Source organism: Enterobacter sp. BRE11, from assembly GCF_031844285.1.
Lineage (GTDB): Bacteria > Pseudomonadota > Gammaproteobacteria > Enterobacterales > Enterobacteriaceae > Pantoea.
The window spans coordinates 1-96,501 of the sequence record NZ_JAUZUX010000019.1; the positions used below are offsets into that span (position 1 = coordinate 1).

Annotated in this window: 83 protein-coding genes, 1 other RNA gene and 2 pseudogenes; 37 read left to right on the top strand and 49 right to left on the bottom strand. The window is 59.4% G+C overall.

What is annotated here, in order from left to right; translation table 11 throughout:
• Positions 1 to 210: 210 nt before the first annotated feature.
• The 3 genes from Q9R34_RS18235 to Q9R34_RS18245 form a co-directional block, all read right to left on the bottom strand.
• Positions 211 to 1,224, bottom strand: coding sequence for a TIGR04086 family membrane protein (locus Q9R34_RS18235; protein ID WP_434125602.1), 1,014 nt, complete (start codon positions 1,222 to 1,224; stop codon positions 211 to 213).
• A gap of 211 nt (positions 1,225 to 1,435) precedes the next feature.
• Positions 1,436 to 2,419: a nickel/cobalt transporter gene (locus tag Q9R34_RS18240; protein WP_485895548.1), complete on the bottom strand. Its 984-nt coding sequence runs from the start codon at positions 2,417 to 2,419 to the stop codon at positions 1,436 to 1,438.
• On the bottom strand, positions 2,410 to 3,009 hold the full coding sequence (locus tag Q9R34_RS18245) for a DUF1007 family protein (protein ID WP_485895645.1): 600 nt from the start codon (positions 3,007 to 3,009) through the stop codon (positions 2,410 to 2,412). Before Q9R34_RS18245 ends, Q9R34_RS18240 begins: the two co-directional genes overlap by 10 nt.
• A gap of 184 nt (positions 3,010 to 3,193) precedes the next feature.
• Between Q9R34_RS18245 and csiE the strand changes: the two genes are divergently transcribed.
• On the top strand, positions 3,194 to 4,462 hold the full coding sequence (gene csiE, locus Q9R34_RS18250) for a stationary phase inducible protein CsiE (protein ID WP_485895550.1): 1,269 nt from the start codon (positions 3,194 to 3,196) through the stop codon (positions 4,460 to 4,462).
• Here the strand turns inward: csiE and Q9R34_RS18255 are convergent.
• Positions 4,459 to 5,598, bottom strand: coding sequence for a 3-phenylpropionate MFS transporter (locus tag Q9R34_RS18255; protein ID WP_485895552.1), 1,140 nt, complete (start codon positions 5,596 to 5,598; stop codon positions 4,459 to 4,461). The genes csiE and Q9R34_RS18255 overlap by 4 nt on opposite strands.
• Before the next feature lie 116 nt (positions 5,599 to 5,714).
• Positions 5,715 to 6,968 (bottom strand): serine hydroxymethyltransferase, encoded by a 1,254-nt coding sequence (gene glyA, locus Q9R34_RS18260; RefSeq protein WP_485895554.1) that lies wholly within the window; start codon positions 6,966 to 6,968, stop codon positions 5,715 to 5,717.
• Positions 6,969 to 7,300: 332 nt separating this feature from the next.
• Here glyA and hmpA point away from each other — a divergent pair, with 332 nt between their 5' ends.
• The gene (hmpA, locus tag Q9R34_RS18265; RefSeq protein ID WP_485895556.1) at positions 7,301 to 8,485 is read left to right on the top strand and encodes an NO-inducible flavohemoprotein; all 1,185 of its coding nucleotides are present in this window, start codon (positions 7,301 to 7,303) and stop codon (positions 8,483 to 8,485) included.
• Between the two features lie 271 nt (positions 8,486 to 8,756).
• On the opposite strand, the gene glnB is transcribed toward hmpA, so the two are convergent.
• From glnB to purL, 5 genes are all read right to left on the bottom strand, one after another.
• A complete protein-coding gene (gene glnB, locus Q9R34_RS18270; protein ID WP_033753971.1) occupies positions 8,757 to 9,095 on the bottom strand; it encodes a nitrogen regulatory protein P-II in 339 nt (112 codons plus the stop codon).
• 148 nt (positions 9,096 to 9,243) lie between these two features.
• Positions 9,244 to 10,578 (bottom strand): two-component system response regulator GlrR, encoded by a 1,335-nt coding sequence (glrR, locus tag Q9R34_RS18275; RefSeq protein WP_434125593.1) that lies wholly within the window; start codon positions 10,576 to 10,578, stop codon positions 9,244 to 9,246.
• Positions 10,578 to 11,246: a two-component system QseEF-associated lipoprotein QseG gene (gene qseG, locus Q9R34_RS18280; RefSeq protein WP_485895559.1), complete on the bottom strand. Its 669-nt coding sequence runs from the start codon at positions 11,244 to 11,246 to the stop codon at positions 10,578 to 10,580. Before qseG ends, glrR begins: the two co-directional genes overlap by 1 nt.
• Before the next feature lie 3 nt (positions 11,247 to 11,249).
• The gene (locus Q9R34_RS18285; RefSeq protein ID WP_434125590.1) at positions 11,250 to 12,677 is read right to left on the bottom strand and encodes a sensor histidine kinase; all 1,428 of its coding nucleotides are present in this window, start codon (positions 12,675 to 12,677) and stop codon (positions 11,250 to 11,252) included.
• Between the two features lie 552 nt (positions 12,678 to 13,229).
• Positions 13,230 to 17,120 carry a phosphoribosylformylglycinamidine synthase gene (gene purL, locus Q9R34_RS18290; protein ID WP_485895561.1) on the bottom strand — a complete coding sequence of 1,297 codons (3,891 nt, stop codon included), beginning with the start codon at positions 17,118 to 17,120 and terminating at the stop codon, positions 13,230 to 13,232.
• A 265-nt stretch (positions 17,121 to 17,385) separates the two neighbouring features.
• On the opposite strand from purL, the gene mltF reads away from it, so the two are divergent.
• A complete protein-coding gene (mltF, locus tag Q9R34_RS18295) occupies positions 17,386 to 18,843 on the top strand; it encodes a membrane-bound lytic murein transglycosylase MltF (RefSeq protein ID WP_485895563.1) in 1,458 nt (485 codons plus the stop codon).
• Positions 18,844 to 18,874: 31 nt separating this feature from the next.
• On the opposite strand, the gene tadA is transcribed toward mltF, so the two are convergent.
• Both tadA and yfhb read right to left on the bottom strand, forming a co-directional pair.
• Positions 18,875 to 19,372 carry a tRNA adenosine(34) deaminase TadA gene (tadA, locus tag Q9R34_RS18300; protein WP_485895565.1) on the bottom strand — a complete coding sequence of 166 codons (498 nt, stop codon included), beginning with the start codon at positions 19,370 to 19,372 and terminating at the stop codon, positions 18,875 to 18,877.
• Positions 19,373 to 19,443: 71 nt separating this feature from the next.
• Positions 19,444 to 20,082, bottom strand: coding sequence for a phosphatidylglycerophosphatase C (gene yfhb / locus Q9R34_RS18305; protein ID WP_434125583.1), 639 nt, complete (start codon positions 20,080 to 20,082; stop codon positions 19,444 to 19,446).
• A 170-nt stretch (positions 20,083 to 20,252) separates the two neighbouring features.
• On the opposite strand from yfhb, the gene Q9R34_RS18310 reads away from it, so the two are divergent.
• Together Q9R34_RS18310 and Q9R34_RS18315 are read left to right on the top strand one after the other, a co-directional pair.
• The gene (locus Q9R34_RS18310; RefSeq protein ID WP_434125581.1) at positions 20,253 to 21,092 is read left to right on the top strand and encodes a MurR/RpiR family transcriptional regulator; all 840 of its coding nucleotides are present in this window, start codon (positions 20,253 to 20,255) and stop codon (positions 21,090 to 21,092) included.
• Between the two features lie 50 nt (positions 21,093 to 21,142).
• Positions 21,143 to 21,391, top strand: a complete 249-nt coding sequence (locus Q9R34_RS18315; protein WP_033791866.1) for a YfhL family 4Fe-4S dicluster ferredoxin — start codon at positions 21,143 to 21,145, stop codon at positions 21,389 to 21,391.
• On the opposite strand, the gene acpS is transcribed toward Q9R34_RS18315, so the two are convergent.
• The 11 genes from acpS to rpoE form a co-directional block, all read right to left on the bottom strand.
• A complete protein-coding gene (gene acpS / locus Q9R34_RS18320) occupies positions 21,388 to 21,768 on the bottom strand; it encodes a holo-ACP synthase (RefSeq protein WP_434125580.1) in 381 nt (126 codons plus the stop codon). The genes Q9R34_RS18315 and acpS overlap by 4 nt on opposite strands.
• The gene (pdxJ, locus tag Q9R34_RS18325) at positions 21,768 to 22,499 is read right to left on the bottom strand and encodes a pyridoxine 5'-phosphate synthase (protein WP_033754003.1); all 732 of its coding nucleotides are present in this window, start codon (positions 22,497 to 22,499) and stop codon (positions 21,768 to 21,770) included. Before pdxJ ends, acpS begins: the two co-directional genes overlap by 1 nt.
• A 66-nt stretch (positions 22,500 to 22,565) precedes the next feature.
• Positions 22,566 to 23,294, bottom strand: coding sequence for a DNA repair protein RecO (gene recO, locus Q9R34_RS18330; protein ID WP_485895569.1), 729 nt, complete (start codon positions 23,292 to 23,294; stop codon positions 22,566 to 22,568).
• Positions 23,295 to 23,298: 4 nt separating this feature from the next.
• On the bottom strand, positions 23,299 to 24,204 hold the full coding sequence (era, locus tag Q9R34_RS18335) for a GTPase Era (RefSeq protein WP_103794383.1): 906 nt from the start codon (positions 24,202 to 24,204) through the stop codon (positions 23,299 to 23,301).
• Between the two features lie 45 nt (positions 24,205 to 24,249).
• The gene (rnc, locus tag Q9R34_RS18340) at positions 24,250 to 24,930 is read right to left on the bottom strand and encodes a ribonuclease III (RefSeq protein WP_033754012.1); all 681 of its coding nucleotides are present in this window, start codon (positions 24,928 to 24,930) and stop codon (positions 24,250 to 24,252) included.
• A gap of 133 nt (positions 24,931 to 25,063) precedes the next feature.
• A complete protein-coding gene (gene lepB / locus Q9R34_RS18345) occupies positions 25,064 to 26,038 on the bottom strand; it encodes a signal peptidase I (RefSeq protein WP_485895572.1) in 975 nt (324 codons plus the stop codon).
• Positions 26,039 to 26,047: 9 nt separating this feature from the next.
• Entirely contained in the window at positions 26,048 to 27,847 is a 1,800-nt protein-coding gene (gene lepA / locus Q9R34_RS18350) for a translation elongation factor 4 (protein WP_434125574.1), read from the bottom strand.
• Positions 27,848 to 28,064: 217 nt separating this feature from the next.
• Positions 28,065 to 28,529 carry a SoxR-reducing system protein RseC gene (gene rseC / locus Q9R34_RS18355; protein WP_485895574.1) on the bottom strand — a complete coding sequence of 155 codons (465 nt, stop codon included), beginning with the start codon at positions 28,527 to 28,529 and terminating at the stop codon, positions 28,065 to 28,067.
• On the bottom strand, positions 28,526 to 29,482 hold the full coding sequence (gene rseB, locus Q9R34_RS18360) for a sigma-E factor regulatory protein RseB (RefSeq protein WP_485895576.1): 957 nt from the start codon (positions 29,480 to 29,482) through the stop codon (positions 28,526 to 28,528). The genes rseC and rseB overlap by 4 nt, the downstream gene beginning before the upstream one ends.
• The gene (gene rseA, locus Q9R34_RS18365) at positions 29,482 to 30,135 is read right to left on the bottom strand and encodes an anti-sigma-E factor RseA (protein ID WP_485895578.1); all 654 of its coding nucleotides are present in this window, start codon (positions 30,133 to 30,135) and stop codon (positions 29,482 to 29,484) included. The genes rseB and rseA overlap by 1 nt, the downstream gene beginning before the upstream one ends.
• 27 nt (positions 30,136 to 30,162) lie before the next feature.
• Positions 30,163 to 30,741: an RNA polymerase sigma factor RpoE gene (gene rpoE / locus Q9R34_RS18370; RefSeq protein WP_485895580.1), complete on the bottom strand. Its 579-nt coding sequence runs from the start codon at positions 30,739 to 30,741 to the stop codon at positions 30,163 to 30,165.
• Positions 30,742 to 31,171: 430 nt separating this feature from the next.
• On the opposite strand from rpoE, the gene nadB reads away from it, so the two are divergent.
• Positions 31,172 to 32,794, top strand: coding sequence for an L-aspartate oxidase (nadB, locus tag Q9R34_RS18375; protein ID WP_485895582.1), 1,623 nt, complete (start codon positions 31,172 to 31,174; stop codon positions 32,792 to 32,794).
• On the opposite strand, the gene trmN is transcribed toward nadB, so the two are convergent.
• On the bottom strand, positions 32,779 to 33,528 hold the full coding sequence (gene trmN, locus Q9R34_RS18380) for a tRNA(1)(Val) (adenine(37)-N(6))-methyltransferase TrmN (protein WP_485895584.1): 750 nt from the start codon (positions 33,526 to 33,528) through the stop codon (positions 32,779 to 32,781). The two genes, nadB and trmN, sit on opposite strands and share 16 nt — an antisense overlap.
• A gap of 155 nt (positions 33,529 to 33,683) precedes the next feature.
• On the opposite strand from trmN, the gene srmB reads away from it, so the two are divergent.
• Complete coding sequence (gene srmB, locus Q9R34_RS18385; RefSeq protein ID WP_485895586.1) at positions 33,684 to 35,012, top strand: ATP-dependent RNA helicase SrmB; 1,329 nt, start codon at positions 33,684 to 33,686, stop codon at positions 35,010 to 35,012.
• A 217-nt stretch (positions 35,013 to 35,229) separates the two neighbouring features.
• Here srmB and grcA read toward each other — a convergent pair whose 3' ends face one another.
• A complete protein-coding gene (gene grcA / locus Q9R34_RS18390) occupies positions 35,230 to 35,613 on the bottom strand; it encodes an autonomous glycyl radical cofactor GrcA (RefSeq protein ID WP_434125564.1) in 384 nt (127 codons plus the stop codon).
• 260 nt (positions 35,614 to 35,873) lie between these two features.
• On the opposite strand from grcA, the gene ung reads away from it, so the two are divergent.
• Positions 35,874 to 36,557, top strand: coding sequence for a uracil-DNA glycosylase (gene ung, locus Q9R34_RS18395; protein ID WP_485895588.1), 684 nt, complete (start codon positions 35,874 to 35,876; stop codon positions 36,555 to 36,557).
• Between the two features lie 55 nt (positions 36,558 to 36,612).
• Here the strand turns inward: ung and grpE are convergent, their stop codons facing one another.
• Positions 36,613 to 37,194 (bottom strand): nucleotide exchange factor GrpE, encoded by a 582-nt coding sequence (gene grpE, locus Q9R34_RS18400; protein ID WP_033754166.1) that lies wholly within the window; start codon positions 37,192 to 37,194, stop codon positions 36,613 to 36,615.
• A gap of 123 nt (positions 37,195 to 37,317) precedes the next feature.
• Here grpE and nadK point away from each other — a divergent pair, with 123 nt between their 5' ends.
• The 3 genes from nadK to bamE all read left to right on the top strand — a co-directional run bounded on the left by nadK (position 37,318) and on the right by bamE (position 40,485).
• Positions 37,318 to 38,196, top strand: a complete 879-nt coding sequence (nadK, locus tag Q9R34_RS18405) for an NAD(+) kinase (RefSeq protein WP_434125562.1) — start codon at positions 37,318 to 37,320, stop codon at positions 38,194 to 38,196.
• Between the two features lie 83 nt (positions 38,197 to 38,279).
• Positions 38,280 to 39,941 carry a DNA repair protein RecN gene (gene recN / locus Q9R34_RS18410; RefSeq protein WP_485895591.1) on the top strand — a complete coding sequence of 554 codons (1,662 nt, stop codon included), beginning with the start codon at positions 38,280 to 38,282 and terminating at the stop codon, positions 39,939 to 39,941.
• Between the two features lie 196 nt (positions 39,942 to 40,137).
• Positions 40,138 to 40,485: an outer membrane protein assembly factor BamE gene (gene bamE, locus Q9R34_RS18415; RefSeq protein WP_048786769.1), complete on the top strand. Its 348-nt coding sequence runs from the start codon at positions 40,138 to 40,140 to the stop codon at positions 40,483 to 40,485.
• Positions 40,486 to 40,552: 67 nt separating this feature from the next.
• On the opposite strand, the gene Q9R34_RS18420 is transcribed toward bamE, so the two are convergent.
• Together Q9R34_RS18420 and Q9R34_RS18425 are read right to left on the bottom strand one after the other, a co-directional pair.
• Positions 40,553 to 40,846 (bottom strand): RnfH family protein, encoded by a 294-nt coding sequence (locus tag Q9R34_RS18420; protein WP_033754051.1) that lies wholly within the window; start codon positions 40,844 to 40,846, stop codon positions 40,553 to 40,555.
• Positions 40,839 to 41,273, bottom strand: coding sequence for a type II toxin-antitoxin system RatA family toxin (locus Q9R34_RS18425; RefSeq protein ID WP_033754055.1), 435 nt, complete (start codon positions 41,271 to 41,273; stop codon positions 40,839 to 40,841). Before Q9R34_RS18425 ends, Q9R34_RS18420 begins: the two co-directional genes overlap by 8 nt.
• Before the next feature lie 159 nt (positions 41,274 to 41,432).
• Between Q9R34_RS18425 and smpB the strand changes: the two genes are divergently transcribed.
• From smpB to Q9R34_RS18440, 3 genes are all read left to right on the top strand, one after another.
• The gene (gene smpB, locus Q9R34_RS18430; protein ID WP_033754058.1) at positions 41,433 to 41,915 is read left to right on the top strand and encodes an SsrA-binding protein SmpB; all 483 of its coding nucleotides are present in this window, start codon (positions 41,433 to 41,435) and stop codon (positions 41,913 to 41,915) included.
• Positions 41,916 to 41,959: 44 nt separating this feature from the next.
• Positions 41,960 to 42,323: a transfer-messenger RNA gene (gene ssrA / locus Q9R34_RS18435) on the top strand.
• Between the two features lie 330 nt (positions 42,324 to 42,653).
• A complete protein-coding gene (locus Q9R34_RS18440; protein WP_485895594.1) occupies positions 42,654 to 43,256 on the top strand; it encodes a serine acetyltransferase in 603 nt (200 codons plus the stop codon).
• Between the two features lie 453 nt (positions 43,257 to 43,709).
• Here Q9R34_RS18440 and Q9R34_RS18445 read toward each other — a convergent pair whose 3' ends face one another.
• The gene (locus tag Q9R34_RS18445) at positions 43,710 to 43,988 is read right to left on the bottom strand and encodes a YrhB domain-containing protein (RefSeq protein WP_485895596.1); all 279 of its coding nucleotides are present in this window, start codon (positions 43,986 to 43,988) and stop codon (positions 43,710 to 43,712) included.
• A 460-nt stretch (positions 43,989 to 44,448) separates the two neighbouring features.
• On the opposite strand from Q9R34_RS18445, the gene Q9R34_RS18450 reads away from it, so the two are divergent.
• Entirely contained in the window at positions 44,449 to 44,667 is a 219-nt protein-coding gene (locus tag Q9R34_RS18450; RefSeq protein WP_434125540.1) for a SymE family type I addiction module toxin, read from the top strand.
• A gap of 62 nt (positions 44,668 to 44,729) precedes the next feature.
• On the opposite strand, the gene Q9R34_RS18455 is transcribed toward Q9R34_RS18450, so the two are convergent.
• The 14 genes and pseudogenes from Q9R34_RS18455 to mgtA all read right to left on the bottom strand — a co-directional run bounded on the left by Q9R34_RS18455 (position 44,730) and on the right by mgtA (position 65,260).
• Entirely contained in the window at positions 44,730 to 45,107 is a 378-nt protein-coding gene (locus tag Q9R34_RS18455; protein ID WP_485895598.1) for a CDI toxin immunity protein, read from the bottom strand.
• Between the two features lie 5 nt (positions 45,108 to 45,112).
• Positions 45,113 to 46,321: pseudogene (locus Q9R34_RS18460) on the bottom strand (VENN motif pre-toxin domain-containing protein); the annotation flags it as partial.
• Between the two features lie 196 nt (positions 46,322 to 46,517).
• Positions 46,518 to 46,934, bottom strand: a complete 417-nt coding sequence (locus tag Q9R34_RS18465) for an Imm63 family immunity protein (RefSeq protein ID WP_485895600.1) — start codon at positions 46,932 to 46,934, stop codon at positions 46,518 to 46,520.
• A 13-nt stretch (positions 46,935 to 46,947) separates the two neighbouring features.
• A complete protein-coding gene (locus Q9R34_RS18470; RefSeq protein ID WP_485895602.1) occupies positions 46,948 to 47,061 on the bottom strand; it encodes a hypothetical protein in 114 nt (37 codons plus the stop codon).
• Entirely contained in the window at positions 47,051 to 47,197 is a 147-nt protein-coding gene (locus Q9R34_RS18475) for a hypothetical protein (RefSeq protein ID WP_485895604.1), read from the bottom strand. Before Q9R34_RS18475 ends, Q9R34_RS18470 begins: the two co-directional genes overlap by 11 nt.
• 315 nt (positions 47,198 to 47,512) lie before the next feature.
• Complete coding sequence (locus Q9R34_RS18480) at positions 47,513 to 47,899, bottom strand: barstar family protein (protein WP_485895606.1); 387 nt, start codon at positions 47,897 to 47,899, stop codon at positions 47,513 to 47,515.
• 10 nt (positions 47,900 to 47,909) lie between these two features.
• Positions 47,910 to 48,716 carry a guanyl-specific ribonuclease gene (locus Q9R34_RS18485; protein WP_485895647.1) on the bottom strand — a complete coding sequence of 269 codons (807 nt, stop codon included), beginning with the start codon at positions 48,714 to 48,716 and terminating at the stop codon, positions 47,910 to 47,912.
• Positions 48,717 to 49,718 (bottom strand): annotated as a pseudogene (locus Q9R34_RS18490) (VENN motif pre-toxin domain-containing protein); the annotation flags it as partial. It lies immediately after the preceding gene.
• Positions 49,719 to 50,365: 647 nt separating this feature from the next.
• Entirely contained in the window at positions 50,366 to 56,326 is a 5,961-nt protein-coding gene (locus Q9R34_RS18495; protein WP_485895608.1) for a hemagglutinin repeat-containing protein, read from the bottom strand.
• Positions 56,305 to 59,958 (bottom strand): two-partner secretion domain-containing protein, encoded by a 3,654-nt coding sequence (locus Q9R34_RS18500; RefSeq protein ID WP_485895610.1) that lies wholly within the window; start codon positions 59,956 to 59,958, stop codon positions 56,305 to 56,307. The genes Q9R34_RS18495 and Q9R34_RS18500 overlap by 22 nt, the downstream gene beginning before the upstream one ends.
• 12 nt (positions 59,959 to 59,970) lie before the next feature.
• Positions 59,971 to 60,498: a toxin-activating lysine-acyltransferase gene (locus tag Q9R34_RS18505; RefSeq protein WP_434126981.1), complete on the bottom strand. Its 528-nt coding sequence runs from the start codon at positions 60,496 to 60,498 to the stop codon at positions 59,971 to 59,973.
• Positions 60,499 to 60,500: 2 nt separating this feature from the next.
• Positions 60,501 to 62,195, bottom strand: a complete 1,695-nt coding sequence (locus Q9R34_RS18510) for a ShlB/FhaC/HecB family hemolysin secretion/activation protein (protein WP_485895612.1) — start codon at positions 62,193 to 62,195, stop codon at positions 60,501 to 60,503.
• A 271-nt stretch (positions 62,196 to 62,466) separates the two neighbouring features.
• A complete protein-coding gene (gene mgtU / locus Q9R34_RS18515; RefSeq protein WP_434127009.1) occupies positions 62,467 to 62,553 on the bottom strand; it encodes a magnesium transporter protection protein MgtU in 87 nt (28 codons plus the stop codon).
• 10 nt (positions 62,554 to 62,563) lie between these two features.
• Positions 62,564 to 65,260: a magnesium-translocating P-type ATPase gene (gene mgtA, locus Q9R34_RS18520; RefSeq protein ID WP_485895613.1), complete on the bottom strand. Its 2,697-nt coding sequence runs from the start codon at positions 65,258 to 65,260 to the stop codon at positions 62,564 to 62,566.
• Positions 65,261 to 65,866: 606 nt separating this feature from the next.
• Here mgtA and Q9R34_RS18525 point away from each other — a divergent pair.
• The 6 genes from Q9R34_RS18525 (at position 65,867) to speG (ending at position 71,447) form a co-directional block, all read left to right on the top strand.
• A complete protein-coding gene (locus Q9R34_RS18525) occupies positions 65,867 to 67,435 on the top strand; it encodes an ABC transporter substrate-binding protein (RefSeq protein ID WP_485895615.1) in 1,569 nt (522 codons plus the stop codon).
• Complete coding sequence (locus tag Q9R34_RS18530) at positions 67,435 to 68,487, top strand: ABC transporter permease (protein WP_434126985.1); 1,053 nt, start codon at positions 67,435 to 67,437, stop codon at positions 68,485 to 68,487. The genes Q9R34_RS18525 and Q9R34_RS18530 overlap by 1 nt, the downstream gene beginning before the upstream one ends.
• Positions 68,484 to 69,341, top strand: coding sequence for an ABC transporter permease (locus Q9R34_RS18535; protein WP_434126986.1), 858 nt, complete (start codon positions 68,484 to 68,486; stop codon positions 69,339 to 69,341). Before Q9R34_RS18530 ends, Q9R34_RS18535 begins: the two co-directional genes overlap by 4 nt.
• Positions 69,331 to 70,164: an ABC transporter ATP-binding protein gene (locus tag Q9R34_RS18540; protein WP_434126987.1), complete on the top strand. Its 834-nt coding sequence runs from the start codon at positions 69,331 to 69,333 to the stop codon at positions 70,162 to 70,164. Before Q9R34_RS18535 ends, Q9R34_RS18540 begins: the two co-directional genes overlap by 11 nt.
• A complete protein-coding gene (locus Q9R34_RS18545) occupies positions 70,157 to 70,834 on the top strand; it encodes an ABC transporter ATP-binding protein (protein ID WP_434126988.1) in 678 nt (225 codons plus the stop codon). The genes Q9R34_RS18540 and Q9R34_RS18545 overlap by 8 nt, the downstream gene beginning before the upstream one ends.
• Positions 70,835 to 70,901: 67 nt before the next feature.
• Positions 70,902 to 71,447: a spermidine N1-acetyltransferase gene (speG, locus tag Q9R34_RS18550; RefSeq protein ID WP_033791956.1), complete on the top strand. Its 546-nt coding sequence runs from the start codon at positions 70,902 to 70,904 to the stop codon at positions 71,445 to 71,447.
• 9 nt (positions 71,448 to 71,456) lie between these two features.
• Here speG and Q9R34_RS18555 read toward each other — a convergent pair whose 3' ends face one another.
• The 4 genes from Q9R34_RS18555 to Q9R34_RS18570 all read right to left on the bottom strand — a co-directional run bounded on the left by Q9R34_RS18555 (position 71,457) and on the right by Q9R34_RS18570 (position 74,762).
• Positions 71,457 to 71,876: a hypothetical protein gene (locus Q9R34_RS18555; protein ID WP_033754089.1), complete on the bottom strand. Its 420-nt coding sequence runs from the start codon at positions 71,874 to 71,876 to the stop codon at positions 71,457 to 71,459.
• Positions 71,877 to 71,961: 85 nt separating this feature from the next.
• Complete coding sequence (gene mmuM / locus Q9R34_RS18560; RefSeq protein WP_434126989.1) at positions 71,962 to 72,897, bottom strand: homocysteine S-methyltransferase; 936 nt, start codon at positions 72,895 to 72,897, stop codon at positions 71,962 to 71,964.
• The gene (mmuP, locus tag Q9R34_RS18565) at positions 72,887 to 74,293 is read right to left on the bottom strand and encodes an S-methylmethionine permease (protein WP_485895619.1); all 1,407 of its coding nucleotides are present in this window, start codon (positions 74,291 to 74,293) and stop codon (positions 72,887 to 72,889) included. Before mmuP ends, mmuM begins: the two co-directional genes overlap by 11 nt.
• Before the next feature lie 133 nt (positions 74,294 to 74,426).
• Positions 74,427 to 74,762: a DUF2002 family protein gene (locus tag Q9R34_RS18570; protein WP_033754097.1), complete on the bottom strand. Its 336-nt coding sequence runs from the start codon at positions 74,760 to 74,762 to the stop codon at positions 74,427 to 74,429.
• Between the two features lie 152 nt (positions 74,763 to 74,914).
• Between Q9R34_RS18570 and Q9R34_RS18575 the strand changes: the two genes are divergently transcribed.
• From Q9R34_RS18575 to emrB, 12 genes are all read left to right on the top strand, one after another.
• Positions 74,915 to 75,232, top strand: a complete 318-nt coding sequence (locus Q9R34_RS18575; protein WP_434126991.1) for a DUF883 family protein — start codon at positions 74,915 to 74,917, stop codon at positions 75,230 to 75,232.
• A 296-nt stretch (positions 75,233 to 75,528) separates the two neighbouring features.
• Positions 75,529 to 75,771, top strand: coding sequence for a glutaredoxin-like protein NrdH (gene nrdH / locus Q9R34_RS18580; protein WP_434126992.1), 243 nt, complete (start codon positions 75,529 to 75,531; stop codon positions 75,769 to 75,771).
• 4 nt (positions 75,772 to 75,775) lie between these two features.
• Complete coding sequence (nrdI, locus tag Q9R34_RS18585; protein ID WP_434126993.1) at positions 75,776 to 76,189, top strand: class Ib ribonucleoside-diphosphate reductase assembly flavoprotein NrdI; 414 nt, start codon at positions 75,776 to 75,778, stop codon at positions 76,187 to 76,189.
• Positions 76,159 to 78,297 carry a class 1b ribonucleoside-diphosphate reductase subunit alpha gene (gene nrdE, locus Q9R34_RS18590; protein ID WP_485895622.1) on the top strand — a complete coding sequence of 713 codons (2,139 nt, stop codon included), beginning with the start codon at positions 76,159 to 76,161 and terminating at the stop codon, positions 78,295 to 78,297. The genes nrdI and nrdE overlap by 31 nt, the downstream gene beginning before the upstream one ends.
• 8 nt (positions 78,298 to 78,305) lie before the next feature.
• Positions 78,306 to 79,265: a class 1b ribonucleoside-diphosphate reductase subunit beta gene (nrdF, locus tag Q9R34_RS18595; protein WP_485895624.1), complete on the top strand. Its 960-nt coding sequence runs from the start codon at positions 78,306 to 78,308 to the stop codon at positions 79,263 to 79,265.
• A gap of 385 nt (positions 79,266 to 79,650) precedes the next feature.
• Positions 79,651 to 80,847 (top strand): glycine betaine/L-proline ABC transporter ATP-binding protein ProV, encoded by a 1,197-nt coding sequence (gene proV, locus Q9R34_RS18600; RefSeq protein ID WP_485895626.1) that lies wholly within the window; start codon positions 79,651 to 79,653, stop codon positions 80,845 to 80,847.
• On the top strand, positions 80,844 to 81,998 hold the full coding sequence (proW, locus tag Q9R34_RS18605) for a glycine betaine/L-proline ABC transporter permease ProW (RefSeq protein WP_485895628.1): 1,155 nt from the start codon (positions 80,844 to 80,846) through the stop codon (positions 81,996 to 81,998). Before proV ends, proW begins: the two co-directional genes overlap by 4 nt.
• 57 nt (positions 81,999 to 82,055) lie before the next feature.
• Entirely contained in the window at positions 82,056 to 83,054 is a 999-nt protein-coding gene (gene proX, locus Q9R34_RS18610) for a glycine betaine/L-proline ABC transporter substrate-binding protein ProX (protein ID WP_485895630.1), read from the top strand.
• Between the two features lie 158 nt (positions 83,055 to 83,212).
• Positions 83,213 to 84,400 (top strand): MFS transporter, encoded by a 1,188-nt coding sequence (locus Q9R34_RS18615; protein ID WP_485895632.1) that lies wholly within the window; start codon positions 83,213 to 83,215, stop codon positions 84,398 to 84,400.
• Between the two features lie 315 nt (positions 84,401 to 84,715).
• Positions 84,716 to 85,246 carry a transcriptional repressor MprA gene (gene mprA, locus Q9R34_RS18620; protein WP_434127000.1) on the top strand — a complete coding sequence of 177 codons (531 nt, stop codon included), beginning with the start codon at positions 84,716 to 84,718 and terminating at the stop codon, positions 85,244 to 85,246.
• A 147-nt stretch (positions 85,247 to 85,393) separates the two neighbouring features.
• Entirely contained in the window at positions 85,394 to 86,566 is a 1,173-nt protein-coding gene (emrA, locus tag Q9R34_RS18625) for a multidrug efflux MFS transporter periplasmic adaptor subunit EmrA (RefSeq protein WP_485895634.1), read from the top strand.
• Between the two features lie 16 nt (positions 86,567 to 86,582).
• Positions 86,583 to 88,118: a multidrug efflux MFS transporter permease subunit EmrB gene (emrB, locus tag Q9R34_RS18630; protein ID WP_434127002.1), complete on the top strand. Its 1,536-nt coding sequence runs from the start codon at positions 86,583 to 86,585 to the stop codon at positions 88,116 to 88,118.
• Between the two features lie 79 nt (positions 88,119 to 88,197).
• Here emrB and Q9R34_RS18635 read toward each other — a convergent pair whose 3' ends face one another.
• Complete coding sequence (locus tag Q9R34_RS18635) at positions 88,198 to 89,295, bottom strand: tRNA/rRNA methyltransferase (protein WP_485895636.1); 1,098 nt, start codon at positions 89,293 to 89,295, stop codon at positions 88,198 to 88,200.
• Between the two features lie 160 nt (positions 89,296 to 89,455).
• Between Q9R34_RS18635 and trxC the strand changes: the two genes are divergently transcribed.
• The 4 genes from trxC to pssA all read left to right on the top strand — a co-directional run bounded on the left by trxC (position 89,456) and on the right by pssA (position 94,924).
• Positions 89,456 to 89,875, top strand: a complete 420-nt coding sequence (trxC, locus tag Q9R34_RS18640) for a thioredoxin TrxC (RefSeq protein WP_434127004.1) — start codon at positions 89,456 to 89,458, stop codon at positions 89,873 to 89,875.
• Between the two features lie 110 nt (positions 89,876 to 89,985).
• Positions 89,986 to 90,684 carry a tRNA-uridine aminocarboxypropyltransferase gene (locus tag Q9R34_RS18645; RefSeq protein WP_485895639.1) on the top strand — a complete coding sequence of 233 codons (699 nt, stop codon included), beginning with the start codon at positions 89,986 to 89,988 and terminating at the stop codon, positions 90,682 to 90,684.
• Between the two features lie 109 nt (positions 90,685 to 90,793).
• Entirely contained in the window at positions 90,794 to 93,451 is a 2,658-nt protein-coding gene (locus Q9R34_RS18650) for a bifunctional acetate--CoA ligase family protein/GNAT family N-acetyltransferase (protein ID WP_485895641.1), read from the top strand.
• A 117-nt stretch (positions 93,452 to 93,568) separates the two neighbouring features.
• Positions 93,569 to 94,924, top strand: a complete 1,356-nt coding sequence (pssA, locus tag Q9R34_RS18655; RefSeq protein WP_434127007.1) for a CDP-diacylglycerol--serine O-phosphatidyltransferase — start codon at positions 93,569 to 93,571, stop codon at positions 94,922 to 94,924.
• 65 nt (positions 94,925 to 94,989) lie between these two features.
• Here the strand turns inward: pssA and Q9R34_RS18660 are convergent, their stop codons facing one another.
• The gene (locus tag Q9R34_RS18660; protein WP_485895643.1) at positions 94,990 to 96,297 is read right to left on the bottom strand and encodes an MFS family transporter; all 1,308 of its coding nucleotides are present in this window, start codon (positions 96,295 to 96,297) and stop codon (positions 94,990 to 94,992) included.
• Between the last annotated feature and the right edge of the window lie 204 nt (positions 96,298 to 96,501).

Sequence of the window (96,501 nt, forward strand, 5' to 3'; positions counted from 1 at the left end):
GGCTCTAAGCCGCCTTGAACTCGCGCTGGAAAGGTAAAAACGCGGATGGTATGAAGCGAAGAGCAGAGCGTCCCGCGCCAGGGATGGCGCGGGCCGAGCGATCAGGGATGACTTGAGCGACTTTGCGATCGATTCATACCATTCGCGTCTGCACCAGACAAAATTAAAGGCGGCTTTTCAGCCGCCTTTTTTATTAGCCAAATCTCAATCTTAACGACGTTCGTGGCTCAGCACCTGACGCGGCTGAGTGCGACGACCGATGCGTCCCATCACGCCAGCCAGCACCGCTTCAATCAGCAGCATAAAGAAGGCGTACCAGCTCGCTTTCGCGGTTGCCGCAGCAGCCTGCTCAGCCGCCTCACGCGCTTTTTGTTCTGCCTGCTGCTTCAGCTGTTGATACTGCTGCATCGCTTTCTGATAGCTCTGTTCAGCCTGGTTTACGATCTGCTCAACTTCCTGATCGCTCTTGCCAGTGCGTGCCTTAATGATATTTTTCAGTGCGTCGCGGTCAGCCGCCTGCAGAGTATCGGCATGGCGATTCATCACGCCGCGAATCCAGTTAGTAATATCAGTATCGGCATTCTGTGGATTCTGCGCGGTATTTTTCGCCTGATTTTCGGCGTTATTCGCTTCGCTATTTGCATCCTGCTGTAAATTTTCCGGCTGCAGTTCCGGTTTGCCAGTCTGGCGCAGCGTAGTGGTCAATTCATTTTGCAAATCATCGAGGTTAATATTATTTTCCTGCAGCTTCTGCTTAGCAAAATCGGTCACTGCCGGTGCCGCTGCGGAAATACCGTTTCCTGCCGCCTGAAAGCCTGCGCCAATAATATTGAACGCGCCGCCGATCAGGCTGCTGGCGAGAGAAACGGCCAGCCAGATAGTAAATAATGTGCTCAGACCAAACATCAGCAGTCCATGCAGCGCACCTTCGCGCTGCGCCAGACGGCCCGCCAGATAGCTACCAACCGCCATGGCGATCAGCATGCTCAGACCGGTCCAGATCAGGGCGCCGGTGCCAAGATGCTGCAGTGGGTTTTGCTCCTGCTGAGGATCGACGGTAGTGGCGCCAATCGCGGTTCCGAGCAGCGTCAGTAAAATATGCACAATCAGCGCGCCAATTACGCCGGCAAATACGGCGCTCCATGAAATACGCTTTAACGGTAATCCCGCGTGCGTTTCAGTAATGGTTTCTGTTGTGCCATTATTAATCCGGGTTTCGTGCATGGTGGTTCTCCTCGCAACAGACAACGTTAAATAATCAATATTAAAAAGGACAATACATGTGGTTGTTGTTATTTAGCGTAGACGAGAAAACACTTTTCACCACAGTTAGCGTCAACATATTGCAATTAGCGAAGCGTGAATGTTTTAGATAAGCAAAGCGGAATAAAGCAAGGGCGCAAGATACTATTTTTTGCGCCCTCTGTAGCAATTATTAACCGAACGGACGAAGGCCACCGCCCATGCCCAACGTAGCACTCTGCCACAGTGCCAGCCCTGTCGCGATCAGCTGCGCGCTGCCGATCAGTGCCAAAAGAGGCATCGCCAGCGCCGCCATCGAGGTCGTGCGGCTTTCACCGCTCAGCCGCTGCGCCAGCGTCCGGGCGCGCTGCACTAGCAGACCGATGACGGAAATGGTTAACGCGGTGCCCAGCGCCATGACTATGGCTGACACGACGCCCCAGAGATAAACGCCGATAACGCGCGAAAAGAGCAGCATCATAATCGCCCCTGAACAGGGACGCAGCCCCATCGACGCCACCAGCAGCAGTTGGGTTTTCACGCTGACAGCCTCAGCGACCTGCTGCGCATCCGGCAGATGCGCGTGGCCGCAGCCGCAGCCTGCATGATGATGATGATCGGCATGCAAGGCGCGGATTTTCATCGGCGCGCGCGGCCGCAGCTGACGTCGCAGCGTCTTGAGGGCGCGCACGCCGATCCCTGTCCCTAACCCGATCACCAGCAGATAGCTGCCCTTCTCCAGCCAGTAGCTGCTGAGATGCAGCTGGCGCGATGAGGTCTGCAGCACCACCAGCATCAGCGTCACCAGAAGAATGGCGACGCTGCCCTGCAGCAGCGACGCCAGCAGCGTCAGCCTGAGGGTGATAGCAAGGCGCGCCGGATGGGTCGCGAGGAAGGTGGTGATGACCACTTTGCCATGGCCGGGCCCCAGCGCATGCAGCACACCATAGGCCAGACTGAACAGCACCAGCAGGCCGCCAGCCTGCCCGGGCGCGCTTTTAACCTGCTGCAGCAGCTGGGCCATCTGCTGATGAAGCCCTCTCTGCCAGATGGCGCTTTGCAGCAGGATCTGCGGCCAGTATTGCCACAGCGCCAGCGCCCCTGCTGCCAGCGCCAGAGCCAGCAGCCATAGCGGCCAGATGCGACGCGCGCGGCGTTGAGAAAGTATCAATGACATGTCAGCGTTACCTTTTGCGCAAACTGACGCCCCAGATCCATCTGCTCAGGCGGCGCGTCGGCTTTATCGAGCGACAGCGCATACTGCTTCAGCGAGCTGTCAGGTTTCGGCGTCTGCAGCGCCACCTCACATCGGCCCTGCAGCGCGGTCGGCAGGGTGAGCGCACGGGCGTCTCTATAGGTCATATCGACGAAATAGGTGGGATCGAACGTCAGGATTTCGAAACGCTGTCCGGCCAGCTGCGGCGGCTCTGCCAGCGGCAGCACAAACTCCAGCACCGCTTTGTTGCCGCTGCGCGATAGCACGTAGGACGCTGGCAGGTTGAGGAATTTTACGCGCTGGCCGTTGTGCCAGACCTCGGAAAAATAGTGCTGACCCAGCACGTTCGCCATCACCTCCGCCGCCAGCTTTTTCCAGCGATCGCTACCAGGCTTCGCATCGCCCGCATCGTAAAGCAGATCGGCCGAGGTGATCTCGTCCATGGTCCAGCGCATTTTCAGCCCGGTCAGCATATCGCCGTTGGCAACCACTTCGGTTTGCATGTCGATAAAGCTGTGCGGATGCGCATGGCTGGCAGCGCTCAGCGTCATCAGTAAAGTAAAAAGCGCGCTTCTTTTGAGGTTAAAAAGAGACATACCAGGTTAAACGCTCCTGTGAATGACAAAAAAATTGTGACCCGCCCTGAAGCATTGCACAAAAAACCGGCCGAAAGCCGCGGCCCTGTTCACCATTGGCTATTCTTAGCGCAATACCGGACCGCTGGAATCCAGACTAATGAGTTCTGCTCCCTCCTTGGCACCACTCTTCACCCGTTCACAGCGTCGTTGTCATCTGCTGCTGCTACTGTATCTGCCTACTCCCGCGCTTACGCTCGAAAAACTCTGTCAGTTAAACGGGGTTGAGGCCGCTGTCGCCCGACAGGATATCGAAGATGTCAGGGATGAGATACAGCGTTATCACCAGCTGGAACTGCATCATATGGTGGACGGCAGCTTTCGCATTCACGGCACCGAGCTGGATCGGCGACTTTGCCTGCTGCACTGGCTGCGGCGCGGGCTGCGTTTGTCGGAAAATTTCGTGCGCGACCACTTCGCCGCGCCGCTGCGCCAGCGGCTGAGAGCGATGAAAATCGAAAAAGCGCTCTATGACGAAACCAATTTGCAGGCGCTGATTCAGCACTGCAGCCTGAAGCTCCGTCGCGACTTCAGCACGCGCGACCGCCTGTTCCTGCAAATTTTTATGAAATATGGCCTGATGCAGCGCCAGCCTGCGCTGTTTAACGAGCGTCAGCTTGCCTGGCTGCAGCAAAAGGTTGAGCGCGAGGCGGCGATGGACGTCATTCTGCACTGGCAAAAACGCTGCCACCTGGCGCCGCATATCAGCGAGGCGGAATTCTGGACGCTGCTGTTTAGCCTGATCCACGCGCCCACGCCTGACGCGCTCGACCATCCCTGCAGCCAGCGGCTGATGCTGGCCACCAGACAGCTGGTCGCCGCCTTCGAGCAGCTGGCTGCCCTGCGCTTCAACGAGCCCGAGGAACTGACGGAGCAGCTTTATACCCATCTGGCGCAGGCGCTGGATCGCGCCCATTTTGGCATCGGTATTGATAACAGCGTCGCGCTGGACGTCACCAAACTCTATCCACGGCTGCTGCGCACCACGCAACAGGCGCTGAGCGGTTTTGAAACAACATATGATGTGGACTTTAGTCAGGAGGAGGTGAGCCTGATTGCGGTGATCTTCGGCGCCTGGCTAATGCAGGAGAATGCGCTGCAGGAAAAGCAGGTGCTGCTGCTGACGGGCGATAATGCCCGGCTTGAGCAGCAGATTGAGCAGCAGCTTCGCGAAATCACCCTGCTCCCGATAAATATCAAATATCAGGAGATGAGCGATTTTCAGCGCGAGGGCGCGCCGCGCGAAATCGCGCTGGTGATCTCGCCTTACGCCACTTCGCTGCCGCTCTATTCGCCGCCGCTGATCCACGCCGAGCTGCCGCTGAGCGAACACCAGCAGCAGCGTATCCGGGCGCTGCTGGAGGCTTAAACCGCGCGCGGCCGCAAGAAGAGCGCCGGTAGCGCCACCAGCGCCATTACCCAGAAGAGATGGCCCTGAAGATGCGCGAACAGCACGCCGCAAACCATGGTCATCACCGCGATGCCGCCGCCCATCGCCAGCGCTGAATAGATCGATTGCAGCCGAATCACGTCCGGGCCACGGCGCGCGGCGATAAAACGCATTGCCGCCAGATGACAGACGGTAAAGCTGCCGCAGTGCAGGATCTGCCCCACAATAAGCCACGGCAGCTCAACGGTCGCGCCCAGCAGCGTCCAGCGCGCCAGCGCGCAGAGGCCGGAGAGCAGCAGCAGATCGCGCGCGCGCCAGCGGCGAAACAGGCGATTGCTCAGGGCGAAAACCACAATCTCCGCCACCACGCCGAGCGACCACAGATAGCCGACCACCGAAGCGGAATAGCCGCTCTGCTGCCACCAGATGGCGCTAAAGCCGTAGTAGGCGGCGTGCGCGCCCTGCATCAGCGTGACGCACAGCATAAAGCGCCACACGCTGTTCTCGCGCAGCAGATCGCGCCACGCCTGCCAGCCGCCGCCTGTCGCGCTGTGCCGCTCCTCGCCCTGGGGTCGGGTATGCGGCGGCAACAGCATACCGCCCAGCATCGCCAGCACGCCAACGGAGAGCAGAGCCAGAATCGCCTGCGATGACCAGTGGTTTACCAGCAGCCCGGTCAGCGCGGAGCTGATCACGAACGCCAGCGATCCCCACAGCCGCACCGGCCCGTATTTGAGTCCGATCTGCTGCGTCCAGGTGGCGGCCAGCGCATCGCTGAGCGGTACCAGCGGCGAGAAAAAAAGGTTAAAGCCCACCATCACAAAGAGCAGCCACAGCCACTGCTGCCCTATCCAGTAGCCAGCGGCGAACAGGCAGGTCACCAGCGCCAGCAGGCGCAGCGCGGTAATCAGCTGCGCCGGATGCTTGACCTGTGAAGCGATGAGCAGGCTGCCCATGAAGCGCGCCACCATGCCGCAGCCCAGCAGCAGGCCGATTTTTTCCGCGTCAAGGCCGGTCTCTTTGAGCCAGACGCCCCAGAAAGGCAGATAAGTGCCGTAGCAAAAAAAGTAAGTGAAATAGCCAAGACCGAGCCATTTCGCCGAGCCGATAGTCATTCTGCCTCCCGCAGCAAAGCGTCCATAGTAAGTAAGTGCGCGCGATTTTAGCCTAAAAAAGGCAATAAAAAAGGATGGCCGAAGCCATCCTCAGTCACGATCGCGCTGGCGTACGCTTAGGCGTAAACCGGCAGACGCGAGCAGATATCCAGCACTTTCTGTTTGGTGCGTTCGATAGTCGCTTCGTCGTTGACGTTGTCCAGCACGTCAGCGATCCAGCCAGCCAGCTCGCGAACTTCCACTTCTTTAAAGCCGCGACGAGTGACCGCAGGCGTACCGATACGCACGCCGGAGGTGACAAACGGGCTTTTCGGATCGTTCGGCACGCTGTTTTTATTAACGGTAATGTTGGCGCGGCCCAGGGCGGCGTCCGCCTCTTTGCCGGTCATGTTCTTGCTCACCAGGTCGATCAGGAACAGGTGGTTATGGGTGCCGCCGGAGACGATGTCGTAGCCGCGCGCAATCAGCACTTCTACCATCGCTTTGGCGTTTTTCGCTACCTGCTGCTGGTACGCTTTGAACGCCGGCTCCATCGCCTCTTTGAACGCCACCGCTTTACCGGCGATAACGTGCATCAGCGGACCGCCCTGCCCACCCGGGAAGACGGCAGAGTTAAGTTTCTTGTAGAGATCTTCGTCGCCGCCTTTCGCCAGGATCAGGCCGCCACGCGGACCCGCCAGGGTTTTATGGGTGGTCGAGGTGACGATGTGCGCATGCGGCACCGGGCTCGGATAGACGTCAGCGGCGATCAGGCCAGCCACGTGCGCCATATCGACAAACAGGTAAGCGCCGACGCTGTCAGCAATTTCACGCATCTTCGCCCAGTCGCAGACGCCGGAATAGGCGGAGAAGCCGCCAACGATCATCTTCGGCTGATGCGTTTTCGCCAGTTCCGCCAGCTCGTTGTAGTCAATTTTGCCGCTCTCATCGATGCCGTAAGGCACGACGTTGTAGAGTTTGCCGGAAAGGTTGACCGGCGAACCGTGAGTCAGATGACCGCCATGCGCCAGATTCATGCCCAGAATGGTGTCGCCCGGCTGCAGCAGCGCGGTATAGACGGCGAAGTTAGCCTGAGAGCCGGAATGCGGCTGCACGTTGGCGAAGTCGGCGCCAAACAGCGCTTTCGCGCGATCGATCGCCAGCTGCTCAACGATATCGACATATTCACAACCGCCGTAGTAGCGTTTTCCCGGATACCCTTCCGCGTATTTATTGGTGAGCTGCGAACCTTGCGCCTGCATTACACGTGGGCTGGTGTAGTTTTCAGAAGCAATCAGTTCAATGTGCTCTTCCTGACGCACTTTCTCTTGCTCCATCGCCTGCCACAACTCGGCATCATAATCGGCAATGTTCATTTCACGCTTTAACATCCGCATCTCCTGACTCAGCTAACTTTTTAACGGCGGTTTAGGCTCCCTTACGGAGCAAAGGCCAACAGTGTAAACCGTTTTGCCAGGTGACGGTAGCGCCAATTCCGCTTTACACGCAAACGATTGGCTTCGCGCTGGCAAAGGTTTTTTACGCTTTTGTATACGGCATACACATCACGATTTTTCGTCAGGTTGTGGGGCAAATTTTTTTCAATTTGTACCAAAACCTTGCCAGCGCCCCGGCCCGATTTCGCAGCGGGTTATTTACAACCTCGAGGGTACAACTATAACATACATTTAAAATACAACTTTACGCAGCCGGAGGTATTCCCATGCTTGACGCACAAACCATCGCCACCGTGAAATCCACGCTTCCCGCCGTTGCCGCCGTAGGACCGAAGCTTACCGCTCACTTCTACGATCGCATGCTGTCGCAGCACCCCGAACTCAAAAACGTCTTCAATATGAATAACCAGCGCAATGGCAACCAGCGCGAGGCGCTGTTTAACGCCATCTGCGCCTATGGTGCGAATCTCGATAACCTGGCGGCGCTGCTGCCCGCCGTCGAAAAGATCGCTCAGAAGCATGCCAGCCTGGCGATCAAGCCGGAACAGTACGCGATTGTCGGCGAGAACCTGCTGGCCACGATTAAGGAGCTGCTAAATCCAGGCGATGAGGTGCTGGCGGCGTGGGGCCGCGCTTACGGCGTGCTGGCCGATGTCTTTATCCAGCGCGAAGAGGCGATTTATCAGGAAACCGAGCAGCAGGTAGGCGGCTGGCGCGGCACGCGCCCCTTCCGCATCGCCGCTATCGACACGCAAAGTTCCGTTATCAAGAGCTTTACCCTGACCCCGGTCGACGGCGGCGCGGTTGCGGCGTTTAAACCAGGCCAGTATCTCACCGTGCATCTGCATCCCGCCGAATTTGAGTTTCAGCAGAATCGCCAGTATTCGCTGACCCACACCAGCAACGGCAAAAGCTACCGCATCGCCGTGAAGCGCGATGCGCAAGGCACCGTCTCCGGCTGGCTGCATGAAAAAGCGCAGGTCGGCGATGTGCTGGATCTGACCGCGCCGCACGGCGACGTATTTATGGAAGCAGGTACGGAGACGCCGGTAGCGCTGATCTCTGCAGGCGTCGGCGTAACGCCGACGCTGGCAATGCTGCATGCGCTGGCTGAACAGCAGCATGCCGCACCGGTGACCTGGCTGCATGCGGCGGAAAACGGTGCGCAGCACGCTTTTGCGGAAGAAGTGGCTGAGACGGGCGCGCGCCTGCGCGACTTTGAGAAACGCGTCTGGTACCGCGTGCCGGAGGCGGCCGACGCTGGCCGTTTCGATGCCGAGGGCATGATGGATTTGGCTGCCGAATCCGCACGATTGCAGGATGCGCGCACGCAGTTCTGGCTGTGCGGTCCGATCGGCTTTATGCAGTTTATCGCCGGTCAGCTGCAAGACGCGGGCGTCGACGCTTCACGCATTCACTATGAAGTGTTTGGCCCGCATAAAGGGCTTTGATGCTGCTTCAGGAACCGACTACAGGCGGCACATAATGCCCGGTAGCAGGTAGTACAGACCGGAGAGCAAAGCGTCCCGCGCCAGGGACAAAAACGCCGGAAGGGTTTTTGAAAAACGTAACGCATTAGCCCGTTTACGGACGCACCTCAGGGATGAGGTGCGTAATCGCGCGGGCCGGGCTGGCAAAGATGCCGTATTTTGCGTCTTTACGATCGGGCTATATCACCTGCGCTGGCACTCAGCTACAGACCAGGCCCGCAGGTTTACGGCGTTAAATCGCCTCTTCGTCCTCTTCGCCGGTACGAATACGTACCACGCGCGACACGTCGAAAACAAAGATCTTACCGTCGCCGATTTTACCGGTCTGCGCGGTTTTCATAATGGTTTCCACGCAGGTGTCGACGATGTCGTCGCCCACGACCATTTCGATTTTCACCTTCGGCAGAAAATCGACCATATATTCCGCGCCGCGATAGAGTTCGGTGTGACCTTTCTGACGACCGAAACCTTTTACTTCAGAGACCGTCATCCCGGTGATGCCGACTTCAGCTAAGGCTTCGCGCACATCGTCGAGTTTGAATGGTTTGATAATCGCATCAATCTTTTTCATGTCAGACCCTTTTCTCACTCCCTCCGTGGCCGGATGGGGTGCTGTAAGTATAGACCCGCAGCCGCTGGCTACAGGCGCGTTGCCCGCAACGCATCCCGGCCGCCGGGGCATTCGTCGACGCTCTCAGGCGCTTCATCGCGCCAGAAAGCTACTCTTTAAAATCGCTGGCGTCCAGTTCATGTCGGGACAGCAGCTTATAAAACTCGGTGCGATTGCGCCCGGCCAGCCGGGCGGCATGGGTGACATTGCCTTTGGTCATCTGCAACAGCTTACGCAGGTAGTTCAGCTCAAACTGGTTGCGCGCTTCGACAAAAGTTGGCAATACGCTGTTCTCGCCGCTCAGCGCCTGCTCGACCAGCGCATCGCTGATCACCGGCGACGAGGTCAGCGCGACGCATTGCTCGATGACATTGACCAGCTGGCGAACGTTGCCCGGCCAGCTCGCCGTCATCAGCCGCTTCATCGCATCTACGGAGAAGCTGCGCACAAAGGGTTTATGCCGATCCGCCGCCTGACGCAGCAGATGGCCAGCGAGCAGCGGAATATCTTCCGTGCGCTCATGCAGCGCCGGCAGCTTAAGATTGACCACGTTGAGGCGGTAAAAGAGATCTTCACGGAACTCTTTCTTCTCCATCGCCTTCGGCAGGTCGCGATGCGTGGCGGAGATAATGCGCACGTTAATGTCGATATCGTGATTGCTGCCGAGCGGACGAATTTTACGCTCCTGCAGCACGCGCAGCAGCTTTACCTGCAGCGACGGCGGCATATCGCCGATTTCGTCCAGAAACAGCGTGCCGCCTTCCGCCGCCTGAAACAGCCCCTCCCGCGCGCTGACCGCGCCGGTAAAGGCGCCGCGAGCGTGACCAAATAGCTCTGATTCCAGCAGCTGCTCCGGCAGCGCGCCGCAGTTAATGGCGACAAAAGGTTTGCCCGCGCGCGGGCTGGCGGCGTGGATCGCCTGCGCCAGCACCTCTTTGCCGCTGCCGCTCTGGCCGTTAATTAAGACGCTAACGTCGGACTGCGCCACCATGTGCGCCTGCTCCAGCAGCCGCAGCATAATCGGGCTGCGGGTGACAATCGCTTCGCGCCAGCGGTCGTCACTGGCTGGCGCGCGCTGCGCCAGCGCGTCGTCGATCGCTTTATAAAGCGCGTCGCGGTCTACCGGCTTGGTCAGGAAGCTGAATACCCCCTGCTGCGTGGCGGAGACGGCGTCGGGAATCGAGCCGTGCGCGGTGAGAATAATCACCGGCAGGCTGGGGTTACGCTTCTGGATCTCGCCGAACAGCGCCAGCCCGTCCATCTCATCCATACGCAAATCGCTGATGACGAGATCGATCTGCTCTTTCTGCAGCAGGCGCAGCGCTTCCGGCCCGCTGGCGGCGGTAGTGACCTGGTAACCTTCGCTGCTGAGGCGCATCCCCAGCAGCTTCAGCAGGCTGGGATCGTCATCCACCAGCAGCAGACGTGCGGATTGTCTGGCCATTAAGGCTCCTCACGTGGCAAGGTTTCCGGCGCATGGCCGCTTTCGGTGACGTCCGGCGTTTTACGCGAAGAGAGCTGACGTTCGATATCCGTCAGGCGCTCCAGCTTATGCTGCGTGTCGTTAAGGGTCTGGCGCAGCTGCGTCTGCTGCTGACGCAGCGTGTCGAGCTGTGCATCGCTGCTTTGCTGCAAATGCGCAAAGCGCGTGCGCGTTTCGCTGAGATCGAGCTGCGCGACCTGGTTGCTGCGCCACAGCTGAATCAGCGGGCGCACCGCGCCGGGAAAGCGGGCACTGTACGCATCCAGCACGTCGACGTAACCGCGGCGTTCCAGCGGCATAACGTTGCCGTTAGCCATCAGGATGCCGTTTTTAAAGGCGCGCGCCCAGCCTTCTACCGGCCAGCGATGCGCTTCCGCACGCGCCTCTGCGGGCGACAGGCGCTCAGCGCAGTCGATGGCGCGCAGCCAGTAGAGCGGATTCCCCGTTGCCGTCGCGCTTTCGTTGCGCCAGACGCTGGCGCAGTCGGTCGCCAGATAATCGGGAAGCCTGACCTCCGGCTCGGCGACGACGGCGTCGCGATGCGCGGACGAGGCGGCCGGGGAGGCGCTGCAGCCGCTGAGCGAAAGGCTCAGCAGCGCAGTAAAAAGTGAGGCGAAGACGATATTCATCTGTCAGTGATTCCCGGCTGTGTGATTCAGTACAATGCGAAAACAAACGTCGGCATCTTTGCTGTCGATCAGCAGCAGATCCCCCTGCATGCGGCGCAGACAGTCTTTGGCGATGCTCAGTCCCAGCCCGCTGCCCTTGACCGGCCCTTTGCGCTGCAGGCTCCCCTGAAAAAAGGGTTCGAATATCATTTCCCGTTCTTTAGCGGGAATCGGCGTGCCGCTGTTGGCGACCTCTATCCACACCTTGTCGCCGTGCAGCTGGCTGCGCAGCCAAATGCTACCGGATTCACCGCCATAGTTCACGGCGTTAGAGTATAAGTTGTCAATAACGCGCATCAGCAGCATTGGCTCCGCCAGACAGCTTTTCACCTGAAGGTCGCAATGTACATGCATCAGCTTAGCGCGCGCCGGTAGCGCATGGGCACCGACCACCATATCCACCAGCTCGTCGATATCCACCCTCTCCAGCGTCGTCGGCCCCTCTGCCAGCTTGCGGTTGTAGTCGAGCAGCTGCTCAATCAGGCGCTGCAGATGACGGCTGCTGGTATCCAGGATCGCCACGACCTCTTTCTGGTCGCCGTTCAGCGCGCCCACCACCTCGTCCGCCAGCAGCTCCGTGCCCTCGCGCAGGCTGGCGAGCGGCGTCTTCAGCTCGTGGGAGAGGTGGCGCAGGAACGCATGGCGCTGCGTCTCGAGCCACGCCAGCCGCTCGCTGAGCCAGACGATGCGCTGTCCCAGCGAGCGCAGCTCACGCGGGCCGCGAAACGCCACGGTCGCGCCCAGCTCGCGCCCTTCGCCGAGCCGGTTAATCATGCGTTCGACGCTTTTTACCGGTCCGATAATCATGCGGGTGAACAGCAGCACCAGCGCCAGGCTGACGATAAACAGGATAAGCGCCTGCCAGCCGAAAAACTGGCCGCGATCGGCGATTTCGCGCTGCAGCTGCAGCCCGCGCGCGAACACCACTTCGCGCGTTTCCTGCACCAGCTGCGCATTCACGGCGGAAAAGCGCTCCAGCGCCTGCGAGGCCGCGTTGACCGGGTTGCCGTTATCGCACTTGAGTTCGGCGAGCTGCGGCAGCGTCGCGCGCAGGGTCTGAAACGCCGCCAGCTCAGGCAGGCTGGAGGCGTGAGCCTCGAGGATCTGGCTATAGCGCACGCGCTGAGTCTCATAGAGGCGCGCCAGGGTGGCATCGCCCAGCACGCAATATTGCCGGTAGCTGCGCTCCAGCTCCAGCGCGGTGCGCGCCATCGCTTCGCTGCGGCGCACGTCGGTGAAGGTGTTGCGGTTGGTATCGACGGCCTGATCGCTTAACGCCGACAAACTTTCCCAGGCCTGCCAGGCAAGCACCAGCAGCGGCAGCAGCACCAGCAAAAACGCCATCAGCACCAGCTGGCGCAACGATCGGGGAAATAAACGCCATCTTCTCACGCGGTCGCTTCCTGTAATAAAGGCTGTGAGAATGCTAGCGAAGTCCGTCGGTGGAAGATAGAGCGGAAATGAAAACGGCAGGCCTTTTGGCCTGCCGTGAGAGCGGCGCCGCAGCATCGCCCGAAAAGAAGGTGGAGCCTAACTCAACGTTGCGCCCGATGCTTGATAACGTTGCAGAGCAAACGATTATCGGTTGGTGGACGGCAGGCTCCGTTTGGTGCGTCATTCAGTTTTTATGAGCTCTGCCGCCGAAGCGGGGCAATCATAAACAGGAGAATGAGCCACGCGTTAATATTAGCAAAGTTCGTGCCAAAAAATAAATAACTTTCTTTTTCATGAGGTTGCCAGCCTGCTTTGCTCTGTCTGTTGCCTGATGCACCTCTTCTGCTGTCGCTAAAACCCAACACATCGATACCCTGAGTGTTAATCGCTGATTTATCATCAGGATAAATGTCTCCTTTTGGAGACAGCGAAAGGAGGCAGCTGTCGCCATTTGCCAACAGAGATAAAAAAAGGAGACATCGCTGTCTCCTTGTGTCGTGCCGGGCGGGATTAGCCCAGCTGTTTACGCGCGTTGCGGAAGATGCGCATCCATGGGCTGTCTTCGCCCCACTCCGCTGGATGCCAGGAGTTGCTTACCGTACGGAAAACGCGCTCCGGGTGCGGCATCATGATGGTCACGCGGCCGCTTTCGTTGGTCACCGCCGTGATGCCGTTAGGCGAGCCGTTCGGGTTAGCCGGGTAAGTTTCGGTCACCTTACCGTAGTTATCGACAAAGCGCAGCGCAACCAGTCCTTTGGACTCCAGCGCCGCCAGATGCGCGCCGTCGCGGACTTCCACAAAGCCTTCGCCGTGCGAGACCGCAATCGGCATATGCGAGCCAGCCATGCCGTCCAGCAGCAGCGACGGGCTGGCGGCCACTTCCACCAGGCTGAAGCGCGCTTCAAAACGCTCTGACTGGTTGCGCACAAAGCGCGGCCAGAGTTCGCTGCCCGGGATCAGCTCGCGCAGGTTGGACATCATCTGACAGCCGTTGCAGACGCCCAGCGCCAGCGTCTGCGGACGATGGAAGAAGCTCTCAAACGTGTCGCGCACGCGGTTGTTGAACAGAATGGATTTCGCCCAGCCTTCACCAGCGCCCAGCACGTCGCCGTAGGAGAAGCCGCCGCACGCCACCAGCGCCTGGAATTCGTCCAGGCCGCGGCGTCCCGCCAGCAGATCGCTCATATGCACGTCGACCGCCGTAAAGCCTGCGCGATGGAACGCCGCCGCCATTTCGACGTGGGAGTTGACGCCCTGCTCACGCAGCACCGCAACGCGCGGACGCGCACCGGTGGCGATCATCGGCGCGGCGACATCCTCTTCCGGATTAAAGGTCAGATGGACGTTGAGGCCAGGATCCTTGTCATCTTTACGCGCTTCATGCTCCTGATCGGCGCAGAGCGGGTTATCACGCAGGCGCTGCATCTGCCAGCTGGTTTCGCCCCACCAGGTACGCAGCGTGGTGCGACTTTCGCTATAGACCGCGCTGTCGCCGGAGCGAATCACAAAGCGGTCACCGCGCTGCGCGCTGCCGATAACGTGGCTGCACGCTGCCAGTCCCTGCTCCGCCAGCACCTTTTCCACGGCCGCGCGATCTTCAGCTCTAATCTGAATCACTGCGCCCAGCTCTTCGGTAAAGAGCGCGGCCAGCGCGTCGCTGCCCAGCGCAGCAATATCGACCTCGACGCCGCAGTGGCCGGTAAAGGCCATTTCCGCCAGCGTCACCAGCAGGCCGCCGTCTGAACGGTCGTGGTAAGCCAGCAGCTTCTGCTGTGCCACCAGCGCCTGAATGGCGTTAAAGAAGCCCGCCAGCTGCTGCGCGTCGCGCACGTCGGCGGGCTTGTCGCCAAGCTGACGGTAGACCTGCGAGAGCGCGGTGGCGCCCAGCGTATTGGCGCCGTTGCCCAGATCGATCAGCAGCAGCAGGTTTTCGCCGTCCGCCTGCAGCTCTGGCGTGACGGTGCGGCGCACATCTTCCACGCGGGCGAAGGCGGTAATAACCAGCGACAGCGGCGAAGTCATTTCGCGCTGCTCGATGCCCTCCTGCCAGCGGGTTTTCATCGACATAGAGTCTTTGCCCACCGGAATCGTGATGCCAAGCGCAGGACAGAGCGCTTCGCCTACCGCCTTAACCGCCTCATAGAGGCCAGCATCTTCGCCAGGGTGGCCTGCCGCCGCCATCCAGTTAGCGGAAAGCTTCACGCGCTTGAGATCGCCAATCTGCGTCGCCGCCAGGTTGGTAAGCGCTTCGCCCACGGCCAGACGGCCGGAGGCGGCGAAATCGAGCAGCGCAACCGGCGCGCGCTCGCCCAGCGCGAAGGCTTCGCCGTGATAGCTGTCGAGGCTGGCGGTGGTGACCGCGCAGTTTGCCACCGGAATCTGCCACGGGCCGACCATCTGGTCGCGCGCCACCATGCCGGTAACGGTGCGGTCGCCGATGGTGACGAGGAAAGTTTTCTCCGCCACGGTCGGCAGGTGCAGCACGCGGTTTACCGCGTCGCTCAGGGTAATGCCGTCGCGCAGCAGCGGCTCACCTTTGGCCTGCTGCGTGACCACGTCGCGCGTCATCTTCGGCGTTTTGCCCAGCAGCACATCCAGCGGCATATCAATAGGCGTGTTGTCAAAGTGGCTGTCGCTCAGGCTCAGGTGCTGCTCTTCGGTCGCTTCACCAATCACCGCGTAGGGTGCGCGCTCGCGCTGACAGAGCGCGTCGAACTGCGCCAGCTTCTCAGGCGCTACCGCCAGCACATAACGCTCCTGCGACTCGTTGCACCACACTTCGAGCGGGCTCATGCCTGGCTCATCGTTCAAGATGTCGCGCAGGTTAAAGCGGCCGCCGCGGCCGCCGTCGCTCACCAGCTCCGGCATGGCGTTGGAGAGGCCGCCCGCGCCCACGTCGTGAATAAACAGAATCGGGTTCTCTTCGCCCATCTGCCAGCAGCGGTCGATCACCTCCTGACAGCGGCGCTCCATTTCCGGGTTGTCGCGCTGCACCGAAGCGAAATCGAGATCGGCGTCGGACTGGCCTGACGCCATGGACGAGGCCGCGCCGCCGCCCAGGCCGATATTCATCGCCGGACCGCCCAGCACGATCAGCTTCGCGCCCAGGGTAATCTCCCCTTTCTGCACGTGATCGGCGCGGATGTTGCCGATGCCGCCCGCCAGCATGATCGGCTTGTGGTAGCCGCGCAGCTCGACGCCGTTATGGCTGTTGACCCGCTCCTCATAGGTGCGGAAATAGCCGTTCAGCGCCGGACGCCCAAATTCGTTATTGAACGCCGCGCCGCCCAGCGGGCCTTCGGTCATGATATCCAGCGCGCTGACGATGCGCTCCGGCTTGCCGAAGTCCTCTTCCCAGGGCTGCTCAAAGCCGGGAATACGCAGGTTCGACACAGAGAAGCCGACCAGACCCGCTTTCGGCTTCGCACCGCGTCCGGTAGCGCCTTCATCACGGATCTCGCCGCCGGAGCCGGTCGCGGCGCCGGGCCACGGTGAGATCGCCGTAGGATGGTTATGGGTTTCTACCTTCATCAGGATATGCGCAGCCTCCTGATGATACTCATACTCGCCCTTTTGCGCGTCGGCGTAAAAGCGTCCCACTTCCGAGCCTTCCATGACCGCCGCGTTGTCTTTATAGGCTGACAGCACGTGGTCCGGGGTGCTCTCGAAGGTGTTTTTAATCATTTTAAACAGCGATTTCGGCTGTTTTTCGCCGTCAATAATCCAGTCGGCGTTGAAGATTTTATGACGGCAGTGCTCGGAGTTAGCCTGCGCGAACATATAGAGTTCGATGTCGTTCGGGTTGCGGCCCAGTTGCTGGAAAGCTGCCAGCAGGTAGTCGATTTCATCGTCCGCCAGCGCCAGCCCCAGCGTGCGGTTCGCCTCTTCCAGCGCCTGACGGCCGTTATTCAGCACATCAACGCTTTTCAGCGGCTGCGGCTCGTGATGCGCGAACAGCGCTTCCGCCTGCGACAGATCGCTGAAAACCGTCTCCATCATGCGATCGTGCAGCAGCGCCTGAAGCGTCTGCCACTGCGCCTCGGTCAGCTGCGGCGCCTGCACATAGAAGGCCAGACCGCGCTCCAGGCGGCGCACCTGCGGCAGATCGCAGTTGTGCGCGATGTCGGTCGCTTTGGATGACCAGGGCGAAATGGTGCCGGGACGCGGCGTCACCAGCAGCAGGCGGCCTTGCGGCGCGTGTTCGGCGAGAGAAGGACCGTATTTCAGCAGGCGCTGCAGGCGCGCTTTTTCATCAGCGTTCAGCGGTGCGCTGACATCGGCAAAATGGACGTACTCGGCGTAAATGTCACTCACCGGCAGATGAGCGTCCTGAAAGCGGGTCAGCAGTTTGTTTACACGAAATGCCGACAGGGCGGGCGAACCACGCAGAATTTCCATCATTTAATCTCTCGTCAGAGCGCCGTGCGACGCTTCAAGGGGCACAACAGCAGAAAACGGGCGGTATTATAGAGAAACACCCCGCTCGACGAAACCGTTTGCGCATAATTTCTCTGCCTGCGGAATTGCCTGAATTTTGCGCAAAACCTGCTTTATAAGTTGCTCTACGCTGCCGAGTTGCGCAAAATGCCCCTCGCTCTGGGAGTTCAAAAAAGATCAATACTGCCTTTAAAAGACAGAGGCCTTGGAGCCAGCGAGAGACAACTATTTGAAACGCCTAAAATTAAACTATCTGCTGATCGGTCTCGTTACCCTGCTGCTGGCGATGGCGTTATGGCCATCGATCCCGTGGTACGGCAACGGACAGGATGCGATTTCGCAGATAAAATCGTGGGGAGTGCTGCGTATCAGTACCATCAATTCCCCGCTGACTTACTACACCATCAATAAAGCCCCGGCCGGTATGGATTACGAGCTGGCGAAGCGCTTTGCCGACTATCTGGGCGTTAAGCTCAAGGTCACGGTGCGCCCAAACCTCAGCGATCTGTTTGACGATCTCGACGACGGCAAGGCGGACCTGCTGGCAGCGGGCCTGATTTACAACGATGAAAGGCTGGCGCGCTATAAAACCGGGCCGAGCTACTACTCCGTGTCCCAGCAGATGGTCTATCGCGTCGATAAGCCGCGCCCGAAAAACCTCGGCGATCTCAAAGGTGAGCTCAGGGTTGCTTCCGGCTCCGCCTACCTGTCGTCGCTGAAAACGGCGCGCGATAAACAGTTTCCCGATCTCAACTGGGTGATCTCCACCGATCAGTCGCCGAAAGCGCTACTGGAGGCGGTTGCCGACGGCAAGCTCGACTACACCATCGGCGATTCCGTCACCATCGCCCTGCTGCAGCGCATCCACCCGCAGCTGGCGGTGGCGTTTGACGTCACGGATGAAGAGCCGGTGACCTGGTATGTGCCGCACAGCGACGACAGCAGCCTGAACGCCGCGATGCTCGACTTCTTTAACTCGATGGGTGAAGAAGGCGTGATGGCGCGCCTGGAGGAGAAGTATCTCGGCCACGTCGGCACCTTCGACTATGTCGATACCCGCACTTTCCTGCGCGCCATCGACGTGACGCTGCCGGAGATCAAACCGCTGTTTGAGAAGTATGCGGCCAGTATCGACTGGCGGCTGCTGGCGGCGATCTCCTATCAGGAGTCGCACTGGAATCCGCTGGCGACCTCGCCCACCGGCGTGCGTGGCATGATGATGCTGACGCGCAACACCGCCGACAGCCTGAACGTTGAGGATCGTACCGACACTGAGCAGAGCATTCGCGGCGGCAGCCTCTATCTACAGCGCATGATGGAAAAGGTGCCCGCGACCATTCCCGAAGATGAGCGCATCTGGTTCGCGCTGGCGGCCTACAATATGGGCTACGCCCATATGCTGGATGCGCGCAAGCTCACGGCGAAACAGGGCGGCAATCCTGACAGCTGGGCCGACGTCAAGCTGCGGCTACCGATGCTGAGCCAGAAACGCTACTACGCGCAGACCACCTACGGCTACGCGCGCGGCCACGAAGCCTATAACTACGTCGAGAATATCCGTAAGTATCAGCTGAGCCTGGTAGGCTATTTGCAGGAGCAGGAGAAACGCCTGGCCCAGCAGGCGGCGCAAGAGGCGGAGCTGGGCAGCGGCTATCCGGCGGTGGCGCCGGAAATCGCCATGAATTAGGCAAGGCGTAAAGCGCGGCGTTGAGGCCGCGTTAGTTCGTTCCGCGCTGCGCCTGACGCAGCGCTTTTTTTTGCTCGCGCCGCATGCGGAAAAAGTCGCTCAGCATCGCCGCGCACGCCTCCGCCAGCACGCCGCTCTGCAGCACGACCTGATGATTCATGCCGGGATGGCCGAGCACATCTATCAGTGAACCCGCCGCGCCGGTTTTCTCATCGCTGGCGCCGTAGACCAGCCGCGTGATGCGGCTGTGCACCATCGCGCCGGCGCACATCACGCAGGGCTCCAGCGTCACGTAGAGCGTGGTATCCAGCAGGCGATAGTTCTCCAGCACCTTGCCGCCCTGACGCAGCGCCATCATTTCGGCGTGGGCGGTCGGATCGTGCTGGCCGATGGGCCGGTTCCACCCTTCGCCGATAACGCGATCGCCCTGCACCAGCACCGCGCCGACCGGCACTTCGCCCTGTTCCCAGGCGATGCGCGCCAGCCGCAGCGCATGGCGCATCCAGTATTCGTCTTGAGATTGATTCACGCAGGCTCACTCCCGGCAGCAGCAAAGCGGCGCATTATAGCGATCCCGCGCGCAGAATCGAAGATGCAACCCTACTCCAGCTGCTGAAGTTCGCCGCGCGGCGTGACGCGCCAGCGGTGCTGGCAGAAAAAGAGCAGCGGATTATCCTGCTTACTGTCGCTGTAGCCGCTATAGAGCTGCAGCGGCGTGCCGATCTGCTCTTCGAGCTGAACCACTTTCTCATGGCCGAGGCAGCGCATCGCCAGCACGCGACCGCCGAAGCCGCGCCGCATCTGGCTGGCAATCAGTTTGACGCGCGGCAGAAACGCCGAGTCGAAGTAGACCTGCTCTACCAGCGGCTGCGGCGAGCCGGTAATCAGCCAGACGTCGGCATCGTCGCTGCTCAGATAGTCGGTCAGGCGCTGCTGCACCACCGGAAATGCGGTCACACGCTGGCGAAACCACTGCGCAAAGGCTGCTTCGCGGCGCAGCAGCGTGCGCTCCGAGCGGCCAAAGGTGATCGACCAGAGCAGCAGGCTCATCGGCCAGCGCGCCGCGCGCCCTTTAATCAGCAGTCCCAGCCCGACCACCGGCAGCAGCGGCACCACCAGCAGCAAGTTGAGCGGCTGACGCCAGAGCAAATAGCGCATAAAGGTGCCGAACATATCCTGCTGGTGCAGTGTGCCGTCCAGATCGAAAAACACCACGCGACGTTGTGTACCCTTGGTCAAAAAACGCTCCTTTCTGTTTTGTTCGCCCTATGGTTTTTTATTGTAGCCATCAACCGCGGCAGCGGCGAAGACAGCTATTTTTAATTCCAGTGGCTACAATGCCAGGTGAATAGTTTATTCTTCAGCAGAGACAAACATCTTACGGCAGGCTACCTAAACGAGGACCAGGCATGAGCTCATTGCTGCGCATTCGTCAGCTCTATCCGCGTCTGGCGCTAAACGAGCGTCGGCTGGCGGACTTTCTGTTGTCACAGCCGGATCGGGCGCGCCATCTCAGCTCGCAGAAGCTGGCTGAAGAGTCGGGCGTAAGCCAGTCGAGCGTGGTGAAATTCGCGCAGAAGCTGGGATACAAGGGCTTTCCGGCGCTTAAGCTGGCCCTGAGCGAGTCGCTGGCGGCTCGCGACGCTATTACCGTGCATAATCATATTCTCAGCGACGACTCGTTAAAAACCGTGGGTGAGAAGCTGCTTACCGAGAAGCTCTCGGCCATTCGCGCTACGCTCGATATCAACAGCGAAGAGAAGCTGAACCAGACGCTGCACTTGCTGAAAAATGCCCAGCGTATCGTATTGGTAGGCATTGGCGCGTCGGGGCTGGTAGCGAAAGACTTTTCCTGGAAGCTGATGAAGATTGGCATCAATGCGGTGGCGGAGCAGGATATGCACGCGCTGCTGGCCAGCGTGCAGGCGATGCGTCCCGGCGACGTGCTGCTGGCGATCTCTTATACCGGCGAGCGTAAAGAGATCAACCTGGCGGCGCAGGAAGCCGCGCAGATCGGCGCCTACGTGCTGGCGTTTACCGGCTTTACGCCCAACAGCCTGCAGCAGACCGCAACCCACTGTCTCTATACCGTCGCGGAAGAACAGAGCACGCGCAGCGCCGCCATCTCGTCGACCACGGCGCAGCTGGCATTGACCGACCTGCTGTTTATGGCGCTGGTGCAGAACGATCCAGAGCGCGCCGCCAGCCATATCCGCCACAGCGAAGCGCTGGTGAAAAAGCTGAACTAGGCGGCGAACGCGAGTATAATGGCGCCGTTTTTAGCTAATCAGGTGAAATCATGGCGCTGCTGATTACCGCCAAATGCATTAATTGCGATATGTGCGAACCCGAATGTCCTAACCAGGCGATTACACTCGGCGCGGAGATCTACGAGATCGACGCCAGCCGCTGCACCGAGTGCGTCGGGCATTACGATGCGCCAACCTGCCAGAGCGTCTGCCCTATCGATAACACCATTGTTATCGATCCACAGCACATCGAATCGCGCGATGCGCTGTGGGAGAAGTTCGTGGTGCTGCACCACTAGTTTTCGATAATCACCGTTGCGCAGGCGTAATGACGCTCATCCGCCAGCGTGACGTGAACCTGCCTGACGCCCAGCTTTTCCGCTACGTCGCTGGCGTGGTGGAAAAAGCGCAACCCCGGCTTGCCCAGCTCATCGTTGTACACTTCAAACTGATTGAACGCCAGTCCACCGCGAATGCCGGTGCCGAAGGCTTTGGCCGCCGCTTCCTTGACGGCGAAGCGCTTGGCCAGGAAGCGCACCGGCTGCTGATGACGCTGATATTGCTGCCACTCGGCTTCGCTCAGCACGCGCCGCGCCAGGCGGTCGCCAGAGCGCTCAATCACGCCGGCGATACGCTCGATTTCGACGATGTCGGTGCCCAGTCCGAGAATAGCCATTAGCGACGCGCTTCCCGCATCAGCAGCTTCATCTCTTTTACCGCGTCGGCCAGACCGCTGAAGAGCGCGCGGCCGATAATGGCGTGGCCGATATTCAGCTCGTGCATCTCCGGCAGGGCGGCAATCGGCTGGACGTTGTGGTAGGTCAGGCCGTGGCCGGCGTTGACCTTGAGGCCCAGGCTGGCGGCAAAGGTGGCGGCGTGGCGGATGCGCGCCAGCTCAGCCTCGCGCGGCAATCCTTCCGGCGCCTCGGCGTAGGCGCCAGTATGAATTTCGATATAGGGTGCGCCGCTGGCGACCGCCGCCTCAATCTGGCGATGATCGGGATCGATAAAGAGCGAAACCTGGATGCCCGCGTCGCTCAGCTGCTTCACCGCCGCGTTGATTTTTTCCTGCTGGCCCGCCACGTCGAGGCCGCCTTCGGTGGTCACCTCTTCGCGCTTCTCCGGCACCAGACAGACGAAGTGCGGCTGGATATCGCAGGCGATGCCTACCATCTCGTCGGTAACCGCCATCTCCAGGTTCATGCGCGTCTGGATGGTGTCGCGCAGAATCCGCACGTCGCGATCGGTGATATGGCGGCGATCTTCGCGCAGGTGCACGGTAATGCCTTCCGCGCCCGCCTGCTCGGCGACGAAAGCCGCCTGAACCGGATCGGGATAGTGGGTGCCGCGTGCGTTACGTACCGTGGCGATATGATCGATGTTGACCCCTAACAGCAACTCAGCCATGACAATCCTCAGCTTAACTATGTCGAAAAATCAGAGTGTACCGCGGCGCGCGGCGCAGGCACAGCGCTACGGGCTGGCGGCATCAGGCCGCTTTTTCGGCACGAACTGGCGAAACAGCTCGGTGCTCTTCAAGGGTTTGCCGCCCAGGTAGGGTTTCAGCGCGATGCGGGTAAAGCGCTTGGCGGCGCGCAGCGTGTCGGCATCGGGAAAGTCACGTTCCCACAGCGCGCGCAGCTGGCGGCCGGTGAAGCTGCGCTGACCGGCGACCAGACTGGCGATAAAGCCCTTCTCTTCGCGGTAGCTGTAGGTCATGTTGTCGGTGACCGGTTCGCCGCTGCCGGCGCAGTGCAGAAAGTCGACGCCGTAGCCGAGATGACCCAGCAGCGCCAGCTCGAAACGACGCAGCGCCGGTTCAGGCGAGCTGTTGGCCGCCGCCAGCGTTTGCAGGCAGTTCAGGTAGTCGAAAAAGAGTTCTGTGAAGGGAAATTCCTGCTCCAGCACGCGCGACACCAGCTCGTTAACGTAGAGGCCGCAGTAGAGCGTAATGCCGCTGAGCGGCAGCGACAGCGAAACCGCTTCGGCTTTGGTGAGGGTTTTGACCTCGCCGCGCCCGGTCCAGCGCACCAGCAGCGGCGTGAAGGGCTGCAGCGTGCCTTTCAGCTGCGAGCGGCGCGCGCGCGCGCCTTTCGCCAGCACCCTGACCCGCCCGTGACTTTCGCTGAAGAGGTCGAGCAGCAGGCTGGTTTCGCTATAGGGGCGACTATGCAGCACAAAGGCGCGTTGCCAGCCTTCCATAGGATCAGAGGTCGTCTACGTAGCCCAGGCTGCGCAGCGCACGTTCGTCGTCGGCCCAGCCCGATTTCACTTTGACCCAGAGCTCGAGATGCACTTTGGCCTCGAACATCTCTTCCATATCTTTGCGCGCTTCAATGCCGATGGTTTTGATTTTGGCGCCTTTGTTGCCGATCACCATCTTCTTCTGCCCTTCGCGCTCGACGAGGATCAGGCCATTGATATCGTAGCCGCCGCGATCGTTACTGACGAACTGCTCGATCTCCACCGTCACCGAGTACGGCAGCTCAGCGCCGAGGAAGCGCATTAGCTTCTCGCGGATGATCTCCGACGCCATAAAGCGCTGCGAGCGGTCGGTGATGTAATCTTCCGGGAAGTGGTGGTCCGCCTGCGGCAGACGCTTGCGCACGATCGCCGCAATCGTATCGACGTTCTTTCCGCTTTCGGCGGAGATGGGCACGATGTCAAGGAAGTTCATCTGCTGGCTAAGGAACTGCAGGTGCGGCAGCAGAATGCTTTTATCCTGAATGTTGTCCACTTTGTTGATGGCCAGCACCACCGGCACTTTGTTGTCGCGCAGCTTGTTGAGCACCATCTCATCGTCCGGCGTCCAGCGCGTGCCTTCGACCACGAAAATGACCAGCTCGACGTCACCGATAGAGCTGCTGGCCGCGCGGTTCATCAGACGGTTGATGGCGCGCTTCTCTTCCATGTGCAGCCCGGGCGTATCCACATAGATGGCCTGATACTCGCCTTCGGTGTGAATGCCCATAATGCGGTGACGCGTGGTTTGCGGCTTACGCGAGGTGATCGACACCTTCTGCCCCAGCAGCTGGTTCAGTAAGGTGGATTTGCCGACGTTGGGTCGGCCGACAATCGCGACAAAGCCGCAATAGGTATTCTGTTCGCTCATTCGAGTCCTGACTTTTTCAGCGCCTGTTCAGGCGCCGGGATGTTGCTATTCGAGACCAAGCTTAATTAGCGCCTGTTCGGCGGCAGCCTGTTCTGCTTTACGGCGGCTGGAGCCTACGCCCACCACCGGTTCAGCCATGCCACTCACCTGACAGTGAATGGTGAATTCCTGATCGTGGGCTTCGCCACGCACCTGCACCACCAGATAGGACGGCAGCGGCAGATGACGCCCCTGCAGATACTCCTGCAGGCGGGTTTTCGGATCTTTTTGTTTGTCGCCCGGGCTAATCTGCTCAAGGCGCGACTGATACCAGTCAAGGATCAGCTTTTCCACCGTCTGGATATTGCTGTCGAGGAAGATGCCGCCGATCAGCGCTTCTACCGTATCCGCCAGGATGGATTCGCGGCGAAATCCGCCGCTTTTCAGTTCACCCGGTCCCAGGCGCAAACATTCGCCGAGGTCAAACTCCCGCGCCATCTCCGCCAGCGTGTTGCCACGCACCAGCGTCGCGCGCATGCGGCTCATATCGCCCTCGTCGACGCGAGGGAAGCGATGATAGAGCGCGTTGGCGATCACATAGCTGAGAATGGAATCGCCGAGAAATTCGAGACGCTCGTTGTGCTTACTGCTGGCGCTACGGTGCGTTAGCGCCTGTTGCAAGAGTTCCGGATGAGTAAAAGTGTAGCCCAGTTTGCGCTGAAGCTTATTAATGAGGATGGGGTTCATGCGATTCCAGTTCTTTTGTGCGTCTGTGACTCTGCATACGAAACAGGGCTGGCTTTCCAACACATTCTGTTTCGTGTGCAGTGGCCCCCCGCAGGAGGCCAACCGTTTTGCCCGTTTATCCGGGCCAGATGACTCAGTGAATGCCGCCGATACGGCTCAGGCGTACGCCCGTCGGCCACTGACCTTCCTGCTTGTCAAAGCTCATCCAGATGGCAACCGCTTTGCCGACCAGATTGCGTTCCGGGACAAAGCCCCAGTAGCGACTGTCGGCGCTGTTGTCGCGGTTATCGCCCATCATGAAATATTGCCCCTGTGGCACGACCCAGGTCGCCTGCGGCTGGCCCGGCTGCTGATAATACATGCTCGCCTGACTCTGCGCTTCGTTTACCAGCAAAATATCGTGCGTGACGTTGCCCAGCGTCTCTTTACGGGTACCGAGACGCAGTCCGCCGCGCATGGTTTCGCCCTGCAGCACCTGATAGAAACCGTTGCCCGCCTCGTTGCCGTCAAAACCGCTGAAGGTCTGGATGAAGTTGCTCGGCTCGATATTGGTGTAGGTGATCGGCAGCGCGCTGGCACAGCGCTGGCCAGCGGCGCAGTTCGGGCTGACGGTCAGGGTTTTGCTGTAGGGATCGAACACCACTTTGTCGCCCGGCAGGCCGATGACGCGCTTGATGTAATCCAGGCTGGGATCTTTCGGGTATTTAAATACCGCAATATCGCCACGCTGCGGATGCCCGGTCGGGATCAGCGTCGTCTGGGTGATCGGATCTTTGATGCCGTAGGCAAACTTCTCCACCAGGATAAAATCGCCGATCAGCAGCGTCGGCATCATGGAGCCGGACGGGATCTGGAATGGCTCATAGATAAACGAGCGCACCACGAACACCACCAGCAGCACCGGGAAGACCGACGCGGCAGTCTCTACCCAGCCAGGCTGGCCGTTGACTTTCGCCAGCGTTTTTTCGTCGAGGGTATGGCCAGCCGCAGCCTGCGCTTCCGCTCGTTTAGCCCGGCGCGCCGGCGCCCACTTAACGCGATCGATACACCAGATAATGCCGGTAATCAGCGTCGCGAGCGCCAGAACCAGGGCGAACATATTAGCCATTAGGTATCCTTATTTGCTGTCCTTGCCGACATGCAGAATAGCGAGGAAGGCTTCCTGCGGCAGCTCGACGTTGCCGACCTGCTTCATGCGCTTCTTGCCATCTTTCTGCTTCTGCAACAGTTTCTTCTTACGGCTGACGTCACCGCCGTAGCACTTGGCGAGCACGTTTTTACGCAGCTGCTTCACGGTCGAGCGCGCGATGATATGAGTGCCGATCGCCGCCTGGATCGCAATGTCGAACTGCTGGCGAGGGATAAGATCTTTCATTTTCTCAACCAGCTCGCGGCCGCGATACTGCGAATTGTCGCGGTGAGTAATCAGCGCCAGCGCATCGACGCGCTCGGCGTTGATCAGCACGTCGACGCGCACCATGTCGGAAGCCTGGAAACGTTTAAAGTTGTAATCCAGCGAGGCGTAACCGCGCGAGGTCGACTTCAGACGGTCGAAGAAGTCGAGCACCACTTCCGCCATTGGAATGTCGTAGGTCAGCGCGACCTGGTTGCCGTGGTAGACCATGTTGGTCTGCACGCCGCGCTTCTCGATGCAGAGCGTAATGACGTTGCCCAGATACTCCTGCGGCAGCAGCATATGACACTCGGCGATCGGCTCGCGCAGCTCTTCAATATTGTTCAGCGGCGGCAGCTTAGAGGGGCTGTCGACGTAAATGATTTCGCCGCTCGTGGTCTCCACTTCATACACTACGGTCGGCGCGGTGGTGATCAGATCGAGATCGTATTCACGCTCCAGGCGCTCCTGGATGATCTCCATATGCAGCAGGCCCAGGAAGCCGCAGCGGAAGCCGAAGCCGAGCGCGGTAGAGCTTTCTGGCTCATAGAACAGCGAGGCGTCATTCAGGCTCAGCTTGCCGAGCGCGTCGCGGAAGGCTTCGTAGTCGTCAGAGCTGACCGGGAACAGGCCAGCATAGACCTGCGGCTTCACTTTTTTGAAGCCTGGGAGCGCTTTATCCGCCGGGTTGCGCGCCAGCGTCAGGGTATCGCCCACTGGTGCGCCAAGGATATCTTTGATGGCGCAGACCAGCCAGCCCACTTCGCCGCAGTTCAGCTGCGTGCGGTCAACCTGCTTCGGGGTGAAGATGCCGAGGCGATCGGCATTGTACACCTGGCCGGTGCTCATGACTTTGACCTTGTCGCCTTTGCGCAGCGTGCCGTTTTTCACGCGGATTAGCGAGACCACGCCAAGGTAGTTATCGAACCAGGAGTCGATAATCAGCGCCTGCAGCGGGCCTTCCGGATCGCCTTCCGGCGGCGGAATATCACGCACCAGGCGCTCCAGCACTTCCGGCACGCCGACGCCGGTTTTCGCCGAGCAGCGCACCGCATCGGTGGCGTCGATGCCGACGATATCTTCAATCTCCTGCGCCGCGCGTTCCGGATCGGCAGCAGGCAGATCGATTTTATTCAGTACCGGCACAACTTCCAGATCCATCTCAATCGCGGTATAGCAGTTCGCCAGGGTCTGCGCTTCGACGCCCTGTCCTGCGTCCACCACCAGCAGCGCGCCTTCGCAGGCCGCCAGCGAGCGCGACACTTCATAGGAGAAGTCGACGTGCCCTGGGGTATCGATGAAATTGAGCTGGTAAGTTTCGCCGTTGAGCGCTTTGTAATCGAGCGTCACGCTCTGCGCTTTGATAGTAATGCCGCGCTCGCGCTCCAGGTCCATTGAGTCGAGAACCTGCGCCGCCATCTCGCGATCGGTCAGGCCGCCACAGATTTGAATCAGGCGGTCAGAGAGCGTCGATTTACCATGGTCAATGTGCGCGATGATGGAGAAGTTTCTTATGTGCTTCATTTATATGAATATCTTCACGTAGAAAAACAGTTGAGAACCTGAGCACAGACACATTCAGGAAGATCGCTCTTTACCTACAATCCTGTCAGCCTCATTAATGACGACGCATATTACACTGTTAAGGCCGCGCATAAAAGAATGGAACGTTGCGGAATCACAACACTTTTTGACGAGAAACAGGCGCTAAAAGGCCGCGATATACGCGGCCTGCAGAGGATTAGGCTTCGCTTTCCACCCGCAGGTCGTCAGGCGGCAGCGCCACGCTCAGAATGACGGGCTGAAAAGCGGCGCGATCGCCGACTTTCAGGGAGACGCCTTTGGCGACGATAAAGCCGCCGATGCCGCCGAGCAGCGCGCCGCAGGCCGCCGCCAGATCGCTGTGAAACAGCGCCTGAAACAGGCCCGCCAGCAGGAAGAGCCCAAACAGCGGCGTCATATAGACCAGCAGCGCCGAACCGAGCAGGCTGCTCTCTCTGATGCCGAGTTCGATACGCTGACCGGGCTGAAGCGGCGTCGCGCTGGCGATTTCCATCACGTGAGCATCTTTCGGCCCCAGCTTGTTCAACATATGGCTGCCGCAGCCTTTGCGTGCCGAGCAGCTGTTGCAGGAGGTTTTCGCCTCTGTATGCAGCGTAGCGATGCCGTCACGCCATGCCACGACCGTGGCCCACTCTCTCATCATCGTTGCGACCCCAAATCAATACTGTCCGCTATGCGTTTTGCCGTTGCGGGCGGCAGTTCGCCCACCACGGTAATCTCGCTATTATTGCGCACTTCGGTCTGCACCGTACGACGTCCTGTGCGCAATGTCTGCGTGACGCTGCTTTTGTCGGCTGGCGTAATATTGATGGCAAAGCTGAACAGGCCGTCGCTGTACAGACGCGATTCAACGGTTTTATTCATCGCCGGAATATCGCGTCGGCTCTGGGACACCAGCTTCATGCCCGCCGGCACCCAGGCTGGCTGCCAGCTGAGGTTTACCTTCTCCCCTTCAGGCACCGAAAGCGACGGCGGCAGATTCGCCTTTTGCAGACCCTGCATCAGATTGCGCACGCCTTCGTCGACCGCGAAGCTAATCACGCGGAACTGCTCCAGCGTTTCGCCGTCGCGATCCAGCAGATCGATACGCAGCGGCAGTTTGGTGTCCACATCGAGCCAGACGACATAGCTATAGCGCGTGCCGTCGCGCGAAACGATGCGAATCACCTCGCACAGCTGATCGGCGATGCGCGAACGCCCTACCGGAATAAAATCCCACGCGCTGGCAAGCTGAGCGAAATCAGCAAAGATGGGCGACGGCAAGGCGTCGATAATGTTTTGACCGGGCAGAGAGAAAGGATCGAGGCCGGGTTCGAAATAGCTGATATCGCCGCCGCGCTGGATCACCTCGCGGCGCGGGCCGTCCATCTGCAGCAGCTGCGCATAGACGCGATTATCGATCACCGCGTGACGATAACGCAGCGACTCGATGCCGATGCGCGAGACGTTGATATAAGCGAATTCGTAGTTAAGGTTCTGGCTTGCCTGCTCCATCTGCTGTAACAACGCCCCGGACGCAGATATCTGCGCCGGGGCGGTAGATGACCAAAGCAGGCTGCCTGCCAGCAGGCTAAAGGCGCACCAAAGCTGCTTCATTACTGCTGTTGCGTACCTAAGGACTGGTTGCCGGGAACGTTCGCCTGTGCCTGCTGCGGCGAGTTAGTTTCGAACTGCAGACGATCGGAGTGCAGACGGCGCTGCAGCTCGTAATCCTGCAGCATCGCGTTAACGCGACGGCGCTGCTCCTGAACCTGCTGGCTGGAGCCGCTGGTGTCAAAGGCGTCAGACGGCACGCCCAGGCTGACCGGCGATGCCTTGCCCATCATCGGCAGCGTGTTGAACACCGGCGAATCAGACGGTTCCGCACTGGTGCCGCTCGGCTGGTTGTAGTGCTGTACGCCCACAATAACCGCCAGCGATACGCACGCCGCAACACCAACCTGAGTCAGCTGCGCTGCCCAGGGGCGCATTTTGCGCCAGAAAGGCATCTTCGCAACGCTGGCCGGTTCGGGCTGAGATTCAACGATCAGCGGCGTCACCTTGCGGGCCGGCTCTTGTTCAAGGGCCGCCGCAACGCGCGCGGAGATATCGAAGTGCAGCACATCGCCTACATCACCGCGCATGGTGTCGCGGATAAGATGATAGCTAGTCCAGCGCTGTTGCAGCTCTGCATCCTGAGATAGTGCTGACAGCAGCGCGTTATCGAGCGCCTCGCCATCCATCAAAGCGGAAAGTTGTTCTTTCTGCATGCCTAAGTACCCTTCCAGTAGCCGTTATCACTGACGTTGGATAAGCGGTTGAACTTTATTATCAATGGCCTCTCGCGCACGGAAGATACGTGAACGCACCGTACCGACCGGGCAATCCATGATGGCGGCGATCTCTTCGTAGCTCAGCCCGTCCAACTCCCTGAGCGTGATTGCCATACGCAAATCTTCAGGGAGAGTCTCAATGGTGCGAAAGACGATTTGTTTCAATTCGTCTGACAACATTAAGTTCTCAGGGTTCGAAATTTCTTTTAACGCGCCAGCACTTTCGAAATTTTCCGCATCGATAGCATCCACATCGCTGGATGGCGGACGACGCCCCTGAGCAACCAGGTAATTTTTTGCGGTATTGACCGCGATACGATAAAGCCAGGTGTAGAACGCGCTGTCGCCGCGAAAGGATTCCAGCGCGCGATACGCTTTAATAAAGGACTCCTGCACGACATCAGGCACGTCTCCCGACGGGACGTAGCGGGAAACCAGGCTCGCCACTTTATGCTGGTAGCGAATAACCAGGAGGTTAAATGACTTTTGATCTCCTTTCTGCACCCGCTCTACGAGTACCTGATCCGTTAACTGCTCGCTCATCCGAGGTAATGTCTCCCCAAATACTTTTAAATGCGTAAAGGAACTGCCAGCACATCTTCATGGTTCTGAGCAAGCATGCGCTTAGAGTCGTGGTGCGGCAAAAAGTTCACTTAACGCGCTGATGATGACTCTTCCAGAGGCGCTGTCATTTGTTTTTCATTCTCAAGACAGTGTAATCCAGACTGCGGTTATCAACGCAGAATTCCAGGCAGAGTACCTTATGACAGAGGCTTTTTCATCTTTAAATCCTGTCTATGCGCCAGGTTTTATATAAAAAACGGGTTTTCGCTACGCCTTTGACTAATTTGCTCCTTTTACTGCTCGCTGCCGGTTTATTGATCGCAACAGGTCGCCTTCACGTTTAAAATACTTCACAACAGTGTGTAAAAAGCCTATTCTCGAGCCACCCCTGTTTAGTAAATTAAACACTATGGCACACTCATTCTCTCCCGATTACCAGTGCGATGTTTTGATTATCGGCAGCGGCGCGGCGGGCTTATCGCTGGCGCTGCGGCTGGCGGCGCATTACAAGGTGCTGGTACTGAGCAAAGCGCAGGTCAGCGAAGGCTCTACCTTTTATGCCCAGGGTGGCATCGCCGCAGTGTTTGATGAGACCGACAGCATTGAGTCGCATGTGGAAGATACGCTCATCGCCGGCGCTGGCCTGTGCGAGCGTGAAGCGGTCTCGTTTGTCGCCAGCAATGCGCGCCACTGCGTGCAGTGGCTGATCGACAACGGCGTTGCCTTCGATCGCGATCCGCAGGCGGCAGGCGATATGCCCTACCATCTGACGCGCGAAGGCGGCCACAGCCATCGGCGTATCCTTCACAGCGCCGACGCCACCGGGCGCGCCGTCGAAACCACGCTGGTGAGCCAGGCGCTGAGTCATCCCCGCATTCATATTCTTGAGCGTAGTAACGCAGTCGATCTCATCCTGTCAGACAAGCTGGGCCTGCCTGGCCCACGCCGCGCTGTCGGTGCCTGGATCTGGAACCGCAACCTTGAGCGGGTGGAAACCTGTAGCGCTCGCGCGGTGGTGCTGGCGACCGGCGGCGCGGCGAAAGTCTATCAGTACACCACTAATCCCGACGTCGCATCCGGCGACGGCATCGCCATGGCATGGCGCGCTGGCTGCCGCGTCGCCAATCTTGAGTTTAATCAGTTCCATCCTACGTCGCTGTTTCATCCTGACGCGCGCAGCTTTCTGCTGACCGAGGCGCTGCGCGGCGAAGGCGCCTGGCTGCTGCGGCCCGACGGCAGCCGTTTTATGCCCGACTTTGACGCGCGCGCCGAACTGGCGCCGCGCGATATCGTGGCGCGCGCCATCGATCATGAGATGAAGCGGCTCGGCGTCGACTGCGTTTACCTGGATATCAGCCACCAGCCGGCGGCGTTTATCCGTGCCCATTTTCCGACGATTTATGAAAAGCTGCTGACCTTCGGCCTCGACCTGACCCAGGATCGCATTCCCATCGTGCCAGCCGCGCACTACACCTGCGGCGGCGTGATGGTCGACGCGCGCGGACGCACGGACGTCGACGGGCTCTACGCTATCGGCGAAGTGAGCTATACCGGGCTACATGGCGCAAACCGCATGGCCTCTAACTCTCTGCTGGAGTGCCTGGTCTACGGCTGGTCGGCTGCTGAGGATTTGATTGAGACGCTGCCGCAAAAAGTTGCTCCCGACAGCCTGCCGCCCTGGGATGAAAGCCGCGTAGACGATGCGGACGAGCGTGTGGTAATTCAGCATAACTGGCACGAGCTGCGGCTATTTATGTGGGATTACATGGGGATTGTTCGCACCACGCGCAGGCTGGAGCGCGCGCTGCGCCGCATTAACCTGCTGCAGCAGGAGATCAGCGAATACTACGCGCATTTCCGGCTCTCCAGCGATCTGCTGGAGCTGCGCAACCTGACGCAGGTGGCCGAACTCATGGTGCGCTGCGCGCTGGCGCGCAAGGAGAGCCGCGGGCTCCATTTTACCCGCGACTATCCCGATATGCTGCCCGAAGCGAAGCCAACTATCCTTATGCCCTCTTACATAAAGAGGTAAAAGTCGCGGGTCAGGCTGCGCCAGGCTTCTGAATAGTGCGTATCCTGGTTGCGGATCGCCATGCGTTCCAGCAGCGTTTCGCCCGCGCTGGGTGAGAAACCGAGCAGCACGCGATGCGGCGGCCGGTGCGCATATTCCGCCACGTCGATGCGAAAACGCAGATGCCAGCCCGATGCCTGCGCCAGCGTAATCATATTCTGCCCCACCGTTTCGGGCAGCACGACGCAGAAGAAGCCCTCTTCGTCGATCAAACGCGCCGCATAACTTAGCAGGCTGGCGTGATCCAGCGTCGCCGTCGAGCGGGCCGCATCGCGTTCCGGCGTGGCGCAGGCAACATCGGGTGGATAATAAGGCGGATTGCTGACAATCAGCGAATAGCGCTCGCCGCAGTTCTCCGTAAAAGCGGCGATATCCTGCTGATGGACGCGAATGCGTGCTGCCCACGGCGACTGCGCCACATTCTCCTGCGCCTGCTGCGCGGCGGCAACATCCAGCTCAACCGCGTCGATAAGCACCGCGTCGGAGGTACGCTGCGCCAGCATCAGGGCGATAAGCCCGCTGCCGCTGCCGATATCGAGCACGCGGCGCACGTTGGCGACCGGTGCCCATGCGCCCAGCAGAATGGCGTCGGTACCGACTTTCATGGCGCAGCGGTCGTGCGCCACGAAAAATTGTTTGAAGGTGAAACCGTTTCTTTTTAATACCGGCCGCACATGCGGCTTGTCCTGCGTCATACTCTGCAACCATTACCCTTTTTCCTGCCGTGCGGCAGCGCGTCAGTGTAACGTGACGGCGTGAGGAATACACGTAATGGGCTGGACGGCGCGGATTAACAGATGAAGATTGCGTGCGATCTGTCTATAATCAGCGCCCCAAACTGAGGTAGACCATGACAGTAACCACATTCTCCGAACTCGAACTCGACGAAAGCCTGCTGGAAGCCCTGCAGGATAAAGGCTTCACGCGCCCTACCGCCATTCAGGCCGAGGCGATCCCGGCCGCGCTGGAGGGCCGCGACGTTCTGGGTTCGGCGCCTACCGGCACCGGGAAAACCGCCGCGTACCTGTTGCCGGTACTGCAGCATCTGCTCGATTTTCCGCGCAAGAAATCGGGGCCGCCGCGCATCCTGATCCTGACGCCAACGCGGGAACTGGCGATGCAGGTTGCCGATCACGCGCGCGAGCTGGCGAAGCATACCCATCTCGATATCGCGACCATCACCGGCGGCGTGGCCTATATGAACCACGCGGAAGTGTTCAGCGAGAACCAGGATGTGGTCGTGGCGACCACCGGACGTCTGCTTCAGTATATTAAAGAAGAGAACTTCGACTGCCGCGCCGTCGAGACGCTGATCCTTGACGAGGCGGACCGCATGCTGGATCTCGGCTTCGCGCAGGATATCGAAACCATTGCGGGCGAAACCCGCTGGCGTAAGCAGACCATGCTCTTCTCCGCGACGCTGGAAGGCGACGCGATTAAAGATTTTGCCGAGCGTCTGCTGAACGATCCGGTCGAAGTCGAAGCCGATCCCAGCCGTCGCGAGCGTAAAAAGATCCAGCAGTGGTACTACCGCGCCGACGATCTGGAGCATAAAACCAAACTGCTGATCCACCTGCTGAAGCAGCCGGACGCCACGCGTTCAATTGTGTTCGTGCGCAAGCGCGAGCGTCTGCACGAGCTGGTGCAGTGGCTGCACGATGCGGGCATCCGCTGCTGCTATCTGGAAGGGGAAATGGTGCAGGCTAAACGCACCGAGGCGATCAAACGCATTACCGACGGTCGCGTCAACGTGCTGGTGGCAACCGACGTCGCCGCGCGCGGCATCGATATCGAAGATGTCAGCCACGTCATCAACTACGATATGCCGCGCACCGCCGATACCTATCTGCACCGTATCGGCCGTACCGCGCGCGCCGGACGTAAGGGCACCGCGCTGTCGCTGGTGGAAGCACACGATCATCTACTGCTGGGCAAGATCAGCCGCTATCTGAATGAGCCGCTGAAACCGCGCGTAATCGACGAGCTGCGTCCGGTAACGCGCGCGCCAGCCGCCAAAACCACTGGAAAGCCGTCGAAAAAGGCGCTGGCGAAGCGTAAAGAGCGAAAAGAGAAAGAGGCGGAAAAACCGCGCGTGAAAAAGCGCCATCGCGACGCCAAAAACGTGGGCAAACGCCGCAAGCCAAGCGCTGCCGCGCCAGCCAGCGGCGATGCGGAATAAATCAGCATCGCTATAAAAAAATCGCCTCGATTGAGGCGATTTTTTTTAGTTAAGCAGGTAAAACGGCAATGACTCGCTTCGGATAAAGGCTAATAGCCAAAGCGCCCGATTATTACTGCACCGCCAGGGTTGAAAAGGTTAAATATCCATTCCTCTCAATAACCTGCCATTAACAATCCAGTGGGCGCTTTTTCTTCACGCGTTCAAAGTTGCCAGGTTACAGGCTTTCGGTAAAGGTGCGCGTAATTACGTCACGCTGCTGCTCCGGCGTCAGTGCGTTAAAGCGCACCGCGTAGCCTGAGACGCGAATTGTCAGCTGCGGATACTTCTCCGGATGCTTTACCGCATCTTCCAGCGTTTCACGGCGCAGGACGTTAACGTTCAGGTGCTGACCGCCCTCGATACGTACCTGAGGTTTCATCTCCATTGGCACTTCGCGCCAGGCAAATTCGCCCAGCTCTCTCACGGCGACAACCTGATCTTCTTCGTAACCTGCCTTCGCGCACAGGCAGCGTGCTTCCGCTTTTTCATCGTCGATCAGCCAGAAAGAGTGCAGTAAATCAGGGTTATTGGTTTGAGTAATTTGAATGCCAGTGATCATAATTAGTTCTCCAGAACATGGCGCTATCCTGCTCAGCGCGGTGAGTAAATCAAATTATCGCCCTGATATAACACTCGCTTCTCGCGATGGTTTTGACCTCGGTCAATTTTCACAGCCACGTTTTTCACTGCTAATTTCAATTAATTGATTCAGATAAATTTTTGGCTAAAAAATATTTTGTAAATTTCAAATATTTTTTACCTTCAACCTGGTGCGGCGAACCGTTAAGCTAACGGCATCGTTCTATAAGGGAGCAGACCATGACGGATAAACTGACCTGGCACGACGTGCTGGCCGAAGAGAAAGAGAAGCCTTATTTCACCGAAACCCTGAAGCTGGTGGCGAATGAACGGGCGGCTGGCGTGACGGTTTATCCGCCGCAGAAAGATGTTTTCAATGCCTTTCGCCTCACCGAGCTGGGCGACGTCAAGGTAGTCATTCTGGGCCAGGATCCCTACCACGGCCCAAATCAGGCGCACGGTCTCGCCTTCTCGGTACTGCCCGGCGTCCCGGTGCCGCCCTCTTTACAGAATATGTATAAAGAGCTGGAGCAGGAGTTTCCCGACTTTAAGCGTCCGCAGCACGGTTTTCTCGAAAGCTGGGCGAAACAGGGCGTGATGCTGCTAAATACGGTATTAACCGTGGAGGCGGGCAAGGCGCATTCCCATGCACGCTTCGGCTGGGAGACCTTTACCGATAACGTCATTGCCGCGATTAATGAACATCGCGAAGGCGTGGTATTTTTGCTCTGGGGATCGCACGCGCAGAAGAAAGGCAGCATTATCGACCGCCAGCGTCATCACGTTTTACAGGGGCCGCATCCTTCTCCGCTTTCCGCTCATCGCGGCTTCTTTGGCTGCGGCCATTTTGCGCAGGCCAATGAGCTGCTGAAGCAGGCGGGCGAGCAGCCCATCGACTGGATGCCGCAGCTGCCCGCCAGCTGAGCCGCAAATAAAAACGGCCGCCTCACTGGGCGGCCGTCTGACGTGCGTTGTCTGCTTAGCTTTTCGCTTTAGCAACAGCCACCATCGCCGGACGCAGCAGGCGACCGTTCAGGGTATAGCCGCGCTGCATCACCATCATCACATGGTTAGGCGCCACGTCATCTGACTCCATCATTGACATCGCCTGATGGATTTCCGGGTTGAACGGCACGTTGGTATCGCCAACCACTTCAACGCCAAATTTGCGCACGGCGCCCAGCAGCGATTTCAGGGTCAGTTCGATCCCTTCAATCATCGACGCCAGCTCCGGATTCTCTTTGTCTGCGACTTCCAGCGCGCGCTCAAGGCTGTCGATAACCGGCAGCAGCTCGTTCGCAAATTTTTCCAGCGCGAATTTGTGCGCTTTCTCTACGTCAATTTCGGTGCGACGACGGATATTTTCCACTTCCGCCTGCGCGCGCAGCTGCGCGTCACGTACGCCGGTCTGCAACTGTGCCAGTTCGGCTTCCAGCTGCGCAATACGCTCATCACGCGGATCCACCTCTACTGCCGTCTCCGCTTCCTGAGGTTGCTGCTGATCCTGTTGAATTTCGTCTGAGACTTGCTCGTTTGGGGTGTTCTGTTCTTTACTACTCATGAATTTCTCCGCGTTTTGCACATTCATCTCGCCAGTCCGCTTATTATGGGGATCGGTTTGACGGTTTCAAGGGAACCCATCACATTGCCTTGCCGTTTTGGCTTATGAGGAAAGACCCACCAAATGAACAAACACTTTAACTGCATTGGTATTGTAGGCCATCCGCGTCACCCTACCGCTCTCACCACGCATGAGATGCTGTGGCGCTGGCTGACGTCCAAAGGTTATGAAGTGATTATTGAGAAGCAGATCGCGCAGGAGCTCAACCTTCAGGATGCCCAGACCGGCACGCTGGCGGAGATTGGACAGCAGGCGGACCTCGCCGTGGTGGTCGGAGGCGACGGCAATATGCTTGGCGCGGCGCGCGTGCTGGCGCGCTACGATATCAAAGTGATTGGCATTAACCGCGGTAATCTCGGCTTTCTCACCGACCTCGATCCCGACAACGCGCAGCAGCAGCTTGACGAGGTGCTACAGGGAAACTATTTCGTCGAAAGCCGCTTTCTGCTTGAAGCGCGCGTCTGCAAAGATGAGTGCTCGCCGCGCCTCGGCCTGGCGATCAATGAGGTGGTGCTGCACCCCGGCAAAGTGGCGCACATGATCGAGTTCGAGGTCTATATCGACGAGGTGTTCGCCTTCTCGCAGCGTTCTGACGGCCTGATTATCTCTACACCGACCGGCTCGACCGCCTATTCGCTGTCGGCAGGCGGCCCGATTTTAACCCCTTCGCTCGACGCCATCGCGCTGGTGCCGATGTTCCCGCATACCCTGTCAGCGCGGCCGCTGGTGATCAACAGCAGCAGTACTATCCGCCTGCGTTTTTCGTCACGCCGCAGCGATCTCGAAATCAGCTGCGACAGCCAGATCGCCCTGCCCATTCAGGAAGGCGAGGATGTGCTGATCCGCCGCAGCGAGAACCATCTCAACCTGATTCACCCTAAAAACTACAGCTATTTCAATACGCTAAGCTCAAAACTAGGCTGGTCGAAAAAATTGTTCTAATTTAAGCGCGCCCTCTTTACTGGATAAAAAACCAGTTTATACTGTACGAAAAACCATATCTGTTTTTCCATACAGGTGATTCTATGCTGGCACAGCTGACCATCAGTAATTTCGCTATCGTTCGTGAGCTCGACATTGATTTCCAACGCGGTATGACGGCGATTACCGGTGAAACCGGCGCGGGTAAGTCTATTGCCATCGACGCGCTCGGTCTGTGCCTGGGCGGTCGCGCCGAGGCGGACATGGTGCGTCAGGGTGCCGCGCGCGCTGACCTCTGCGCCCGCTTCAACCTCAAGTCCTCGCCCTCTGCGCAGCGCTGGCTGGAGGAGAATCAGCTGGATGACGGCAACGAGTGTCTGCTGCGCCGCGTCATCAGCGCCGACGGCCGCTCACGCGGCTTTATCAACGGCACCGCAGTACCGCTGTCGCAGCTGCGCGATCTGGGCCAGCTGCTGATTCAGATCCACGGCCAGCATGCTCACCAGCTCCTGCTTAAATCCGACCATCAGAAACACCTGCTTGACGCCTACGCTGGCCATGACGATCTGCTGCGCCAGATGCGCAGCGACTATCAGGCCTGGCATCAGAGCTGCCGTAATCTGGCGCAGCATCAGCAGCTGTCGCAAGAGCGCGAGGCGCGCCGCGAACTGCTGCAGTATCAGCTGAAAGAGCTCAACGATTTTGCGCCGCATGCGAACGAGTATGAGCAAATCGACGAGGAGTACAAGCGCCTCGCCAACAGCGGTCAGCTGCTCTCTACCAGCCAGCAGGCGCTGCAGCTGCTCGCCGACGGTGACGACAGCAACCTCAACAGCCTGCTCTACACCGCGCGTCAGATGGTGACCGAGGTCGTGACGCTGGACGACAAGCTGAGCGGCGTGCTCAATATGCTGGAAGAAGCGGCGATTCAGCTCAGCGAGGCGAGCGACGAGCTGCGTCACTACGTTGACCGGCTCGATCTCGATCCCAACCGCCTGTATGAGCTGGAGCAGCGCATCTCGCGCTATATCGCGCTGGCGCGTAAACACCACGTCGCGCCGGAAGGTCTGGCGGAGCTGCATCAGCAGCTGTTGACGGAGGCGGAACTGCTTTCGCAGCAGGAGAGCGATCAGGAGAGCTTGCAGGAGTTAGTGAGTGAACACTATCAGTCTGCACTGCGCAGCGCTGAGCATCTGCATCAGCAGCGTCAGCAATATGGCGCCGAACTTGAGCAGCTGATTACGCAAAGTATGCATCAGCTCTCTATGCCTCACGGCCGTTTTACTATTGCGCTGGCGTTCAATCCCGACCACCTCACGGCGGACGGCGCCACGCGTATCGACTTCCAGGTGACCACCAACCCAGGCCAGCCTCTGCAGCCGCTGGGTAAAGTGGCGTCCGGTGGCGAGCTGTCGCGTATCGCGCTGGCCATTCAGGTGATTACCGCGAAGAAGATGGAAACGCCGGCGATGATTTTCGACGAAGTGGATGTGGGCATCAGCGGCCCGACTGCCGCCGTCGTCGGACGTCTGCTGCGCCAGCTGGGCGAGTCGACCCAGGTGATGTGTGTAACCCATCTGCCGCAGGTGGCGGGCTGCGGCCATCAGCACTTCTTTGTCAGCAAAGAGACCGATGGCGCGATGACCGAGACCCATATGCAGGCGCTGGACAAGCGTGCGCGCCTGCAGGAGCTGGCGCGTCTGCTGGGCGGCAGCGAGGTCACGCGTAATACCCTCGCGAACGCAAAAGAACTTTTAGCGGCGTAACAGCCGCACTTTCTTCCCGCTGCGTGGTCATATGCTTGCTCTGTCGATGTAGAGGTTTCCAATAGCGAAAAGGTTTATTATCATCGGCTACTTATGTCGCCTGAATAATAAAGCCTGCCGCAGGCAGAGTTCAGAATTTGATGGCAAAAAAACAGCCTGAGAAAAAGGCGTTTGGCCCCAGAAAAGGAATGTAGAGATGCGCTGTAAAACGCTGACTGCCGCGGCAGTGGTAATGTTGATGATGACCGCCGGATGCTCCACCCTTGAGCGCGTGGTTTACCGCCCAGATATCAACCAGGGCAACTATCTGGTCGCCAACGATGTGGCGAAAATCCACAACGGCATGACGCAGCAGCAGGTCGCCTATACGCTCGGTACGCCGATGATGCGCGATCCGTTCGGCAGCAACGTCTGGTATTACGTGTTCCGTCAGGAGCCAGGTCATGAAAACGTGAAGCAGCAGACGCTGACCCTGACTTTCGACAGCAACGGCATTTTGACCAATATCGACAACAAGCCGAATTTGACTGCAGCGAAGGACTGATCGAACTCGCAACAAAAAAGGCGCCGCTGGCGCCTTTTGCTTTTCTGGCAGTCTGTGCTGACTGTCGCTATTTCTTGCCACCAGCTGAACGCTCAGCGCGCTGACGACGCAGCTCTTTAGGATCGGCGATGAGCGGACGGTAGATCTCTACCCTGTCGCCTTCCTGCAGCGTATCGCCCAGCTTAACCGGGCGGCTAAATACGCCCACCTTGTTTTGGCTGAGGTCGATGTCGCGGCGCAGCTCAAGCAGGCCGGATGCGACGATCGCCTGCTCGACGGTGCTTCCCTCTTCCAGCGTGACCACGCGCTGATACTGCTTCTCCGGCAGCGCGTAAACCACCTCAACGGAAATCTCAGGCACTGTAGACCTCTTTGGCGCGCTGAGTGAAAGCCTGCACCATGCTGTTGGCCAGCTCTTTGAAGATGCGGCCGAACGCCATCTCCACCAGCATGTTGGTGAATTCAAAATCGAGGCTCAGCTCAACCTTGCAGGCGTCATCGCCCAGCGAGATAAACTGCCATCCGCCGGTAAGCTTGCGGAACGGCCCGTCGACCAGCTGCATATGGATGCGCTGATTATCGGTAAGCGTGTTGCGCGTGGTGAATGTCTTACTGATGCCCGCTTTGGAGACGTCTACCGAAGCCGTCATCTGATTTTCAGAGGATTCCAGCACGCGACTACCGGTACAGCCCGGCAAAAACTGTGGATAGGCATCCACATCGTTGACCAGTTGGTACATTTGCTCAGCGCTGAAGGGCACCAGCGCTGAACGACTAATCTGAGCCATAATGGTTCCTGTTCATCACAAAACCGCTGAATTGTAGCATTTCCAGCGATCAAACAAAAATTCCCCGCATTGAGAGGTGTGCTAGAATATCCCGTTTCCCGGTGCCCCGCTGGACAAGGGGTGCGATGGCCGCCTAAGTGATGTAAAATACGCCGCACTATGACAAAGAAAAAAGTACATAAACCCGGTTCTGCCACTATTGCCCTTAACAAACGCGCCCGTCATGAATACTTCATTGAAGAGGAATTCGAAGCGGGATTGTCGCTACAAGGATGGGAAGTCAAATCGCTCCGTGCGGGTAAAGCTAACATTAGCGACAGCTACATTCTGCTACGCGATGGCGAAGCTTACCTGTTCGGCTCAACCTTCCAGCCGCTGGCCGTCGCCTCGACGCACGTTGTCTGCGATCCGACGCGCAACCGTAAGCTGCTGCTTAACCAGCGCGAACTCGACTCGCTCTATGGCCGCGTTAACCGCGAAGGCTATACCGTTGTCGCACTGTCGCTTTACTGGAAGAACGCCTGGTGCAAGCTAAAGATTGGCGTGGCGCGCGGTAAGAAAGAACATGACAAGCGCGACGACATTAAAGAGCGCGAATGGAAGCTCGATAAAGCGCGCATTATGAAAAATCGAAACCGCTAATCGCTGGATAGTTTTAAAGTTTTTTGCTAGAGTAGTTGGTTCCTGGGGCTGATTCTGGATTCGACGGGATTTGCGAAACCCAAGGTGCATGCCGAGGTGCGGTAGGCCTCGCTAAAAAACCGCAAAAAAATAGTCGCAAACGACGAAAACTACGCTTTAGCAGCTTAATAACCTGCTTAGAGCCCTCTCTCCCTAGCCTCCGCTCTTAGGACGGGGATCAAGAGAGGTCAAACCCAAAAGAGATCGCGTGGATGCCTTGCCTGGGGTTGAAGCGTTTAATCTAATCAGGATAGTCTGTCAGTGGCGTGTCTGTCCGCAGCTGCCAGGCGAATGTAAAGACTGACTAAGCATGTAGTACTGAGGATGTAGGAATTTCGGACGCGGGTTCAACTCCCGCCAGCTCCACCAAAATTCTCCATCGGTGATTACCAGAGTCATCCGATGAAGTCCTAAGAGCCCGCACGGCGCAAGCCCTGCGGGCTTTTTTGTGTCTGTCGCTCTTCATACATAGCTTCTTACTCTCTTTCCGGTTTGTTTCTAATCACCTCACAAGTGTATTTCTCAGCGCCATTTAGAGTGAAGCTGGCCCCTCATAAAGTGAACTCAAGTCCTTATCCATCACGCTTCCACAATGACAAACAATCCCTCGTAAACGTCGTCTTCAGGCAAGCGCCTAACGTATAATGCTCAAAATCTTTACCCTCTTTACAAAAAAAAATTCTTCAGAATGGAATGCTGATGAAAGATCAAAAAGACAAAAATCTTCTGCTGCTAAAAGAGTCTTTGCAGAAAGAAGTGATGATGAACACTAAGCCTTTCTCATGGTTCAGCGTTATTCACAAAGCCGTCAAATGCCCAAGACGACGTTACTATTTCTGGTGGCGCATCGCCTCCTACTGGTATCAGAACAAAACGGGCGTTTTGAAGCAGGCCGCGCTTCGAATTAACCGGAAGCTGACGATGAAATATGGTACAGAGATTGAGTTAGGTGCGAGAATATTACCCGGACTTGTGATCACTCACCATCAAGGGATAGTCATTAACGGGTCTGCCGTTATCGGGCATTCATTCCGTATCAGGCAGAACACCACGATTGGGATAACAGGCAGCAATCCTTCTAAGCTGCCGATTTCAATCAAGATAGGCAACAACGTGACTATTGGTGCTAATAGCTGCATTATCGCTGACCAGATTGTTATTGGAGATAATGTGGTAATTGGAGCCATGTCATTTATTAACAAAGATGTGCCTGATAACAGTAATGTGATAACCGAGAAAACGATGAGGCTTACTGTAAGAAAAACTGAATCGCTAAATTCAAAGAGTGTAAGAGATAGTTAGGCTGGATTCATCTGGTAAGCTCTGGTGGATGGCGCTGCGGATTCTTTAATGCTGTAGAGCGGCTTTATAGTTGTCCGCCGCGGCCAGCATTATGCTGTACTTGTCCCCACTCTTCCTTCGACGTGCCTTCGCCCGTCTCAGCCCGCTCATGTCCTGCGCCTGGCTGTCCCGGACGCGGATAACTATCGCGCCGTCGCTCATCGTCGCCTTTGTTACCGGGCTGTTGCTGTGGTTCGCCTTACCATCAGCCCGTTCGCCATGTTCCCGGCAAACTGACCCGCGATGCTGCCCTCGGTGCTGATGCCCGCGCTCTGGTGCTCCACCTTATAGTCTGCGTGGTTCTCAATGTCATTCCAGCCCAGCGTCCCCGTCTCCAGCCGGTTTTTATCCGCCGTCGCGGCCGGGCCGATGACCGCCCTCTTCAGCTGAACGATTCTTTTAGGCTTGTGTTTACTACCGAATCTTATTTTTCTTCTCTTCATAATCTTGTAAATATTTCTCAATAGGATACGCAGTCCCAAGCTCATGAACTTCGCCAGTATCCTTGTCTATTATAAAGGGCGCATTACCTGCAAGCTGAGTAGAAAAATCCCCTGTTTTAAGATACTCTCGAGATTCAAAACAAAAAAACCATTTTTCAGAAAAACGCCCCTTAAGTGTAATGATAAGTGGAATGTCGTTATTTCTTAAATAATCACAAGCCTTCTCGACAGCCTGTTCAAAATTAACCATTAATTTACCCTCAACAATTGAAATGATTTTAACTGATTAAGGTCAGCAGACTTTCCCGATTGCCCATCAAGGAACCGAACTATTCCTTTTTAATTTACAACGTTAAATACATGTCCCGGTTGTCCAGGCCCATATGCCCCCCCCTTGAACCAGATCCTGCATGTTTCATCTGCTGCGTAATAGTTTTTGATAAAGAAAAATACTTAAATTTAGTACCCTAATATTACAGTGCACCACCAAAAGAAGAGATAAACGAAGTACGGCTTGAAAAATAATCCTTTTTTTCGAGAAGTGTCGCAATATATTATTTAGCTTTAAGCGAGTTTTTGCGACAAAAGATGTATATTTATACAGGTCACAACGGAACGGGAAGCACGAAACAAGAGATTTTTTAGCGCGGCTGGAGCGGGCGGCAACCCGCAGCAGCCGCTGACCACAACCAACTGATAAGGAGTTGATTATGGCTGATACACATCATAAGCCAGAGACCTGCACGCCTACAACCGCCGCGCATTATTACAAAGTCGGATATCGGCCCAACAGGGGCCAGCCGAACCCGCTGCCACAGTTAACCATTAAAGGCCGCTGGCTAGAGGCGCTGGGATTTAAGATCGGGCAGAAGATCGAGGTGATCACCGGACCGGGACAGTTGATCATCCGGCTGGCGACTGAAGGATAACCGGCTGGCGTATAAAGTAAAATCCCGGCACTAAGGCCGGGATTTATTTTTCGAATCATCTGTTATTTAGATCTTATTCCCAAGCGGAACCTTTCAGTTGGGAATAAAGGTTGCAGTATGATTTCATCATTAAAAATGAATAATTTCGGTGATAATGCTGTAACAGCATAAATATTTTCAGCAATCAAACTCAAGTTTGCCCTGAAAATAGGAATATTTTCATCATCTGCGAGAACGAATACATTAACGTTTTCCATGAGGTTTACATTTAATAAACTATCAATATCCTCATAATCATAATATTCAATTCTCGACCACAGAATAGCCCCACTTTCAAAAGGATATTTATTAAAAATATCAACCACTTCTTTCTTTTGTTGGTCCTCAACGATACCAAAATCAGCACTAACTGCTTCTTGACACTCTTCAAATAAAGTCATGTTATCTACCTGTTTAGCTGCTTCAATATCGTTTCAAAGGCTTTTTCGTTACCCTCAAATGGTATTACCTGCTTAACTGCTTTTCCTGGCCCCTTACCTTGAGAGTAATCCCATATATTAATATGGGTGCCTTTTTCTGGATCATAAGCAACACGCCAACCAACTTTACCATCGCTAGATTACCGACCAATAACTTTCCCATTTCCAGCACTTACTTCCAACCGTCCAATCACAGGTTTAGAATCAGAACCTAAATTACCGACAATATCCAATGCTTTATTTCGGGCGCTCTCCCAATTTTTCTCAGGGGAAAGTGTTTGTTCAATTCTATTTCTTGATTGTGCACCGGATTTAGTTTTCCCGATTCCAGCAGCGATTCCCGCCGCGCTGGTTCCGGCCACCTGAGCCAGGGAGTTGATCGCAAGTTGCTTCGCTTCCTCCGAATCACCGGACACCAGTGCATTATGGATCGCCGCGTTTCTGTCTGCCTCAAGCTGGATAGTTGTCACCTGAAGTACTGACAACTCATTTTGCTCTGCCGGACTCAGACCGCCTTCAGCACGCGCTTTTTCCAGCAACTCACTGGTACGGCGGGCATAATCAGCCCGCAACCTGCCAACCTCATTCGCTTTATCAACACAGTCCCTGGCACCCGTACACTCCACAATGCTCTTTTGTTGTTCCGCTGAGATTTGCTTGTACTTCTCTGTGACTGTTCCTTCGCAAGCTTTGTTGCCCTGGCATTGTGACATTTCCTCAGCACGAGACTTGTTTTGTGCTACGTTCAGCGCATTATTCTCAACCGCATTCCTTCCCGCCTGCGCACCCGCCACCGCATCCGCCGTGCTGTCACCCGTCACGCCGCCCGCCAGCCCCGCCGCCAGCGTGCCCAGCGCGCTTATCGTCTGGCGCTGCTCCTCCGTCAGGTCATTGCGGTCCACGCCCGGGTACATCTGCTGCGCAATATACTCGCCCATCGCCGCGCCCGAGGCGCCCGCCAGCGCGCTGTTGCCCGCCGCGTAAGCCGTTACCGCGCCCACCACCGCGTGCGCCATCAGGTTCGCCTCGACGTTCACCACCTCTTTGCCGCTCGCATCCTTCGTGGTGGTCATGTCGTGGATGACCTCCGCCAGGTACGGTGCCGCCGCCCCGCTGGCCGCCTGCGCCAGGTTGCCCCCCGCCAGGCCCTGCACCGCCGCCGTCGCCGCCTGAATTGCCCTGCTGGATGGCGCTGCCCTTGTTGGCGCTGAGCGTCACGCAGATGAACCGTAAGAAGGTCAGTGCGTGGCTGAAGTTTTTTTCTGGGCGCGCTGAACCAGGCGTGGGAGATGCCGGTTATCATAAGGTAGTAAGTGCGGCTGCAGGGAAGGGTAATCCCGGCCTAGATGGCCGGGATTTGAGCAGCTAAACTTATAAATAAAGACTGTCATCATAGGGCGCATTGGAGAGGGTCTGATCAATCTCCTTTTGTGCTTTAATTTCCCATTCTTTATTCATTCTTGCCATAAATGCAATAATCATAGGAAATGCCATACGACGGCCATCTCGCCCAGGTATGCGATGTTCAAGTTCGTATTGGAAAGATATATTTGATACGAAATCTGAAGTAATCCAATAAAGTAGTTCATCAATTGATTTCGTGGTCTTTCTTGAAAACTCGTACCCTCTTTCTGATGAAATATAATTATACATTTCTTTTTCAAATGAAACGTAAGGAGTTCCATCATTAGTGGGTACAGAAAAAACAGTTACAGAATGAGGTGGATAGCCAATTTTCGAGACCATGTCATCAATTTCTTTCTGAATTTCTTCAATACTGAGCAGCATATTAATGAACCTCCTAAATGTATTCATTTTTTATAAGCCAATCAACATTTACTCTTTCTTGCATATTAGGCAATATCTGAACACCTCTACCAGGTTCACTAAAAGCAGGCGCTATTTTACCTTGCATAACCGGTAATCGCCTGCGCCAGGTTGCCGCCCGTGCTGATGCCCGCGCTCTGGTGCTGTTCACTGTTGCGCTCCGTCGCGCCCGCCACGCTGAGATCGTTGCCCGCCTGTAGCGCGACGTCGCCTTTGCCTACCACTTCGGCGTATTGCCTTACTACAGGCTGTTATCGCCGTCCCAAATGATATCGTCGCGGCTCGCGGTAATAGGCTAAGGTCGCGGCCTGCATGCAGCACCGTCTGGCTCGACTTGCCTCGGTTGGCCACCTGCGCCGCCGATGTTGTTAATATCGGTGCGGTGGGAAGATCGACGCTGACGCCCTTGATGGTGCTGTCAGACTGGTGATTTTATCGCCCTAATGGCGGCAGGCCCTACCCGCTGCTTTTTCAATCGTGCTAAAATGGATATTCTTAACCTAAATTATATTTATTTACTTGAATTACAAAGCACACCATCAAGACAATAGAATATTAGTGATATGCTCACGATCTTTTTCCTGAAAAACCACTTCCAATGTATGCTGATCATAATCACGCCAATTCAAGGCAGTATCTCTTAAAATCTCCAAATATATTTTTAAATCTTTTTTTGAAATGTTAGGTAGCACATCATGCACTATTATTATTTTATTTTCATTAATCCAATTGAAATCACGCAAGCAATCTTCCAATGCATTCCAGTTGAAACCAAAATACCCTGGAAACCATAATAAGTAATAAAGAGATTTTAACAACTCATCAGTATTAGAAATCAACGGATCTAACCTGGCGAAGAAAACTTCGCCTGTATTATATGATGCTTGACCATCTATGAACCTGAAAAAATTGTTATCATTAGTCATTCTTATTTTCCTATTTAATCCTTATGAACGTTTTATAATGATCATTCGTATAATATGTTTCACCTTTCTGACCAACAACTATCCGTTGGGGACCTGGACCTGAAATGCCCGGGGTTGGGTGTACGTATTCTTTGTAGTATCCAGGCTGTTGCGGAGGGAGCCCTGTTTTACCAGTATCCCTGTCAGAGCGATTCTGGAATATAGTCCCATTATTTTTATGTGGATAAGAGCCACCAGTCAGTATCCTGTCAAGCGTAGGTTTTAAATCTACGGTTCCGCTAAAATACTCACCTGTTTTTATATCTCTTACATTTACTCCATCAATAAATCGAATTGGTTCATTCGCATTTTTTCTAGCAACATTTCCTCCCGTTGACAAATAAGCCAAGTCATCCTTATTCGGCCCATCAGGAATCGGCGTTGTCGTCGTATTTTCACCTGTACCGGTGATTCCTTCAGTATTTCCGGTATTTGTCGCACTCTGCTGGTCTGATTGATCAGGGCTGGTAAGCGTCGTTCCTTTATTCTGATCCTGAGCCGGATTCACCAGCTTTCCTCCGGTCAAATCGTCATTAACCGGCACGGTTTCAGTTTTACTGCCTGCTCCTCCCGTATGCTGCTGGCTCTGCGCCGATACTATTGCCATCAGGACGCACCCGGGATTTGACCGGCATGCCGCATCCAGTCCTTCCTTTACCTTCCTGGTCAGCGCCAGCGCCGCCTGCTCGTTTGCACCGCCTTTACCCGCTTCGGCCATCGCCGCCGAGTTCAGCGTTTCCTGTGCCAGCATCTGCTGCAACATGCCCGCGCTAAACATATTGTTACTGATTTCATTCTGGCCAGCCTGTGCGCCTGCGACCGCGTCAGCTGCTGAGTTACCGGTAAGGCCGCCCGCGAGACCTGCCGCAACCGTGCCCAGCGCGACCAGCGTCTGCTTCTGCTCCTCGCTCAGCTGGCTTACCGGCACGTTGCCATACAGCGCATTCTTGATGGCTTCACCCATTGCCGCCGTGGTCGCTGCGCCAGCCGCGCCGGACAGTGCTGAATTGCCCTGCGCCGCAGCTATCACTCCGGCTACGGCCGCATGAGCCATTATACGGCTGGCTTCATCCGGCGCGGTTTGTTTGATGACCTCCGCCAGGTACGGTGCCGCCGCCCCGCTGGCCGCCTGCGCCAGGTTGCCCCCCGCCAGGCCCTGCACCGCCGCCGTCGCCGCCTGAATGCCCTGCTGGATGGCGCTGCCCGTGCCCCACTGCTGCTGGGCGGCCTTATAGCTGTCCGTCGCCGTCAGCTTCTCGTTGTACTTCGCCCACTCTTCCTTCGACGCGCCTTCGCCCGGCTCTTTGATATTTTTCGCCGCCAGCTCCGCCTTACCGGCTTTCGTCGCCCGTATCTGCCCCTCCGTCCGCGCGATATCCGCCGCCTGGCTGCCAATCTCACCAATCAGCTGCGCCTCCTGCAGCCGGTTCTGCTCCTTCTCCTTGTCGAATATCGGCGACAGCGTCTGGTTCGCGTGCGCCACGTCCCGGCTCAGCCCGCTCACCTCCTGCGCCTGGCTCTCCCGGTCGCGGATAACTATCGCGCCCTCGCTCACCGCCGCCTTCGTCACCGAGCTGTCGCTGCCGCTGTGGTTCGCCCCGACCAACAGCCCGTTCGCCATGTTCCCGGCAAACTGACCGGCGATGCTGCCGCCCGTGCTGATGCCCGCGCTCTGGTGCTCTACCTTATAGTCCGCGTGGTTCTCAATGTCATTCCAGCCCAGCGTCCCCGTCTCCAGCCGGTTTTTATCCGCCGCCGCGGTCGAGCCGATGACCCCTCCCACTTTTTACACGCCTGCGTCGTCAGACTGAGCTCAACCAGCTCATGTCCGGGACCCAGCTTCTCCTTTACCCGGTACTCAGCACCTTTGCGCAGCGGGATCATCCAGTGCTTTTCCGTTCCTGACGTCTGCCATTGATGAAGCAGGCCCAGGGCATAAAAGCCCTTGTCCATTATCGTCAGGGAGTGCGCGGGCGTCTGTTCTGCCAGCCGGGCAGCGAGATCGACTTCGCTGGTTTCGCAGACGCTGCCAAAGGCGACGCCCGACAGCAGGTGGCTGGTGACCTCCATCTGGCAGACCATCCGCAGCTGCGGCCAGCCGGAGCTAACGAGTTCTTTATCGGTAAGTCGCCGGTAAGATCCGGCGACTGCAGAAGGGTATATAAGAAGATCCCGGCCGCTGAGGGCTGGGGTTCATAAAAACTTATCGGTAATAAAAATACCAAAAAATAAATCCAGTCGGGGGCCCCATCCAGGTTAGCTTGAGGCAAATCAATAAATCCTCAGATGAAAATGGAAATTTATCATTCATATTCCAAGCCAACCATGCCCCGAGTAAGCGCCCCAAGATTGTCAAAATAAAAATCACAATCGCCATTGAGCAACATAGATACAAAAGGTTAAGTAATGACTTGGTGCTATTTTTCATTACTTACCTCCGACATCTTTCAGCTTATCTTGAACCATCCCAGATGCAGCAGAATCGCCGAGATTACCTACTATTGATGGCAATGGATTTTGCGGAGCTGGTTTTGTTATTGTCCAGACACCTGTCGATACCCATTCGTACTGCTTAGAAACTGGGTTGAGCTTTTTATCAAAAGGAACCTTGATCACATTACCTGCCGCATAACCAGCCGATGCACCAGCCTTGCTCAGCAGCGCTGCCATAAAGGGATCGTCACCGCTGATTTTAGCCTGATAATATCCCCCAGCCGCATTCCACGTCATTGTGGGGTTATAACCTTTACCTGCCGTGATGGCACCAATCAGACCGGTACCAATCATATCTGTTAATTTTACCTCACGCGTTGTTTCGTATTGGATACCTGCCCCTAACCCGGTCCCCACGCCTACAGCAATAAGCTGTTCTTTAGTATTATTAACAGCGTTAGTCAATATTGCTCTCCCTCCCATAACTATGGTTGGCCATGAGGTCGGATCCATAACCACAGCCATAACACGATCTCCTGAGCTAATATTATCCTTAAGGAATTTAAGGTCTGCTCCATTAAGATAATTCACTAGTGCTGCTGCTGACGGATCTTTCAGTTTTTCGCTTAGACGAAACTGGCTGGGATTTTCATCCCGGGCGACATTGGTATCGGCCTGTATCAACTCCTCCCATGTTACACAGGTAACCCCCCCGCCAGTGCAGGCGGCTTTAAGCTCCTGACTGTTTTTGTTGCTAATTTCAATGTATTTCTCCGCAACCTTACTACAGTCGCCGCCTGTCTTTTTACAGTCCAGCATTTCTTTATCAAGCTGGCGGGCCTCATCTTCGTGCAATTGATTATTCTCAACCGCATTCCTCCCCGCCTGCGCCCCGGCCACCGCGCCCGCCGTGCTGTCTCCGGCCACGCCGCCCGCCAGCCCTGCCGCCAGCGTCCCCAGCGCGCTTATCGTCTGGCGCTGCTCCTCCGTCAGGTCATTGCGGTCCACGCCCGGGTACATCTGCTGCGCGATATACTCGCCCATCGCCGCGCCCGAGGCGCCCGCCAGCGCGCTGTTGCCCGCCGCGTAAGCCGTTACCGCGCCCACCACCGCGTGCGCCATCAGGTTCGCCTCGACGTTCACCACCTCTTTGCCGTTCGCATCCTTCGTGGTGGTCATGTCGTGGATGACCTCCGCCAGGTACGGTGCCGCCGCCCCGCTGGCCGCCTGCGCCAGGTTGCCCCCCGCCAGGCCCTGCACCGCCGCCGTCGCCGCCTGAATTGCCTGCTCAACCTTACCGCCGGTGCCGAACCCGCTCTCACTGAACGCCTGGTTATAGAAGGTCTGGTAAGCCTGCCCGCTGATATCGTCCGCCTTCGGCTCTTTCCCCGGGTTCGCCTTCCGCCATTCCGCTTCCGCCGCCTTCAGCTGTCCCGGCGTGACCGCCTTCATCCGCTCATTCGCGGCGTTCGTCGCCCGTATCTGCCCCTCCGTCCGGGCGATATCCGCCGCCTGGCTGCCTATCTCACCAATCAGCTGCGCCTCCTGCAGCCGGTTCTGCTCACGCTCCTTGTCGAATATCGGCGACAGCGTCTGGTTGGCGTGCGCCACGTCCCGGCTCAGCCCGCTCACGTCCTGCGCCTGCTTCTCCCGGTCGCGGATAACTATCGTGCCCTCACTCACCGCCGCCTTCGTCACCGAGCTGTCGCTGCCGCTGTGGTTCGCTCCCACCAGCAGCCCGTTCGCCATATTTCCGGCAAACTGACCGGCGATGCTGCCGCCCGTGCTGATGCCCGCGCTCTGGTGCTCTACCTTATAGTCCGCGTGGTTCTCGATGTTATTCCAGCCCAGCGTCCCCGTCTCCAGCCGGTTTTTATCCGCCGCCGCGGTCGAGCCGATGACCGCCCCGTCCAGCTGCGTGTGCGCCCCGACGCTCACGTCAAAGCCGCCCTTGCCCGCGAAGAGGCCGGTCTGCTCCTCCACGCTCTGCCAGGTGCTGTGCATCCTGTCGCGCGAGGCGCTGACGCTGGCCGAGCCGGTCATCGAGCCGAAGGTAAAGCTGCCGCCCGCGCTGGCGCTCTGCTGCTTCGAGTCGTAGCGGTCGCTGTCCTGCTCGCTCGCAAGCGTCAGGTTGCGCCCCACCTCCGCCTTCACCTTCTCGCCGCTCACCTGCGCGCCCTGAAGCGTGGTGTCGCGCCCGCTCGCCAGCGTGACCTGGCTGCCCGCGCTTACCTGAGTCTCGGTGTGGGTGACGCCGCTGCCCTGCTCGCTGCCTTTGCCCTTGTTGACGCTGGCGGAGACGCTGATGCCCCAGCCGCCCTGGCCCGCGCCGATGCCCACGCCCAGGCTGCCGCCGTGGCTCTCGTTTTTCCCCTCCAGCGAGGAGGTATTCGCGGCCGACAGCAGGTTCAGGTCCCGGTTGGCCGACAGCAGCACATCCCTGCCGGCCTGCAGCTGGCTGCCCTGCACCCTCAGGTCGCCGTCGGCGCCTTTCACGCCGCTGCCGCGCGCCACCACGCTCAGGTTGTCCCCCGCCGTCAGGCTGCTGCCCTGGGCGGTGCGCTGCTCGCTGCGCTGCGTGGAGGTGGAGGACTGGCTGCCGTAAGAGAGGCTGACCCCGATGGCGTTGTTGTTCTCCGGGCTGTTGCCCTGCGCCGCCGCCAGGCGCGCGGCCTGCGTTGCCTGCACGCCGCTGAGCGCGGCTTTGGTGCCCTGCAGCGCCGCCAGCCGTCCGCTGTCGGCGGACTTCGCCTCCTGCACCGTCTGCGCCGCCGTATTGAGCGCGCTGCCCACCGTGCCGGAGAGGGCCAGCGTCAGGCCGGAGGTTTTCTGCTCGACCTTGTGCGTCTGGCTGCTCTGGTTTTCCGCTGCGGTGATGCTGACGTCGCGCCCGTCCAGCGTCAGGTTTTTGCCGGCGATAAGTTCGGAGCCGTTCACGTCCAGACGGTTGCCCGCCTCCAGCGTCACGCTGCCGTTCACGCTGCCGACGGTGCTGCCCTGGTTCGTCACATCCTGCGCCGTGTCGGTGGTTTTCAGGCTCTGCGTGCCGTAGCTGAAGCCGATGCCGCCGGTGCCCGACAGCCCGCGCTTTTTCTCCTGCGCCAGGTGCTGCTCGCTGTTGCGCTCCGTCGCGCCCGCCACGCTGAGGTCGTTGCCCGCCTGCAGCGCGACGTCGCGCGTGCCCGCGATCTGGCTGCCCTGCACGCGCAGGTCGTTGCCTGCCGCAACCGTGACGCTGTCGCCGCTCAGCGCGCTGCCCTGCGCCGTCTGGCGCGCAATCTGATCGCGCGTGGTGGTGGTGCTCTTCGACAGCCAGCCGCTGCTGCCGGTCACCTTATGCCGCTCGTCCAGATCCTGGGTGTTCTCACCATTCGTCAGCGTAACGTCCTGTCCGGCGGTCAGCGCCAGCGCGAGGTCGGCCGACAGGGTGGCGGCGCGCGCCTTAAGATCGTTGCCTGCCAGCAGCGAAACGTCGCCTTTGCCCACCACTTCGCTGCCGATCTCCTGCGTATTGCCCTGCTTCAGGCTGTTGTCGCCGTCCCAGACGATATCGTCGCGGCTCGCGGTGGTGACGGTATTCAGGCTGAGGTCGCGGCCCGCATGCAGCACCGTCTGGCTCGACTCGCCGCTGTTGACCACCTGCGCCGCCGTCAGGTTGATATCGCGTCCCGCCTGCAGGATCAACCTGCCGTCATCGCCCTGCACGTACATGCCCGCCACGCTGTCGACGGTGGTGCGCGCAAAGCTGTTATCGCCGCTGCGGCTCTCAACGCTGCGCGTGGTGCTGATGGCGTTGATATCCCGTCCGGCGCTGGCCAGCAGCGAGTCGGTGCCCTGGATCACGCCGCCGATGTTGTTGATATCGGTGCGGGCGTTGAGATCGACGCTGGCGCCCTTGATGGTGCCCGCCAGGTTAGTAATATTGTCGGCGCTCAGCTTCACCACTTCGCGTCCGGCCAGCGTGCCGCTGTTGAACAGGCCGCCGCCCAGGTTCAGGTTGAGGTTGCGGCCCGCGATCAGCGCGCCGCTGCCGTCGACATCGCCCGGCTGAACGCGTGCGTAAACCTGCGGCACCAGCACCGTCTGGGTAGACCCATCCGGCAGCCTGACCTGCGCGTTAACCAGCCAGACGATATCTTTGGTCAGCAGCGCCATCTGCTCCGGCGTCAGCGCTACGCCGAGTGTCAGGTTGTACTGCTGGCTGAAGTCGATGGCGTTGTTCATCAGCGCTTTGTACTGATCTTCGTCGTTGCTGTAGCCGTCCAGATAGCGCTGCCCCGTCAGGTTGATCACCTGTTCGCGGATCAGGCGCTGTTCGTAGAAACCGTCGCCGAGGCGCTTCAGGACGTTGTCGCTGTTCTGCGTCAGCTGCTCCTGCATATAGTCGCTGCTCAGCCACTGCTTCTCCTGGGTAAAGCGCGGATCGGTCTCCACCAGGTATTTGCCGCCGGGCGACGGATTGGTTTTGAACAGGCTGTTGTCCGGCAGGCGCGTATCCGGCCCGACGATGCGCACCACGGGCGCCGCTTCGCCCTGCTGCGGCGCGACGCTGCTGGGAACCTCAAAGCGCTGCCCCGGCTTCAGAGCGGCGACGGCGATAGCGGGCAGCGCGCCGGTGTCGACCGCCTGCCACTCAGGCGCCAGCGCGCTGCCCGCCACGGCGGCGCTGACGCCGCCGGTATGGCCGATCGCGGCGTTGGTGCCCTGCGCGCTCTGCGGTGCCAGCGAGAGTGGCGTGCCGCTAATGCTGCCGTGATCGACCAGCTGGCTCGGCTTCAGCGCAATCGTCTCAATCACCTCCGGCGGCGCATAGGCTGAGCCTTTTTTGCCCTGGCTGTCGCCGCCTTTATGGCGGATGCGGTAGTAGCTGGTGACTTTACCGACGTCGGTGGTAATACGCTGGCCCGCCACCTCGACGTTATCAAGTTCCCCCGCGTTCATCGTCAGCGTGTTGCCCGCGACGATTTGGCTCTTATCGTTGAACACCTTATCGGCGTTCAGCGTCATATTGCCGCCCGCGATGATCTTCGCCGGATCGCTTTCGGCGATCTGCGTCTCCTGCACCGTGCGAGTGTAGTCATACTGGGTGAAGCGGTCGTGGTTGCTGCCGGTTTTGCCCGGCGTGTTGAGATTGCGCAGCGAGTCGGCGGAGTTGCGATCGACAAACACGCCCGGCTCGCCCGCTTTCCAGCGTACGGTGTCGCCCGACTGCTGATATTCGGTGATCGCCTCGGTGGAAACGGTCGCCAGCTCGGTGCTGAAATGGTCGTTGACGTTATTGATCTGCCCGGCGTCAATCTGCATATCGCCCGCCGACTCGATGGTGGCGCTGTGGTTGTTAAGGGTGCCAGCCCTGCCGGTCGCCAGTCCGCTGGCGTCCAGCTGCCCGCCCAGCGCCATATCCCCCGCGCTGTAGATCAGGCCGTGATCGAGGTTGTTCAGCGTCTGCACGCCGATATCGACCCGCTCGCGCCCCGCCAGCGTGGCGGCGCTGCCGTTCTCCGCCAGGTTATTGAAGGTGCCAGCTTGCACGCCGACCGTGTCGCCGTATATCCGGCCGCTGCCGATATTGGTTAAGGTGCCGGCCTTGAGCAGCGTCTGCTTGCCGTCTATCAGGCCGTAGTTGGTGAGCTGCCCGTTAAGCGTCAGCCAGTCCTGCCCGGCGTTGATCTCGCCGCTGGCAGCGTTCAGCAGATTGCTGGCGCGCAGATCCAGCTTGCCGCCCGCCAGCAGCTTGCCGCTGTTAACGACGTCGCCTGGCGTGGTGAAGTTGAAGCTGCCGTTGGCGATCATCTCGCCGCTGTTGTTCAGGCTCTGCTGGCTGACCAGCGTCATGTCGCCGCGCGAGAGGATCTGGCCGTCGCCGCCGAGTCGATCGGCGCGGATCGTCAGCGATCGTCCCGCCCTGACGCCGCCTGCGCTGTTGGTCAGCGTCAGGCCATCGCCCTGCAGCAACAGATCCTCTCCGGCAGAGAGTTCGCCCTGCTGTTGTCGAGGCTGCCGCGGCTGTTGATGGTCAGCTGCCGGTCGGCCAGCAGCCTGCCGCGCTGGTTGGCGATGCTGTCGCTGTTGACCTCGATACTGGCGGCTTCGATGCCCTGCTGTGCGCCCTGGGTATCCTGGTTATTGAGCTGCAGCGCGTTGAGCACGGCGGTCGCGCCGCTGCGGATAAGACCGGCGGCGTTATCAATAGCGCCCTGCGCGCTCGACAGCAGCAGATCGCCGACGCTCTGGATCTGCCCGCCGCGGTTATCCAGATGCGCGGTGGTGAGGCTGGCCGCCTGCTCGCTCACCACGCGCCCGCCGTTGCGGTTATCCAGCTCGCCGCTTTGCAGGCTGAGGTCGCCCTTCGCGCCCAGCGTGCCGCCCTGATTGTCGATATCGCTGCCTTGCAGGCTGAGATCGCCCAGGCTGTAGAGGGTGCCGTTCTGGTTGTCGACGCCCTGGCCGTGGCTGTCGACGAGCACGCTACCGCCCTGCAGCAGGCCTGCCCGGTTATTCAGCGCTGATGCCGTATCGAGGCGCAGCGCGCTCAGCATTGATGCAGTGTTAAGGCGCAGCGCGTTCTGCGGCGATGTGATGTCGAGGCGCAGCTGGTCTTTCGCCACCAGCGTGCCAGCTGCATTATTCAGGCTGCCCGCCGTCAGCTGCAAGGCTTTTCCGCTCAGGGCCATCCCCTGCGCGTTCTCCATCCGCCCGGCGCGGATCAGCATCTCGCCCTGGCTGGTCAGCCCGCCTTTCTCGCCGCTGTTCTGGTTGAGCAGCGTCTCTGTGCCGATATCAAGACGCTCGCCGCTCTGGATAAGGCCGCCGTCGCTGTTATCGAGCGTGCCGCCGCGCAGCGTCAGCGCCTCCTGCGCCGCCAGCTGCCCACCGCGGTTATCCAGCACGTCAAAGTCCAGGCTGCCTGTGTCGCCGCTCGCCAGCACGCCCTGGCCGTTAAGCAGCTCGTCGGCCGTGACGCGCAGCACTTTGCCCGCGCCGATGGTGCCGCCCTGATTATCGAGCCGCTGCGCCGCCTCCAGCGACAGCCCCTGGCCCGCTTTAATAGCGCCGTCCTGGTTGCTGACGTTCGCCGCAGCGGCGGAGAGCGCCGCCTGCGAGGCGAGCGTGCCGCGCTGGTTATCCAGCTGCGTGCCCTTTAACCGGAGATCGCCCTGGCTGACGATAAAGCCCTGCTGGTTGTCGATCGCCCCGGCGTCAAGCGTTAGCGCGCCCAGGCTGCTGATGCCGCCCTTGCTGCCGCTGTCGCGGTTGCTTAGCGCATAGCCGTGCGTGTCGACAAGGGCGTCGCCGCCCGACTGCAGCAGGCCCGCGTCGTTGGTCAGCGCGCCGTCGCTCTCAATGCGCAGCTGCTGTTTGCCCACCAGCGTGCCGCCGCTGTTGTTCAGCGCCTGGGTGGTGAGCCAGGTCGCGCCGCCCGCCAGCATCCCCTGGCGGTTATCCAGATCGCCGCTGCGCAGCGTCAGCGCGCCGGTGCTCAGGATGCCGCCGCTGTCGCCGCTCAGCTGATTGCTCAGGCGCGCGCCGTGCGTGTCGAGCAGCAGATCGCCGCCCGCCTGCAGCAGGCCGCCGTCGTTGTTGAGCGCGCCGCTGTCGCTGCGCAGCGCGCCTGACGCGGCGATGACGCCGCGCTGGTTATCCAGCGCCCGCTGTCCCAGCCCTAGCTGGAGGTTATCGCCCAGCAGCGTGCCCTCCTGATTCTCCAGACCGGCGGCGCTGAGGGTCAGATCGCCCTTCGCCCCAATACGGCCCGCCTGATTTGCCAGCGCCTGCTGCGTGGCGAGGCTGGCGGCGCCGGTTGCCGCCGACGCGCGGCCCTGGCGGTTGTCCAGCCGATCGGCGTTCAGCCTCAGATCGCGGCTCGCCGCCAGTTCGCCCTGGCGGTTATCGACCGCGCCGCTGACCTGCATCGTCAGGCTGCCCTGCTGCGCGGCGACGATGGCGCCGGAGCGGTTATCCAGCGCCGCGGCCTTGAGGTCGATATTGCCGTTGCCCGCCAGCTGGCCGCCCTGGTTATTCAGGCTGCCCGGCAGCGCGATGGCGAGGTCATCGCTGCCGGTTTGCATAATCTGGCCCTGCTGGCTGGAGAGGTCGTGCGCCTGCAGATCGAGCCTGCTGGCGGCCAGCGCGCCGCCGTCGTTATCCAGCATTTTGTCGGTGTGGGCGGTGAGCTGCTGCTGCGCGGTGAGGGTGGCGCCGCGCGTCACGATGTCGCCGTCGCGCGCCTCAAGGGTGATGTTTTTCCCCTGCGTGCGGCTGCCGCTGAGATCCAGCCGCTGGCCGCGCGCGGTCAGGCTGCCGCCCGCCAGGTTCTTGCCCTGGGCGCTCAGCGCGCCATCGGCCGCGAGCGTCAGATCGCCCGACTCGCCGAGCCTGCCGTCCTCCTGGACCCCGGCGGCGAGCGTGCCCGCGTTGGTGCTGTTGAGACGGGCGGCCTGCAGCGTAACGTTATTGCGTGCCGCGATGGAGCCGCTGTTTTGCGCCTCCGCCGCGCTGGCGACGGTGGCGCTGCCGCCAGCGAAGAGCGTGCCGCTGTTGCTTAAGCCCTCTCGCGTGGCGACCTGCAGCTCGCCGCTGCTGCGTATGCTGCCGCTGTTTTCGATGCGGCCGTCGGCGGTGAGGGTGACCGCACCCGCCTGCGCGCCGATGTTGCCCGCGTTGCGCACGCCGACGCCCGCTTCGGTGCCGATCAGGCGGATTTTCCCGGCATACATGCCGCCGAGGCTGGAGACGTCCAGCGCCACCTGCGGACGCGAAGCGGGGTCGTCACCCTGTTTCGTGACCTGCTGATGCGCCGCATCCACCTGGTTGCGCCCGGTGGTGACGTTCAGATCCTTAGCCCAGACGCTGGCGTTGATTTTCACCGAGCGGGCGATAATGTCGGTGTAGTCCTGGCGCGAGCTGTCCAGCCCCGCCCCTTCGACCGCTATCTCGCCGCGCTCGACGTTAAAGCCGGTGAGGTTGCCGTTGGTGATCTGCGCCTGGCCGGTGGTGAGCGTGGCGCGGTTGGCGTTGATAAATCCGCAGCCGTTGCAGGTGATGCCGGACGGGTTGGCGATTACCACCTGCGCTTTTTGCCCCGCCACTTCGACAAAGCCGTTCAGGCGGCTGGGATCGCGCGAGTTAACCTCGTTGAGGATCACTTTGGCCTCGCCGCGGGCCAGCCAGGGGTTGCCGCTCACCATGCCGCCCAGTTCGGTCTGCACGTTTTTATGGGAGTTGTTGAGAATGGCGCCCTGCTGCCCGACGTCGAACTGGCTGTAGCTGTTGCGCGACACCCCGCCGGCGGAAGGGGTCTGAATATTGATCTGCGGCGTGCCGTTGGCGCTGTTGATAATGGTCGGCTGCTGACCGCCCGGCGCCTGCGAGTCGGCGACAATGGCGGCGCTGGCGGGCTGGATGACGCCCATCGCCAGCCAGAGGCTGAAGCTCAGCGCGCCAACCCGACCGATGAGTCGGCTGAGCGTATGGCCCGCGCCCGATGCGCGCGCGCCGCCTGCGCGGCCTGAACCGGCAATATCGGCCACCACCATCAGCATGCCGCGCGCTTTGTTGAAAATAATGCGGTAGAGGTTTCTGTTCATCTAATGTCCCTATCAGATTTGTGGTAACGCCACGGCGAGCGGGTGCGCCTGCCGCCACTTTTTTGCCGCCTCGCGGTTAACGCTGGCGCCATGAAAATTGAGTACGCGCTTGCCGCGCTGTTCGCCGCGATGGTCTAACGCCCGCCAGCAGGCGTGAGGAAAGAGGTCGCGGCGCACCAGACGGCTCATCGCCGCGGTATGACCAAACGGCGCGATCCAGTCGCAGCACCACATGCGCTCGCCGCTGTTCCAGTCCTCGGGCGGGAAATGGATCGCAGGCAGCGTGAGATAGCGCGCTTCGGCCTCTTCATTCAGCCAGGCCCAGCTAAAGAAAAAAACCGGCTCGCCCGCGTCGGCGACCAGCACATACTGCTGTGTTTTAACGATCGGCAGCAGCAGCGTCGGCAGCGCGTGCAGCGGCGCGTCGCGATGCAGCGGCGAGTGCATCCAGAGCCAGACCGCGGCGCCCAGCACTTCCGCTTCGCTCTCTTCGCCGCCGAGGATCAGCGGCGATTTAATCTCATAGTTCCCTGCGCGCATGCTCAGTAGCTCCAGTTGAGGTTGAAGCCGAGCGTGACGTCGCTGGTGCGCAGGCCGTCCGGTTTAGAGAGCGGCGTGCCGATAAACAGGTCATAGCCGGTGTGGAACGCCTGACCGCGCAGCCCGGCCACCCCGCCCGCCAGGTGCTGGCCGGTGAGCAGCTCGCTGCCCGCGCCGCCCACCTCGCCATAGTCCACGCCGAGATAGAGCTCCTGCGCGGGCAGCGGCGTGCTCCAGGCAATGTCGTTGCGCAGATACCAGCCGCGGCTGGCATTGAGCGTGCGCTCGCCGTCGAAGCCGCGCACCGTCCAGCGGTTGCCGATGGAAAACTGCTCCTGCGGCGTGAGCGGCGTGCTGCTCATCTGGCGCAGATACTGCATGTTGTAACGAAAATGCTGATCGGCCAGCGTAAACGGCAGATTGAACTGCGCGTTAAGCTGCACGATTTTGCTCAGCGCCGTCGCCTCGCCGAAATACTCCTCCGGCGCGGGCTGGGCACCGAACCAGCGCGTGCCGCGCTGATAGCTGACCCCCGCGTCCAGCGTCGCCTGGCGGATGTAGTGACGATGCTGCAGGCCGATACGCCAGGCGGCGGTCTGTCGCCGCTGCACCTGCACCTCGGTGTCGTTGATATAGTTGCGGGTTTCGCGCGTCAGCACGTCATAGGTCAGCGACGTTTTCTGTGAACCGCTGCGGTGCAGCACGCGGCTGAGCTGTAAGTCGAGGCTTTGGCTTTTTCCGCTGTAGCGGTAGTCCTGATTGGTGCCGGCGACCGTCTGGTGATAGTCGTAGTCGCTGCCTGTGACGGAGAACATCCAGTAGCCGAACGGCACCGAATAGTGGCCGGTGACGTTTTTGCTGCCCTTGCCGCCCTGACCTTGCAGATCGTGCGTGGCAGAGAGGTAAAAGAGATCGCTCAGGGCGAAAGGGTTATCGAGCGACAGCGTGACGCCGCCTAAGTAACGGCCGGTGCTGCGGGTGCCGGAGTCGTCCAGCGACAGGCCGACGCGCCACATTTTTTGCTGCTTCCAGCGCACCTGAATATCGCTCTCGCCCGGCTGTTCGCCAGGCACCACCGACATATCCGCCTGCACGGTCGGCAGCCGCTGCAGGTTTTCCAGCCCCTGCTCGATATCGCGTAAATCCAGCAGGTTGCCGTCGTGTGCGGGAAAAGCGCTGTAGAGCCAGAGATGGCGATCGCTTTCCGGCGTCAGCTTCGCCTCCCGCACGTAGCCGGGCAGGATCACCAGCCGCAGCGCGCCGCTGTTGAGATCCTGCGAAGGTGCCAGCACGCGCGTGGTGACGTAGCCGTGATCCACCAGCCGGTTCTGCAGGGCGCTCATCAGCAGGTTAATGCCCTGCGCCCCCAGGCACTTGCCCTGCGCCTGGCTGGCGATGCGGCGCAGCGGCAGCCAGTGCGGCAGCGCCTGCTGCCCCTGCAGCTCGACGCGCGCAATGGGAAAACAGGGTTTTTCAGCGGGAAAGTCGATGCGTCCGAAGCTGGACGCGGGCGGCGAGAGCCGCACGTCGGGTGCCTTCGGTTCGATTTGCTGCTCCAGCGCCTGCTGGCGCTGTTGCTGCTGACGGATCTGTTCGCTGGTGTCAGGAAGCGCGTCGGCGGCCGCGGCCTGCGCGGTGAAAAAAGCGCCAGCCAGCAGCGAAAAAGAGAACAGAATAGATTTGTGCCGAAGATGCATCAGACAGTCCCTGTCGCGTAAAGTAATCGTAAATTATGTTAATTTAAGTAAAACTGGCTGCGTATTATCCATAAATTCGGGTTAGCGACAACTCTCTTCTGATGAATTTTCAGGCGAATTGTTTAAGGAATTTTACGATTTTGTACAGCGAGGCGCGGCCTGGATAGCAGCGTTGAGAAAGAGAGAAGAGGCCGAAAATTAAGGCCGTTAATAGCTGAGTGTCAGCGGGTAAAGCAAAATAAAGGCGGCGAGTCACCTCGCCGCCCGCGCGTTAGCGCACAATCACCGTCAGCAGAATCAGCGCGATAGCGATAAGCGCGACGCCGAGAAATGCCCGGTCGAGCCTTACTCTTTTCATCGCAGTGCTCCTAGAACCACTGGCCGAAGCGGCGGATATAGAACCGCTTCATGCCCTGCGCCACCAGGCAGTAGCCGAACAGCGTCGCCGCCAGCCAGGGGAAATAGGCGAGCGGCAGCGGCACCAGACCGACCATCGCGCCGAGCGGCGAGAAGGGAATGGCGATGCCGAGCGCCATAATGGCGAAGGTGGTCAGCAGCACCGGCAGCGCCGCGCGGCTCTGAATAAAAGGGATCTTCTGCGTGCGCAGCATATGCACCACCAGCGTCTGCGACAGCAGCCCTTCAACGAACCAGCCGGACTGAAACAGCGACTGCGCGCCCGCGTGATTCGCGCCGAAGACGTACCACATCAGCGCGAAGGTGGTGATATCGAACAGCGACGAGGTCGGCCCCATCCACAGCATAAAGCGGCGGATATTGCCCGCATCCCATTTACGCGGCTTGCGCAGGAACTCCGGGTCCATTTTGTCCCAGGGCAGCGCCAGCTGGGAGATGTCATACATCAGGTTCTGCAGCAGCAGATGAATCGACAGCATCGGCAGAAACGGAATAAAGGCGCTGGCGATCAACACGGAAAAGACGTTGCCGTAGTTAGAGCTGGCGGTCATGTTCAGGTACTTGATGATATTGCCGAAGGTTTCGCGCCCTTTCAGCACGCCCGCTTCCAGCACGCGCAGATCTTTCTCCAGCAGAATAATGTCGGAGGACTCTTTGGCGATATCCGCCGCGCTGTCGACCGAAATACCCATGTCGGCGTCGCGCAGCGCCGGGGCGTCGTTGATGCCGTCGCCGAGGAAGCCGACCGTATGGCCGTTCTGCTGGAACAGCCGCACCAGACGCGCTTTCTGCGGCGGCGTCAGCCTGGCGAACAGGCTGCTGCGCCCGGCGGCCTGCGCCAGCTCGATGTCGCTCATCGCCTCGATCTCATCGCCGGTCAGCATGCCGCTGGCGTCCAGCCCCACTTCGCGGCAGATGCGCGCCGTGATCGTCGGGTTGTCGCCGGTCAGCACCTTGACCGCCACGCCGCTGGCGCGCAGCGCCTTAATCGCTTCGCCTGCGCTCGCTTTCGGCGGATCGAGGAAGGTCAGCATCCCTTCCAGCGTCAGCTCGCGCTCCTCCGCCTGCGTCAGCGGCAGCGCAATCTCGCCCGCGCGCGTCGCCACCAGCAGCACGCGGAAGCCCTGCTGGTTATAGGTTTCAGCCAGCTTTTGCAGCGCCGTCCGCCGCGCCGCGCAGAGCGGCACGCATTCGCCGTTGACGCGCACGCGGGTTGATATGGCGAGCATCTCCTCAACGGCGCCTTTGCATACCAGCAGCGATTCGCCCTGCTGCAGATCTTCCAGCAGCACCGACAGGCGACGCCGCGCAAAATCGAAAGGCAGCTCATCCTGTTTGTGATAGCGGCTGCGCTGCGCCTCGCTGATGCGTCGCGCGCCCGCGCGCACCACCGCCCGATCCATCGGGTTTTTGCCGCCCGTCTGGCTGCTGCTGTTCAGCCAGCCGAGCAGCAGCACGCGTTCATCCTCTTCGCCCTCGCAGTTAAGGACGTGCGACAGCTGGATCTCATCCTGCGTCAGCGTGCCGGTTTTATCGGTGCAGAGCAGATCCATCGCGCCGAGGTTCTGGATGGCGTTAAGGCGTTTGACGATCACCTTGCGACGCGCCATCGCCATCGCCCCTTTCGCCAGGTTCGAGCTGACGATCATCGGCAGCATCTCCGGCGTCAGCCCCACGGCGACGGCCAGCGCGAACAGCGCGGCGTCGGTCCAGTCGCCTTTGCTGAAGCCGTTAATCAACAGCACCACCGGCACCATAATCAGCATAAAGCGGATCAGCAGCATGCTGACGCTGTTGACGCCGCGGTCGAACGCTGTCTGAGCGCGGCTGCCGACCAGCGATTTCGCCAGCGAGCCGAAGTAAGTCTCACTGCCGGTCGCCACCACCACGGCGCTGGCGCTGCCGCCTGAGACGCTGGCGCCCATCAGGCAGATGTTCTCCTGTTCCAGCAGGCTTTTGCCCGCCGACCGGCCGCTGCTGCTTTTCGCCGCCAGCTCGGCGCTGAGATCGACCTTCTCGACCGGCAGCGACTCGCCCGTCAGCACCGCCTGGCTTACGCAGAGATCGCGCGAACGGATCAGACGCACGTCAGCAGGCACCCGATCCCCCGCGCTGAGCAGCACGATATCGCCGGGCACCAGCTCGCGCATGGCGATCTCCTCCGGCGCGCCGTCGCGCATCACGGTCGCCGTGGTGCGCACCAGCGACTTCAGCGCCTGGGCAGCGCGATTGGTGCGAAACTCCTGCCAGAAACGCAGCAGCGCGCTCAGCGTCACCATGGTGCAGATGATGATCACGCCGGTCAGATCGCCCTCGTCCCCGGCGCGCAGCGGCAGCCAGTAGTCGGTGAAAAAGCTCACCGCCGCCAGCGCCAGCAGCACGTAGATAAAGGGGTTATGAAAGGCCATCAGCAGCTGTAGCAGCGCGGGTGGCGCTTTCTCCTGCGCCACCTCGTTAGGGCCGAACTGCGACAGACGGCGTTTCGCTTCCTGCTGGCTCAGCCCGTCAGCCTGACTGTGCAAGTGAGCCAGCGTCGCCTCGACCGTGCGATCCGCTTCCTGCTCGATTACATATTTTTTTGCACCGCTTCGCGCGGCGCGGCGGCTATTTTTTGTCAGCGTCTGGCTTTCCAGTTTTAATTCGGACATGGTGAATTCTCCCTGTAACAGGCAAAGCAATCCCGGCACGCGAAATCAGGCGTGCGTAATCAAAGAAAATATTTAAGGGAGTGCGTAGCGTGACGGGCGAATAAGCCGCAGGCGCGAACCGCTCGCCGCAAGGATCTCGCGACGCGGTAAGAAGACGCAGGCGCCGGGCGCAGCCGGTCAGCTACGCGAGCGAGGTGGAGGAAAAAGCGCGTGAGTGAAAAACAGCATAACGATCGCCCTACAATAAATAGCGTGTTCAGGGAGCAATCGTGACTAAAGAGGATCGCTGCCCGCCGGATGGCAAGCAGCATGGAAATTCAGCTTGCCGGTGTCAGTAACCAAATCGAATGACTGTCCAAGTGAATTCTCCAGTAGAAAGTTGCCGCTATTATAAGCGCGGCGAAAAAAGGATAAAGAATAAATTAAGGCTAAATACGCTTCGTTGAGGTTCTGTTTCTCTATACTTAGTTAACACCGCTTTGCGTCTCTTATAACCAGAGCGCCGCCCTTATAACCTTTATGCATAAGGTTAGCCCATAATAGACTATTCTTCCTTCAAGCCCTCTCGTACACTCGCGTGACTACTTTATAAGGCAAGGAATTACCATGAAAAAAACCGCTGCTTCCCTGTTGGCGCTTTCGCTGACAGCCGCCTTTGCCGCACAGGCCTCTACGCCAAAAGATACGCTGGTTATCGCACAGTCTATCGATGACGCCGACAGCTTCGATCCTGCCAAAGGATTTGAACTGACCAGCGTGCAGGCCTTTACCAATATCTATCAGCGCCTGGTTCAGTCCGATCCGCAAAACCCGACGGATCTGAAACCGACGCTCGCCAGCAGCTGGCAGCCGGGCAGCGATAACCGCAGCCTGACCTTTGAGCTGCGCAAAGACGCTAAATTCTCCAGCGGCAACCCGCTGCGCCCGGAAGATGTCATCTTCTCACTGGGCCGCGTGGTGAAGCTCAATCTCGATCCCTCTTTTATCCTGACGCAGCTTGGCTGGACCAAAGAGAACGTCGACGGCTTCCTGAAGAAAGTCGATGACAACCACGTGCAGATCAGCTGGAGCGCCAACGTCAGCCCGACCTATGTGCTGAGCCTGCTCTCCGCGCCGGTCTCCTCTATCGTCGATGAAAAAACCGTGATGGCGAACGCGAAGAACGGCGATCTGGGCAACGGCTGGCTGGCAACCAACTCGGCGGGCAGCGGCCCCTATCAGATCCGTAAAGTGGTACTGCATCAGGTGGTGCTGCTGAGCGCCAACCCGACCTCGCCGGCCGGCGCGCCGAAACTGAAAAACGTGCTGATTAAAAATGTGCCGGAGCCGGCGGCGCGCCGTCTGCTGCTGGAGCAGGGCGACGCGGATATCGCGCGTAACCTCGGTGCCGATCAGATCGCCTCGTTGAAAGGCAAGGCGGGCGTGAAGACGGAAGCCTACCCGATGGCGTCGCTCTACTACATTCAGTTCAACGTCGGCGGCAACGAGACCCTGAAGAACCCGGCGCTGTGGGAAGCGGCGCGCTACCTGTTCGACTATAAGGGCATCGCCAACGACCTGCTGAAAGGCCAGTTCGACGTGCATCAGACCTTCCTGCCAAAAGGCTTCCTCGGCGCGGTCAACGATACCCCTTACAGCTACGATCCGGAAAAGGCAAAAGCGATTCTGCAGAAAGCGGGCCTGACCAACGTCAGCTTCGATCTCTCCACCAGCAACCAGCCGCCCTACCTCGATATCGCGCAGGCGCTGCAGGGCAGCTTTGCCAAAGGCGGCGTGAAGATCAACGTGCAGCCGGGCCTGAGTTCGGAAGTCTCCACCAGCGTGAAGGCGCACAAATATCAGGCGACGCTGAACGCCTGGGGCGCGGACTACTTCGATCCCAACACCAACGCCGCTTCGTTCGCCTATAACCCGGAAGATGGCAGCAAAACCATCGCTTACCGCTCCGACTGGCATATTCCCGAGCTGAACAAGCAGGTGCTGGCGGCGACCGCAGAGAGCGATCCGCAGAAGCGTGTGGCGCTCTACAAAGCGATGCAGGAATCGGTGCTGAAAAACTCGCCGTACGTGATCGGCCTGCAGGCGCGTAACCTGGTGGCGCTGCGCGATAACCTGAAAGGCTACGTGCAGGGCATCAACCCTGACATGGTCTACTACTCGCAGGTCAGCAAATAATGGCGCAGTCAGCCTCGGAGGCCGGGTTCGCCCGGCTACTCTGGCCGCGCCTGTCGCGGCTGGTCACCAGCCTGCTGTCGCTGCTGGTGACGCTGCTTGGGCTGCTGGCCTTTACCTTTATGCTCTCCCACCTTTCGCCGGTGGATCCGGTGCAGCAGATCGCCGGCGATCACGCCAGCGAAGCGACCTATGCGCAGGTGCGCCACGAGCTGGGGCTGGATCAGCCGGTGCTGGTGCAGTTCTGGCGCTACCTCGAACACCTGGCGCGCGGCGACCTCGGCCTTTCCCACCTGACCAATCAGCCGGTGGCGCACGATCTGATGCAGACCTTCCCCGCGACTATTGAGCTGGCGACCTGCTCGATGATCTTCGCCGCCCTGTTCGGCGTCAGCCTGGCGCTGCTCGCCGCCTGGAAGCCCGGCAGCGTGATTGACAACGTGGCGCGCTTCGTCTCCCTGCTCGGCTATTCGGTGCCGGTGTTCTGGCTCGGCCTGCTCGGGCTGCTGCTGTTTTACGCCGTGCTGCACTGGTCCGCCGGGCCGGGACGGCTCGACGATCTCTACGTCTATACGCTGGAGCCGAAAACCGGCTTCGTGCTGATCGACAGCTGGCTCTCTGGCGATCGCGAGATGTTCCGCAACGCTATCGCCCATCTCTGGCTGCCGGTGGTGATCCTTGGCCTGCTGGCGATGGCGGGCATTACCCGTCTGCTGCGCGCCGCGCTGCTGGAAGAGAGTAGCAAAGAGTATGTGACGCTGGCGCGCGCCAAGGGCGCCGGTCGCGGCCGCATCTTGCTGCGCCATATTTTTCCCAACGTGCTGGGCACGCTGGTGACGGTGATCGCCCTCTCCTACGCCACGCTGCTGGAGGGCTCGGTGCTGACCGAGACCGTCTTCGCCTGGCCGGGCGTCGGGCGCTATATGACCAACGCGCTCTTTTCGGCCGACGTACCGGCCATCCTCGGCTCTACGCTGCTGATTGGCGCCTGCTTCATCCTGCTTAACGCCCTGGCGGACGCCCTAACCTGGTTAACCGATCCGAGAACCCGATGACGCAACAACTCTCTGAACTCGAAACCGTGCGGCCGCGCCGCCGCCGTCGCCGCGTCACCTCGCTAACCATCGGCCTGACGCTGGTGGCGATCCTGGTGCTGACCGCCCTGCTCGCGCCGCTGCTCGCGCCCTTCGATCCCAACCTGCAGACCATTTCGGCGCGCCTGCTGCCGCCCTCGGCGCAGCACTGGTTCGGCACCGACGGCTTCGGCCGCGATCTGCTCTCCCGCGTGATCTACGGCGCGCGCCCGACGCTGCTGCTGGTGTCGCTGATCCTGGTGCTGACCATTCCGGTCGGCCTGCTGGTCGGTATTACCGCCGGCTACGTTGGCGGCTGGACGGAGCGCGTGCTGATGCGCATTACCGATATCTTTCTTTCGCTGCCGAACCTGGTGATCGCGCTGGCGCTGGTGGCGATGCTCGGCCCCGGCCTGATGAACGGCGCGCTGGCGCTGGCGCTCACCAGCTGGCCGCCCTTCGCCCGCCAGGCGCGCGCCGAGACCCTGGCGCTGCGCCGCAGCGACTATCTGGCCGCCGCGCGGATGCAGGGCATCACCGGGCTGCGCCTGATGTTCGGCCATATTCTGCCGCTCTGCCTGCCCACCGCCGTGGTGCGCGCCGCGCTCAGCCTCGGCGGCATTATTCTCTCCGCCGCCGGCCTTGGCTTTCTCGGCATGGGCGTGCAGCCGCCGACCGCCGAATGGGGTTCGATGGTAGCGGAAGGCAGTAAAGTGATTTTCGACCAGTGGTGGGTCGCCGCCGCCCCCGGCGCGGCGATTCTGTTCGCCAGCCTGGCCTTTAACCTGACAGGCGACGGCCTGCGCGACCGACTGGATACCCGCCATGCCAAATGATCTGTTACTTCACGCCGAGTCGCTAAGCATCCGCAGCGACGACGCGCTGCTGGTGGAGGACATCAGCTTCCGCATCGGCCGCGAGCGCGTGGCGCTGGTGGGCGAATCGGGCTCCGGCAAATCGCTGACCGCGCGCACGCTGATGGGGCTGCTCTCCCCTGCGCTGCACCTGAATGCCCAGAAGCTGGAGGTGGCGGGCCACGATGCGCTGCACCTGAGCGAAAAAGCCTGGAGCGCGCTGCGCGGCGATACGGTGGCGATGGTGATGCAGGACCCGAAATATGCGCTCAACCCGACGCGCACCATCGGCTGGCAGGTCGAGGAGCCGCTGCTGCTGCACCGCCGCCTGAGCCGCAGCGAGCGCAAGGAGAAGGTGTGCGAGATGCTCGACGCCGTAGGCCTGCCGCAGCCGCGCCAGCTGATGCAGCGCTATCCACACCAGCTTTCCGGCGGCATGGGCCAGCGCGTGATGCTGGCGATCGCGCTGATTACCGATCCCGCCTTTTTGATCGCCGACGAGCCGACCTCGGCGCTCGACCACGCCATGCGCGATCAGGTGCTGGCGCTGATCCGTCGCCTGGTCGAGGCGCGCAATATGGGTCTGCTGCTAATCAGCCACGACCTGCAGCAGGTCTCCGAACACTGCGAACGCGTGATGGTGATGTACAAAGGCCGCATGCTCGATACGCTGCCCGCCGCCGATCTGCCGCGCGCCACCCATCCCTATACGCGCACGCTCTGGTCGTGCCGTCCGAGCAAAGCGACCCACGGCCAGCCGCTGCCGGTGCTGGATCGCGCCGCGCTGGAGGCGAACCATGATTAATCTTCAGCGGCTGAGCGTCGCGCACAAGCAGGGCTACGAGCTGCGCACCGTGGTGCACGAGGTCGATCTGCAGGTCAACGCCGGTGAGTGCTTCGGCCTGGTGGGCCCGTCCGGCTGCGGCAAGTCGTCGCTGCTGTGGGTGATGGCCGGGCTGAATCCGCACTGGCAGGGAAAAATGGCGCTGGCGGGCAGCGACGTCGCGCCGGGCAAACCCTTTACCGGCCAGCTGCGCCGCGACGTGCAGATGGTGTTTCAGGATCCCTACGCCTCGCTGCATCCGCGCCACCGCCTGCGCCGCACCCTGGCGGAGCCGCTGAAGCTGCTGCGCCGCGACAATATCGACGACCGCATCGATCAGGGCTTTCGCCACGTCGGGCTCGATCCGGCGCTGGCGGCGCGCTATCCGCATCAGCTCTCCGGCGGCCAGCGCCAGCGCGTGGCGATCGTGCGCGCGCTGCTGCTGGAGCCGAAAATCCTGCTGCTGGATGAGCCGACCTCGGCGCTCGATATGTCGGTACAGGCGGAGATCCTTAACCTGCTGAACGATCTCAAGCGCGACGACGGTTTGACCATGGTGCTGGTCAGCCACGATCCCGACGTGATCGACCATATGTGCGACCGCGCCGCGCGCATGGCGCAGGGGCGCATCGTCGAGCAGATTGGCGCATAACGGTTCGCGCGAGCTGGCGCGCCTTGTGCGCTATACTCGCGCGGAATCTGTCTGCAAAGAGGTGACCATGACGGTTAAGCTACGCCCGCTGGAGCGGGAAGATCTGCACTTCGTTCATCAGCTGGATAACAACGCCAGCGTTATGCGCTACTGGTTCGAAGAGCCCTATGAGGCCTTTGTTGAACTCTCCGATCTCTATAACAAGCACATTCACGACCAGAGCGAACGCCGCTTCGTCGTGGAGCACGACGGCCAGAAAGCCGGGCTGGTGGAGCTGGTGGAAATTAACCACGTGCATCGTCGCGCCGAGTTTCAGATCATTATCGATCCGGCGCATCAGGGCAAAGGGCTGGCGAGCCAGGCGGCGAAGCTGGCGATGGAGTACGGTTTTTCAGTGCTGAATCTCTACAAGCTCTATCTGATCGTCGATCAGGAGAATGAGAAGGCGATTCACATCTACAGCAAGCTGGGATTTGAGACGGAAGGGGTGCTGAAGCACGAGTTCTTTATCAACGGCGAGTATCGCAACACCATCCGCATGTGCATTTTCCAGCATCAGTTTCTGGAAAGGTTCCGCTCAGGCGGCGCGATGGTGAAACCCACCGCGCAGTAGTCGTCGCCGCTAGCCGCGCGCGCCAACCGGATTGAGGAAAGGCCGCGGATGGTCCGGCTGGAGGTTGTACATTCCACCGTTAAAGGGATCGACCAGCAGCCAGCCGGGAAAACCGCCCAGCGGAATATTGCCCAGCAGATACCAGAGGTTCGCTTTGCCTTCGATCGGCAGCGTCACCGGCACGTAGCCCGGACTCTCCAGCATCACCTGATAGTGCTTCTTGCCGAAATAGCGGCCGGTCGACTTCGCCAGCTCCACGGTTTGCGGCGTATAGCCCTCCGCCACCGAACGCCCATCTTCATCCTGTACGGTAAAGCGCGCGCCCTGCGGCAGCGAGTCGATACGCACCGCCTGGGTCGAGGAGCCGACAATCGAGGCGCAGCCGCTAAGCAGCAGCGCGGCGGCAAGGATAAGAAGTCGCTGTTTCATGAAGGGATCCGCTTAAGGGTCAGAAAGGGCAGTGTAAACCGCCCTTGCAGGGTTAATCGCCCTATCATCGCCTGTTTTCTGCGCTTTATTGCGGTTGACAGCCGTGCGCAATCGCCGCGATATCCTGCGGCGTGGTGCGGCAACAGCCGCCAATCAGCCGCGCGCCGGCGGCGCGCCACTCAGGCAGCTTGTCATGCAGCGTGCAGCCCGACGGCGCGGAGTGCCAGGTTTTGCTGACGGCGTCATACTGCTCGCCGGAGTTGGGATAGACCACCAGCGGCTTGCTGGTCAGCGTCTGTAGCTGCTGGAGCGCTGGCGTCGCCTGCTCCAGCGCGACGCAGTTAATGCCCAGCGCGACGATCTGCGGCTGCGCCTGCAGGAAAGCCGCCACCTCGCGCAACGGCGTGCCGTCGCTGATGTGCTGCGCGTCGCGCAGCGTAAAGGAGAACCAGGCCTGCGCCTCGGGAAACGCCGCCAGCAGCGCGGTGAGCGCCCGCGCTTCGGCAAACGAGGGCAGCGTTTCGCACGCCAGCAGGTCGGCACCCGCCGCCAGCAGCGCCTGCACGCGCGGACGGTGAAACGCCTTCATCTCCTCTTCCGGCAGCGCATAGTCGCCGCGGTATTCCGCGCCGTTGGCGAGGAAAGCGCCGTAAGGCCCGACCGAGCCCGCTACCAGCAGCGCGGCCTGGCTGCCGCTTGCGGCGCGATAGTCGTCGCGCGCGCGCCGCGCCAGCTCAACGCTGCGGGCGATAAGCTGCAGCGACTGCGCCTCATCCAGCCCGCGCGCGGCGAAGCCCTGCGGCGTCGCCTGATAGCTGGCGGTAATGGCGACGCGCGCGCCGGCGGCGAAATAGTCGTAGTGTACCTGATAGATCAGCTCAGGATTTTCCATCAGCACCTTAGCGGACCAGAGGGCGTCCGCCAGGTTGCAGCCGCGCGCCTCCAGTTCGGTCGCCAGCGCGCCGTCCAGAATCAGCATGTCGCTTTCAGCCAGCGCCTGCGCCACGGAATTATGCTGCATCTTTGGCCTCCTCAGCCTGCGATTTTTTATGGGTAACAGCGTAAACCGCATAGCAGAGCAGCACAAAGGGAATGCCGCACCAGAGCGCAATGCGCTGCGAAGGGTCGAACGCCAGTCCGACGCACGCCAGCAGACAGAGGGCGAAGCCCAGTATCGGCGTCAGCGGATAGAACGGCGCGCGGTAGAGCAGCTCGCCCAGCGCCCTGCCCTGCGCCAGATGACGGCGGCGGAACATGTAGTGCGAGGCGCAGATGCTGAGCCAGACGGCGACCACCGCGAAGCCGGAGATGGCCGACAGCGCGACGAACACCGTGTCCGGCGCGATAACGCTGGAGAGCAGCGCCAGCACGCCGCCCAGCATGCTGACGGTAATCGCCAGCTGCGGTACGCCGCGTTGATTGACGCGGGCGAAGCAGCGCGGCAGCGTCTTTTCATTCGCCAGCGACCAGAGCATGCGCCCCGAGGCGTAGAGCCCGGAGTTGGCCGCCGAGAGGATCGCCGTAAGAATAACGAAGTTAACGATATCGGCCGCGTAAGGAATACCGATCTTTTCAAACACCACCACAAAGGGGCTTTTGACGATCCCCGCCTGCTCCATCGGGATCAGCGCCGCCAGCACCAGCACCGTGCCGACGAAGAAGATAATCAGTCGCGCCACCGTGGTGCGGATCGCCAGCGGCAGCACCTTCTGTGGATTTTCCGTTTCCCCTGCGGCGATGCCGATCAGCTCGGTGCCGGAAAAGGCGAAGTTAACCGCCACCATAGTCATGATAATCGGCAGCACGCCGTGCGGCAGCCAGCCGTGCTGGGTGAGATTGCCCAGTCCCGGCGCGGCGCTGCCGTCTTTCAGCGGGATAAAGCCGAACATCGCCGCCGCGCCCAGCACGATAAAGGCGATGATGGTGACAACCTTGATGAGGGAAAACCAAAACTCCCCTTCGGCGAAAAAACGCGTGGAGATGATATTCAGTAAGTAGATGGCGACGCAGAACAGCAGACACCAGATCCATACCGGGACCTGGGGAAACCAGTACTGCATACAGAAGCCCGCGGCGGTAAAGCTGGAGCCGAGCGCCACCGTCCAGGTAAGCCAGTAGAGCCAGGCGACGGTGTAGCCGGTAGCCGGGCTGAGGTAGCGCGCGGCGTAGACGTGAAAGGCGCCGGTTTCCGGCATCGCCACCGACAGCTCGCCGAGGCAGACCATCACCAGCCAGACCACCAGCGCGCCGATCAGGTAGGCAAGCAGCGTGCCCGCCGCGCCGGTGGTGGAAATGATATAGCCGGTATTAAAAAACAGCCCGGTGCCGATCACGCCGCCCAGCGATAGCATCACCAGATGGCGCGTTTTCATCGTGCGTTTGAATTGTTCCCGTGACGGGTTTTCCTGTTCACTCATCTTCTTATCCATATGGACGTCTAAACATCTATATGGCAGGGTTATACGCGTCGCCGCCGGGAATTGCAACGTGATAAAAGATAAGGTTTTGCTAAAAAAGCGCCGCGCCCCGCGCTGACGGGGCTGGCCGCCGTCAGCCGAAGACGCTTTGCAGATAGCGCTCCAGCGCGATGCGCGAACTGAATCCGTGGGGAATGCCGTAGTGCTCCTGCGACTCGCCCGCCAGATAGAGCGGAAACCGCGTATAGTGATCGCAGGTTTTCATCTCTGACGCCGGTTCGGCGAACGGCTGACTCTTCTCTTTTAGCGTGGGGTGGATCACCAGCGCCGTGCGTCCCATACGGGCTTCGCGGTTAACATAGACATAGCTGTCGCCACGACGATAGCCGTAAGCTTTGGGCGTGACCTCGTCAACTTCGAATCCCGCCTTCTCCAGAACGCGCGCTACCTCATCGGGTCGTAAATACATGCTCTTTCCTCTCTTCTTTCAAGCCTCGCAACCTTACAACAGCACGCCGCTGTGCGGCTTTCGGAATTTCCCTAAACCCCGGATGTGCCGATGCGTTTATCTCTGCATCGTCTACACTCAGTATTACGTTTAAAATCAAAGGGAGCGAAAAAATGTTTAATCGAACCACTAAAAACGATGACATTGATGTTAACCAGGATGTGAACGATCTCGCTGATTCACTGGAAGCGCTGCTGAAATCTTACGGCAGTGAAGCGAAAGATGAGGTGGACTCTGCGCGCAGCCAGGCGCAGGCGCTGCTGAAGCAGACGCGTGCGAAACTGAACGGCGGTCATAATCGCGTCTCGCAGGCAGCGCGCGATGCGGGCTACCAGGTTGACGCCTACGTGCACGACAAGCCCTGGCACGGTGTGGGCATCGGCGCCGCGGTCGGCCTGGTGTTAGGCGCGCTGCTGGTCGGTCGCCGCTAATCTCATCAGAACTTTCAAGGCCTCGCGCAAGCGGGGCTTTTTTTCGCCCTTTACCCGCCTCGGCCTATTTAAAATTTTTTTCTCCTGCCCCGATCCCCATGCTGCCTGGCGTTAACCGTCTTTTGCCTATCTTTTGCCAAAAACCCTATATATAGCGTGCTTGAATTTTTTAGGCCCTATATCTAGTATCTTCTCTATCGTCCAGACACAAAATGCAAGCCGCGGCGCCGTCCAGAAAAAAGCGTATCGTCTGCGGTTTACCCCAACAGGCCCATGCGTTAAGGGAAATACGAATCATGCGCATTATTATTTACACTAAAGATCACTGTGTCCAGTGCAACGCGACGAAGCAGGCAATGGATCGTCACGGCATCGCCTGCCAGCTGATCAATCTTGACGCGCAGCCTGACGCCGCCGCCGACCTGAAAGCGCTCGGCTACCGTCAGGTGCCGGTGGTGATGGCGGGCAGCGACCACTGGAGCGGCTTCCGTCCAGACAAAATCGCCGCTCTGGGCCAGCTTGCGGCGGCAGGAGAGTAGCGCCATGTTTCCACTGGTCTACTTCTCCAGCCAGTCGGAAAACACCCATCGGTTTATTACCCGTCTGGGCCTGCCGGCGCGGCGCATTCCGCTCGATCTGGCCGGGCGCCTGCAGCAGCGCCAGCCCTATATTCTGGTGGTGCCCAGCTACGGCGGCGGCGGCAGTCGCGGCGCGGTGCCCAGACAGGTTATTCACTTTCTTAATGATGAATCGAACCGGCGCGGCATTCGCGGCGTGATCGCCGCGGGCAACCGCAATTTCGGCGAGGCTTACTGCCTGGCGGGCGACATCATCGCGCAAAAATGCCAGGTTCCCGTGCTCTACCGCTTTGAGCTGATGGGCACGCCGGACGACATCGCCACGGTTAAAGCGGGAGTAACCCAATTTTGGCAACAACAGACACCCTCAATGGCGTAACGCTCGACTATCACGCGCTGAACGCCATGCTGAACCTCTACGATGCCGATGGCCGCATCCAGTTCAGCAAAGATCGCGAAGCGACCCGCCAGTTCTTTCTGCAGCACGTCGCGCCGAATACGGTCGCTTTCGCCAGCGCGGCGGAGCGCCTGCGCTATCTGGTGGACGAAGGCTATTACGAAGCGGCGGTGCTGAACCAGTACGACTTCGACTTTCTGTGCCGTTTTCATGACGAGGCGGCGGCCTGGGGCTTTGAGTTTAAAACTTTTCTCGGCGCGTGGAAGTTCTACACCAGCTATACGCTAAAGAGCTTCGACGGCAAACGCTATCTGGAGAGCTTCGAACAGCGCGCCTGCATGGTGGCGCTGACGCTGGCGCAGGGCAGCGAGACGCTGGCGCGATCGCTGCTGGAGGAGATGCTGAGCGGCCGCTTTCAGCCTGCGACCCCGACCTTCCTTAACTGCGGCAAACAGCAGCGCGGCGAGCTGGTCTCCTGTTTCCTGCTGCGCATCGAAGACAATATGGAGTCGATTGGCCGCGCGGTGAATTCCGCGCTGCAGCTCTCTAAGCGCGGCGGCGGCGTGGCGTTTCTGCTCTCTAACCTGCGCGAAAACGGCGCGCCGATCAAACGCATCGAGAATCAGTCGTCGGGCGTGATTCCGGTGATGAAGATGCTGGAGGACGCCTTCTCCTACGCCAATCAGCTTGGCGCGCGTCAGGGTGCGGGTGCGGTCTGGCTCAACGCGCATCACCCCGATATTCTGCGCTTTCTCGATACCCGGCGGGAAAACGCCGACGAGAAGATCCGCATCAAGACGCTGTCGCTCGGCGTGGTCATCCCCGATATCACCTTTCAGCTGGCGAAAGAGAACCGCCAGATGGCGCTTTTTTCTCCCTGGGACGTCGAGCGCATCTATGGCCAGGCGTTCGGCGACATCAGCATCAGCGAAAAGTATGAGGAGATGGTGGCGGACGACCGCATCCGCAAGCGCTGGATCGAGCCGCGCGACTTTTTCCAGACGCTGGCGGAGATCCAGTTCGAGTCCGGCTATCCCTACATCATGTATGAGGACAGCGTGAACCGCAGCAACCCAATCGCCGGTCGCATCAATATGAGCAACCTCTGCTCGGAGATTTTGCAGGTCAACAGCGCCAGCGAGTTCAACGAGGATCTCAGCTATCGCCGCGTCGGCAAGGATATCTCCTGCAACCTCGGCTCGCTGAATATCGCGCACGCCATGGATTCAGGCGATCTAGCCAATACCGTGACGGTGGCGGTGCGTGCGCTGACGGCGGTCTCCGATATGAGCCATATCGGCTCGGTGCCGTCGGTGGCCGAAGGCAACCAGCGATCGCACGCCATCGGTCTGGGCCAGATGAACCTGCACGGCTATCTGGCGCGGGAAGGGATTGTCTACGGGTCGCCGGAAGGGCTCGATTTTACCAACCTCTATTTTTACTGCGTCACTTACTACGCCCTGCGCACCTCGAATCAGCTGGCGCGCGAGCGCGGGCAGCGGTTCGACGGCTTCGAGCAATCGACCTATGCCAGCGGCACCTACTTCGACAAGTATGTCGAGCGCGACTGGCTGCCGCGCACCGGGCGCGTGGCGCAGCTGTTCGCCGAGGCGGGCATTGCGCTGCCGACGCGCGCCGACTGGCAGGCGCTGCGCGAAGCGGTGATGGCGCACGGGTTATATAACCAGAACCTGCAGGCGATTCCGCCGACCGGTTCGATCTCCTATATCAACCACGCCACCTCGAGCATCCACCCGATTGTGTCGCGCATTGAGATCCGCAAAGAGGGCAAAACCGGACGCGTTTACTATCCCGCGCCCTTCCTGACCAACGAGAACCTCGCGCTCTATCAGGATGCCTACCAGATCGGGCCGGAAGCGATTATCGACACCTATGCCGAAGCGACGCAGCATGTCGATCAGGGCCTGTCGCTGACGCTCTTTTTCCGCGACGACGTCACCACCCGCGACATCAACAAAGCGCAGATTTACGCCTGGAAGAAAGGCATCAAAACGCTTTACTACATTCGACTGCGCCAGATGGCGCTCCAGGGCACGGAGGTGCAGGGCTGCGTTTCCTGCGCCCTGTGATAGAAACTATGCGACTACAACAGATTCAGGCGATTAACTGGAACCGTCTTCAGGACGAGAAAGATCTAGAGGTGTGGAACCGTCTTACCAGCAACTTCTGGCTGCCGGAAAAGGTGCCGCTGTCGAACGATCTGCCCGCCTGGCAGACGCTGGACAGCCAGCAGCAGCAGCTCACGATTCGGGTGTTTACCGGGCTGACGCTGCTCGACACTATTCAAAATGTGATTGGCGCGCCGGGCCTGATGCCGGACGCGCTGACGCCGCACGAAGAGGCGGTGCTCTCCAATATCAGCTTTATGGAGGCGGTGCATGCGCGCTCCTACAGCTCAATCTTCTCCACGCTCTGCCACACCCGCGACGTCGACGCCGCCTATCAGTGGAGCGAGGAGAACGAGGCGCTGCAGAACAAGGCGCGCATTATTCTGCAGCACTACCACGCCGAGGATCCGCTGAAGAAAAAGATCGCCAGCGTGTTTCTCGAGTCATTTCTCTTTTACTCCGGCTTCTGGCTGCCGATGTACTGGTCAAGCCGCGGCAAGCTGACCAATACCGCCGATCTCATTCGGCTGATCATCCGTGACGAAGCGGTGCATGGCTACTACATCGGCTATAAATTTCAGCAGGCGCTGGCGCAGGTTGATGACGCGCGCAAAGCGGCGCTGCAGCAGTTCGCCTACGACCTGCTGCTGGCGCTGTATGAGAATGAGGTCGCCTATACCGAGGCGCTCTATGCCGACATCGGCTGGACGGAAGAGGTGAAAACCTTTCTGCACTACAACGCCAATAAGGCGCTGATGAACCTGGGTTATGAGGCGCTGTTTCCGGCAGAGCTTACCGCGGTAAATCCGGCGATTCTCGCTGCCCTTTCGCCCAACGCCGATGAAAATCACGATTTCTTCTCCGGCTCCGGCTCCTCCTACGTGATGGGCAAAGCGGTAGAAACCGAAGACGAAGACTGGGACTTTTAAACCGCTGATGCCGGGTGCAATGCGGCCCGGCATGATTATTTTTTCCTGCTCGGCCGCTTGCCGGTTATTTCGCGCACCGCCCTTTCTATTTCCCCATTATTACGTTTTGACGACAGAGTAATGTTCTCTTTTCGCCGCGCGCTTTTCTGAGAATTCCGCCTCCGGCAGCGCCGAATCGCCATCAATTCGCCCTTCCGCGACAAAAAAATATTTCGCCCTCATCCCTTGCGAGCACTGGAAATTCTGCCCATCACAATATTTCGCCTGCCGAAAATATTGCCATTCAGGGTTGTCAGATAGTGTCAGTATGTTACGGTATGACCCGCGTAAATTTGACCAGGAAAGCTGAAATTCAAAAATAATTTAACCAGGACTTTATCACTGCATGGCAATTAAAGTTGAAGTAAAGAATTTATATAAAATATTTGGGGACAACCCCGACCGCGCATTTAAATATATTGAGCAAGGAGAAAGCAAAGAGACAATACTGGCAAAAACCAGTTTGTCGCTGGGCGTCAAAAACGCCAGTCTGGCCATTGAAGAAGGCGAGATATTCGTCATCATGGGACTTTCCGGCTCGGGAAAATCGACCATGGTTCGCCTTCTCAATCGTCTGATCGAGCCCACACGGGGCCAGGTAATTATTGACGGCGTCGATATCGCCAAAATATCCGACAGTGCCCTGCGCGACGTGCGCAGAAATAAGATCAGCATGGTCTTCCAGTCATTTGCGCTGATGCCGCATATGGACGTGCTAAATAATACCGCTTTTGGCATGGAATTAGCTGGCGTGCCGCTGGCGGAACGTCAGGAAAAAGCGCTGGACGCCCTGCGTCAGGTCGGGCTGGAAAATTACGCCCACGCTTATCCCGATGAACTTTCTGGCGGCATGCGCCAGCGCGTTGGACTGGCGCGTGCGCTGGCGATCAATCCCGATATTTTGCTGATGGACGAAGCTTTTTCTGCGCTCGATCCGCTTATCCGCACCGAGATGCAGGACGAACTTGTGAAGCTGCAGGCGAAACATCAGCGCACCATTATTTTTATTTCCCACGATCTCGACGAGGCGATGCGCATCGGCGACCGCATCGCCATTATGCAGGGCGGCGAAGTGGTGCAGGTCGGCACGCCGGACGACATTCTGAATAACCCGGCCAACGACTACGTGCGCACCTTCTTCCGCGGCGTCGATATCAGCCACGTCTTCAGCGCGAAAGATATCGCCCGCCGCAGCGCAGGATCGCTGATCCGCAAGGCGCCCGGCTTCGGCCCGCGCTCCGCCATCAAGCTACTGCAGGATGAGGATCGCGAATTCGGCTATGTGCTGGAGAAGCAGAAGTTTATCGGCGTGGTCTCGACCGACTCGCTGAAAGCGGCGCTGGCGGCGGGCGAAGGGCTGGATAGCGCCCTGCTCGACGCCCCGGCCGCCGTTCCCTCCGATACCTCGCTGAACGATCTGCTCGGCCATGTCGCGCACGCGCCCTGCGCTGTGCCGGTGGTGGGCGAAGCGCATCAGTATGTTGGCATCATTTCCAAAGGCATGTTGTTACGTGCGTTAGATCGTGAGGGAGCGTCGTCATGAGTGAACAGAACAGCCATCCGTGGGAAAGCGCGAGCGCCGCGCCGCAGATCGACGCCGCCACCCCGGCGAGCAGCGATCCCTGGTCCAGCGCGGGAGAGGATGCCACGCAGCACGCCGCGTCCGCCAGCAATGGCGCTGACGCCTGGGGCACGCCCGACGGCGGTGCCGCCCATGACGCCGCCGCCAGCGGCAGCGACTGGCTGAGCAGCGCGCCTGCGCCGCAGCCGGAACATTTTAACCTGCTCGATCCCTTTCATAAGACGCTGATCCCGCTCGATCGCTGGGTGACGGAAGGCATCGACTGGGTGGTGAATCACTTCCGCCCGCTGTTTCAGGGCGTGCGGGTGCCGGTGGACTATATCCTGAGCGCCTTTCAGCAGCTGCTGCAGAGCCTGCCTGCGCCGGTAGCGATCGTGGTGTTTGCCCTGATCGCCTGGCAGATCGCCAGCCCGGCGATGGGCGTCGCCACGCTTATCTCGCTGGTGCTCATCGGCGCGATCGGCGCCTGGTCGCAGGCGATGGTGACGCTGGCGCTGGTGCTGACCGCGCTGCTGTTCTGCATCGTCATTGGGCTGCCGCTCGGCATCTGGCTGGCGCGCAGCGAGCGTGCAAGCCGTATCATTCGGCCGCTGCTGGATGCGATGCAGACCACGCCGGCGTTTGTTTATCTGGTGCCTATCGTCATGCTGTTCGGCATCGGCAACGTTCCCGGCGTGGTGGTGACCATTATTTTCGCCCTGCCGCCGATGGTGCGCCTGACCATCCTCGGCATCAGGCAGGTGCCTGCCGATCTGATCGAGGCCAGCGAGTCGTTCGGCGCCAGCCCGCGTCAGATGCTGTTTAAGGTGCAGCTGCCGCTGGCGATGCCGACCATTATGGCAGGCGTCAACCAGACGCTGATGCTGGCGCTGTCGATGGTGGTGATCGCCTCGATGATCGCCGTCGGCGGGCTGGGCCAGATGGTGCTGCGCGGCATCGGCCGTCTCGATATGGGACTCGCCACCGTGGGCGGCGTCGGCATCGTGATCCTCGCCATTGTCCTTGACCGTTTAACCCAGTCTGTGGGTCGCGACGGCCGCAGCCGCGGCAGCCGCCGCTGGCGCCATACCGGCCCAATCGGCCTGCTGACGCGCCCTTTCCGTAAAGCCTGATTTTTCGGGCGGCCCTCGCGGCCGCCCGCCTCGCAACGCCGACAATAAGGAATAACTATGCGCAAGACCGCACCTCTCCTCGCCGCCGTGCTGACCACGTTCGCGCTTTCGCAGGCGTCCGCCGCCGATCTGCCGGGCAAAGGCGTGACCGTTAAGCCTGCACAGAGCACCATCGCCGAAGAGGGCTTCCAGACGCTGCTGGTGAGCCGCGCGCTGGAAAAGCTGGGCTACAGCGTCGAAAAGCCGAGCGAAATTGACTATAACGTCGCCTACACCTCCATCGCCGCCGGTGACCTCACCTTTATCGCCACCAACTGGCAGCCGCTGCATGACGATATGTATAACGCCGCGGGCGGCGATAAAAAATTCTATCGCGCAGGCACCTACGTCTCCGGCGCGGCACAGGGCTACCTGATCGACAAGAAAACCGCCGAGCAGTACCACATCACCAATATTGCGCAGCTGAAAGATCCGAAAATCGCGCAGCTGTTCGACAGCAACGGCGACGGCAAAGCGGATATGACCGGCTGTACGCCGGGCTGGGGCTGCGAAGCGGTTATCAATCATCAGAACAGCGCCTTCGGCCTCAGCGACACCGTGACTGCCAATATGGGCAACTACTCGGCGATGGTCGCCGATACTCTGGCGCGCTTTAAGCAGGGCAAGCCGATCCTTTACTATACCTGGACGCCCTACTGGCTGAGCGATGTGCTGAAGCCGGGCCGCGACGTGGTGTGGCTGCAGGTGCCGTTCTCGTCGCTGCCGGGCGCGCAGAGCAAGGTCGATACTAAACTGCCGAACGGCGCCAACTACGGTTTCCCGGTCAATAGTATGCATATCGTGGCCAACAAAGCCTGGGCGGAGAAGAACCCGGCGGCGGCGGCGCTGTTTGCCGAGATGAAGCTGCCGATTACCGATATCAATGCGGAAAATGCGGCGATGCATGCCGGTCAGGCGTCTGAAGCAGATATCAACCGTCACGTCGACGGCTGGATCAGCGCCCATCAGCAGCAGTTCGATCTCTGGATTCAGGACGCGCTTGCGGCCGCTAAATAAGTCACAGGTCGCTTCAGGGGCAGTGTGCTTGCTCTGCCCCTTTGCCCACCCCCTTTTGTCGAACCAACTGGTAGGTCCTGTCAAATTCCCCCTCAGTGAAATAGTTTTTTCGGTTACTATTAACCGATTATGATTATTACTCTCTGCGCGCCTGATAAATGAATGCTCATCGCCATACGCTGACCCCTGCGCTGGTGTTGCTGATGTCCGTTGCCACGGGTCTCTCTGTGGCCAGCAACTACTATGTCCAGCCGCTGCTCAATACCGTTGCCCAGAACTTCCACCTCTCCGTCAGCATGGCGGGCTTTATCGTTACCACGGCGCAGCTGGGCTACGCGTGCGGCCTGCTGCTGCTGGTGCCGCTTGGCGATATGCTTGAGCGTCGCGCCCTGATCGTCGGCATGAGCCTGCTGGCGGCGGGCGGCATGGTGATGACCGCCACCTCCTCCTCTTTTACCCTGCTGCTGCTGGGTACGGTGCTGACCGGCCTGTTCTCGGTGGTGGCGCAGATCCTGGTGCCGCTGGCCGCAACGCTGGCACCGCCGGAGAAGCGCGGCAGAATCGTCGGCACGGTGATGAGCGGCCTGCTGCTCGGCATTCTGCTGGCGCGTACCGTGGCGGGCGCGCTGGCGCAGCTGGGCGGCTGGCGCACCGTTTACTGGACCGCCAGCGTGCTGATGGTGCTGATGGCGCTGGCGCTGTGGCGCTTTCTGCCGCAGGTGAAACCTACGGTGTCGCTTAACTATCCGCAGCTGCTGAAATCGATTTTCCAGATCTACCGGTCGAATCGCGTGATGCGCACTCGCGCCTGGGCTGGCTGTCTCTCTTTTGCCAACTTTAGCGTGCTCTGGACGTCGATGGCGTTTCTGCTCGCCTCGCCGCCTTACGGCTACTCCGAGGGTGAGATTGGCCTGCTCGGGCTGGTCGGCGCGGCGGGCGCGCTGGCGGCGCGTCAGGCCGGATCGCTGGCGGATAAGGGTAAAGCCAGGCTTACCACCACGCTGGGCCTGCTGATTATGCTCGCCTCCTGGGGGATGACCGCGCTGGGTGCCCACTCGCTGGCGGCGCTGATTGTCGGTATCCTGCTGCTCGACCTGGCGGTTCAGGGGGTGCACATCACCAACCAGAGTGTGATCTATAGTCAGATGCCCGAGGCGCGCAATCGCCTTACCGCTGGCTATATGACCAGCTATTTTATTGGCGGCGCATTGGGTTCGCTGCTTTCGGCCAACGCCTATCACGTTGCCGGCTGGTACGGCGTATGCGCCGCTGGCGTGGTGATGACGCTGCTCAACCTGCTGATTTGGTGGCGCGGTTACCGCTTCGAAACCCACTTAAGTAAGTAAATAAAATACCAAACATGTCATTGAGTCTGGTCATGAATGGTTAGTTTTGTTATGGTTAGCAACAAACTTATTCACACAAGTTATTTTTTCTTGCGAAATTATTTAGCAAACAAAAAGTTCCTTCCCGTTTAGATATCGTGCCCTGCGGCGGAAGTGGCAGAGACGAGGGGTTTCGTACCCAGGGTCAGGGAGCGGCCTGGAAACACCTGATGACGACAGTGTGATCTTCTGAACCATTGCGCGGAGTAAAAATGACTACGCTTAATCTGTCACCATCGTTACTATATTAGCTGCAACTAGTGAGGTTTTTTTATAATGGAAAGTTCGTTTACTCCCATTGAACAGATGCTTAACATCCGCGCAAATCGCCATAAAGATTTCCCGCTGCACGAAATCATTCTGACGCGTCTGTGCATGCACATGCAGGGAAAGCTGCTGGAAAATCGCAATAAGATGTTAAAGGCGCAGGGAATTAACGAAACCTTATTCATGGCGCTGATTACGCTGGATGCGCAGGAAAACCAAAGCATTCAGCCCTCCGAGCTGAGCGCCGCGCTGGGTTCTTCACGCACCAACGCCACGCGCATCGCCGATGAGCTGGAGAAGCGCGGCTGGATCGAGCGTCGCGAGAGCGACAACGATCGTCGCTGCCTTCATCTGCATCTTACCGAAAAAGGGAATGAGTTCCTGCGTCAGCTGCTGCCCCCTCAGCATCAGAGCCTGCAATATCTCTGGTCTTCGCTGTCGAACGACGAGAAATCGCAGCTGGAAGGCATCACGCGTAAATTGCTCAATCGCCTCGACAAAATGGACGAAGACCAGGTCATCGCCACCCTCTCTCGCTAATAGCAAGAACTGCGACACAATCACCTGTCGAAACCGTTATTTTAATCCCCTTTTATCCGGCCAGCGCCTTGTCGCTGGCTTTTTTCGACTCGGGCTCCGTGAAAAGGGACAATCGCGCCCCGGCATATGAAACAGTTGGAGACAGAGATGAGTGCAACAGCGGAGGCGCAAAGCCCGCAACAGCCAGCCCAAAAAAAGAAGACGCGTAAAAAAGTGCTGATTCTGCTGGCGCTGCTTTTTGTGCTGGCTGGCATCGCCTGGGGCGTTTACTGGTTCCTGGTGCTGCGGCATTTCCAGGAAACAGACGACGCCTACGTGGCCGGAAATCAGGTGCAGGTCATGGCGCAGGTGTCGGGCAGCGTTAACAAGGTCTGGTTCGACGATACCGATTTTGTGAAGAAAGGCGACGTGCTGGTTTCACTGGATAAAACCGACGCCGAGCAGGCGTTTGAAAAAGCCCAGACCGCGCTGGCCACCAGCGTGCGTCAGACCCATCAGCTGATGATCAACGCAAAGCAGTATCAGGCGAGCATCGCGCTGCAGCAAACCGCGCTGGCGCAGGCGGAAGCGGATCTGAAACGCCGCGAACCACTGGGAGCGTCTAACCTGATCGGCCGTGAAGAGCTGCAGCACTCGCGCGACGCGGTCGCTACCGCGAAAGCGCAGCTCGACGTGGCGGTGCAGCAGTACAACGCCAACCAGGCGATGATCCTCAACACCTCGCTGGAAGAGCAGCCGGCGGTCAAACAGGCCGCCGCAGAACTGCGCGACGCCTGGCTGGCGCTGCAGCGTACCGATATTCGCAGCCCAATGGATGGCTACGTGTCGCGCCGCAGCGTGCAGGTCGGCTCGCAAATCAGCACCAGCACGCCGCTCATGGCGGTGGTGCCCGCGACCAACTTGTGGATCGACGCCAACTTTAAAGAGACGCAGCTGGCGGGCGTACGTATCGGCCAGGATGCGACGGTAGTAGCCGATATCTATGGCGACGACGTGGTCTATCACGGCAAAGTGGTCGGTCTGGATATGGGCACCGGCAGCGCCTTCTCGCTGCTGCCTGCGCAGAACGCCACCGGTAACTGGATCAAAGTGGTGCAGCGTCTGCCGGTGCGTATCGAGCTTAACCCGGACGAGATCGCGAAGCATCCGCTGCGTATTGGCCTGTCGACGCTGGTGAAAGTTGATACCACCAATAAAGACGGCAGCGTCCTCGCCACCAGCGTTCGTCAGCAGGCCGCCTATAGCAGCAATGCGCTGGCGATCGACCTGGCGCCGGTGAACCAGCTGATTACTGACATCGTTCGCGCCAACGCCGGATGATCACGCGGAGGCTGTCATGGCACAAAAACCGCTAGAAGGCGCGCCGCTGGTCCTGATGACCATCGCGCTGTCGTTGGCGACCTTTATGCAGGTGCTGGATTCAACCATCGCTAACGTGGCGATCCCGACCATCGCAGGCAATCTGGGCGCCTCTAACTCGCAGGGCACATGGGTCATTACCTCGTTTGGGGTGGCGAACGCTATCTCCATTCCGATTACCGGCTGGCTGGCGAAGCGCGTCGGCGAGGTAAAACTCTTTACGTGGGCAACGATTCTGTTCGCCCTCGCCTCCTGGGCGTGCGGCATGTCGGAAAGCCTGGAGATGCTGATTTTCTTCCGCATCCTGCAGGGCGTGGTGGCCGGCCCGCTGATCCCGCTGTCGCAGAGCCTGCTGCTTAGCAACTATCCGCCCGCCAAACGCAGCATCGCCCTCTCGCTGTGGGCGATGACGGTGATTGTCGCGCCGATTTGCGGGCCGATTCTCGGCGGCTGGATCAGCGATAACTATCACTGGGGCTGGATCTTCTTTATTAACGTGCCGATTGGCGCGGTGGTGGTGATGCTGACGCTGCAGACGCTGCGCGGCCGCGAGACTCGCACCGAGGTGCGCCCTATCGACGTGGTGGGTCTGGTGCTGCTGGTGGTGGGCATCGGCTCTCTGCAGGTGATGCTGGACCGCGGTAAGGAGCTTGACTGGTTTAACTCCACCGAGATTGTGGTGCTGACGGTGGTCGCCGTGGTGTCGCTGGCGGTGCTGCTGGTGTGGGAGCTAACCGACGATCACCCGATTGTCGATCTGACGCTATTTAAGTCGCGCAACTTCACCATCGGCTGCCTCTCTATTAGCCTGGCCTATATGCTCTATTTCGGCTCGATTGTGCTGCTGCCGCAGCTGCTGCAGGAGGTCTACGGCTACACCGCCACCTGGGCTGGCCTGGCGTCTGCGCCGGTGGGGATCATTCCGGTGATCCTGTCGCCAATTATCGGTCGCTTCGCCCACAAGCTGGATATGCGTCGGCTGGTAACCTTCAGCTTTATCATGTACGCCATCTGCTTCTACTGGCGCGCCTATACCTTTGAGCCCTCAATGGACTTCGGCGCGTCGGCCTGGCCGCAGTTTATCCAGGGGTTCGCGGTCGCCTGTTTCTTTATGCCGCTCACCACCATTACCCTTTCGGGCCTGCCGCCCGAGCGGCTGGCGGCAGCGTCGAGCCTGTCGAACTTTGTGCGTACGCTGGCTGGCTCCATTGGCACCTCGATTACCACCACTATGTGGACCAACCGGGAATCGATGCACCACAGCACCTTTACCGAGTCGATTACGCCCTATAACCCCAATGCGCAGCAGATGTATGCGCAGCTGGAAGGCATGGGGATGAGCCATCAGCAGGCGTCTGCCTATATCGCGCAGCAGATCACCAACCAGGGGTTAATTATCTCCGCCAACGAGATCTTCTGGGCCTCGGCCGGAGTGTTTTTGATTCTGCTGGTGCTGATCTGGTTTGCCCGCCCACCGTTTGGCTCCGGCAGCGGCGGCGGCGGCGCGCACTGATTCAGGACGTGGGTAAACAGCGCTTCGGTACAAAGCCTTACCAGGACAGAAACAAAAACGGGCCTTTCGGCCCGTTTTTTTATGCGTTCTGACGCCACCATTCGGCAAGCAGAATGCCGGTGGCCACCGAGACGTTAAGGCTCTCGACGTTGCCGGTGCCGCCGATCGACAGGCTGATATCGCCCTGCTGGAACGCGCTATCGGACAGGCCTTCTCTCTCCTGCCCCAGCACCAGCACCATCTTCGCCGGCAGCTCCGCTTTCGCCAGCGGCGTGCCCTCGTGGCTTGAAGTGGTGACGATGGTGTAGCCCGCTTTGCGGAACGCTTCCAGACCGGCGGCAAAACTTTCGCCGCTGATCGCCTGAACGTGTTCTGCACCGCCTTCAGCGGTACGCACCGCCGCGCCCGACTCCAGCAGCGAGGCGTCGTTCACCAGCAAACCTTTTACGCCGAAATGCGCACAGCTGCGCATAATGCCGCCCAGGTTGTGCGGGTTGCTGACATCTTCCAGCGCCAGCACGCAATCTTTCTCACCGGCCTGGCTCAGCCACTCGCTGACCGCCATGCCCATGCGTTTTTTGATAATAAAGCAGACGCCGCCGTGGTGTTCGGTGCCGGAGGCCTTCGCCAGCTCAGCATCCTCGACGACGTGATAGGCTTTGCGGTTCGCCGCCAGCCAGCGCAGCGCCTCGCGGAAACGCGGCGTTACGCTCTGCACGAACCAGGCGCGCACGATCGCTTCGGGGCGGCTCTGGAACAGTGCCTGGCAGGCATTTTCGCCGTAGACGCGCGTCTCTTCCTGACGCTGACGACGGATCACTTCTGGATCGATAGCGGCTTTGCCGCCCTGCTCCGGCTGTTTCTCTTCTACGGAGGCGCGCTCGCTCGGCGCACGCGACACGGTGCGCCATGGCGAGAAGGCTTCATCGCTGCGCGGTTTGCGGCTGCCTTCGTCGCTACGAGGACGACGGCTACCCTCATCGCTACGCGGCTTACGGCTGCTGCCCTCTTCGCTACGACGGCCTGCGCCAGAGGAACGACGAGAATCTTCCTGACGGGCTGGGCGGCCACCTCCTTTGCCGGTACGCGGGTTCGGCGCGCGTGAGCCTGACTCGCCCTCATCTCGCACGTACATCACTTTTACCTTGCCACTTTTGCCTTTAAATTCGTCGTTCATCTGTTCCTCCTGCATTGAGAGCGCGCAGATTACCTGATGTATTAGCGCTTAGCTATCAACTATTGAACCTATTGGACAATCCAGTTTGAGGGCGGTTCGCAACCCTCTCATAATGGACAATATTTACAAGACTGGCACCTGCAAACCCTTTGAGGTAACTATGAATACGGTATGTGCTTCCTGTCAGGCAACCAATCGCGTTCCTCCCGAGCGCGTCGCCGATGGCGCAAAATGCGGCCGCTGCGGCAGCGATCTGTTTAATGGCGAAGTCGCTAACGCGACCGCCGATACGCTGGATAAATATCTGCAGGACGATCTGCCGGTAGTGGTCGATTTCTGGGCCCCCTGGTGCGGTCCCTGCGTTAACTTCGCGCCGGTGTTTAAAGAGGTGGCGCATGAGCGCAGCGGTCAGGTGCGCTTCATCAAGGTGAACACCGAAGCGGAACCTTCGCTGAGCGCGCGTTTTCGCATCCGCAGCATCCCGACCATTATGATTTTTAAAAAAGGCGAGCTGGTAGACATGCTGAACGGCGCGATGCCAAAGGCGCCTTTCAACGAATGGCTGGATGAATCGCTGTAAGTCTCCTGGGGTCTTTTCTTCCGCACGCACTTTCTCAGGCCAGCCACGCTGGCCTTTTTCTTTTCGCACGCGCTTCGATTACACTAGCGTTTTCCTTTTCTCCTTAAGCCATGACTGATAACGCCGTTCTCCGTCTGCGTGCGCAACGCCTTGCCCGCGCGACTCGCCCTTTTCTCGCCCGAGGCAACCGCGTGGTGCGCTGCCAGCGCTGTCTGCTGCCGCAGAAAAACTGCCTGTGCGCCACAATTGCGCCACAAAGCGCGCGCAGCCGCTTTTGTCTGGTGATGTTCGATACCGAACCGATGAAGCCCAGCAACACCGGGCGGCTGATCGCCGATATTCTGCCGCAGACCGAGGCGTTCGGCTGGTCGCGCACCGAGCCCGATCCGGCGCTGCTTAGCGCCGTCGCGCATCCCGACTATCAGCCGATGGTGGTTTTTCCCGCCTCCTATGCCGATCCCGGCCGCCAGGTGCTCACCGCGCCGCCGCTGAGCGGCAAGCCGCCGCTGTTTATTATGCTCGACGGCACCTGGACCGAAGCGCGCAAAATGTTTCGCAAAAGCCCCTGGCTCGATGCGCTGCCGGTGATGTCGCTCAACGTCACCGCGCCGTCGCGCTATACGCTGCGCGAAGCGCACGGTGAAGGCCAGCACTGCACCGCCGAAGTGGCCGCGGCGCTGCTGGAGCAGGCTGGCGACCTGGCGGCCGCGCAGGCGCTGCGACAGCACTTCGAGCATTTCCGTCACGCCTACCTGGCGGGGAAACCGCATCACCCCGCCCATCAGAGCGTCATCGCCGACAGCCCGTAGTGCGCCTGCGCGGCGGAAATGCTGGCGCGGCTCTCACCCTGCGAGCGCTGAACCGGCAAAGGGCGTTAAAAGCGTTTACAATCATGCCAGTCGACTTCGGGAGAGTGGGATGAGCCAACGCGGACTGGAAGCGCTGTTACGACCTAAATCTATTGCGGTGATTGGCGCCTCGGACAGGCCGGGACGTGCTGGTCACTTTATGATGCGCAATTTGCTGGCGGGCGGTTTCAGCGGCCCCGTGCTGCCGGTGACGCCCAAATATAAAGCCGTCAGCGGCGTGCTCGCCTGGCCGACCATCGACAGCCTGCCGTTCGCGCCGGACCTGGCGGTGATCTGCACCCATGCGAAACGCAACCTTGAGCTGCTGCAGCAGCTGGGCGAAAAAGGATGCAAGGCCTGTATTATCCTCTCTGCGCCCGCCAGCCAGCAGGAGGCGCTCAAGCGCTGCGCCGCGCAGTGGCAGATTCGCCTGCTCGGCCCTAACAGCCTCGGGCTGCTTGCGCCCTGGCAGGGACTCAACGCCAGCTTTTCGCCGGTGCCGATAGAAAAAGGGCGTATCGCCTTTATCTCCCAGTCGGCGGCAGTCTCCAATACCATTCTCGACTGGGCGCAGCAGCGCAGTCTGGGCTTTTCCTGGTTTATCGCACTGGGTGACAGCCTGGATACCGACGTTGACGATCTGCTCGATTTTCTGGCGCGCGACGGCAAAACCAGCGCCATTCTGCTCTACCTCGAACACCTGAGCGACGCGCGGCGTTTTGTCTCCGCTTCGCGCAGCGCCTCACGTAATAAACCTATTCTGGTGATCAAAAGCGGCCGCAGCCATCAGGCGCAGGCGCTGCTTGGCACCCACAGCGGGCTGGACGCCGCCTGGGATGCGGCGATCCAGCGCGCCGGTCTGCTGCGCGTGCAGGATACGCATGAGCTCTTTACCGCCGTCGAATCGCTTAGCCATATGCGTCCGCTACGCGGCGACAGGCTGATGATCGTCAGCAACGGCGCCGCGCCTGCCGCGCTGGCGCTGGACGAACTCTATGCGCGCAACGGCAAGCTTGCCGTGCTGAATGATGAAACGCTGGCGGCGCTGGCCGCGCTGCTGCCGGAAGGCGTGGGGCGCGGCAATCCGCTCGACCTGAAAGATGACGCCACGCCGCAGCGCTACGTCGACTGCCTGAATATCCTGCTGGGCAGCCACGAGCTTGATGCGCTGATGATTATTCACGCGCCCAGCGCGGTGGCGCCCGCCACCGAATCAGCGCAGCAGATCATTCAGGCTATCGCCGCCCATCCGCGCGGCAAGCAGGTCACGCTGCTGACCAACTGGTGCGGCGAGTTCTCCTCGCAGGCGGCACGCCGCGCTTTTACCCAGGCAGGTATTCCCACCTGGCGTACCCCGGAAGGCACGGTCACGGCGTTTATGCACCAGGTGGAGTATCGCCGCAACCAGAAACAGCTGCGCGAAACCCCGGCCCTGCCCGCCAGTTTGACGCAGGACAGCGCCCAGGCGCATCAGCTCTTGTCGCAGGCGCTGGCGAAGGGCGTCACCACGCTCGACACCCATGAGGTGCAGCCGGTGCTACAGGCATACGGGCTGGCAACGCTGCCGACCTGGATTGCCAGCGACAGCCTTGATGCGGCCGCTATCGCTGAACGTATCGGCTATCCCGTAGCGCTCAAGCTGCGATCGCCCGATATTCCTCATAAATCAGAGGTACAGGGCGTGATGCTCTATCTGCGCAACGCCGCGGAAGTGCAGCAGGCAGCCGAAGCGATTGTCGATCGGGTAAAGCAGACCCTGCCGCAGGCACGCATCGAAGGGCTGCTGGTGCAAAGTATGGCGAACCGCGCTGGGGCGCAGGAGCTGCGCGTGGTGGTGCAGCAGGATGCGCTGTTCGGTCCGGTGATTTTGCTGGGCGAAGGCGGCGTGGAGTGGCAGGCGGACAAACAGGCGGCGGTGGCGCTGCCGCCGCTCAATATGACGCTGGCGCGCTATCTGGTGATACAGGCGATCAAAAGCGGCAAGATCCGCAGTCGCGGCGGGCTCAATACGCTGGATATTCCCGCGCTCAGCCAGCTGCTGGTACAGGTCTCCAACCTGGTGGTGGACTGCCCGGAGATCCAGCGGCTCGATATCCATCCGCTGCTGGCGGCGGGCAGCGAATTTACGCTGCTGGACGTTACCCTCGATCTGGCGCCGTTCAGCGGCGACAACGAAGCGCGGCTGGCGATACGCCCCTATCCACAGCAGCTTGAAGAGCGCGTGACGCTGAAAAATGGCCAGAGCTGCTTGTTCCGCCCTATCCTGCCGGAAGATGAGCCGCTGCTGCGCGCCTTTATCGCACAGGTCACCAAAGAAGATCTCTACTACCGTTACTTCAGCGAGATCAACGAATTCACCCATGAGGATCTCGCCAATATGACGCAGATCGATTATGACCGCGAAATGGCTTTTGTCGCGGTGCGTCAGCAGCAGGGAAGCAGCGAGATTATCGGCGTCACGCGCGCGATTTCTGACGCCGATAATATCGACGCCGAGTTCTCCGTGCTGGTGCGATCCGATTTAAAAGGGCTCGGCATGGGGCGGCGACTGCTGGAAAAAATGATCCGCTATACCCGCGATCATGGTCTGCAGCAGCTCAACGGGATCACCATGCCGCACAACCGCGGCATGATTACGCTGGCGCGCAAACTGGGGTTTGGGGTGGAGGTTCAGCTTGATGAAGGCATCGTCAGCCTCAATTTACCCTTACACGGGGACATCAGCTAACCTTGTAGAGAAAGGTAAAAAATGGCCGACTGCACCAGGTTGATGTTATTATTTACCGTTATGACCCTGATTTGATGGCAAAAGGCCATGCAATGAAACGAGAAGAAGCGCACTGCGATGCTGACTAAATTCAAACGCAATAAGCATCAACAACACCTCGCACAGTTGCCGAAGCTGTCTCAGTCCCCTGCGGATGTGACAACGCTCTACTCGCCAGCCGACTTCCGTCGCACGCTGCTGGAAAAGATCGCCGCGGCGCAGCACCGTATCTGCATCGTCGCGCTCTATATGGAAAACGACGATGCCGGCCGCGCAGTAATGGATGCGCTCTATGCGGCGAAGCGCGCGCGTCCTGAGCTGGATGTCAGCATTCTGGTTGACTGGCATCGCGCTCAGCGCGGACGCATCGGCGCAGCGCGCGGCGTCACGAATGCTGACTGGTATTGCGAGATGGCAACGCAGCATGCGGATATTGCCATTCCGGTTTACGGGATCCCGGTCAACACGCGCGAAGCGCTTGGCGTGCTGCATCTGAAAGGCTTTATCATTGACGATACGCTGCTTTACAGCGGCGCCAGCATCAACGACGTTTACCTGCACCAACACGATAAGTATCGCTATGACCGCTATCAGCTGATTCGCAACCCGCAGCTGGCCGACACTATGTATGAGTGGATTAATGTCAATCTCAAGCAGTCGGAAGCGGTCAATCGCCTCGACCGTGAAGAGCGTCCATCCAGCCCGGAAATCAAGAATGAAACGCGCCAGTTCCGTCAGGATCTGCGCGGCTTCAACTACCAGTTTACCGGCGATGGCCATAACGAAGAGCTGACCGTTACTCCGCTGGTTGGGCTGGGCAAACGCAGCCTGCTCAATAAAACCATTTTTCACCTGATGCCCTGCACCGAGCAGAAGCTCACCCTCTGCACGCCGTACTTCAACCTGCCGGCCATTTTAGTGCGCAGCATTATTCATCTGTTGCGCGAGGGCAAAGAGGTCGAAATTATCGTCGGCGATAAAACTGCCAACGACTTTTATATTCCGCCTGAGCAGCCGTTTAAAATTATCGGCGCGCTGCCCTATCTCTATGAGATCAATCTGCGTCGTTTCCTCAGCCGTCTGCAGTATTATGTCGATAACGGGCAGCTGGCAGTACGCCTGTGGAAAGATGGCGAGAACAGCTATCACCTGAAAGGCATGTGGGTAGATGACGAGTGGATGTTGATTACCGGCAATAACCTCAACCCGCGCGCCTGGCGTCTCGATCTGGAAAATGCGGTTCTGATCCACGATCCGCTGCAGCAACTCACCGAGCAGCGCGAAAAAGAGCTGGCGCTGATCCGCACGCATACCGAGGTGGTGAAGCATTTCCGCGATCTGGAAAGCATCTCTGACTACCCAGCCAAGGTGCGCAAGCTGATTCGTCGTCTGCGCCGTATCCGTATTGACCGTCTGATTAGCCGTATTCTCTGATGCGCTGCCTGCGGCATCTTTCGCCGCAGGCTATCACTTTTTTTCGCCGGCAGACTCAGCCAACCTTACAGCCTGATACCCTTGCCGCGCCTGTGCAGCAGTAGGGATACCAGAAACGCCAGCGCGCCCATCGCCGAAACATACCAGAAGAACGTGGTTTCGATCCCCTGCTGCTTCATCAGCAGCGCCACATACTCTGCCGAACCACCGAATATGGCATTGGCGACGGCATAAGATAAGCCGACGCCAAGCGCGCGCACCTCTGGCGGAAACATCTCAGCCTTGAGGATGCCGCTGATGGCGGTATAGAAGCTCGTAATTAGCAGCGCCAGCATGATCAGGCAGAAGGCAATGGTCGGGCTCTGTACGCTTTGCAACGCGGTGAGGATGGGCACAGTACAGACAGCGGCGCCTGCGCCGAAGATCAGCATCGAGCCCCGACGGCCAATTTTATCGGACAGCGCGCCGATAACCGGTTGTATTAGCATAAATACCAGCAGTGCGGCGGTCATCAGCCCGCTGGCACTTTTCGCATCCATGCCTGCCGTGTTCACCAGGTACTTTTGCATATAAGTGGTAAAGGTGTAGAAGCTTAGCGAGCCGCCAGCGGTGAAACCCAGCACCATCAGGAAAGCGCGCGTATGGTTGCGCAGCAGCCCGGTGATACTGCCAGCGTCTTTATGATGGCGGCTCTGATTATCTGAGGTCTCATGCAGCGATCGCCGCAGCCAGAGAGCGACGACCGCCAGGATCGCGCCGAGAAAAAAGGGGATGCGCCAGCCCCAGCTGCGTAGATCCTCTTCACTGAGGATAAACTGCAGCACCACCACCGTCAGCACCGCCAGCAGCTGGCCGCCGATAAGCGTTACGTACTGGAAGGATGCGTAAAACCCTTTCCTCCCTTCCAGCGCCACCTCGCTCATGTAGGTTGCGCTGGTGCCATATTCGCCGCCCACCGACAGTCCCTGAAACATGCGTGCCAGCAGCAGGATCGCCGGGGCCGCGATGCCAATGCTGCCATAGCCGGGCAGGCAGGCGATAACCAGCGAGCCGAAGCACATCATGCATACCGAGATAAGCATCGATTTTTTACGACCGTGCCGATCGCCAATATAGCCAAACAGCCAGCCACCGATGGGACGCATTAAAAACCCCGCGGCAAATACCCCGGCGGTTTGCAGCAGCTGCGTGGTGGTATCCCCTTCAGGGAAAAAGATATGTGCAAAATAGAGTGAGAAGAATGAGTAGACGTAAAAGTCGAACCATTCGACCAGATTACCCGACGATGCACCGACGATCGCCCAGACACGTTTCTTGCTGATCCCCGACTCTTCTGCCTGATATTGGGAGGAGCGCGAATTAGATTCTGTCATGCTTTACCTCAGGTTCCTTGCTGATAAGCAGCGTTAAAACAATGAGTAAAGCATTTCATTCGAGACAACGAAACGTTATCGCCGCTGTGCTACGGTAAATGTGATGTATAAGAGGTTTAGGTGTAACACGTGTAACTAAGAAAGTGTTTTTATGCAGGCCTGAAACGCAAAAAACCCTGACCGTGAGGTCAGGGTTATCGCAAA

Coding starts and splice junctions, on each gene's coding strand:
- Q9R34_RS18545 (WP_434126988.1), top strand. CDS start 70,157: ATGATTAATCTTCAGCGGCTGAGCGTCGCGCACAAGCAGGGCTACGAG.
- Q9R34_RS18650 (WP_485895641.1), top strand. CDS start 90,794: ATGAGCCAACGCGGACTGGAAGCGCTGTTACGACCTAAATCTATTGCG.
- srmB (WP_485895586.1), top strand. CDS start 33,684: ATGACAGTAACCACATTCTCCGAACTCGAACTCGACGAAAGCCTGCTG.
- grpE (WP_033754166.1), bottom strand. CDS start 37,194: ATGAGTAGTAAAGAACAGAACACCCCAAACGAGCAAGTCTCAGACGAA.
- Q9R34_RS18555 (WP_033754089.1), bottom strand. CDS start 71,876: ATGAAACAGCGACTTCTTATCCTTGCCGCCGCGCTGCTGCTTAGCGGC.
- Q9R34_RS18310 (WP_434125581.1), top strand. CDS start 20,253: ATGAGCTCATTGCTGCGCATTCGTCAGCTCTATCCGCGTCTGGCGCTA.
- mgtU (WP_434127009.1), bottom strand. CDS start 62,553: ATGAAAAGAGTAAGGCTCGACCGGGCATTTCTCGGCGTCGCGCTTATC.
- pdxJ (WP_033754003.1), bottom strand. CDS start 22,499: ATGGCTGAGTTGCTGTTAGGGGTCAACATCGATCATATCGCCACGGTA.
- proX (WP_485895630.1), top strand. CDS start 82,056: ATGCGCAAGACCGCACCTCTCCTCGCCGCCGTGCTGACCACGTTCGCG.
- rseA (WP_485895578.1), bottom strand. CDS start 30,135: ATGCAGAAAGAACAACTTTCCGCTTTGATGGATGGCGAGGCGCTCGAT.
- Q9R34_RS18440 (WP_485895594.1), top strand. CDS start 42,654: ATGAAAGATCAAAAAGACAAAAATCTTCTGCTGCTAAAAGAGTCTTTG.
- purL (WP_485895561.1), bottom strand. CDS start 17,120: ATGATGGAAATTCTGCGTGGTTCGCCCGCCCTGTCGGCATTTCGTGTA.
- nadK (WP_434125562.1), top strand. CDS start 37,318: ATGAACAAACACTTTAACTGCATTGGTATTGTAGGCCATCCGCGTCAC.
- mmuM (WP_434126989.1), bottom strand. CDS start 72,897: ATGCAGCATAATTCCGTGGCGCAGGCGCTGGCTGAAAGCGACATGCTG.
- proW (WP_485895628.1), top strand. CDS start 80,844: ATGAGTGAACAGAACAGCCATCCGTGGGAAAGCGCGAGCGCCGCGCCG.
- recO (WP_485895569.1), bottom strand. CDS start 23,294: ATGGAAGGCTGGCAACGCGCCTTTGTGCTGCATAGTCGCCCCTATAGC.
- Q9R34_RS18530 (WP_434126985.1), top strand. CDS start 67,435: ATGGCGCAGTCAGCCTCGGAGGCCGGGTTCGCCCGGCTACTCTGGCCG.
- Q9R34_RS18540 (WP_434126987.1), top strand. CDS start 69,331: ATGCCAAATGATCTGTTACTTCACGCCGAGTCGCTAAGCATCCGCAGC.
- mprA (WP_434127000.1), top strand. CDS start 84,716: ATGGAAAGTTCGTTTACTCCCATTGAACAGATGCTTAACATCCGCGCA.
- Q9R34_RS18450 (WP_434125540.1), top strand. CDS start 44,449: ATGGCTGATACACATCATAAGCCAGAGACCTGCACGCCTACAACCGCC.
- mgtA (WP_485895613.1), bottom strand. CDS start 65,260: ATGTCCGAATTAAAACTGGAAAGCCAGACGCTGACAAAAAATAGCCGC.
- emrB (WP_434127002.1), top strand. CDS start 86,583: ATGGCACAAAAACCGCTAGAAGGCGCGCCGCTGGTCCTGATGACCATC.
- lepB (WP_485895572.1), bottom strand. CDS start 26,038: ATGGCTAATATGTTCGCCCTGGTTCTGGCGCTCGCGACGCTGATTACC.
- Q9R34_RS18470 (WP_485895602.1), bottom strand. CDS start 47,061: ATGCAAGGTAAAATAGCGCCTGCTTTTAGTGAACCTGGTAGAGGTGTT.
- Q9R34_RS18570 (WP_033754097.1), bottom strand. CDS start 74,762: ATGTATTTACGACCCGATGAGGTAGCGCGCGTTCTGGAGAAGGCGGGA.
- trxC (WP_434127004.1), top strand. CDS start 89,456: ATGAATACGGTATGTGCTTCCTGTCAGGCAACCAATCGCGTTCCTCCC.
- hmpA (WP_485895556.1), top strand. CDS start 7,301: ATGCTTGACGCACAAACCATCGCCACCGTGAAATCCACGCTTCCCGCC.
- lepA (WP_434125574.1), bottom strand. CDS start 27,847: ATGAAGCACATAAGAAACTTCTCCATCATCGCGCACATTGACCATGGT.
- ung (WP_485895588.1), top strand. CDS start 35,874: ATGACGGATAAACTGACCTGGCACGACGTGCTGGCCGAAGAGAAAGAG.
- speG (WP_033791956.1), top strand. CDS start 70,902: ATGACGGTTAAGCTACGCCCGCTGGAGCGGGAAGATCTGCACTTCGTT.
- acpS (WP_434125580.1), bottom strand. CDS start 21,768: ATGGCTATTCTCGGACTGGGCACCGACATCGTCGAAATCGAGCGTATC.
- rpoE (WP_485895580.1), bottom strand. CDS start 30,741: ATGAGCGAGCAGTTAACGGATCAGGTACTCGTAGAGCGGGTGCAGAAA.
- Q9R34_RS18485 (WP_485895647.1), bottom strand. CDS start 48,716: ATGTTTAGCGCGGGCATGTTGCAGCAGATGCTGGCACAGGAAACGCTG.
- Q9R34_RS18455 (WP_485895598.1), bottom strand. CDS start 45,107: ATGACTTTATTTGAAGAGTGTCAAGAAGCAGTTAGTGCTGATTTTGGT.
- Q9R34_RS18315 (WP_033791866.1), top strand. CDS start 21,143: ATGGCGCTGCTGATTACCGCCAAATGCATTAATTGCGATATGTGCGAA.
- Q9R34_RS18525 (WP_485895615.1), top strand. CDS start 65,867: ATGAAAAAAACCGCTGCTTCCCTGTTGGCGCTTTCGCTGACAGCCGCC.
- pssA (WP_434127007.1), top strand. CDS start 93,569: ATGCTGACTAAATTCAAACGCAATAAGCATCAACAACACCTCGCACAG.
- recN (WP_485895591.1), top strand. CDS start 38,280: ATGCTGGCACAGCTGACCATCAGTAATTTCGCTATCGTTCGTGAGCTC.
- glyA (WP_485895554.1), bottom strand. CDS start 6,968: ATGTTAAAGCGTGAAATGAACATTGCCGATTATGATGCCGAGTTGTGG.
- Q9R34_RS18425 (WP_033754055.1), bottom strand. CDS start 41,273: ATGGCTCAGATTAGTCGTTCAGCGCTGGTGCCCTTCAGCGCTGAGCAA.
- Q9R34_RS18245 (WP_485895645.1), bottom strand. CDS start 3,009: ATGACGCTGAGCGCTGCCAGCCATGCGCATCCGCACAGCTTTATCGAC.
- Q9R34_RS18635 (WP_485895636.1), bottom strand. CDS start 89,295: ATGAACGACGAATTTAAAGGCAAAAGTGGCAAGGTAAAAGTGATGTAC.
- Q9R34_RS18240 (WP_485895548.1), bottom strand. CDS start 2,419: ATGTCATTGATACTTTCTCAACGCCGCGCGCGTCGCATCTGGCCGCTA.
- Q9R34_RS18615 (WP_485895632.1), top strand. CDS start 83,213: ATGAATGCTCATCGCCATACGCTGACCCCTGCGCTGGTGTTGCTGATG.
- Q9R34_RS18255 (WP_485895552.1), bottom strand. CDS start 5,598: ATGACTATCGGCTCGGCGAAATGGCTCGGTCTTGGCTATTTCACTTAC.
- proV (WP_485895626.1), top strand. CDS start 79,651: ATGGCAATTAAAGTTGAAGTAAAGAATTTATATAAAATATTTGGGGAC.
- glnB (WP_033753971.1), bottom strand. CDS start 9,095: ATGAAAAAGATTGATGCGATTATCAAACCATTCAAACTCGACGATGTG.
- mmuP (WP_485895619.1), bottom strand. CDS start 74,293: ATGAGTGAACAGGAAAACCCGTCACGGGAACAATTCAAACGCACGATG.
- Q9R34_RS18645 (WP_485895639.1), top strand. CDS start 89,986: ATGACTGATAACGCCGTTCTCCGTCTGCGTGCGCAACGCCTTGCCCGC.
- Q9R34_RS18445 (WP_485895596.1), bottom strand. CDS start 43,988: ATGGTTAATTTTGAACAGGCTGTCGAGAAGGCTTGTGATTATTTAAGA.
- csiE (WP_485895550.1), top strand. CDS start 3,194: ATGAGTTCTGCTCCCTCCTTGGCACCACTCTTCACCCGTTCACAGCGT.
- nrdF (WP_485895624.1), top strand. CDS start 78,306: ATGCGACTACAACAGATTCAGGCGATTAACTGGAACCGTCTTCAGGAC.
- rseC (WP_485895574.1), bottom strand. CDS start 28,529: ATGATGAGAGAGTGGGCCACGGTCGTGGCATGGCGTGACGGCATCGCT.
- trmN (WP_485895584.1), bottom strand. CDS start 33,528: ATGACGCAGGACAAGCCGCATGTGCGGCCGGTATTAAAAAGAAACGGT.
- emrA (WP_485895634.1), top strand. CDS start 85,394: ATGAGTGCAACAGCGGAGGCGCAAAGCCCGCAACAGCCAGCCCAAAAA.
- bamE (WP_048786769.1), top strand. CDS start 40,138: ATGCGCTGTAAAACGCTGACTGCCGCGGCAGTGGTAATGTTGATGATG.
- grcA (WP_434125564.1), bottom strand. CDS start 35,613: ATGATCACTGGCATTCAAATTACTCAAACCAATAACCCTGATTTACTG.
- Q9R34_RS18500 (WP_485895610.1), bottom strand. CDS start 59,958: ATGAACAGAAACCTCTACCGCATTATTTTCAACAAAGCGCGCGGCATG.
- nrdH (WP_434126992.1), top strand. CDS start 75,529: ATGCGCATTATTATTTACACTAAAGATCACTGTGTCCAGTGCAACGCG.
- nadB (WP_485895582.1), top strand. CDS start 31,172: ATGGCACACTCATTCTCTCCCGATTACCAGTGCGATGTTTTGATTATC.
- Q9R34_RS18535 (WP_434126986.1), top strand. CDS start 68,484: ATGACGCAACAACTCTCTGAACTCGAAACCGTGCGGCCGCGCCGCCGC.
- era (WP_103794383.1), bottom strand. CDS start 24,204: ATGAGCGAACAGAATACCTATTGCGGCTTTGTCGCGATTGTCGGCCGA.
- Q9R34_RS18575 (WP_434126991.1), top strand. CDS start 74,915: ATGTTTAATCGAACCACTAAAAACGATGACATTGATGTTAACCAGGAT.
- qseG (WP_485895559.1), bottom strand. CDS start 11,246: ATGAATATCGTCTTCGCCTCACTTTTTACTGCGCTGCTGAGCCTTTCG.
- nrdI (WP_434126993.1), top strand. CDS start 75,776: ATGTTTCCACTGGTCTACTTCTCCAGCCAGTCGGAAAACACCCATCGG.
- smpB (WP_033754058.1), top strand. CDS start 41,433: ATGACAAAGAAAAAAGTACATAAACCCGGTTCTGCCACTATTGCCCTT.
- rnc (WP_033754012.1), bottom strand. CDS start 24,930: ATGAACCCCATCCTCATTAATAAGCTTCAGCGCAAACTGGGCTACACT.
- Q9R34_RS18660 (WP_485895643.1), bottom strand. CDS start 96,297: ATGACAGAATCTAATTCGCGCTCCTCCCAATATCAGGCAGAAGAGTCG.
- Q9R34_RS18465 (WP_485895600.1), bottom strand. CDS start 46,934: ATGCTGCTCAGTATTGAAGAAATTCAGAAAGAAATTGATGACATGGTC.
- Q9R34_RS18480 (WP_485895606.1), bottom strand. CDS start 47,899: ATGACTAATGATAACAATTTTTTCAGGTTCATAGATGGTCAAGCATCA.
- Q9R34_RS18510 (WP_485895612.1), bottom strand. CDS start 62,195: ATGCATCTTCGGCACAAATCTATTCTGTTCTCTTTTTCGCTGCTGGCT.
- glrR (WP_434125593.1), bottom strand. CDS start 10,578: ATGGCCAGACAATCCGCACGTCTGCTGCTGGTGGATGACGATCCCAGC.
- Q9R34_RS18505 (WP_434126981.1), bottom strand. CDS start 60,498: ATGCGCGCAGGGAACTATGAGATTAAATCGCCGCTGATCCTCGGCGGC.
- Q9R34_RS18235 (WP_434125602.1), bottom strand. CDS start 1,224: ATGCACGAAACCCGGATTAATAATGGCACAACAGAAACCATTACTGAA.
- rseB (WP_485895576.1), bottom strand. CDS start 29,482: ATGAAGCAGCTTTGGTGCGCCTTTAGCCTGCTGGCAGGCAGCCTGCTT.